Below are 94,981 nucleotides of genomic sequence, written 5' to 3' on the forward strand. Positions count from 1 at the left end.
CGACGTCCGCGACGCACGGGTCGTGCGCGTGCTGCGCCGCAGCCACCACCTCTTCGACCAGATCCGCCCCGTACTGGAAGGCCTGCGGCGCGAGGGCGGCAGTGCGGCCCTGCGGGCGGCGGTCGAGGCGCGCGGGCAGGCGCTCACCGCGCGGACACGGGCGATGCTCGCGGGGGCGGGCGCCCTCCACGCCTACCTGGAGGGAACGGCGAACCCGTCCTTGGAGGGAACGGCGAACCCGTCCCTGGAGGGCACCATGGCCCCGTCCCTGGAAGGGACGACGGCCCCCTAGCGGAGGCCGTACCGCCGTTCGAGGAGCCATCCGTTCCGTTGAACCGTGCCGACACACCAGGTGCGCGGTCGCGGACACGGCATTCCCTTGGTCGGGTCTGCCTACATCTGCGAACGGAGACCCCCCTCGTGCGAATGACCGACATCCAGCGCTGCGAGATCCGGCCCGGGCGCCTCGTCGAATGGACGCTCAGTCCCAGGACCCTCGACATCGCGGCGTCGCTGCCCGAGGACACGAGGCCGCCGGCGTACATCCAGGAGTCGCACATCCGTACCGCCCGGTCGATGCGCGAGGACGGCCTTTCCGTGCCGACCTGGCTCGGCACGGCCTTCGACATCCCGGGCCCGGTCGACCTCGACGTGCTCCAGGAGGCGCTGCGCGCCTGGACGCTGCGGCACGAGACGCTGCGCAGCGGCTTCCGCTGGAGTGGTGAGGCCGGCGACACGATGCGCCGGTTCACCCTGGACGCGGACGCCGTGTCCCTGCGCCGTACGGACGTCGGCGACTTCCCGGACGCCACCGACCTGGCCCGCCACCTCCGGGACCGCTTCGACCACGTCGCGGACGCGCTGCGCTGGCCCAACCTCATCTACACGGCGGTCGTCCGCGACGACGGCGTCAGCGTCTACATGGCCTTCGACCACAGCAACGTCGACGCCTACTCCATCTACCGCATCCCCGCCGAGATCCACGAGCTGTACGCGGCCGGCGTCGAGGGCCGGACCGTGCCGCAGCCGCGGGTCGGCAGCTACGTCGACTTCTGCGAGGCCGAGCGGGCGGACGCGGACCGGATCGACGGCGCCCACGACATCGTCGCCCGCTGGCGGGAGTTCATCCAGCGGTGCGACGGACGGCTGCCGTCCTTCCCGGTCGATCTCGGCGTGCGGCCCGGCGACGCGCTGCCCGAGCAGCGGCTGCTGCGCGAGCCGCTGGTGGACGCGGCGGACGCCGCCGCCTTCGAGGCGTACTGCCGCCCCTACGGCGGCAGCCTGGTCGGCGTCCTGGCCGCCACCGCGCTCGTCGTCCACGAGATCGGCGGGGAGCCCGTCTACCGCACGGTCGTGCCGTTCCACACCAGGTCGCGGTCCCAGTGGTCGGATTCCGTGGGCTGGTACGTCGGTGGTGCGCCGATCGAGATCCCCGTGGCGCGGGCCCGCGACTTCCCGAGCGCCCTGCGTGCCGTCCGCGCCGAACTGCGGGCCAACCGGCGGCTGGCCCGCATGCCGATCGACCGGGTGTTGCGCCTGCTCGGCACGGAGTTCCACCCGACCTCGCCCGACCTGTACTCGATCGTGTCGTACGTCGACGCCCGCGACGTCCCCGGCGCCGGTCAGTGGGCGGACCAGACGGCGTACGCGCTGCTCAGGGTGTCGTACGGCGACCAGGTCTGCGCGTGGGTCACCCGGCTCCCGGAGGGACTGTGGTTCGCGAGCCGTTACCCGGACACCGACATCGCGCACAAGAACCTGCGGCTGTACGTCGAACGGCTGCGGGACATCGTCACGAGCGTCGCCCGTCCACGTGCCCAGTAATTGCCGTCCACCCCTCCCCTATTGCCTCCCTCACCCGTCAGGCGTCGGTCAGAGTTTGCGAATCGCATCAGCTGTGTAATGTTCCAACGTGTCGGAACCCGCAAGCTTTTCACTTGAGCCACTGACGGAGCAATGTGCTTCGATTTGCGCTCGCAAGGAGCATGTCGTTCTCGGGGTAAGCCCGGGAAACAGCTATTTCCGGGTCGCCCTGCTCACCGATCTGCTTCGGTGGCTCAGCGGCAATTTCGCGCGGGTGGACGTAGTCGTCCCGGACGCCGCGCTGATTCACACCTTCACCGCTCTCGGTTACGCACCCGATCGTGCGGCCGGCAAGGTACGGGCCGAGATCAACGTGCTGCGCAACCGCGTCGCCCGCGCCTGGACCGCCGCGGGCGGCCCACGCGGCGGCGACGGCGCCCATCTGATGTCCGAGCTCACCGACCGGGCCGCGTACCGGAAGGCGCTCGCGGAGTGCGAGGCGGCCCTGCTCACGGACGCGGAGTTGAGGGCGGCCTGCCGGGCCGCCAGCCGGGAGGTGCTGCTGTCCCGGCGCCCGGCGACGGAGCCCACCGACGACGAGGTCGAGACAGGACTGCGCTACCTGCTCGCGGAACTCCCCTTCTTCGTCGCCTCCGCGGACATCTTCGACGCGCCGTCCTCCCTGACCTTCTACCACCGCCCGTTTCCGCTCGCCGACCTGATCTTCTCCAGGCGCACCGGACTCGCGGTATCGGCACGACAGGCCTATGCCCTCATCCGGCCCGTCGATCTCGCCGTCGAAACCACGACACGATAAGGGAAGTCCCCATGAGCACCGAAGCACTCGCCCACACCGATCCCTACGCCAACCTCGCGGCATCGTACGACCGGCTGGCCGAATGGGCCGTCACGGAGCAACAGGAATCCGCACGCGGCCACATGGCCGATTTCCTCCAGGCATTCTGGGAGCCCGGGCCCCATTCGGTGCGCCGGGTGCTGGAAATCTGCTGCGGTACCGGCCTGATGCTCTCCGAACTCACCCGGCGCGGCTACACCGTGACCGGACTGGACCGGTCACCGGCGATGCTGGAGCAGGCCCGGCGGCGGCTGGGCGCGGACACCACCCTGCTCCTGTCCGAGCTGCCGGAGATCCCGGCCGAAGCCGGCGAGTTCGACGCCGTCATCAGCGCCGCCGGAGGGTTCAACTACCTCTCGGAGCAGCGGATCGACGCCACCCTCGCCGCCGTGGCCCGCCTGCTCCCGCCCGGCGGGACGTTCGTCTTCGACGTCTACGGCGCCGGGTTCTTCGCCAAGCTCTTCGACCCGGCCGAACCGCGCGTCATGGCACTGGAGATGGAGGACACCTCCTACATCTGGACCTTCACCACGGCGGCCGACAGTGCCCACTTCGACATGGCCTACAGCCAGTTCCACCGTGCCGGGGACGGCATCGAGGGCCGTGCCGGGGGCGGTGCCGGGGAGTCCTGGGTCCGTACCCGGGACCTGCACCGCTTCTACCGGCTGCCCCACGACACCGTCCGCCGCCTGGCCGCCGAACACGGCTTCACCGGAGTCGAGGTCCACGACAACTACACGTCCGCGCCCTCCGGCCCGCACACGCTGTACGACACCTGGACCCTGACGCGGGGGACCGCGTGACCGCCAAGGACATCCGGGCGGCGAACCTGCGAGACCCGGAACTCTGCCGCGCCTACGCAGCGTGCGGATCCTTCCTCCGCCGCAACTTCGTGGCGCACTACTTCCCGCTCCGCCAGCTGCTGCCCCCCGGCAGACGCCCCTACTGGGACGCGATCCTCGCGCTCTCGATACACGTCGACGACCTCATCGACGACGCCCGTGTGCCGGTCCCGGAGCGCATGGTCCGCTACGACGCCTACACCCGCGACTTCTTCGCGCTCCTGGACGGCCAGGACCCCTGGACCGGGCCGCCGTCCTCGCGCCAGGACCGCCTCGGCCGGGCCTTCGGCCGCGCCTTCGCGCACTTCACCCGCGTCTGGGACATCCCCCGCGAATCCGTCGAGCTGGCCCTGACGAACATCGGCGCGGACCTGCGCGTCACCGAGTACGCCTCCTTCGCGGACCTGGAGCGGCACATCCGCAGCACCGGCGGCGAGCACAACATGTGGCTCAACGCCCTGCTGGGCTCTCGCGCCCACCACAGCGAGGAAGCCAGGGAGCACGCCGTCTCCGCCCTCCTCGGTCTCCAGCTCACGGACAATCTCCGCGATCTCCGTGAGGACCTCGCGGACGGCCGGCTCTTCCTCCCCCTCGACGACCTCAAGGCGTTCGGGCTCGACCGTGCCGAGCTGGAGGCCGCCGCCCGGGACCGCCGTATGACGGACAGACTGCGCGACCTTGCGCGCTTCGAGGCCGAGCGCGCGCGTGGCCACCTGGACCGGGCCGCCGACTGGTGGCGCTGGGCGGACGCCGACGCACGGGAGCTGCCCCGGCAGTACGTGAGTATGGCCCGGTGCGTCCTGCGTCAGGTCCCGCACTCCCGCCACGACGTCTTCCACGCCCCCGCCCTGAGAGGGCGGCTGGCCTGCGTGACGGCCGCGGGCGCCGGCCTCGCCCTCGGCTACGCCCGCAGGGCGGCCAACCGCCGCTTCACGTCGCCCGGGAACAAGGCCGACCCCGCCCACGCCCTGAAGGGAAGCCGCCCGTCATGACGCCGGACCAGCTGCTGGACACCATCGGTGACTACTACGACTCCCACGCCGAACTGGCCCACGCGGTGCTGGGCACCCGGGCCATGCACAAGGGCTACTTCACCGGCAGCGCGGACCCCGCCACGTACGCGGAAGCCGCCGACCGGCTCACCCGGACGGCCGGGCGACGACTCCGGCTCGGCCCGGACCACGCCCTGCTCGACATCGGGTCCGGCGCGGGCCAGCCCGCGGTGCTCCTGGCCGAGGAGACGGGGTGCTCCGTGACCGGCGTCGACGCCACCCCTGGTCAGGTGGCCGCCGCGCGGCGACTGGCGGCGGGCGCGGCGGCCCCGGGCCGAATCTCCTTCGAAACCGGTGACGCCAGACGGCTGCCGCTGCCCGCGGACGCCTTCCACCGCGCCCTGATGATGGAGGTCGTCTCCCACCTGCCCGACACGGCCGCCGAAGGCAAGGCGGCGGCGTTCGCCGAAGCGGCCCGCTGCCTGCGCCCCGGCGGGCTGCTGGCGGTGGTGGACATGGTCCTGCCGCCGGACGAGGCGTCGGGAACGAAGGCGGGGCCGACCGGAACGGAGGCCGAGCCGACCGGGCGGGAGGCCGAGCCGTGGATGGACGACGTCCCCTCCGTGCACCTGAGCACCCGCTCACGGCTCCTCGAGCTTCTCCGCGCGGCCGGGTTCGAGATCCTGGAGGTCGAGGACCTGGACCGGTACACGTGCCACAGCGGCCCCCGGACCCGGCGTGAGTTCGACAGCCGCCGCCCCGGCCTGACCGACGCGTACGGACACGACGCCGTCGAACGGGTCGCCCCGGTGCTGGAGCAGGTGGCCAGGGCCGACGAGCATCTCGGCTACGTCCTCGTCACCGCCCGGGCACGCCCGAGGCCGTCCGGCGGAAGACGGCGGAGGCCGGTCCCCCGCGACCTGGGTCGCGGCGAACCGGCCTCGTGAGGCTCCTGGTTCAGAAACCGACGGACTGGAGGGCGCCCAGGCCCACGTCCGCGTAGGAGTGCTTGCCGGAGACGAAGATGTTGACGCCGTAGTAGTTGAACAGCCAGCAGGCGAAGGCGGCGAGCGCCAGGTAGGCGGCCTTGCGGCCCTTCCAGCCGGCGGTGGCGCGGGCGTGCAGGTAGCCGGCGTAGGCGACCCAGGTGATGAAGGACCAGGTCTCCTTGGGGTCCCAGCCCCAGTAGCGGCCCCAGGCGTCGCCCGCCCAGATCGCGCCCGCGATGATCGTGAACGTCCACAGCGGGAAGACGGCGGCGTTGACGCGGTAGGCGAACTTGTCGAGGTTGGCGGCCGCGGGCAGCCGGTCCAGGACGGAGTTGGCGAAGCGGCCGGGCTTGCCGCCGGAGGCGAGCTTGTTCTCGAAGCTGTCCTTGAAGAGGTACAGGACCGTGGCCATCGCGCCGACGTAGAACACCGCGCCGCAGAAGATCGCGGTCGAGACGTGGATGTACATCCAGTACGAGTCGAGCGCGGGGACCAGCTGGTCGCTGGCGGTGTACAGGACCTTGACGGCGATACCGAGGTCCAGGATGACCATGGTGATCAGCGGAAGGCCGAGCCAGCGGATGTTCTTCTTCAGTGCGAGCAGCAGGAGGTACACGCCGACGGCGACCGTCGTGAACGTGATGTTGAACTCGTACATGTTGCCCCACGGCGCCCGCTTCACCGACAGGGCGCGGGCGAGCACGCCGCCGGCCTCGAGGGCGAAGCCGAGCACCGTGAGCGAGATGGCGATCCGTCCGTAGAGGTCGCCCTTCTCGGTGCCGCCGTGCGCGCCCGGCCCGTCGGGTACGTCGCGGGTGCCGGTCGCGGCACGCACGACGACCTTGGGCCGCTCCAGTACGGCGGTGCCGCCGGCCTTGTTCACGGTGACGGCCGGGGCGGTCTTCGCCTTGGCGTCGGTGTCGGCGGTCAGCGCGGCGGCCGTACGGCCCACCTTGCTGCGGCTGCCGAAGGTCCACTCGGCGATGTACGCCAGGAAGGCCAACGTGTAGACCGCGATCGCGGAGTAGATCAGCGTGTTGCTGAGGTTCGCGAGGTCCTCGTTGGCCGCGGCGGCCAGATGGGTTGCGGCGGCGAGAGTCATTTCTCAGCCCCTTCGGCAGGTACGACGTGGGTGTCGGGGGAATCGGGGGTGGCGTCGTCGTTCTTCGGTGCGTCGTCGTCGCGGGGCGCGTCGGACGCCTCGGGCGCGTCGGGGGCCTGTTCGTACAGGACACCGGCGAGGTCGCCGAGCTCTTCGGGGAGCTTCGCGGACTCGCTGCGTCCGAGGCCGGCCATCTCCACGACCGTGACCCCGTCGGGGCCCTCGACGGCCCGCACCCAGACGCGGCGGCGCTGGATGAACAGGGAACCGGCGAGGCCCAGGATGGCGGCGACGGCACCGGCGAGCGCCCAGCCGCTGGCGGGCTGCTCCGTGACCTGGAAGCCGGCCCACTCCCGCACGCCGTCGAAGGTGACCGTGCCGGCGCCGTTCGGGAGGGTCATGGTCTCGCCGGGCTTCAGCAGCTTCTTGAACAGCTCGCCGTCGGAGTCCTTGAACTCCTCCAGGTTGGTCTTGTCGAGCTGGTAGATGCTCTTCGGGAAGCCCGCGTCGACGCCGAGGTCGCCGTGGTAGGCGGAGAGCGCGAGCGTCGGGTTGAGCAGCGCCGGGAAGGTCGAGTACATCGCGCTGCCCTCGCCGCCGTAGGTCGGCACGAAGAACGCGTTGAAGCCGAGCTGCTCCTTCTCGCCCTCGGCGTTGCGGTAGCCGTCGCGGACCATGACGGCGCCGGAGGAGGTGACGTTGGAGTCCAGCGGCAGCAGGGCGGTCGCCTCCTTGTCCATGACGACGTTGCCCTTGGCGTCCCGGACGGTGAGGACGGGCGCGTAGCCGTGGCTGACGAGGTAGACCTTCGAGCCGTCGATCTCCAGCGGTTCGTTGACCTCGATGGTGGTCGACTTCTCCCCGCCGTAGGCGCCCTCGCTGTAGTCGACCTTGGCCTCGTAGATGCGCGGGGTGCCGCGGTTGGGTCCGCTCGGCTCGTACGTGCCGTGGAAGTCCTTCAGGCTGAAGCTGAAGGGGGCGAGGTCGTGGTCCGGGTCGAAGAGGTTGCCGGACTTGAAGTCGTCGTACTGGGTGAGCGTGTTGGAGAAGCCGCCGCCCTCCACGATCAGCTTGTTGCCCTCGTACTTGAACAGCTGGCCCCAGGCGAAGGCGATCAGCATCACGATCAGCGCGATGTGGAAGACCAGGTTGCCGGCCTCGCGTACATAGCCCTTCTCGGCGGCGACGGCGTCACCGACGGTGTGGGCGCGGAAGCGGCGCTTCTTCAGCAGGGCGAGCGCGGCCTCACGGACCTGCTCGGGCTCGGCCGCCGTGCGCCAGGTGGTGTACGCGGGCAGCCGGGTCAGGCGCCGGGGCGCGCCGGGCGGACGGCCGCGCAGCTGGCCGACGAACTGCCAGGTGCGCGGGACGATGCAGCCGATGAGGGAGACGAACAGCAGGATGTAGATCGCGGAGAACCACACCGAGCTGTAGACGTGGAAGAGGCCGAGGTTGTCGTAGAGGGGCCCGAGGACGTCGTGGTTCTCGCGGAACTCCTCGACCTTCAGCTCGTCGACACCGCTCTGCGGGATCAGCGAGCCGGGGATCGCGCCCAGCGACAGCAGCAGGAGCAGCAGCAGCGCCACCCGCATCGAGGTGAGCTGCCGCCAGAACCAGCGGAACCAGCCGATGACGCCGAGGGAGGGAAGGTTGGGGGCCTCCTCCTTGGGCGCGGTGGAGAGCTGCGAGCCGGCGGCGCCGAGGTCCTGGTCCTCGCCGGCCGGCGGGGTGTCCCGCGCGGTGCTTTCCGGGGTGCCCGTCGGGGTCTTTCCCGTGGTGGTCTTGCTCATCGGTCAGATCCCTACAGTGAAGCCGTTGGACCAGGTCTGCATGTCCTGCACGATGCTGTCCCATACTCCGGTCAGCAGCAGCAGTCCGGTCGCGATCATCATGACGCCGCCGATCCGCATCACCCACACATAGTGGCGCTTGATCCAGCCGAAGGCGCCGAGCGCCTTGCGGAAGGCGACCGCGGCGAGCACGAAGGGCACGCCGAGGCCGACACAGTAGGCGACGGTCAGTATCGCGCCGCGGCCGGCCGTGCCCTGGTCGGCGGAGAGCGCCAGTACGGACGCGAGGGTCGGGCCGATGCAGGGCGTCCAGCCGATGCCGAACAGCGCGCCCAGCACGGGAGCGCCGATCAGGCCGTTCACGGGCTTCTTGTGGAAGCGGAACTCGCGCTGGGTGAGCCATGGCATCAGGCCCATGAAGAAGACGCCCATGAGGATCATGAGCACGCCCAGCACCTTGGTCAGGACACCCTGACTCTCCTGGAGCGTCTGGCCGAAGTAGCCGAACAGCGCGCCGCTGGAGACGAACACGGCGGTGAAGCCGAGGACGAAGAGCGAGGCGCCCGCGACCATCCGCCCGCGCCGGGCCTCGGCCAGGTCGGTGCCGGTGACCCCGGTCACGTACGACAGGTAGCCGGGGACGAGCGGCAGGACGCAGGGCGAGAAGAAGGAGACGAGGCCGCCGAGCAACGCGATGGGCAGGGCCACCAGCAGGGCGCCGTTGAGCACGGTGCCGTTGGTTCCCGCCGTGGCGAGCGTGGACAGTGCGCTCACGTCACTGCTCCGACTTGGCCGGCTCGCCCGACTCGTCCGTGAGGTACGGGTCGAGCATCTTGCGGAGCTTCTCCTCGCTGAGCGCCTGGAGGGTGCGCGCGGCGACCTTCCCCTCCCGGTCGATGACGAGCGTGGAGGGGATGGCCTGCGGGTTGAGCGTGCCCTTCTCGAAGCGGAGCATCAGCTTGCCGGTCGGGTCGTACAGGCTCGGGTAGCTGACCCCGAACTCCTCCTCGAAGGCGCGGGCCGGACCGGTGGACGTGTCCCGGGTGTTGATGCCGACGAACTGGACGCCCTGGTCCTTGACGTCCTGGTAGACCTTCTCGAAGTTCTTGGCCTCGGCCCGGCAGGGCGGGCACCAGGAACCCCACACGTTGAGGACGACGACCTTGCCCTTGTAGTCGTCGACGTCGAGCTGCCCCCCGTCGACCGTCTTGCCGGACAGGTCGGGGGCGTCGGCCCGCTCCCCCTCCTTGACGGTGGAGATGCCGTCCGCGCCGGTGACGAACCCGGTCTGACCGCCGCCGCCCGAGGTGCCCCCGGAGCCGCAGGCGGTGGCGAGCAGCGCGACCGCGACGGCGCCGGTGGTCAGGGCGACGCGGCGACGAACGCGGCCGGTGGTGCTGGCGGTGGTGCTGGCGCGGTTCGAGCGGTTCGAGAGGTTCGAGCGCAGGGGGGCGCGGCTGGCGGCACTCATGTGAAAAGTTTCGCATGTCCGTTCCGGGGATCTTGCGCACCCCCCTCACGGGCGGAAACCCGCATTTCAGGCGGCGTTCCCCGAGGGCGACGAGGTGCCCGCGCCGGCCTCCCCGAGACCGGTCTCCCCGAGGAGGGCGCTCCATCCGCCGGCCGGCCGCTGCCCCACCTCGACGGTACGGAGCTTGGCGAGCACCTCGGGCTTCTGCACGTCCAGCCAGTCGGTGAACTGACGGAAGGAGACGAGCCGGATGTCCTGGCCGTTCCCCTTCTCCCTCTCCCGCGCGATGTGCTTGAGGGCGTTCTCGACGGCGTCCATGTAGATGCCGCCGTTCCACTCCTCGAAGTGGTTGCCGATGAAGAAGGGTGCCCGGTTCGACGCGTATGCCCGCTTGAAGCCGGATATGTACGACTGAGTGGCCTGCTCGCGCCAGCCCGGGTAGTTGTGGGCGGGCGCCTTGGTCGAGTTGACCGACTGGTTGGCGAGGATGTTGTAGTCCATGGACAGCACCTCGAAGGAGTGGCCGGGGAAAGGTATCTGCTGCAACGGCAGGTCCCAGATCCCGTCCTTCTTCGCCGGCCACACCTGGCGGCCGCCGGGCGAGGAGGCGTCGTAGCGCCAGCCGAGCTCGCGCGCGGTGGGTAGCAGGTCGTCCTGGCCCAGCAGGCAGGGCGTGCGCCCGCCGACGAGTTCCTTGTCGTAGTCGAAGGGCAGCGACGGCAGGTCGGTCCAGCCGGTGTTGGTCCGCCACTCCTTGACGAAGGACTTCGCCTGGTCGATCTCGCTGCGCCACTGCGCCGGCGTCCAGTTGTCGACCGTGCCGCCGCCGCCGCAGAAGTGGCCGTTGAAGTGGGTGCCGATCTCGTGGCCGTCCAGCCAGGCCCGGCGGACGCCCGCGAGCGTGTCCTTGATGTGGGCGTCGGTGAGGTAGCCGATGTCGGAGGCGCCGCGCGGGTTGTTCGGCGGGTCGTAGAGGCGCTTCTTCGACTCGGGCAGCAGATACAGGCCCGAGAGGAAGAAGGTCATGTGCGCACCGTGCTCCCTGGCCAGGTCGAGGAAGCGCGGGAAGAGTCCGTTGCCGACCTCTCCCGCGCCGTCCCAGGAGAAGACGACGAACTGCGGCGGGGTCTGACCCGGCTCCAGCGGCACGGGCGCGTCCGGCTGGTGCGGCTGCTTGCCGGTGTACGACGTGGAGCCGTCCCCGATGGGCCGGGCGGGGGCCTTGCCGCTGCCGGAGGGCGAGGGCTCTCCGGAACCGCCGGCCTGGTGGGATCCGTCCGCCGATGAGCCGGATCCGGAGCCTGAGCCGGATCCCGTACCGCAGCCCGCGAGCCCGGCCGCCGCGGCGCCCGCGCCGAGTCCGAGCATCCCCCTGCGGGTGAGAGTGCGGGTGGAAGTGCGCATCGCAACCTCGTTCGTCGCGTCCTTGGGTGGTCACCCGGTCAGAGGACGCGACGAACGTGCGGGTTCCGGAAATTTGTGCGGATTCAGTGACGAGCGCCGCATACGGCCGGTTGCGTGGCCGTATGCGGCGCTCGTCAGGGCAAAGTGGCGTGGCCGTCAGACCGAAGCGGCCGTCAGACCGAAGCGGCCGTCAGGCCCCGTAGGCCTTGCCCTGTCCCTTGGCCGGCCTCGCTCCCGCGAGAAGGTGGGCCGGGACGAGGTCCCGGGCGGGTTCCGTGTAGCCGACGGAGACGATCCGGTCGCCCCGGTACGTGAACGTCGTCAGCGAGGCCAGCGTGCACTGCCGCTTGCGCGGGTCGTGCCACAGCCGGCGCCGCTCGACGTACGACCGCAGGGTCCAGATCGGCAGCTGATGGCTGACGACGACGGCCTCGTGCCCGCGGGCCCGGTCCTTCGCGGCGTCCAGCGCGCCCATCATGCGCACGACCTGGTCGACGTACGGCTCACCCCAGGACGGCTTGAACGGGTTGACCACGTGCCTCCAGTTGGCGGGCCGGCGCAGAGCCCCGTCGCCGATGCCGAAGGTCTTGCCCTGGAAGACGTTGCCGGCCTCGATGAGCCGCGCGTCGGTGCCGAGGTCGAGTCCGTGCGCCTTGGCGATCGGCGTCGCCGTCTCCTGCGCCCGCTCCAGCGGGGAGGCCACGACGTACGTCACGTCACGCGGGGCGAGGTGCTCGGCGACCCGGTCGGCCATGCGGCGGCCCAGCTCCGAGAGGTGGTAGCCGGGCAGGCGGCCGTAGAGGACACCGGTGGGGTTCTCCACCTCGCCGTGCCGCATGACGTGGACGACGGTCAGCTCCTGATCGGTGTCGTGGCTCATGCGGTCGCCTCCGCGGCCGCGCGGGCCGCCGCCGGGAGCGCGTCGGCGATCCGCTGGACAGCCCGCTCGTCGTGGGCGGTGGACACGAACCAGGACTCGAAGGAGGACGGCGGCAGGTAGACGCCGTTCTCCAGCAGCGAGTGGAAGAAGGCGGTGAAGCGGAAGGACTCCTGCGCCTTGGCCTCCTCGTAGTTGGTGACCGGCCGGTCGGTGAAGAACACGGAGAACATGTTGGAGGCGGTCTGCAGCGTGTGCGCGACACCCTCCTTGTTCAGCGCCTCGGTGACGAGCCCCTGAATCCGCTCCGACACGGCGTCGACCTTGGCGTACGCGGCGTCGTCGAGCAGCCGCAGCTGGGCGAGCCCGGCGGCGGTGGCGACGGGGTTGCCGGAGAGGGTGCCGGCCTGGTAGACGGGCCCGGCGGGGGCGAGGTGCGCCATGACGTCCGCACGCCCGCCGAAGGCCGCGGCCGGGAACCCACCGCCCATGACCTTCCCGAAGGTCATCAGGTCGGGAGCGACGCCCTCGACGCCGTACCACCCGGCACGGCTGGTCCTGAACCCGGTCATGACCTCGTCCGAGACGAACAGCGCACCGTGGGCGGCGCACGCGTCCTTCAGCCCCTGGTTGAACCCGGGCAGCGGCGGCACGACGCCCATGTTGCCGGGCGAGGCCTCCGTGATCACGCAGGCGATCTCACCGGGGTGGGCGGCGAACGCGGCGTGCACGGCGTCGATGTCGTTGTACGGCAGCACGATCGTGTCGCTCGCCTGGGCACCGGTGACGCCGGGGGTGTCGGGCAGCGCGAAGGTGGCGACGCCGGAGCCCGCCGCGGCGAGCAGCGAGTCGACGTGCCCGTGGTAGCACCCGGCGAACTTGATCACCTTGGTCCGCCGGGTGAACCCGCGGGCGAGCCGGATGGCCGACATGGTGGCCTCGGTCCCGCTGGACACCAGCCGCACCTGCTCCAGCGGGGCGACCCGCTCGACCATGGCCTCCGCGAGGGCGACCTCGCCCTCGGCGGGCGTGCCGAACGACGTCCCGCGCGCGACCGCTTCCTGCACGGCGGCGATCACCTCGGGGCGGGCGTGCCCGAGGATCATCGGCCCCCAGGAACAGACCAGGTCGACGTACTCCCGCCCGTCGGCGTCGGTCAGGTACGGCCCGGTGCCGGACACCATGAACCGGGGCGTGCCGCCCACGGCGCGGAAGGCCCGCACCGGGGAGTTCACGCCGCCCGGCGTGACGACCGACGCACGGTCGAACAGAGCCTGCGAGGCCGGTGCTTCGTATGGATATGTCAGTTCGCTCATGACCTGCGACTTCTCCGACCTTCTCGACCTTCTCCGACGTATCGGACTCTGCTCGGCCCCTGCGCGGCCCCTGCGCGGCCCCCGCGCGGCCTCTGGTTGCCCAGGGTGACCTCATCAGGGTAGACAACCCGCCCGATCGCTGTGCCGTCTGCCAGACTGGGGACCCATCCACGCAGCTCACACGGGAGGCGCGGAAAGGGGCTGCCGGCGGCCTGCGGACATATGACGGACATATGTTTCACCGCACGTTTCGGCGAGCGGCCGTGGGGGAGGTCACTGACACGATGATCGGGTTGCGCGGCGGGGGCCACGCGTCCTAGAAAAGCAGTCGGGTGGAGATATGCATCGCGGTGGCGGACTGGGCGAGGGGACCGACGACCTGGGTCCTCGACGTGCCCGGCGGGGAAGGCACCGACGCGAGGCGGCGGAATCGACCGAAGCACGTCAGGCACACGGCACACCCGGCGAACCCGACCGGTTCGCGGAGCGGGCCGACCGGCTGGGGGCGGGGAGCGGGAAGGGTGGTCGGGTGGGGGTGACCTACAAGTACTTCGGCGCGCCCGACGGCGCGACCGCGGCCCGCGTCCCGATCTCGATGCGCCCCGAGGAGCTCGGCGGCGACGAGCTCGGGATGAACGGCATGTTCACCAAGATCAAGCCGGAGACCATGGCCGCCATGGTCCTCACCGGCATCGAGGGCGTGCCCCTGCACAAGGTCCCGCCACTGGAGCTGGTCGTCCTGCACCCCGACTACGCGGTCGTGAAACTCCCGATGACCGTGGTCGACCCCCTGCGCGGCATCGGCGAGGAGGCGGTCGGCGCGGCGGCCTTCATATGGTCCACGGTCCCGGACCGGGGCGGCCCGCGGGACGCGTTCAACGTGTACCAGTTGCTGCACGAGTGGCAGGACTTCAGCCACCGGCTGCATGAGGCGGGGCATCAGCCGTACTGCCTGGTGTGGCCCTGAGCTGGGGTTTCTCAGGGGTCGGGCGGGGTCTTCGGGCCTCGCCCTTTTGCCTGGGGAGGGGCCGTCGGGCGGCCAGGGCACATTGAGGGCACATTGGTTTCGCCGGGGGGGCGGTGGTGATGTGCCCCGGGTGGCCGACGGCGCCATCGCCTGTCGCCGGACGCTCGCCGATGAGCACGGCATCACCCGCTCGGTTGGCCCACCAGAGGGGACCCTGCCGCCTGCGGGCGCGTGCGGTGGCTGGAAGTCGCCCGTCGTGAACAGACTGAGGACCACGTCTGTGCTCGTCGCCTGAAACGGGGTACTCCGGCGGCGCGCGGATCCCCCTCGTCATCAGGAGGCACGGCCCATGACGTTCAATCCGTTGGAGCAGCGGGGTATCCCGCTGGACCGCCAGGTGCGCAACTGGCGTGAGCTGAACGTGGATCCGATCGACCCGGACCACTGCGACCCGTACACCCGTTGCCGGATCATCACGATGAACGGCATCGAGGTCGAGGCGATCCTGTTCAGCCACCAGCTCGCCCGGCACACGGTCGATCCCGAGGTCAAGCGGCAGCTGGCGCGGGTCCGCTACATCGAGGCGCAGCAGCAGAAGGTCGTGAACTGGCTGCTGCCGGGTGTCTCTTCGGTGCTGGAGACGACGATCGCGTACGAGCAGGTCGCGGTGGACCTGACGGCGTGGGTGGCGCGGATGGAGCCGGACCCGTACCTGAAGCAGGCGTACCAGTTCGGTGTGCTGGAGGACTTCGACCACCTGTACCGGTACGCGAACCTGTACGAGATGATCGAGCACCGCAAGGCGGAGTCGATCGTCGACGGCCTGACCGAGGTCATGCCGGGAAGGCCCACCCGGTTCCACCACCGCAATCCGGTGGACAACGTCCGCGACCCGTACGCCAAGGACGAGACGAACCCGCTCTCCAAGCTGCACGCGCTGACGATCATGTCGGCGGAGCAGCAGACCATGAACTTCTACATGAACACCGGCCCCACCTACATGGAGCCGATCGCCCGTCAGCTCTACCAGGAGATCGGGCTGATCGAGGAGGAGCACGTCACCCACTACGAGTCGCTCGTCGACCCCGGCGAGACGTGGTGGGAGCAGCTGGTCAACCACGAGTACAACGAGTGCTACCTCTACCACTCCTTCATGGAGCAGGAGAGCGACCCCAAGGTCAAGGCGATCTGGGAGCTGCACCTGAACATGGAGCTGGAGCACCTGCACGCCGCCTGCGACCTGATGCGCCGCCACGACGGCCGCGACCCCGCCTCCGTGCTCGCGCCCGAGCTGCCCAACGTGCTCACCTTCGAGCCGAACAAGGGCTACCTGCGCGAGCTGCTGGACACCCAGATGGACCTCACGACGCTCGGCGCGGGCTACGTCCGCGAGGCGCACGAGCGGTTCGAGCAGATGCAGGAGCAGATCCACGGCGGGGAGGCACCGCCGAGCGACCGGGTCATGACCGAGCACGATGAGATGTTCGGCCGTGAGTACCGCGTCCAGACCGAGGGCGAGCACCCCGACCCCTCCCAGCGCGAGAAGTAGGGAGACCGGGATGTCCGAGCTGCACACCCCGCACGCCGGGGACGACATGGCCAAGGACGACGACGTCGTCTCCCTGCTGATGCGCCAGCACGGCGACATCCGCAACCTCTTCGACGAGGTCGAGGCCAGCACGGGCGAGGAACGCCGGGATGCCTTCCGGCGGCTGGTGCGCCTGTTGGCGGTGCACGAGACGGCCGAGGAGGAGGTCGTCCACCCCTTCGCACGCAAGGGCTTCCCCGGCGGCGAGCAGGTCGTGAAGGAACGTCTCGCCGAGGAGAAGGCGGCCAAGGAGACCCTGGCCGCCCTCGACGAGCTGGACACCGACGACCCCAAGTTCATGCCCCAGCTGCTCAAGCTGCGCAAGGACGTCCAGGAGCACGCGCGGGCCGAGGAACGCTACGAGTTCACCCACATCCGCCGCAGCACCGACGCCGCCAACCTCGCCGCGATGGCCAAGGCCATCAAGGCCGCCGAGGCCATGGCACCCACCCGGCCCCACCCGGGCGTCGAGTCCGGGGCGAAGAACATGGCCCTCGGACCCGTCGCCGCCCTCATGGACCGCACCAAGGACACCGTCCGCAAAGCCATGGGCAAGTAGGTCCGAAACAGTCACGTCCCGGGCCGGGCTCACGGGCCCGGGACGCGCGGTCCGAGGCCGGCACCATCAAGGGGAGAGCGTATGAAGATCGACGAGGCCCTGATCAGGGAGCTCCTGGACGCTCCGTCGGACGACACCGTCCTGGCGCTCCTGGAGGGCCGTGCTCAGGTAGTCGAGCAGGCTGCCCTCAACAGTGAGCAGTACCACGGAGCAGCCGTACTCATTTCCCGCGCAGAGCTCGTGGAGCGGCTTGGCACACCGTCACCCGCCGAGGAGGAGGTCACGCGCGTGTCGGCGTCCTTGCAGGACGCCGTCGACAAACTCGGCGCCTGACTCCACCCCGCGCCACCGCGGCATACGTGCACCGCCCCTGGGCTGAACGCGATACTCCCGCGTCCGACGACGTCAGTCGCGGAGCGCCTGGCGGAGCGTTTCGCGGCAGTCGATCACGGCGTCGACACCCACGAGGCTCAGCGTGCGCATCACCGCCTCGCCGGGCGCGGCCAGACGCAGCCAACCGCCGGCCTCACTGACCGTACGGTGAGCGGCAATGAAGACGTTGATGCCACTGGAGTCCATGAAGGTGACCTGACGCAGGTCGACCACGATCCGGGGGCGGGGGGTATCGCAGGCGTCCAGGGCCTGGCGGAGCATGTCGCCGGAGTCGTGATCGATCTCTCCGGCCAGTGACACCACGTGGATGCCGTCGGTGGCCGTAGCCACGACCGACAACCGGCCAGACTTCTCGGCACGTTCAGTACCCGTCTTCTTCCCCTCGACCATGCCAGTGATCCTGGCACACCCAAACCCTGCACAGGCGTCGCCCGGCGCGACAGAGGCCGCTTCGAGGCGTGGCGTAGGCGACAGGACTCGGGTGGTATGGCTGGCGGCAACCCGGGTATAGGGCGAGAAGTGTGAACGGGGGCGCAAATGAGGGCAGGCGTGGCGGGACCACATTCGCTGCCGGAAGACGAGACAGCGCTGGACGGCCGATCGGCCCATTTCACCGTGTCGCTGAACGGCGACGGACCGTGCATCGCCCAAGCCCGTCACAAGGCCGCGGCCTTCCTTGTCCAGGCACGGGCCGAGCACGATCTGCCGGTGTCGCAGCGGGTCACGGACCTCACGCAGTTGGTGGTCAGCGAACTGGTCACCAACGCCCGCAAGTACGCACCGGGCCCGATACTGATGACCCTGCGCATCACGGGGGAGACGGTGGAGGTCTCGGTGTGGGACTCCGACCCGGTACTGCCGGTGGCCCGCGCCGCAGACGCCGGCCGGGTGGGACAGCACGGTCTGGAGATCGTCATGGCCGTCGCCCAGAGTTTCGAGGCGCGGCGCGAGCCGGACGGCAAACGCATCAGCGTCGGCGTAGCCCTCCTGGACGCACCCGGCCTCGGAAGCGCTGCCGCCTGACACTGCCCCTCGTACGGGTCGCGGCCGGCCACCTGCATCAGGGACCGGGGCGTGGGCCGGTGTGGCGGGCCAGGGCCGCGTGCAGCTCTCCGAGCAGAACGGCAGGCAGAGCCGCACCCTGTGCGTGCTTGAGGAGGTACTCAGCCACGACGGAGAGTCTGACGTTGGTGTGCTGGGAGATTTCCCGTAGGACCGTGAACCCGTCACTGGGGCTGATCTGGCCCAGGACGGTCAGGACGCCGATGGCCCGGTCGACCAGGGCGTGGGAGGCGAGGGCCTGCTTGAGCTGTCTGTTCTCCGCCCGCACCCGCTGCAGTTCCTGCACCAGCTCATCGGTCGTTGTCGGCAGCGACTGTGGACTGGGATGCGTGGAAGAGGTCATGGCGCTCACCGGTGTGTGCAGCGGGCAGAGGCTTTCTTACGCCTGCCCCGGTTTCGTACCAGCATCCAGCCGACCGGAGCATGTCACAACCTGTGATCACGCATCCCTGTGCCGGGAGGCGGATGACCGCTCACGCCGGGTCGGCGTGCCGCTTCAGCGGCGGTGAAGTCAGCGCCGAGGCAAGCGTCCGCCTGCCGGTGATCGACGGTCACGACCTGGTCGGCATGGTCGCCCAGGCCGACGTCGCCCCGCTCCCTGCCCGACCCCAAGGTGGGCGACCTGCTCCAGGCCCTGTCCACCGACTGAGCCGGACACTGGCCCCTACTGACCTCTGGCCGCCAGTGCGGGAACGCACCGGAATGGCGGCCGGGGACCGGGGCACACGGGTCGGTGTATGACCCACGTGAGCGATGGTGACAAGGGAGGCTCCCGATGCTCTTGGCACACCCCGTCGTGCTGAAGAACCTCATCGAGCAGTACGAGACGCTGCGTGCCCTGCACGCCGAAGACGGCACCGAGGAGGCGCGCCGGCGTATGGAAGACGTCGCTTACACGCTGTGCGTGTCGACCGGGACCCGCGATGTCGACACCGCCCTCGTTGCCGCCCGCCACCAGCTGCCCGGAGCACGTGCCGAAGACGACTCCCTTCTGGCTACGTGACTGCCCCCGGCATCGCCCCGCCAGAATGATGACCAAGACCGTCGACCTGCCGACGTTCAGCAGCCTCGATGAGCTCACCCGGCTCATCACCCACCGTCGCGGCCTCTACGTACGCTGGTCCCACGGGCCGGAGCGCGACCTGCCGAAGACGAGCAGTACGGACGATCTGACGGGCATCGAGCTGCCGGGCCTGTCGGCCAGCCCGCTGGACCTTGAGGACTGGTGGGGCGAGCGCCCCGTACGCATCTGGGTCGCCCGCCGACTGTACGACTACTGCCACCTGCCCCGCGTGAAAGACGCCCGCACCCGCCCCTGGGTCCTGCACGGCACGGAGGCGGCACGCGGTCCGGACAACGAGCCACTGGTCACGGAGATCCAACCCCTCGGCTGGATCGCCGACCAGGTGATCGTGGAAGCCTCCCGCATCATCACCGAACAGCCCGGGCGCTGGGGCCCACTCGACCGAGACGAACCCCTGTGAAGGTGCCCGCATCCGTGGAGCCGTCACCGAGACGGCACGACCGACAGTGATTCTCGGGCGGCGCTACCGCCCCTGGGCTTGGTCGCGTGGCACGGGACCCATGGCCGCCTGTCGGCCGGCGCCAACCGACGCATGGCGCTGTCCCGGACCTAGGCCCGATCTTGAAGCCAGGGCGTCGGCGACGGCGCCGGTCGCGAAGGCGTACACCGCCTTGTGCAGCAGGTCGACGACCAGTTCGCCGCGCGGCCAGGTCTGAGGCGGGGCGCCGACACCGGTGACGTTCTCGAGGATCTGGTCGCTGGTGACCCGGACCACGGCGAACTTCCCCGACGACCAGGGCCCGCGCAGCCCGGCGTGCGCCATCACCGACCGCAACACGCCGAGGAGGGCGCCCTGCCCCACGTGCATGGTCAGGTTCAGCGGCACAGGCTGACGGCCGGGATACTCCCGCATGCCGGTGAGGCGTTCCAGGGTGCGGGCGGGCACATGGGAGTCACGGCGGCCGGTCAGCCGTTGCTCCGCCTTCTCGCCGAGCGTCATCACCAGTACCCCGGTCGTGCCGGCCACCAGTCCCTGCCACAGCGCGCGCTTCATCATGCCGAGGCGAGTACCCAGGCTCTGCGAACCATCTGCCAATGCCCCTCGCCGTGTGCTGGGGTTCCCGTCAGGCAACCAAGGCCCATCGAGGACACCTCTGCCTGCCAGGGGTTGTGATGCTCTGGGTGGCGGGTGGGTCGCCGTTGCCCTCCACCCCGGACGCTGTGAAGGCTTCGTCGATCACCTTGCGAGTGCGGGTCTCGCTGGACGGCAGAAGGTGCGTGCACGTCCGGAGCGTGAAGCCGGGGTCCGAGTGGCCAAGGTATTCGGAGAGCGCCTTGATGCTCTCCCCCGCGTCCAGGAGCACGGAGGCGTACGCGTGCCGAAGGGCGTGCATACGTCCTCCGGGGCCGCCTGGAGGTACCTCGCCCCGCGCTCGCGGGGAGGGATCACGCCGGCGGCGGCCAGGGCTCGCTTCCAGGCGCCCATGTTGAAGACGCTGCGGTTGTACGCCCGGCCCTTCTCGTCGACGAAGAGCAATCGGAAGGGTTTGGGCTCGCCGTCGGGCTTTGTCCAGGGCAGCGTGACCGCTGCGGGCGGGAATCGCCTCATGTGGGCCTTGAGGGCAGCGGCCAGCTGGGCCGACAGCGGCACTGACCGGATCCGGTTGCCCTTGGGCAGAGCGAAAACCGGCTTCGTGCCGACGAGCCGCACCTGGCGTTTGATGTGGATGGATCCTTGTCTGCATCGCTGCCCACATCAAGGCTCCGCAGGCACTAAAGCGAGGGGCAAATGGCTCCCCACAGCAGTCACCGCTTGCGGGCGGTGGCGATGATGGCGGGCAGCAGAGCGAAGGCGAGGGCCGCGCCGGTGATGGCGAGGACGGGGTAGCCGGCGGCGGCGACGACGGGGCCGGAGGCCATGCCGCCGGCGGCGCCGGCGATGGCTACGGCGACGTCGACGAGTCCCTGGGTCTTGGCGCGGGTGGTCAGGGGGACGGCGTCGGTGACGATGGCGGTGCCGCTGACCAGGCCGAAGTTCCAGCCCAGGCCGAGCAGGACGAGGGCCAGGGCGAGCAGGGCGACGGAGCCGTCCGGGGCGGTGGCGGCGAGGATGCCGGAGGCCAGGAGTGTGAGGGCGGCCCAGACGGCGATGGGTGCGGGTCCGAAGCGGTCGACGAGCCGGCCGGTCAGCGGGGAGGGCAGGTACATGGCGCCGACGTGCAGGGCGATGACGATGCCGGAGGCGGCGGTGCCGTGGCCGTGGGCGCGCATGTGGACGGGGGTCATCGTCATGACCGCCACCATGACGATCTGGGTGAGGACCAGGACCAGGACGCCCAGAGAAAGGCTGGGCCTGCGGGGTGCGGTCACGAATGCCCGGGATGCGCTGGTCTGCTGCGTCGCGTCGGCGCCGGCGCCGGCGTGAAGGGTACGGGCGATCAGGAGGGGATCGGGGCGCAGCCAGATCATCAGGACGAGGGCGGACAGGGTGAAGGCCGCGGTGGCGATGACGAAGAGGCCGGTGAGGCTGGGCAGGCCGAGGGCCACTGCCAGGGTGCCGGTGGGGCCGGCGAGGGCGGGGCCGGCCACGCCGCCCAGGGTGGTGGCGACCAGGACGGTGGATATGGCGCGGGCGCGGTGGGCCGGTGCGGCGAGGTCGGCTCCGGCGTAGCGGGCCTGGAGGTTGACGGCGGTGCCGGCGCCGTAGAGGAACAGGGCGACGAAGAGCAGGGCGGGGCTGTCGGTGGCGGCGGCGGTGATGACGCCGGTGGCGCCGAGTGCGCCGACGAGGTAGCCGGTGGCCAGTCCGGGGCGGCGGCCGCGGGCCTGGGAGAGGCGGCCGACGGCGATGGCGGCCAGCGCGGAGCCCGCGGTGAGCAGGCCGCTGCTCAGGCCGGCCAGGGCGGTGGAGTGGAGCATGTCCTGCACGAGCAGGGCGGCGACGGTGGTGCCCGCGGCGAGTCCGAGACCGCTGAGGATCTGGGAGGCGAACAGCACGGTCAGAACGCGCTTTTGCGTACGGGTGTTCACCGGGCCGGTGTCGGAGGCGGTCAGCGGCGGGGAGGGGGTGGTCGTGTGGCGGGGCATTGCTGATCCAGGAGAAGAAGGCCCATAGATGAGCGTGGCGGGAGGGAAACCGACTGCTTCGGGACGTGGGCGGGGAAGCAGGGCTGTCCCGTTCACGCGCGCCTGCATGAGAGGGCGGGTAGGGCGTTCGTGGCCTGTGGGGGTGCCCGGCGAACCGGGCACCCCCACAGGAAGTGAACAAGGCCGGTCGAGCTCAGCTCAGCTGCAGGCGGTCGGCCAGACCTGCGGCGGCGAAGGCCGCCTCCAGTTCGTCACGGCCCTCGGTGAAGTGCGACCAGCTGTCGAAGTGGACGGGCACCACGCGGCGGGCGTCGAGGATCTGGGTGGCCTCGGCGGCCTGGGCGCTGTCGAGGACGATCAGCCCGCCGTCGAAGATCTCGGCGAAGCGGGGTGCGCCGGCGAAGAGGATCGCGGTGTCGATGGGGGCGAAGCGTTCGGCGATCTCCCTGACGGCGTCGAGGGAGGCGTTGTCGCCGCTGACGTAGACCGTGGGCAGGTCCTCGCCGGTCAGGACGAAGCCGATGACCTGCCCGGCGATCGGCTCGACTTCTTCGCGGGTGCCGGGGCCGTGGATGGCGGGGACGGCGGTCACCGTGAGCGTGCCGCCGCCAGGGCGGTCCAGCTCGATGGACTCCCAGTCGGCAAGACCAGTGGCCTTGTGGCCGAGGCGTTCACCGCCGCCGGTGGTGGTGAGGGTGAGCGGGATGTCGGCGAGCAGGGCGCGGCCGGCGTTGTCGAGGTTGTCGTCGTGCTCGTCGTGGGAGAGCAGGACGACGTCGACGGGGCCGAGGCCGGCGGGGGTGCCGGTGGAGGTGGCGGTCTTGGTCAGGGCCGGGGCGCCGGGAGGGGCGGGGTAGGTGCAGGGGGCGTCGAAGGTGGGGTCGGTCAGAAAGCGCAGGCCGCCGTACTCGAACAGGGCCGTGGGGCCGCCGAAGACACGGACGGGGAACTGCGTGGACGCAGGGGAGACAGACACGAAATCCTCACGGATAGAATTACTTGAACCGTGACACGACCATAAGTGGATGTCACGGATGATGGCAAGTTCAACCGTGAGTCACGGTTGTGTGCAGGTCGTACCATGAGGAGTATGGAAGAGAGCGTCATCACCGAGTCCGGGCTGCCGCCGGCGCCGGGGGCGGAGCAGCATCCCTCGCTCGCCCTGGTCAACAGCGCCGTCGCGCTGCCGGGCGGGCACTTCGTCGACCAGCTCGGTACGCCTGCCGGGGCCGACCAGTGGCTGACGCAGCAGGGCCTCACCCCGGTCGACGCGGGCATGCTCGACATGTGCGCCGCGCAGCTGCGTTCCCTGCGCGAGCAGGTCCGGGCACTGTTCGCATCCCGTGTCGCGGGACTCCCCGCCCTGCCCGCCGTCGTCAACGCGATCAACGACACCCTGACCCGCGTACCCACCGCCCCGCTGCTGGCCTGGGACGACAAGCGCGGCCCCTACCGCGCCATGCCCAATCCCACCTCGGAACTCGTCGACCACGCCCTGGCGGCCCTGGCCGCCGACGCCGCCGACCTCCTCACCGGCCCCGAAGCCGAGCGGCTCACCGCCTGCGCCTCCGCCCCCTGCAACCGCTACCTGCTCCGCCACGGCCGCCGCCACTGGTGCTCCACCCGCTGCGGCGACCGCGCCCGCGCAGCACGCGCCTACGCCCGCCGTACCGGACGCAGTTGACGCCCCAGCCAGGGACCGGTGGTCAGGTGCGGAAGGTGCGCTCTTCACCGGTGACGGTCGTCCCGTCTCCCCAGGTCAGTCGGCTGCCGCCGCCAATCGCTGCACGAGTGGCAGGACTTCGGCCACCGGCTGCATGAGGCGGGGCATCAGCCGTACTGCCTGGTGTGGCCCTGAGCTGGGGTTTCGGTGGTCGTGGGCGGGGTCTTCGGGCCTCGCCCTTATTCGTGCCGGGGAGGGGCCGTCAGGCGGCCAGGGCACATTGCAGCCGCGTTCAGCCTCGGTATCCCCGTCGAGGAGTCCAAGAGGCACCACGACGGCACCGTCACCTCCGACCACGGCGCCCAGGCCGCCGCCTTCCTGCCCGCCGACGACATGGCCCACGTCGCCCACACCGCCGGCACCACCAGCGACGACTACGCCCACGACCTGCCGCTGCTCGTCAAGAGCACCCGCTGACAACGAGAAGGGGCTCCGCCACCCCCATCACGCGGGGGCCGGAGCCCCTTCTCGTTCGGCCGGTTTGCCGGTCAGCGGCAGCCGCAGCCCGGGCCGCAGCTGCCGCACGCGTCCGCCTCGGCCTTGCCCGCGCCGGCGCTCACGGCAGCGGCGTTCGGCGCGCAACAGCCCTTGCCCTGCCACGCTTCAATGCCCTCCCTGACCGCGATGGCGGCGATGACGAGGGCGGCGATCGGGTCGGCCCATGACCAGCCGAGGGTGGCGTTGAGGACCAGCCCCACCAGCAGCACCGCGGACAGGTAGGTGCACAGCAGGGTCTGCTTCGAGTCCGCCACCGCCGAGGCCGAGCCGAGTTCGCGTCCGGCCTTGCGCTGGGCGTGGGACAGGAACGGCATGATCGCCAGGGACAGGGCGGCGATGACGATGCCGGGAATGGAGCGCTCGGCCTCGCCAGTGCCGGCCAGCGCGCGGACGGCGTCGAAGGAGACGTAAGCGGCGAGCGCGAAGAAGGAGACGGCGATGATCCGCAGGGTGACCTTCTCGCGGGCTTCGCGCAGGTCGTGGTCGCGGGCGGAGAACTGCCAGGCGACCGCCGCGGCCGAGGAGACCTCGATGACCGAGTCCAGGCCGAAGCCGACCAGCGCGGTGGAGGAAGCCATGGTGCCGGCGGTGATGGCGACGACCGCCTCGATCACGTTGTAGATGATCGTCGCGGTCACCAGCAGCCGTATCCGCTTGGCCAGGACGTCACGGCGGGCCGGGGACGGGCCGAGGGACATGGAGACGTCCGCTGTCATCAGCAGCAGCCCTTTTCGTCGGCGTCCACGCAGGTCTTGTCGGCCTCGACGGCGACCACGGCCGTGCGCAGGTCGTCCAGCGCGTGTCCCAGCCGCTCGTCCGCCAGCTCATAGCGCACCCGGCGCCCCTCCGGCACGGCGACGACCAATCCGCAGTCCCGCAGGCAGGCCAGATGGTTCGACAGCCGGGTGCGGGAGATCTCCAGCAGGTCGGCCAGCGTGGCCGGATGGGCCGGCTCCTCACGCAGAGCGAGCAGGATGCGACAGCGGATCGGGTCGGCCAGCGCCCGACCGAACCGGGTCAGCGCATCAAGGTCGGTGGCGAGACTCAGCATGGACGCCACGATACACACATTCCTGAATTCAGGAATCCCTGGATCATCCGGAAGTTCCTGCCGTGCCAGACCGGGCCGATGCCCCACACCCGCACCCACGCCGTGGTGCTCCGCCTCGCCCGGAACCTGAGGTCTCCTGCGGTTCCTCGTCCCGCGCGCGGGCGTCGCGCCCCGTACGCACGCCGTGATTCCGGTTCACTCCATCAGGGCCGACCAGGCCGTTTCCCGGCCCATTGGCTCCTCCCTCTCTCAGGATCGGTCTGCGGCAGGCGCGAGGAGCGGCTTCTCGGTTTCCCTCGGTCGTCCCTGCCGCGCGGCTGAAGCGACGAACAGGAGAGGGGGGCCGGCGTGCATCTGACTCCGCATGAGCAGGAACGTCTGTTGATCCATGTGGCGGCCGACGTCGCCCAGCGGCGCCGTGAGCGCGGTCTGCTGCTGAACTATCCCGAGGTCATGGCGCTGTTGACGGCGCATGTCTTCGAGGAGGCGCGGGCCGGGGCGACGGTCGACGCGGTGATGGAGTCCGGGCGCCATGTGCTGCGGCGCGAGGAGGTCATGGACGGCGTGCCGGAGATGGTCGACAACGTCCAGGTCGAGGCGACGTTCCCGGACGGCACGAAGCTGGTGACCATCAGCAGGCCGTTCGACGAGGCGTCCACCAAGGTGGACGTCCATCCCGGCAAGCCGGAACTGCTGCCGGACGACGACGCACACCGGGTGGCCTTCAACGACGGCGCGACGCCCGTGCCGCTGGTCGTGCGCAACCCCAAGGACCGCCCGGTCCAGGTGGGGTCCCACTTCCACTTCGCCGAGGCCAACGAGGGGCTCAAGTTCCGCCGTGAGGCGGCCCACGGGATGCGGCTGCACATCCCGTCCGGCACCTCCGAACGGTTCGAGCCCGGCGACAAGCGCACCGTGATGCTGGTGCCGATCGCCGGCGAGCGGATCGTCCACGGGCTCCAGGCCGACAAGAGTGAAGAGGAGAAGCACCTCGATGCCGAACAGGACTGAGAAGGACAAGCCCTGGGACCCGCTGTCGCGTTCCCGGTACGCCGACCTGTACGGGCCGACCGCCGGCGACCGGGTCCGGCTCGCCGACACCAACCTCGTCCTGCGCATCGACGCGGACTGGTGCGGTGGCCCGGGCCGCAGCGGCGACGAGATGGTCTTCGGCGGCGGCAAGGTGATCCGTGAGTCGATGGGCCAGTCGCACATCCCCCGCGACGACCCCCGCGAACCGGTGGACACCGTGATCACCGGCGCCCTGATTCTGGATCACTGGGGTGTGGTCAAGGCCGATGTCGGGCTGCGCGACGGCCGCATCCAGGCCATCGGCAAGGCGTACAACCCGGAGACCATGACGCCCCGCCCCAACGAGGACCCGCGCGCCTCGGACTTCGTCGTGGGTCCCGAGACGGAGGTGATCTCCGGCAAGGGCCGCATCCTGACCGCGGGCGGCGTCGACACCCACGTGCACTTCCTCTGCCCGGAGCAGATCCACGAGGCGGTGGCGTCGGGCGTGACGACGCTGATCGGCGGCGGCACCGGCCCGGCCGAGGGCAGCACCGCCACCACCGTGACGCCCGGCAAGTGGCACATCCAGCGGACCTTCGAGGCACTGGACGCCTTCCCGGTGAACATCGGCCTGCTGGCCAAGGGCAGCACCGTCTCGAAGAAGGCGCTGCACGACCAGGTCGCGGCCGGCGCGCTCGGCCTGAAGATCCACGAGGACTGGGGTGCCACCCCGGCGGTGATCGACGCCGCGCTGACGGTGTGCGACGAGACCGGTGTCCAGGTCGCGCTGCACGCCGACTCGCTGAACGAGGCCGGCTTCGTACAGAGCACCTTCGCCGCGACCAAGAAGGACCGCAAGGCCAAGAAGGCCAAGTACCGCAGCCTGCACATCTTCCACATCGAGGGCGCCGGCGGCGGCCACGCCCCCGACATGATCAGCCTCGCCGGCAAACCCAACGTGCTGCCCGCGTCGACGAACCCGACCCGGCCCTTCACGGTCAACACCGTCAAGGAGCACGTCGACATGATGATCGTGTGCCATCACCTCAATCCGGAGGTCGACGCGGACATGGCGTTCGCCGACTCCCGGATCCGGCCCTCCACCATGGCCGCCGAGGACCTGCTGCACGACATGGGCGCCATCTCGATGATGTCCTCCGACGCCATGGCCATGGGCCGCATCGGCGAGATGATCATGCGGACCTGGCAGACCGCGCACGTCATGAAGTCCCGTTACGGCCACCTGCGCGAGGACGACGCGCACGCGGACAACTTCCGTGCCCGCCGCTACGTCGCGAAGTACACGATCAACCCGGCCATCACTCACGGCATCGACCACGAGGTCGGCTCCGTCGAGAACGGAAAGCTCGCCGACCTGGTGCTGTGGGAGCCGAAGTTCTTCGGCGTCAAGCCGCACATGGTCATCAAGGGCGGCCAGATCTCCTACGCCCAGGTCGGCGACGCCAACGCCTCCATCCCCACCCCGCAGCCCTACCTCCCGCGTCCCGTCTGGGGCTTCCAGGGCCGCGCCCCGGCGGCGAACTCCCTCAACTTCGTGGCCGAGGCCGCCCTCGACGGCGAACTCTCCCGGACCGGGCTGCTCAAGCCCCTGCGCGCGATCCGTTCCACCCGGGACGTCACCAAGGCCGACATGATCCACAACAACGGCGTCCCGAAGATCGACATCGACCCCGACACCTTCGACGTCACCATCGGCGGCGCCACCACCTCCGACGTCCGCACCACGGTCGACGGGCAGGAAGTCGGACGGAACTACGCCACCGAGCTGCCCCTGGCACAGCGGTACTTCCTCTTCTGATGCCGGCCATCTCGGCCGGGGCCCGGTCACGCTCGCGCGGCCGGCCCCGGCACCTCCTCGCGAAAGGCGGTCCCGCCACCCCATGAGCCGCACTGCCCTGCTCGTCCTGGCCGACGGCCGCTTCCCCGCCGGCGGGCACGCCCATTCCGGTGGCATGGAGGCCGCCGTCGCCTCCGGCCGGGTCCACGACACCGCGAGCCTGGAGGCGTTCTGCCGGGGGCGGCTGCACACCGCCGGACTGGTCGCGGCCGGCCTCGCCGCGGCGGCCGCCGACGGCCACGACGCCCTCGCCCTGGACGAGGCCGCCGACACCCGTACCCCCGTACCGGCGTTGCGCCGGATCGCACGCCGCCTGGGCCGGCAACTGATGCGCGCGGCCCGGGCCACCTGGCCCAGCGCCGACCTCGACCACCTCGCCCGGCATCGGCCCCAGGGCGCCCACCAGCCGGTCGTGCTCGGCGTCACCGCCCGCGCCGCCGGGCTCACTCCGCTCGACGCGGCCCAGGCCGCCGCCTACGAGAGCGTGGGCGGTCCGGCGACCGCCGCGGTACGCCTGCTGAGCCTGGACCCGTTCGACGCGACCGCCGTCCTGGCGCGGCTCGCCGACGAACTCGACACCGTCGCCGACACCGCGGCCGACGCGGCGGGGCGGGTGGCGGCGGAGGGGGTCGCCGCCCTGCCCGCCGCGTCCGCTCCCCTGCTGGACATCACCGCTGAGCAGCACGCCGCCTGGCCCGTCCGGCTCTTCGCCTCCTGACCAGCCGCACCAGCCGCCTCACCAGCCTGACCAGCTGCCTCACCAGTCGCCTCACCAGCCCTGACCGGACCTGACCGGCCCTGACCGTTGCCTGGAGCATCCCTGTGCATCTCGACCACTCCGTGACCATGCCGCACCGCCACACCCACAGCGCCGAGCCGCTGCTCGCCGACGGCAGCCGCCGCGCCCTGCGCATCGGCTTCGGCGGGCCCGTCGGCTCGGGCAAGACCGCGACCGTGGCCGCCCTGTGCCGCACCCTGCGCGACCGGTTCTCCATCGCCGTGGTCACCAACGACATCTACACCCAGGAGGACGCCGCCTTCCTGCGCCGCGAGGCCGTCCTGCCGCCCGAGCGGATCACCGCCGTGGAGACCGGAGCCTGCCCGCACACCGCCATCCGCGACGACATCTCCGCCAACCTCGAAGCGGTCGAGGAGCTCGAGCAGACCCTGCGCCCGCTCGACCTGATCCTCATCGAGTCCGGCGGAGACAACCTCACCGCGACCTTCTCCCGCGGGCTCGTCGACACCCAGGTCTTCGTCATCGACGTGGCCAGCGGCGACGACATCCCCCGCAAGGGCGGCCCCGGCATCACCACGGCCGACCTCCTCCTCGTCAACAAGACCGACCTGGCCCCCTACGTCGGCGTCGACCTGGACACCATGAGGGCCGACACCCGCAAGCAGCGGGGGGACCTGCCGTACGCCTTCACCAGCCTCACCAGCACCGACGGCGTCCAACCGGTCGCCGACTGGGTCACCGGCTGCCTCGCCGCCTGGCACACCACCGGATCCACCCGGTGAACGTCACCACCGCGCGGACGCCGACGGCGATCCCGGCGCCGTCCGGCGAGCCCCTCCGAGCCGCCGGTGGCCCACACGGCCGGCGCTCCGCCGGACCCGCCGCGGCGCACCCGTCCGGAGTCGCCGCCACCGCCCGGATCCGGGCCACCCACAACGGCCGCACCACGACGGTCCCGCTCCTGCACAGCGACGGCCCCTTCCACCTGCGTCGGCTACGGGCCCGCGGAGAGCAGGCGCGTGTCCGCGTACTCGGCGCGATGAGCGCGCCGCTCGGCGGAGACCGGCTCGCCCTCGACATCACCGCCGAGGCACGCACCCTGCTGGAGGTGACGAGCGCGGCCGCCACCATCGCCCTGCGCGGCCCCACCACCGCCCCAGCCACGTACGACGTACGGATCAGGGTGGACGACGACGCGTCCCTGCACTGGCTGCCCGAGCCCCTGATCAGTACCCGGGGCAGCACCCTGCACCAGACGTTCGCCGTAGACCTCGCCCCCACCGCCCGCCTGCTCCTGCGGGAGGAACAGCTCCTGGGCCGCTCGGAGGAACCGCCGGGCCTGCTCACCACCCGCCTGACCGTGCGCCGCGGCGGACGACCGCTCCTCGACCAGCACACCGCCTACGGCCACCCGGCGCCGGCGTGGGACGGCCCCGCCGTCCTCGGGGCCCACCGGGCGACCGGGCAGCTCCTCCTGGTCGACCCAGGACTGGACACGCCCCAGGAGCCGCACGTCATCGGTGACGACCCGGCAGAGGGACACGCCGTACTGACCCCACTCGCCGACCCCCAGGCCCTCATCGCCACCGCCGTCGCCCCGACACCGGCCCAGCTGCGCCACCTCCTGGAGACCGCCCTCACATACGTCTACGAGACGCCGCGGCCGGCCGCCGAAGGCGAGCGGTAGATCCGTGAACGCCGAACCGAAGGCGGACAGAGGCGGCGAGCGACGGGAGGCGGTGGGGCGGCGCGACTCCGTTGCCCGACGGGTGGCGTGGCTACGACGCAGCCCCGGCTACAACCCGTAGCCCTACGAGCGGCCGGCGAGCTGGTACCGGAAGGCCGGCCACGACGACGCCCGCCGTGTCCTCCTGGCCGGACAGCGGCCGGCGCACGGCCTGGTACTGGTCGGAGGACAGCCGCCAGTGGCCGGCCTACCTGCTGATCGCCTTCGGCTGGCCGGGTGCTGGCCACCGCCGTCATCGCGGGTGTCACCCGCACCTCGCGGAAGAACCAGCGGTCGGCAGCTGAACTGTCGGCGCCGATGCCCGTACCGGGCCATCGGCACGTCACCCGCCCGGCCGAATCCGGCGAGTCGTCTCCCGCGGCCGTACCGAGAATGGTGCGGACGAAGCGACGGCGACCGTCCGCCGTGCCCCGCACGCGTCCAGGAGGCCAGTGTGAGCGTGTCCGACCGGTCCCCCGCCCCCGAACTGCCCGACTTCGAGGACCGTACCGACTTCGAGGACGCCGACCGGGGACTGGTCGCACCACCCGCCGGGCCGGTAGTCACCGCCGACGACGGGCGGGTGGTATGGGACTTCGGGGCCACCGCGTTCCTGGACGGCGACTGCCCCGGGACCGCGAATCCGAGCCTGTGGCGGCAGTCGCGGTTGTGCGCCCGCGCCGGACTGTACGAGGTGACCGACGGGGTCTACCAGGTGCGCGGTTTCGACCTGTCCAACATGACGCTGATCGAGGGCGAGCGCGGTGTCGTCGTGGTCGACCCGCTGGTCTCGGCCGAGTGCGCCCGCGAGGCACTGACCCTGTACCGAGCGCACCGCGGCGACCGCCCGGTCACCGCGGTGCTCTTCACTCACTCGCACATCGACCACTTCGGCGGCACCCTCGGCGTCGTCGACGAGGGCGCGGACGTGCCGATCGTCGCGCCCCAGGGGCTGATGGAGCACGCGGTCGCGGAGAACGTGTACGCCGGTACGGCCATGCTGCGGCGCAGTGTCTACCACACCGGCAGCGACCTGCCCCCGGGCCCGGAGGGCCTCATCGGCGTGGGACTCGGCTTCACCGCCTCGCAGGGCATGCCGAGCCTGCTGCCGCCGACGCTGGAGATCACCCGGACCGGGCAGGAGGAGCGGCTGGACGGGGTGCTGTTCCGGTTCCAGCTGACACCGGACACCGAGGCGCCCTCCGAGATGAACTTCCACCTCCCCGAGCGGCGTGCCCTGTGCATGGCGGAGAACGCCACCCACAACCTGCACAACATCCTGACCCTGCGCGGCGCCGTGGTCCGCGACGCACGGGTCTGGTCGCGCTACCTCACCGAGGCGATCCAGCTCTTCGGCGACGACTCCGACGTCCTGTTCGCCTCCCACCACTGGCCGACCTGGGGCACCGACCGCCTCCAACGGTTCCTGTCCGAGCAGCGCGACCTCTACGCCTACCTGCACGACCAGACCCTGCGGCTGACCAACCAGGGCCACACCGGCACCGAGATCGCCGAGATCATCCAGCTGCCGCCCGTTCTCGAGAAGTCCTGGCACGCGCGCGGCTACTACGGCTCGGTCAGCCACAACGTCAAGGCGATCTACCAGCGCTACATGGGCTGGTACGACGGCCATCCGGCCTCGCTGTGGGAGCACCCGCCGACCGCGAGCGCCGAACGGTACGTCGAGTGCATGGGCGGCCTTGACGCCGTACTGGACAAGGCGCGCTCCTACGCCGACGACGGCGACCTGCGCTTCGCCGCCCAGCTCCTCAAGCACGCCACCTTCGCCGCCCCGGAGAGCACCGAGGCGAAGGAGCTGCTGGCGCGGGTCTTCGAGCGGCTCGGGCACGGCGCCGAGTGCGGGACGTGGCGCAACAACTACCTCACGGCCGCGCGGGAGCTGCGCGAGGGCGTGAAGCAGGTCCCGATCGCCGCCGGCAGCATGGCGTCCGCGCTCAGCGTGGACCAGGTCTTCGACTCCCTCGCCATCCGGGTCAACGGCCCCGAGGCGTGGGAGCACTCGGTGTCCACGCACTGGCACCTCACCGACCTCGGCGAACGCCACCAGGTGACCCTGCGCAACGGAGTCCTCGTCCACTACCGCACCGAGCGCGCCGACGGTAGCGCCGACCTGACGCTCTCGCTGACCAAACCGCGGCTGATGGGACTGCTGGCAGGCGGGACCGGCCTGGACGGCATCGAGCACCGCGGGGACCCGACCGCGCTCCGGACGCTGCTGTCGGTCCTGGACGAACCCGACCCCAACTTCCCCATCGTGACCCCGTGACCCCGTGATCCCACGGTCCCGTGACCAGACCACCGAGTCGGGAGGCAGCCCATGGGTGACGCCGTCACGGCCTCCGGTCCGGCGACGTAGCGCTCCTCCGTCACCCGCCATCGATTCCGATCACACCCGGGAATATACCCCCTAGGGGTATATTGTTTCCGCTGTGGGGCCACGAGGGGCCTTGCGGGTCGTCGAATGGGGATGAGAGTCATGGACCACAGCACGCACCACTCCGGTACCGCACACCACCACGCCTCCCCTGCGGGCGGCCACGGCCACGGCACGACCTGGGCGACGGCGATGAAGGCGACCCTGCACTGCCTCACGGGGTGTGCCATCGGTGAGATCCTCGGCATGGTCATCGGCACCGCGCTGATGTGGGGCAACGTGCCGACGATGGCGCTGGCCATCACCCTGGCCTTCGTCTTCGGCTACTCCTTCACCCTCTTCGCGGTGGTGCGCGCCGGAGTGTCCCTGAAGGCGGCGATCAAGGTCGCGCTGGCCGCCGACACCGTCTCCATCGCGGTGATGGAACTGGTCGACAACGGCATCATCGCGCTGACACCGGGCGCGATGGACGCGCACCTGTCGGACGGACTGTTCTGGTACGCGCTGCTCGGCGGGTTCGCCGTGGCCTTCGTGATCACCACGCCGGTCAACAAGTGGATGATCGGCCGCGGCAAGGGCCACGCCGTCGTCCACGCCTATCACTGAGCGCCACGCGGCTGAGCGACACCGTCCGGCACGGGTTGTTGCCGTGTCTGCCCGGACGCGCGCCTCAACCGGTGCCCCGCACCGCCGCGGGACACCGGTCGTAGAGGTCTGCCAGGTCGAGCCGTCCGTCGTGTCCGACGTACAGCTCGGTCGCCGTGTCGGCGCAGGCGAGGACCGTCGCGATGGTCGCCTTGGCACGCGGGTCGGGGGCCGGGCCGGGGGCGGCTTCCAGCCGCGCCTGGACGACCGGGACGAGTGCGGCCTGCCGCCGCCGGAAGCGAGCCCTGGGCGGCCGGTCCCCTCATTTGCCTCTGACATCAGTGTCAGGTTTTAGCGTACGCATGCGCTTCGGCAGCCGGAGCGCACGCGTACGCGAGGAGAACCGACATGCCGTCCCTGTTCAGCAGCTACCGTCTCGGCGAGCTCACGTTGCCCAACCGGACCGTCATGGCCCCCATGAGCCGCGTCCGGGCCGCCGCCGGCGGTCTGGCCACCCCCTCCATGGCCACCTACTACGCGCAGCGCGCCACGGCCGGACTGATCGTCACGGAAGGCGTCCAGCCCAGCCGCGTCGGACAGTCCAACCCGGGCACACCCGGCCTGCACACCGACGAGCAGACGGACTCCTGGCGGCAGGTGACCGACGCGGTCCACACCAACGGCGGACGCGTGTTCGCCCAGATCATGCACGGCGGCCGGGTCTCGCACCACGAGACCACCGGCCTCCAGCCGGTCGGCCCCTCGGCCGTGACCGGCGAGGGCAACGTGTTCACCCCGAGCGGCCCGCAGCCGATGCCCGTGCCGCGGGCCCTGGGGACCGACGAGATCCCCGAGCACATCCGGTCCTACGCCGACGCCGCCCGCCGTGCCGTCGACGCGGGCTTCGACGGGGTCGAACTGCACGGCGCCAACGGCTACCTGATCTCCCAGTTCCTGTCGTCCAACGCCAACCTGCGCGACGACCGCTACGGCGGCTCGATCACCAACCGGATCCGTTTCGCCGTCGAGGCGGTCGCCGCGACCGTCGAGTCCGTGGGCGCGGCCCGTACCGGCATCCGTCTGTCGCCCGGCGGCGGCATCTGGGGGGTGACCGAGGACGACGCGGCCGAGCTGAACACCGCTCTGCTGACCGAACTGGCCCGCCTCGACCTCGCATACGTACACCTGGAGGCCACCACCGACGAGGACGTACTCCTGCGACTGCGCGAGGCCTGGCCCGGCACCCTGATCGTCAACCCCACCGTGCCCGGCGGCCCGAAGCAGACCGGGCGGACGGAAGCCGACCACTGGCTGAACCTGGGCGCCGACCTGATCGCCTTCGGCCGCGGCTTCCTCGCCAACCCCGACCTGGTCGAACGCCTGCGCTCCAGCCTTCCCCTCGCCCCCGCCGACGAGAACACCTTCTACCAGGGCGGCGACGCCGGATACCTCACCTACCCGGCCTACCAGCACACCGCCGCCTGACCGTCTCACAGCGGGAACCACGACTCCCGGCCGGTGTTCCAACCCGCCTCGTGCGGACGCAAGATGGGGCGCATGACTCTGGCCACTCCCGTACTGCGGACCGATCGCCTGCGACTGCGACCCTTCACCGACGCCGACGCGGACCCGCTCTTCGCGCTCCACAGCAGTACCCACGTGATGCGCTACTGGGATTCCCCACCGTGGAAGGAGCGGGCCCGCGCCGAGCGCTTCCTCGCGACATGCCGGAAGATGTCGGAGGAAGGCACCGGGGCGCGGGTGGCCGTCGACCGTGCTTCCGACGGTGCCTTCGTCGGCTGGTGCGGTCTGACCGAATGGAACCCGGTCTACCGCAGCGCGTCGTTGGGCTACTGCCTCGACGAGGCGATGTGGGGCCACGGCTACGCGACGGAGGCCGCGCACGCCCTGCTGCGGTGGGCGTTCGACACACTGGACCTGAACCGGGTTCAGGCCGAGGCCGATACGCGCAACGCGGCGTCCGGCCGGGTTCTGGAGAAGATCGGGTTCATGCGTGAAGGGACGTTGCGGGAGGACTGCGTCGTGAACGGCGAGACGTCCGACTCCTGGGTGTTCGGATTGATCCGGCGAGAGTGGCGGCCGTCGACCACGACCCGGGCGACGGCCGGTTGAACGTCGTTCGGCTCCTGCCGGGCGGCCCCTGCCGTGGCCTTCGTGGTGAGGTCGCGGCAGGGGCCGGTCGTCAGACTTCGTACAGGTTGACCGTGACGGAACCGTCGTCGCCCCGGACGGTGTAGCTGCCCGGGCCGTCGACCGACACGCAGCCGGCGGCGAGGACGTCGTCGTCGTTGATGCCGGTGTCGTCCTCGCCCACGAAGGCACACACCTCGGTGACGAGGTGGTCGGCGTACCTCAGCTCATAGGGGCCGGAGTCCGGGTAGCGCGGGAGCGTGGGCGTGTTGTCGTCGACGTCCGGGTGCTCCCAGAGTGCGGTCTGCTGGCCCCAGGGCGCCTGGAGGAAGACCCGTCCGTAGGGCTCGGGCAGGTCGTTGTCGTCGCGCTCCTGGGGGTTGGAGAAGTCGATCGAGTACAGGACGGGCCCGGGCGCCGCCGCCTGCGCCGAGGTGACGGCCCCGCCGAGCAGCAGAACAGCGCTCGCGGCAACGGCCGCCGGCCGCCCCATGGACGTGAAACGCATACCTCTCCCCTTTCACACCGGGTAGCCGTACGACTACCCAGGGAGAAGATAGGGGGGCGGTGGCCTCCGATCGCCGGGGCCGACGGCCAAACCACTCGGGGAACTGACGCCGATGCTCGCCCCGCACGCCGCATGCTCCCGCGTGCGACCGAACATCCGGTGGACCGCACAGGGATGTCGCTCCTCCGTGTGGGTCAGGGCGCGACCGCGCGGCTGAGCGTCCTCGGACCCTACGACGTCCCGGTCGTGCCCGCGGCGTCGGCGCAGCGCGCGGCGAGTTCCGCGAAGGCGCTGGTCAGCTCTGGCGGGCCGACGACCTCGATGCGGGTGTCGAAGCGGCAGACGGCGGCGGCGAGACCGGTCCACGACCAGGAGCCGAGCGTCAGGCGGCAGCGGTCCGGGCCGAGTTCTTCGACGACTCCGTCCCGCGCGAAGGGCGCCACGCTCCGCGCGGGGAGGCCGAGGACGACCTCTCCACGGCAGGGCCAGTCGGCGGTGGAGCCGTCGGTGCCCCGGAAGCGGCCCGTGACGAACGCGGCCACGTCGTCGCCGGGGAGGTCGCGCGGGGTGAAGCGCGGGCCGGTGGGGATGCGGGGACGTACGCGGTCGACGCGGAAGGTGCGCCAGTCGTCACGGTCCAGGTCCCAGGCGATCAGGTACCAGTGGCCGCGCCAGGTGACGAGGCGGTGCGGCTGCGTGCGGCGGGGCCGCTCGTCCGGGCCGGCACAGTCGCTCCCGTAGTCGAAGCGCAGTTCCTCACGGGCGTGGACGACGCGGCTCAGCTCCATGAGGAGCCGCGTGCCGGCCGGGGACACGTCGCCGGTCCCGGGTGACGGGACGGCGGTGACCCGCAGCATGTCGATCCGCCGGCGCAGGCGGGGCGGCATGACCTGGCGGACGGTGGCCAGGGCCCGTGCGGCGTCCTCGCCGATCGCGGTGCCGGTGACCGCGGACTGCAGGGCCAGGGCCAGGGCGACGGCCTGACCGTCGTCGAACAGCAGCGGGGGCAACTGCGAGCCGGCGTCCAGGCGGTAGCCCCCGGCGGGGCCCTTGAAGGCACGGATCGGGTAGCCGAGTTCCCGCAGGCGGTCGATGTCGCGGCGCACGGTGCGCGGGGTGATGCCGAGCCGCTCGGCGAGGTCGTCACCGGACCAGTCGCGGTGCGTCTGAAGCAGTGAGAGCAGTGACAGCAACCGCGAGGACGTCTTCCGCATGCCCCCCAGTGTGCCCGCGGTACAGGACACAACCTGTCCGCTACCCCTGGGACGGTGGGTTCCACGAGCCGCCGGAGATCAGGCGAGCCGCCGGAGAAACAAGGAGACGACCATGTCCGTCACGACCACCACCCACCTGAACTTCCGGGGCGACGCACGGGCGGCGCTGGACCACTACCAGTCCGTCTTCGGCGGGCGCGTCACCGCCGTCACCTACAAGGACGCGGGCGGCACGCGGAACGAGAACGAGGCGGACTGGGTGGTGTGGGGCGAGGTCGCGGGCGCCGACGGCTTCCACGTCATGGCGTACGACGTGCCCTCCCACCTGCCCTGGGAGCAGGGCGACAGCTCGTTCTTCGTCTCCGTGCGCGGTGACGACCCCGAGGAGATCGGTGCCCTCTGGCAGAAGCTGGCGGAGGGATCGACGGTGGTGCAGCCTCTGGCACCGTCGCAGTGGGCCCCGCTGTACGGCATGCTCACCGACCGCTTCGGCGTGACCTGGGTCCTGGACGTGACGGCCCCGTACAACGGCTGATCCCCTCCCCGACCCGCCGGAACCGACCGACCGACCGAGCGGCCCGAGCGGCCGGCCGAGCAGCCCCAGCGGCCCGCCCGGCCGCCCGGCCCGACCCACCCGACCCGTCCGACCCACCCGGCAGGGGGCCATGACCGTCCTCAGCGCGCGCGCTCTCAACCGCGCCACCCTCGCCCGCCAGTACCTGCTCGAACGCACCGGCACCCCGGTTCGGGAGGCGGTGGCACACCTGGGCGGCCTGCAGGCCCAGGAACCGCAGGAACCCTTCACCGGACTGTGGTCGAGACTGCACGCCTTCACACCCGACCGGCTCGACCGGGCACTGACGGACCGGCACGTCGTGCGCACCCACCTGATGCGCCGCACCGTCCACCTGGTCACCGGCGACGACGCACTGGCCTGGCGGTCCCGTCACGACACCATGCTGCGCCAACGCGTGCTGGCCACCTACCGACGCGAACTCGCCGGCATCGACCCCGGCGAACTCGCCGCGGCCGGCCGGGCGGTCATGGCCGACCACCGGCCCCGCACGATGACCGAGCTGGTCCGTGAGGTCCAGGACCGCTGGCCCGGCCCACCGCGCCGCGCCCTGGGCGAACTCCTCGTCGCCGCCCTCGTCCCGATGGTCCAGCTTCCCCCGCGCGGGCTGTGGCAGACGACGGCAGGCGTACGGAACCTCCCCCTGGCCACCTGGCTCGCACGCGATCCCGACCCGCTGCCCGACGACGCCGACGACCCGGTCGGACAGCGACTCGTGCGCCGTTATCTCGCCGCCTACGGGCCCGCCGCCACAGCGGACATCCGCGCCTGGAGCGGTCTGGCCGGTCTGCCCGCCGCGGTCAAGGCCCTCCGGGACGAGCTGGTCGTCTTCCGCGACGAACGCGGGCGGACACTGCTCGACCTGCCCGACGCGCCACGCCCGTCCCCGGACACGCCCGCCCCCGTCCGGTTCCTCCCGGCCTTCGACAACGCGATCCTCGGCTACCACGACCGCGGCCGTGTCATCGACGACGCCCACCTCGGCCTGTCCGTCGCGGGCCTGCGCGCCGTACTCGTCGACGGACGCGTCGCCGCCACCTGGACCACGTACGAACGACGACTCAGCGTCACGCCCTTGCGCCCGCTGTCCTCCCGGGAGCGGGAGGACGTCGTGGAAGAGGCCCGTAACCTGGCCACCTTCCTGGACCAGGGCATCGACGAGGTGGAGACAACGGCAGGGCAGGAGATCGAGGGAAGGTAGGAGGGCGAGGTCAGGGCCGCTCCCCGTCTCCGGTCCCGTGCCGGGCGTGCGCACCGGCCGGCCGGTGCGGCGGGCCGGCGGCGCGGTCGATCGCCGACTGGACGGCGGCGATCCGGTCGGCGAGCAGGCCGAGGGCGGCGACGGCACGGGTCAGCTGGTCGTCCTCCGGGCCGCCGAGCGCCTGGGCGCGCTGGTGGGCGGCCTTCAGCCCGGTCCAGCGTGCGGCCTGTGAGGCGGTGAGCGTGCCGCGCAGTTCCGCCAGCTTCAGCAGGTTCGCCTCCGCTCCCGTGGTGAGGGTCTGGGCCTCGGCCCGGTAGTGGTCCTGGATCAGTGCCGACAGCTCGGCGTCGTTCATGACCGGCTGGATCCGCTGGGCGATCCTGTTCATGTTGCGGTACGAGCCCTGAAGCCGGAACGGCGGTTCGGTGCGGGTGTCGTCCGACTGGGCGGCGGAGGCGATGTACGCGGCGTTCACCGCGAGGACCGTGGCGCGGGCGGTGAGCAGGTGGCGCAGGACGGCGAGGACGCGTTCCAGTTCGGCCGGGGCGTAGGGGTGGGCGAGCCGGTCCGTGCGGGCGGTCGGGTCGTCCTCGGCGAGGCGGAGCAGCAGGTCGAGGTCGGCGCGGTCGCGGCCGGCGAGCGGGGCCAGGACCGGGTTGGCGGTGAGGGCGTTCTCGACGAAGCTCAGTTCGAAGGCGGGCCGCTTGCCGGTCAGGACGTCGCCGAGGTTCCAGACGTCGGCGCGGTTGGCGAGCATGTCGGGCACCTGGAAACGGCTGCCGGACTCGGTGTAGGGGTTGCCGGCCATACAGACGGCGAAGCGTTTGCCGCGCAGGTCGTAGGTGTGCGGCTCGCCGTCCCGTACGCCGTCGACGCGGCGGGTGGCGTCGCACAGCGGGATGAACTTCTGGAGGAGCTCGGGCGAGGTGTGCTGGATGTCGTCCAGGTACAGGAGGGTGTTGCTGCCCGCCGCCAGCGCGAAGTTGACCTTCTCGATCTCGCGCCGGGCGGTGGCGTTCGGGGCCTCGGCCGGGTCGAGCGAGGTCACGCCGTGCCCCAGCGCCGGGCCGCTGATCTTCACCAGCATGAGGCCGAGGCGGTCGGCGACGTACTCCATGAGCGTCGTCTTGCCGTAGCCGGGCGGGGAGATGAGCAGGAGCAGCCCGCCCGTGCCGGTGCGGTGCGCGGCGTCCGTGGTGCCGAGCTGCTTGGCGAGGCTGTCACCGACCAGCGGGAGGTACACCTCGTCGAGAAGCCGGTTGCGGACGAAGGCCGTCATCACGCGCGGGCGGAACTCGTCCAGGCGGAGCCGGGACCGCTCCGCGGCCACCAGGGTGCCGCGGCGCCGCTGGTAGGCGCGGTGGCCGGGCACGTCGTGGGCGCGGAAGGCGCGGGTGCGGGCGAGGAGTTCGTCGACGCGGACCGTGAGGGCGCGGCCGCTGACGCGCGGATGGGTGCCGAGCAGGCCCCGTACGGTCCGGGTCAGCGGGGCGTCGCACGGGTAGCGGGGCAGGTCCGGGCAGAGTTCGGCGGCCACCGCCTCGGCCAGGTCGCCGGGTGTGGTGTCCGTGCCCGTGGACGCGGTGTACGCGGTGAGCCACGCCTCGACGAGCTGGCGGCGGGCGGCGGGGTCGGCGAGGGCGGCGAGGTCCTCGTCGTAGGCCGGACCGCCCACCGTGCGGCGGAACTTGTCCAGGAGGGTGCGGGTGCCGGCGCCGAGCACGAAGCCTTCGGGGCCGCTGGTGAGCTCCTCGACGAGGTACGCGGCGGCGGCTTCCGCGATCTCTCCGGTGACCGCCCCGGTGACCTCGCCGACGGCTTCCGCGGTGATGGCCCCGGCCAGTTCCCGCCGCAGGTCGTCGAGGGCGGGCGCGAGCCCGAACGTGTCCCGGGCGCGGGTCAGGGAGACCGCGCGCCGCCGCCAGTCCTGCCGGGCCCCGGACGTCGTGCCGTGCGCCCAGAACAGCTGGGCGGCGGCGCGGGCGGCGGGCTCGTGGCAGAGCGGTCCGGCGGCGTCGTACAAGCCCAGCAGAGCGGTCAGGATCAGGGTGGCGTCGTGGTCGTGGACGCCCCGTTCGTAGCCCTCGTCGTACGCCTCCTCGGCCGCGCCGCGTACGAGGGCGGGCAGGTCGTCGGTCTGCGCGAGGGCGGCCGGGCCGTGGGCGTCGAGCAGGCGGGCGGCGAGATGTTCGGCGCGGTAGACCTCGGGCGACTCGGACGGCAGCAGGCGGTCCCAGTAGGGGCGGGTGGCGGCGAAGTCCGGGTCGGTGACCGGTGAGCGGTGGTCGGTCCCGGTCACGGCGAAGGCCAGGCCGTCGCCGTGCGGGACGAGGGTGAGGTCGAGGGGCTGGGTGTTGACGGCGAAGCGGTGGCCGCCCAGGCGCAGGGTGCGGCCGTCGTCGGCGTACAGGTCGGCGCGGTCGCGCAGGGCGCGGGACGCCTCCTGGCGGGCGGCGTCGAGGCGTCCGTCGAGTTCCTCCGCGCGGACCGGGTCGCCCAGCTCGCGGAGTTCCCCGGCGGTGCGGCGGACCTTGGCGGGCATCGGGTCGGAGGCGAAGAAGGTGGTGACGGCGTCCGGGTCGGCGAGCGTCGCGGCGCGGCGGACGACCGTGCGCAGGACGCGGGCCGCCGAGTCCGCCAGGCGCTCGGCGCGGCGGGCGCGGGCGTCGGCGAGGGACTGCTTGCGGGCGGAGAACGTCTCGTGGATCTCGTCGCGCTTGTCCGCGAGTTCGCCGAGGAAGTCGTCGAAGTCGGCGAACCTGGATTCGAGGTTCTCCACCTGGACCAGCAGGCGGGCGAGTCGCTCGTCGCACGCGTCGGGGCTGTCCGCCACCGCGAGGGCGCCGGTGACCGCCTGACCGAGCAGCGCGAACTCGGCGGCGAACCCGGCGCGGCCCTCTTGGTCGCGCAGGGCGCGGTGGCGGGTGCCGAGAACCGCCCGGGCGCGGTTGACCCCGCCGAGGGCCTCGGCGACGCGCTCCAGGATGGCGGTGCGGACCGTGGCGTCGCCGATGTCGAGCCCGGCGACGACCTCGGTCACCGCGCCGAGCCCCTCCGCCAGTTCGTCCAGGCGGGCCCCGAGGGGCCCGGCCTCGGCGGCGGTTCCGATCGCCTCGGCGTCCGCGACGAGCCGCTCGACGTCCGCGTGGTGACCGGCGAAGGCGTCCTCGCGCGCCAGGTGGGTGACGGCCCGCTGCCCGAAGGCGGCCAGGTCGGCCTCGGCGCCGGCGGCGAGTTCGTCGACGCGGTCCGTGTCCGTGTACCGGGTCTCCCTGAGGGTCAGCAGGTGCCCCTGCGCCCGGCGCAGCTCGGTCAGCCCGGCCACCCAGGCCGCGGCCCCGCGCGGCGCCTCGCCGCGCAGCCGGCGTACCACCGCGGCGAGCCGCGCGTCGGCCTCGTCGAGCGCGTCGGCGGCCTGCCGGGTCAGGGCCTGCACGTTCTCGAACTCGGCGAGCACCTGCTCGGCGGTCTCCCGCACCCGCTCCAACGGGTCCGCGAGGTCACCGGCCTCGGGGTCGCCCAGCCAGTGGTGGGCGTCGGCGGCCCGGGCGCAGGCGGCGGCCAGTTCCTCGTACACCCCGCTCGTCGGGGTGGTCTCCGCGACGGCACGGGTCACGGAGAGGCAGTCGGAGATGCCCCGGACGAGGTCGGCGTTGCCGATGCGGGCCAGCGGGCCGCTGCCGGCGGGCCGGTCGGCGGCGTACGTGTCGGAGACGTACGGGGAGGACCACCGCTGGACCGGATGCACCCGGGCCGGCTCGCCGTCCTCGGTGCGCAGCAGTGTGAGCGTGCCGTCGTCGAACAGCGCCCAGCCCCGGCAGGACAGCGGGGTCGCGGCCTCCTTGCGGATCAGGTTGTACGGCAGCAGCAGGGCGCGGCCCCCCGCGCCCGCGTGGGACGCCCGGAACGCGTAGAGGACGTCCTCGCCGTTCGGTGAGCGCGTCTCTCGCTCGAACTCCAGTCCGTTCACGTCGAGTTCGTACGTGCGGTGGGCGCCGGTGGCCAGGCAGTGGCCGCCGGGGAAGACGATGCCCTGGTCGTCGGGGAGGCGGCGGCACGCCTGCCCGATGCCGTCGCGGCGGACCACCTCCCGGGTGAGGGTGTTGAAGACCAGGTACCGGTGGGTCTCCTCCTTGTAGGGGCGGATCCGCAGCAGGATCAGCGCGCCGACCCGGGCGTGGGCGATGTCCGCGTCGGCGAGGGACTGCAGCGGCTCGACGACCGGTTCGCTGTGGATCCCCTCCCCCGTCCCGGTGTCGTTCTCCGCCTTGACGGTGAGCGTGCCGCCGACGGTCGCGACGAAGACCTCGCCCCGGACGGAGACGTGCGGGTGACGGCCGAGGACGTGGTCCTCGCGGGTCGCCCCGGTCCACGTGAAGTCGTGGGAGGGCGGCAGGACGTGGTCCCGGTCGCCGCGCGCGTCCAGGAAGGACGCCCGTTTCCCGTCGTCGAGCGCCCAGCGCAGTACGCGGATGTCGTCGGCCTTCTCACCGGTCCGGAAGACCGCGAGCAGCCTGCCCTCGACCCGGCGCAGCCGCAGGAGCGTGGCCTGACGGTAGTAGCGGTACAGGGCCTCGAACTCGCGGACGAAGGCGGGATCGTCGAGGAGGCCCGGCACGGCGTCCTCGGGGAGCCGGCCGAGGTCTCGGCCGCGCAGCGCGAAGACGTCGCCGACGGCGGGCTCGGAGCCGGCCGCGGTGGCCGCCGGGGCCGTGCCGGCCGCGTGCGCCGTGTTGTAGCCGACGAGCAGCGTCTCCCCGACGGCCACGACGTCCGCGGGCACACCGGCGCGCGCGGTGTGCAGCCGCTCGGTGCCGGTGAGTTCGAGCCGGGCCGAGCCGAACTCCTCGACCCTGCGGGTGTTGAGTGCCTCGGCCCGCCGGGCGAGCTCGGCGGCCTGCGCGACGAGCCGGTCCCGCAGCACCTCGTAGGTGCCCGCGTCCAGCGTCTCGTGCGGGCCACTGCCCGGCGTCGCGTGCGTGCCCCTGTCCGGCGTCGCGTGCGTGCCCCTGTCCGGCGTCGCGTGCGTGCCCCTGTCCGGCGTCTCGTGCGGGCCACTGCCCGGCGTTACGTGCGGGCCGCTGCCCGGCGTCGCGTGCGTGCCCGTGTCCGGCGCATCGCGCGCGCCACTGCCCGGCGTTACGTGCGGGCCACTGCCCGGCGTTACGTGCGGGCCACTGCCCGGCGTCGCGTGCGTGCCCGTGTCCGGCGCATCGTGCGCGCCGCTGTCCGCCCCGGTTGCCATGGGTTCCCTTCCGCGACGGTACTCAGACGGCCTTGGCGCTGCCGTTGAGGGACGCCAACGGGGCGTCGGCGATGCCCAGTTCGCCCGCCTTCTCGAGCAGCTTCTGCACCTGGCCGGCGGGCGCGCCGCCCGACTTCATCAGCTTCATCAGCAGCGCGGACACCGTCAGGTTCCGCACGTCGGCCGTGGAGACCGAACCGAGGACGCTGCCGAGGTCGTCGGCGAGGCTGGACGTGCCGTCGAGGTACGGCTTCGCGAGGGCCTGGGCGGTCTCGGAGTGCTGGACGAAGCCGTCGACGCCCTTGCCGAGCGCGATGGAGGACATCAGCCGGTCGAAGAAGACGGACTCGCCGCCGACGATGCTGATGTCGGCGTTCTCCAGGCCGGTGGCCAGCACCGTGGCCTGCGCCTCGGCGACCTGACGCTGCACGTCCAGGCCGGCGAGCCGGATGTCCTTCTCGGCCTCCAGCCGCAGCCGGTACTCCTCGTGCGCGCGGGACGCCTCGTCGAGCGCCGCCATCGCCGCCGCCTTCTCCGTCAGACCGGCCGCCTCGGCCTTCAGCTTCTCGCCGACGCCCTCGGCCTCGGCGAGCGCCTTGGCCCTGGCCCCCTCCGCCTCCGCACGCATCCGCGCCTGGGTCGCCTCGGCCTCCGCGCGGCCGGCCTTCTCGATGACCTCGGCCTCCTTGTCGCGGACCTGGACCTCGGCCAGCCCCTGGGCCGCGCTCTCCGCCTGGATGGCCCCGGCGAGCCGCAGCTTGGCCTGCGCGTCGAGATCGGCGCTCTTCAACCGGGCCTCGGCCAGAGTCAGTTCCTCGGCCGCCCGGTGGGTGGCGGCCTGCTCGGCGGCCTCCGCCGCCTTGATGTCCTTGACCAGCCTCTCCTGCGCCTGGGCCTCGGCGGCGATGATCACGGTCTGCCGGTCGCGCTCCGCCTCCTCCACCGCGCGCAGCTTCTTGATGGACTCCTCCTGCTCGGCGACCGTACGGTCCACGGCGACCCGCTCCCGGATGACCTCGGCGATGTCCCGCTTCTCCGCCTCGACCTCCTTGGAGGCCGCGATCCGGGTCAGTTCGGTCTCCCGCTCCCGGGCGATGACCTCCAGGAGCCGGTCCTTCTCGATGCGCTCGCTCTCGATGGCGATGACCCGTTCGCGGTTCTTCGCGGCGACGGCGACCTCTCGGGCCTGGTTCTCGCGCTGGACGCCGAGCTGCTCCTCGGTACGCAGGAAGGCACCCTGCGCGCGCAGCCGCTCCTCCTCCACCACCCGCGCCGTCTCGGCCTCCTCGCGGGCCCGTACGGTCTCGATCTCCCGCTTCTGCTTGGTCTCGGCGTCCACCTGCCGGCGCTCCAGCTCCAGGATCGCCTCCCGGGCGTCGACGTTCTGGCGGGTGATCTCCTTCTCCTCGGTGCGCTGGGCCTCGTTGGTGCGCACGTGCTCCACGGCCGTCAGCTCGGTGATCTTCCGGATGCCCTGCGCGTCCAGGACGTTGGCCGGGTCGAGCTGGGTCAGCGGCGTCTGCTCCAGGTAGTCGATCGCCGCGTCCTCCAGGTGGTACCCGCTGAGGTCGACACCGATGACCTCGATGATCCGGTACCGAAGCTCCTCACGCTTGGTGTAGAGGTCGGTGAAGTCCATCTGCTTGCCGACGGTCTTCAGCGCCTCGGAGAACTTCGCGTGGAAGAGCTCCTGGAGGGTGTTCCGGTCGCTCGCCCGCGCCGTGCCGACCGCCTGGGCGACCTTGACGACGTCCTCGACGGTCTTGTTGACCTTGACGAAGAACGAGATGCGGATGTCCGCGCGGATGTTGTCCCGGCAGATCAGGCCTTCCTTGCCGGCCCGGGTGATCTCGATGACCTTGACGGAGATGTCCATCACCTCGGCCCGGTGCAGCACCGGCAGTACGACCTGCCCGGTGAAGGTCACGTCGACCTTGCGCATCTTGGAGACGATGAGCGCCTTGCCCTGCTCCACCTTGCGGAACAGCCGGGAGACGACGAGCAGTGCGAGCAGGCAGAGGACGGCGAGCACGGCCACGCCCACGATCATGGGATTCATCAGCAACGTCCTTGGCGGTCGGGAGGACGAGCCCCCTCGGGCTCGCAGAAGCAGAGATCGACCCGCGCCGGAACCGGCACCTCCGGGTCCCGATGCCGCCAACTGCCGGTGTCCGGCATCGGGACCAGGATCCGTGCTCCCCCTCGCCCTCATCCTGCCGACGCTGAGCGCTCACCGCATTGCCGCTTTCCGGCAGTCTTCGCCGTACCCTCCATGCCGGTCACCGTCAAGAAGGCGTCAAGACCGTCCCGGCCGACACGCGTGTACACGGCACGCATCCCGCGTCCGAATAACGGTCCGATCTCACCGGTCGGAAGTTCCGCTGGTCACGAACCGTCACGTGAGATACGTCACTAAAGATCCGGCAAAGACGTGGTAGAACAGCGCAACTCCGCAGGTGGCTCGGCCGACTGCCGTATTGCGGAGGGTCGACCCGCACTCGCACCACAGCCCAGGACGATCACGGTCCGAAACCGCACCGTGCGCACAGGTTCACCCATCGGACAACGACGTTCGCGCAGAGACAGACCGCTCACTCCGGCGAGATGCCCCACCCGCCAACCCCGCGTCATCGAGGTAGTCACCGTGTCACTCGACTCCGTCACCCAGTCCGTCGACGAAGCAGTCAGCGAGTTCTTCGAGCCCATAGCCAAGTGGCTGGGGGAGGTGGTCTTCTACACCGTTCCCGTCGGCGGGGCCGACCTGCCTCTCATCGTCGCCTGGCTCGTCGTCGCCGGCCTGGTCTTCACCAGCTGGTTCGGACTCGTCCAGGTCCGCAAGTTCAGACTCGCCATCGACGTGGTGCGAGGGAAGTACGACGAGAAGGGGTCGGCCGGCGAGGTCAACCACTTCCAGGCGCTGACCGCCGCCGTCTCCGGCACGGTCGGCCTCGGCAACATCGCCGGTGTGGCCGTCGCCGTCTCCATCGGCGGCCCCGGCGCCACGTTCTGGATGATCCTGTGCGGCCTGCTCGGCATGGCCACCAAGTTCGTCGAGGTCACCCTCGGCGTGAAGTACCGCGAGGTGCACGCCGACGGCACCGTGTCCGGTGGCCCGATGCACTACCTCCCCAAGGGCCTGGCCGAGCGCTTCGGCAAGAACGGCAAGACCCTCGGCAAGGTCCTCGCGGTCCTCGCGTCCTTCCTGATCCTGTTCTTCGGCCTCTTCGGCGGCAACCTCTTCCAGGTCAACCAGTCCTACGCGCAGCTGGTCTCGGTCACGGGCGGCGAGGACGGCGCGCTGGGCTCCTCGGCCGGCGCCCTGTTCTTCGGCATCCTGGTCGCCGCGATCGTCGGCATCGTGCTCCTCGGCGGCATCCGCTCCATCGCCAACGTCACCAGCAGGCTCGTACCGGCCATGGCCGGCCTCTACATCCTCGCGTGCCTGATCGTGATCCTGGTCAACATCACCGCCGTGCCGGACGCCGTCGTCTCCATCGTCGAGGGCGCGTTCAACCCCGAAGGGGTCGCCGGCGGTGTGCTCGGCGCGCTGATCATCGGCTTCAAGCGGGCCGCGTTCTCCAACGAGGCAGGCCTCGGCTCCGCCCCGATCGCCCACTCTGCGGTCAAGACCAAGCACCCCGCCAGTGAGGGCCTGGTCGCGCTGCTGGAACCGTTCATCGACACCGTCATCGTCTGCACCATGACCGCGCTGACCATCGTCATCGCCAACCCGGCCAGCTGGGGCCAGGCCCGTACCGACGAAAGCATCGGCGGCGTCACGATCACCTCCGACGCCTTCGAGACGGTCCTGCCCTGGTTCCCGTACATCCTCACCGTCGCGGTGCTGCTGTTCGCCATCTCCACGGTGCTGACCTGGGGCTACTACGGCCTCAAGTCGTGGACGTACCTCTTCGGCCGCAGCCGGGCCAGCGAGGTGACGTACAAGATCGTCTACACGCTCTTCGCCGTCGCGGGTTCGCTGCTGACCCTGCAGACCCTGATCGACCTGGCCGACGCCTTCCTCTTCTCGCTGGCCGTCATCAACATCATCGGCCTCTACCTCCTCGCCCCCGTCGTCAAGCGCGAGCTCAACACCTTCCTGGAGTACGTCCGCGCCCGTAAGGCCGGCGAGGACCCCGGGGACGACGACCAGGAGTCGGCGAAGACCACCGTCTGACCGCCCGCACGGCCCGGCAGGACAACCGCGACGGCCCGTACTCACCTCGCACCCCGGTGAGTACGGGCCGTTCGGCCGTCCGCCGACGGCCATCCGCCGACCGCCCTTAGCATTGCCATGCTCGCGACGAACGGTCCCGGAAGTTCCGGCCCGGCCGCACCACTCAGCGTCCCGAAAGGCGGTCCATGCCCCCGATCTCCCACCCGGTGCCCGGCGCCCCGCGTTTTCCCATGGAGGCCTGACCTGTGCGCGGACGACGACCCGACGACCGTTGCCCGCCGCCCGGACCCGTCCCCGGGCCCGCGACGTCGGAGGTCGCCAAGGACGGGCCGCCACGTCCCCGTGGGTCTCCGAGCCCCCGCCGAACCCGACCCGGCGCCGGCCCCGCCGGGCCCTCGTGCTCGCCGCCGTCACCGCGCTGCTCGCCGTCGGCATTCCCACGGGCATCAGCCTGAGCACGTCCTCCACGGACGGCGGCGACGGCCGGACCCGGGCACCGGCCACCGGAGAGACCTCCGCGGCCCCCGACTCGTACACACTCGGTGTCGCGTACGCGTGGGGGGACGACGAGGAAGGCCGGGTACCGCGGATACGGGCCCAGGTCGTCGAGGCCGCGCTGGAGGAGGCCGAGCGGCGGGCTCGGCGTGCGCTGCCCGTGAACGTCGTCCCGGTCCAGGACTACGGGCAGACGCCCGCGGTGAAGCTGATGGAGCAGCACCCGGACATGATCGCCCTCATCGGCGACGTCGACGCGGGCTTCGCGGGCGCCGAAGCCGACTGGTCGCAGGAGATGGCCGTGGTGAACACCTGCGATGCCGGCGGCGACCCCGGCTACGACTTCGCCCTCCCCGCGACCGAGTTCGAGGTGGGGCGCCAAGCGGGCCGGTACCTCGCGGGGGCGTACGACGTCGACGAGGTCGTCGACGCGTCGGAGTCCTACTGGGACACGGACACCGACGAGGACAGTTTCGGTCACGGCCTGCGCGCGGCCGGGCTCACCGCGCTGCCGCTGCCCGCGCAGAAGAGCACCGGCGACATGGGCAGCATCGGGATCGCGAGGGACCTGGACGCGGCCCGGCCGGACGCGGTGTCCGTGGCCGATCTGCGCGCCGGAGGCGAGGAGGAGATCGTACCGGTCGTGCGGAAGCGCGGCACGCTGATCGCCGTCCACGCGAACTACGCGTCGGCCTGCGACGTCACCGATCAACACAGGATGTTCGCCAGGCAGGAGAAGCAGCTGCCGGACGGCAGCCTCCGCTTCCGTGCCTTCCACGACGAGCGGCAGAAGCCCGACTGCGCGACGTTCCCCCGGCTGTGCACCGTGTCGCCCCGCCTCGCGGGACTGCTGAAGTACCGGGGAACGGCCGAGCTGTACGACGCCACCCTGGCCGTCGCCGCAGGCATCGACCAGGTGCTCGGTGACGGCGGGCGGCCCTCCTCGGACACGGCGCGCGAGCGACTGCGAGCCACCCTCGAAACGGTCGAGAGCGACGGGCTCCTCGGGCACTACGCCTTCGAGAAGCACCAGGCGCAGGGCCGTCCCGTGTGGGTCGACCGGCTGGAGCATGGTGAGTGGCGGCAGCTGGGGACGGTAGGACGGATCACGGGCGCGGAGCCGAAGTCCCCGCCCGCGTGACCTCGGAGAGGGGCCGGACGCCGGTCGGCGGACGCCGGTCGGCGGACGCCGGTCCGCCGGGCGCCCGGTCGGCGGACGCCGGTCGGCGGTCGCCCGGTCGGCGGACGCCCGGTCGGCGGACGCCGGTCCGCCGGGCGCCCGGTCGGCGGACGCCGGTCGGCGGTCGCCCGGTCGGCGGACGCCGGTCGGCGGTCGCCCGGTCGCCGGAAGCCCGGTCGGCGGACGCCGACCCGCCGGACGCCGGACGCCCGGTCGCCGGAAGCCCGGTCGGCGGACGCCGGCCCGCCGGACGCCCGGTCGGCGGACGCCGACCCGCCGGACGCCCGGTCGGCGGACGCCCCGCCGCTCAGTCCCCCGGTGCGTCGCCGAGCGGCTCGTCCTCCGCGGCCGCCCCCACCACCGTGAACCCGATCACCGACCCGCCCCCGTCCCGCCGGTACGCGAACGGCGCTCCCCCGTGTGCCAGCGCCACCTCGCGCACGATGGACAGGCCCAGGCCCGAGCCGGGCCGGGAACGGGCGTCGGCGGCGCGGTAGAAGCGGTCGAAGACACGGGCCAGGTCGGCGTCACGGATGCCGGGGCCCCGGTCGAGGACCTCGACGCGGACCGTCCCCGGCAGGGCGCGCCCGACGACGACGACCTCGATGGGACCGGTGCCGTCGGGGTCGAACTTCGCGGCGTTCTCGACCAGGTTGGAGATCGCGCGGGTCAGCATGGCGGGCCGGCCCTCCGCCGTCGTCGTCCCGCCGCCGGCGCGTACGTGGATCTCCCGCCCGGTACGGCGCCGGGCCACGGCCGCCACGTCGTCCGCGATCCGCGCCACGTCGACCGGCTGCGGGGGCTCCCCGGCCCACTGGCCGGCCGCGAGCTCGACCAGTTCGTTGACCAGGTCGGTCAGCTCGCGGGCCTCCTGCCCGAGGTCCGCGACCAGTTCCTCGCGGGCGGCGGGCGGGAGTTCGTCGATACGGCGCAGCAGCGAGATGTTCGTCCGCAGCGAGGTGAGCGGCGTCCGCAGCTCGTGGCCCGCGTCCTGGACCAGGCGCCGCTGGTCCTCCTCCGACTGGGCGAGACGGCCCAGCATCAGGTCGAAGGCACGGCCGAGGCGGCCCACCTCGTCGGGGCCGGTGACCGGGACCTGGATGCCGAGCCGCCGGGTGCGGGCGACGTTCTCGGCGGCGGAGGTGAGGACCACCAGGCGCCGGGTGATGCGCCGGGCCAGCCACCAGCCGAACAGCCCGGCGCCCGTCACCACCGCGCCCATCAGGACCAGCGTCCGCCGCTGCAGCGCCCGCAGCAGGTCCTCCGTGTCGCTGAACTCCTGCGCCACCTGCACCGCGCCCCGGCCGCCGCCGAGGGCGACGGTCGCGACCCGGAAGACGTCGTGGCCGACGTCGACGTCCTCGTGCTCGACCATCCGCCCGGCGGTGTCGGCACCCGCGGCCCGCCGGTCGGCGTCGGTGACCGGCAGCCGCGGACCGGCCGGGTCGAAGATCCCGCCGTCCGGGCCGAGGACCTGTACGTCGGTGCGGGCCGGGCGCACGATGTCGTGGCCGCGCGCGGACGAGGAGAAGTCGACCGGCGACAACCGCTGCAGCCGCACCTCGGCCCGCAGGTCCTGCACGACCTGGTCGAAGACGGACTCCTGGTCCACCCGGACCAGCCGGGCCGCGGCACTGTACGACAGCACCCCGACGACGAGCGTGACCGCGGCGGTGACCGTCGCGAACGACACCGCGAACGTCGTCCGCAGCGACAGCAGCCGGGGCCGGCGCCCGAGCGGGGAGGGGCCCACTCAGTCCTCCCGCAGCACGTAACCCACCCCGCGCACGGTCTGGATCAGCTGCGGCGCCCCCGGCCGGTCGAGTTTGCGGCGCAGGTAGCCGACGTAGACGGCGAGGTTCTTGGAGCCGGGTCCGAAGTCGTAGCCCCAGATGCGGTCGTAGATGGTGGAGTGGTCGAGCACGATGCCCGCGTTGCGGACCAGCAGCTCCAGCAGTCCGAACTCGGTGCGGGTCAGCTCCAGCTCATGCCCGTCCCGCCAGGCGCGGCGGGCCCGGGGGTCCATGCGCAGCCCGGCCGCCACCAGGTACCGGCCGTCCTGCGGCTCCCCCGGCTTTCCCGGCTTCCCCGGCTCTTCCGGCTCGGGGGCGGGCGGCACGTCCGCCGACGGGGAGGCGGTGTCCGGAGCCGCCTCCGCACTGCCGCTCGCATGGCCACCCGTACGACGCAGCAGGGCGCGCAGCCGGGCGAAGACCTCCTCGACGTCGAAGGGCTTCACCACGTAGTCGTCGGCGCCCGCGTCCAGGCCCGCGATGCGCTCGGCGGTCTCCACCAGCGCCGTCAGTATCAGGATCGGCGTGGAATCGCCCTCCGCGCGCAGCGCCCGGCAGACCTGGAGACCGTCCATGCCCGGCATCATCACGTCCAGCACGAGGACGTCCGGCCGGCCGCGGTGGGCCTCGGCCAGCGCATCGACGCCGTCCGCGACCGCGGTGACCCGGTACCCCTCCAGGGTGAGGGCGCGCTCCAGGGCGTGCCGGATGGCGCGGTCGTCTTCGGCGAGCAGAACAGTCCGGGGCACGCGTCCAGTCTGCCAAGGCCAGGGGCCCCGCGACCGGACGACCGGGCTTCTTACCGAACTCTCACCCGGCGGGCCGCAGCGCGGCGAGCCGCTCCTCGAACGGCACGATCTCGTCGGCGTCCGCGCCCGGCCTGCCGCCCCGCTCCACGCCGGGCTTCCCACCCCGCTCCACGCCCGGCTCGGCGGCCGTCGACAGCCTGGCCGTCAGCGCCGCCAGCTCCCCGGCCGCCCGCTCGATCCGTCCGTCCAGTCCCCCGGCGCCCCAGTCCTCCGAGGCGGCGTAGACGCCGGTCGGTACGACGACGGCCTTCAGGTACGCGAAGAGCGGACGCATGGCGTGCTCCAGGACGAGCGAGTGCCGGGCCGTACCGCCGGTCGCGCCCATCAGCACCGGCTTTCCGGCGAGGGCGTCCGCGTCGGTCACGCTCAGCGCGTCGAAGAACGACTTGAACAGCCCGCTGTACGACGCCGAGAAGACGGGCGTGACGACGATCAGGCCGTCGGCCGCCGCCACCGACTCGAAGGCGGCGGACAGGTTCCGCCCCGGGAAGCCGTTGGTGAAGGTGTGCGCGATCTCCACGGCGAGGTCGCGTACCTCGACCACCTGGACCTCGGCCGGGGTCCGCTCGGCGGTGGCGGCGGCCAGGCGGTCGGCGAGCAGCCGGGTGGAGGACGGGACGCCCAGTCCCGCCGAGACGACGACGAGCTTCATACCCGTACTCCTTCCTCGGCCGCGTCCCCACGGGTGGCCAGCAGGGACGCGTGGGTCGGCGCGTCCGGCACGCTCGCCGGACGGTTCTTGGCGAACTCCTCGCGCAGCACCGGCACGACCTCCTCGCCGAGCAGGTCGAGCTGCTCCAGCACGGTCTTCAGGGGCAGCCCGGCGTGGTCCATCAGGAACAGCTGGCGCTGGTAGTCACCGGCGTACTCGCGGAAGGCCAGCGTCTTCTCGATCACCTGCTGCGGCGAGCCGACCGTCAGCGGCGTCTGCTCGGTGAAGTCCTCCAGCGACGGCCCGTGCCCGTAGACCGGGGCGACGTCGAAGTACGGGCGGAACTCGCGCACCGCGTCCTGCGAGTTCCTCCGCATGAACACCTGGCCGCCGAGACCGACGATCGCCTGCTCGGGGGTGCCGTGGCCGTAGTGGGCGTAGCGGGCCCGGTAGAGCTCGACCATGCGCTTGGTGTGGTCGGCGGGCCAGAAGATGTTGTTGTGGAAGAAGCCGTCGCCGTAGTACGCGGCCTGCTCGGCGATCTCCGGCGAGCGGATCGACCCGTGCCAGACGAACGGCGCGACGCCGTCCAGCGGCCGGGGCGTGGACGTGAAGCCCTGGAGCGGCGTACGGAACCGGCCCTCCCAGTTCACGACGTCCTCGCGCCACAGGCGGTGCAGCAGGGCGTAGTTCTCGACGGCGAGGTTGATGCCCTCGCGGATGTCCTTGCCGAACCACGGGTAGACCGGCCCGGTGTTGCCGCGCCCCATCATCAGGTCCATCCGGCCGTCGGCCAGGTGCTGGAGCATCGCGAAGTCCTCCGCGATCTTCACCGGGTCGTTGGTGGTGATGAGGGTGGTGGAGGTGGAGAGGATCAGCCGCTCGGTGCGCGCCGCGATGTAGCCGAGCATCGTGGTCGGCGAGGACGGCACGAAGGGCGGGTTGTGGTGCTCGCCGGTGGCGAAGACGTCGAGCCCGACCTCCTCGGCCTTCAGCGCGATGGCGACCATGGCCTTGATGCGCTCACGCTCGGTCGGCGTACGCCCCGTGGTCGGGTCCGGCGTGACGTCGCCGACGGTGAAGATGCCGAACTGCATGGTCGCTCAACCTCCGATTTGTTGACGGTTCAACTATACCCGCCAACGGCTGACCCCCGGAGGTTATTCCGGCCACGCCTTCGGCCCCCGCGCCCCGCTCCGGCGCCCGCGTTCCGCCCGCCCCCACGACCCGCCCCGGCCCCCGCGTTCCGCCCCTCCCCCGCCGTGCGAGGCTGCCCGCATGCTCGTACTCCGCTCCGCCGCCCTCTTCGTCGTCGCCGCCCTCTTCGAGATCGGCGGGGCCTGGCTGGTCTGGCAGGGCGTACGCGAACAACGCGGCTGGCTGTGGGCCACCGGCGGCGTCCTCGCCCTCGGCGCCTACGGCTTCGTCGCCACCTTCCAGCCCGACGCCCACTTCGGCCGGATCCTCGCCGCGTACGGCGGGATCTTCGTGGCCGGCTCGATCCTGTGGGGCATGGTCGCCGACGGCTACCGCCCGGACCGCTGGGACATCACCGGGGCACTGGTCTGCCTCGCCGGGATGGCCGTGATCATGTGGGCACCCCGCAACGGCGGCTGACTACCCTGGGCGGCGACCGTTCGAAACCGTCCCTGACGCCCAGGAGCAGCCCATGGCCACCGCAGCCGCCCCGTCCGCCGCCTCCCGCATCGCCGTCGTCACCGGTGCGAGCAGCGGCATCGGCGCCGCCACGGCCCGGCAGCTCGCCGCGGCCGGCTACCGCGTCGTCCTCACCGCCCGCCGCAAGGACCGCATCGAGGCGCTCGCGGAGGAGATCCAGGCGGCCGGCCACAAGGCGACGGCGTACCCCCTGGACGTCACCGACCGCGCGGCGGTCGACGAGTTCGCGACCGCCTTCAAGACCATCGGCGTCCTCGTCAACAACGCGGGCGGCGCACTCGGCGCCGACCCCGTGGCCACCGGCGACCCGGACGACTGGCGCCGCATGTACGAGACGAACGTCATCGGCACCCTCAACCTCACCCAGGCGCTCCTCCCCAGGCTGGAGGCGAGCGGCGACGGCACGATCGTCGTCGTCTCCTCGACCGCCGGCCTCTCCACCTACGAGGGCGGCGCGGGCTACGTCGCCGCCAAGCACGGCGAACACGTCCTCGCCGAGACGCTCCGCCTGGAGATCGTCGGCCGCCCGGTCCGCGTCGTCGAGATCGCGCCCGGCATGGTGAAGACCGACGAATTCGCCCTGACCCGCTTCGGCGGCGACCAGGACAGGGCGGCCAAGGTCTACCAGGGCGTGACCGACCCCCTGACCGCCGACGACGTCGCCGACACCATCACCTGGGCGGTCACCCGCCCCGCCCACGTCAACATCGACCTCCTGGTCGTCCGCCCCCGCGCCCAGGCGTCGAACACGAAGGTCCACCGGGAGGGCTGACGCCGGACGGCGCCCCGGGCGTCAGCCCTTCACGCAGACGACCTGCTTCAGCTTCGCCACGACCTCCACCAGATCCCGCTGCTGGTCGATGACCTGCTCGATCGGCTTGTAGGCGCCCGGGATCTCGTCCACGACGCCCGAGTCCTTGCGGCACTCCACGCCACGCGTCTGCTCCTCCAGGTCCTTGGTGGAGAAGCGGCGCTTGGCGGCGTTGCGGCTCATGCGCCGGCCGGCGCCGTGGGAGGCGGAGTTGAAGGACTTGTCGTTGCCGAGGCCCTTGACGATGTACGAACCCGTGCCCATGGAACCGGGGATGATCCCGTAGTCCCCGGAACCCGCACGGATGGCGCCCTTCCGGGTCACCAGCAGGTCCATGCCCTCGTACCGCTCCTCCGCCACGTAGTTGTGGTGGCAGGAGATCTCCTGCTCGAAGACGGGCTTGGCCTTCTTGAACTCCTTGCGGACCACGTCCTTCAGGAGCGCCATCATGATCGTGCGGTTGTACTTCGCGTACTCCTGCGCCCAGAACAGGTCGTTGCGGTACGCCGCCATCTGCGGGGCGTCCGCGACGAACACGGCGAGGTCGCGGTCGATCAGCCCCTGGTTGTGCGGGAGCTTCTGGGCGACGCCGATGTGGTGCTCGGCCAGTTCCTTGCCGATGTTGCGGGAACCGGAGTGAAGCATCAACCACACAGAACCGGGCGTATCTGTGCACACTTCGACAAAATGATTTCCGGATCCAAGCGTTCCCATCTGCTTTTCGGCCCGCTCGTGACGGAACTTGACCGCTTCGGCCACTCCGTCGAACCGCCCCCAGAAGTCGTCCCACCCGGCCGTCGCCAGCCCGTGGAAGCGCCCCGGCTCCACGGGACTGTCGTGCATCCCGCGCCCCACCGGGATCGCCTCCTCGACCTTCGAGCGCAGCCGCGACAGGTCGCCCGGCAGGTCGTTCGCCGTCAGGGACGTCTTCACCGCCGACATCCCGCAGCCGATGTCCACGCCCACCGCCGCGGGGCACACGGCGCCTTGCATCGCGATGACCGACCCGACCGTCGCCCCCTTGCCGTAGTGCACGTCCGGCATGACCGCCAGGCCCTTGATCCACGGCAGGGTCGCGACGTTGCGCAGCTGCTGGAGCGCCACGTCCTCGACCGTCGCCGGGTCGGTCCACATCCGGATCGGCACCTTCGCGCCCGGTATCTCCACGTACGGCATATCGCCCTCATTCCCCCGGAAAACACACAGAAGTCTCGAAGCGCAAAACCGGCGCCAAGGTCAGCCAAAGGGACAACGGACCGGCGTTCACGGCAGCGCGTGCGATACACATTGTCTCCAGGGAGCGCCCCCGTACGGCAAGCGAATAACCAGCGGGGACACTGGAGTACCGACCACACGCCACACCGGCGAGAGGAGCCGCACCGTGCAGCGGAAGGCCTATGTACCCGGCGTCGCCGCCCTCCTGGCGGCGGTGCTGGCCGGCTGCACCGGCGGCTCGGGCGACGGCGCCACGGCGGACGACTCCAACCCGGGACAGCCCGGTGTCGCGACCGAGGCGGCCGAGCCCGGCAAGTACCGCACCCTCCCGGAGCCGTGCGGCGCGGTCGGCGACAAGTCGCTCGGCGCGCTCCTGCCCGGCCTCGAGGAGATCGCGGACGAGGAGCAGCGCGCGAAGGCGTACGCGGGCGAGCCGACGCTCGCGTACGACACCGACCGCAAGGTCGGCTGTCGCTGGAAGGTGGAGTCGGCTGACGCCACCAACCACCTCTTCGTCGACTTCGAGCGGGTGGTGTCGTACGACACCGCGGTGAGCGACGACAGCGAGGCCGAGGAGCTCTTCGCCAAGCAGGTGGAGGCGGCCGACCTGCCCGAGCCGGTCGTCACGGACTCCGCGTCGGGGTCCACGTCGGAGTCGGGGTCCGGCTCCCCGTCCCCGTCCTCGTCCGGCGCCCCCGCGTCCGGGGCGGCGTCCGACGGTCCGAGCGGCACGTCCTCCTCGTCGGCCTCGGGCTCCGCGTCCTCCTCCGCCGACCCGTCGTCGAGCCCGTCCGCCGATGCCACGCCCGCCGATCTCCAGCCCCGGCTCCTCGACGACCTGGGCGACGAGGCGTTCGTGGACGACACACTGAGCAGCTCCGGTTCGACGGCGAAGCGGCGCACGGTGACTGTGGCGTTCCGCACGTCGAACGTCATGGTGACCATCGAGTACGCGGAGCAGTCGGCGATGCTCGGAGTCGTGCCGGACAGCGAGGAAATGCAGGACATGGCGCGGAAGCTGGCTTCCCAGCTGGCGGATTCGCTCAGCGGCTGAGCCCGGTCCGGACTCCCTGGCCTCCCCGCGCGAAGCTCCGGAAGCGGGCCGCGCGATTTCCCCAACGCGTACCGTGGCCCCTCGGACCCGTTCCGACCGCAGGAACCACGAGTGTGCCATGAGTGAAGGAACCATGCAGCGACGAGCCCAGCGTGACCAGCGAAACCAGCAGGCGAAGCGACTCACCCGCCTTCTTGTCGGCGCGGCCGCAGTCCCCGTGATGCTGGTGGCAGCCGGCTGCTCCTCGGACTCCGGCTCCGACGACGGCAAGGACAAGGCCGCGGAGAAGTCCGCCGCGTCCAAGTCGGCGAGCCCGTCCCCGACGGTGCGTGCGGCGGCGTACGGGAAGCTTCCGGAGCCGTGTTCGGTGCTGTCGAAGAAGACGCTGGACGACCTGGTGCCGGAGGCCGACTCGGGCAAGGAGGGCGCGTCCAACGACACGGCGATGCGCGCCAGTTGCTCCTGGGACAGCCTGGACGACAACGGTGTGAAGGGCTCTCAGTTCCGCTGGCTGAGCGTGTCGATGCTGCGCTTCGAGTCGGACGTGACGCGCGGCGAGGGCGACAAGCTGGCCCGGAAGTACTACCAGAAGCAGGTCGAGGACGTCCGCGCGGTGGACGGGGCGCAGAGCCTCAAGTCCGAGCCGGTCGCCGGGACGGGCGACGAGGCGACGGCGGTGCGTTACGACCTGAAGAAGAAGGAAGGCACCTTCAAGCAGCAGACGGTGGTGACGCGCGTCGAGAACGTCGTCGTGACCGTCGACTTCAACGGCGCGGGTCTGGCCGGCGACAAGTCGCCGGACGCCGACGACCTGGCCAAGGACGCGCAGAAGGCGGCCAAGGAGGCGGTGGCCTCGGTGACGAAGGCCAACGGCGGCGGCACCGGTGGCGGCGCGTCGAGCGGCTCGTCGGCGACGTCCGGGTCGGGGTCCGGCTCGGAGGCCGGTTCGGGGGCCGGCTCGAAGCTTGACTCGGGGTCCGGTTCGGGGTCCGGTTCGGACTCGGGCTCGTCCTCCAAGTCGTCGTCGAAGTCGGGCTGACGGGCCGTATCGACCCACCGGCCACCCGGCCCCCGCACACATGTGCCACTCTGTTCCGCGCAACAACAGGCACTGGGAGGGGAGTACGGGTGGCCGCGCCACTGGAGCTGACACGGACGCATCGCGTTCTCATCGGCATGGTCGTCTTCGGCGCCGTCATCATCGCCGGGATCGGCTTCGCGGGTTCCTACGCGGCGGTGCGGGAACTGGCCCTGCAGAAGGGCTTCGGGAACTTCAGCTACGTCTTCCCGATCGGCATCGACGCGGGCATCTGCGTGCTGCTGTCCCTGGACCTGCTGCTGACGTGGATCCGCATCCCCTTCCCGCTGCTGCGGCAGACGGCCTGGCTGCTGACGGCGGCGACGATCGCGTTCAACGGCGCGGCGGCGTGGCCCGACCCGCTGGGTGTGGGCATGCACGGGGTGATCCCGATCCTGTTCGTGGTGTCCGTCGAGGCCGCCCGGCACGCGATCGGCCGGATCGCCGACATCACCGCCGACAAGCACATGGAGGGCGTCCGCCTCACCCGCTGGCTGCTCTCGCCGGGGCCGACCTTCCTGCTGTGGCGCCGGATGAAACTGTGGGAGCTGCGCTCCTACGAGCAGGTCATCAAGCTGGAGCAGGAGCGTCTGGTGTACCAGGCCCGGCTGCGTTCCCGCTTCGGCCGCGGCTGGCGCCGCAAGGCCCCCGTCGAGTCCCTGATGCCGCTGCGCCTGGCCCGCTACGGCGTCCCCCTGGCGCAGACCGCCCCGGCCGGCCTCGCCGCGGCGGGCATCGAACCGGCCCTGCTGCCGCCGGCGCCGGAGCCGTCCGGCCCGCAGGAGGCCGGACCGCACGGTTCTGGACCGCGAGGCGCTGCTCCGCAGGCGGCGGCGCCCGCGGCGAGGCAGCGTCCGGAACTGGTCAAGGCGCCCGACACGGGCCGGCGGCCGCCGGAGGCGGACGGGGAGGCGGACGGAGCGTCGGACGGGGAGGCGGGCGGAGAGGCCGGGCCCGAGCAGAGCCCCTGGTTCAACACCCGCCAGATCGACTACCAGGGCGGCTACGACCCCGCCTACGACCCGGCCGAGCAGTACGCCGACTGGTACGAGGAGCAGCGGCGGGCCGACCAGTACCGGGACCAGTACGAGGAGGAGCCCCCGCTCCAGGAACCGTCGCCGGAGGAGACCGGCAACTTCCCGATACCGGTCGTCCCGGGCCGCACCCGCGAGCTGGGGGAGGGCGGCGGCCACCCGGAACCCCATCCGGACGCCCGTCCGGACGCCCATCCGCAAAACCATCCGCAAGCCCGTCCCGAACCCCCGTCCCAGGACCCGGACGAGGACGCCTACTACCAGGTCTTCAAGCAGTCGATCAACGGCAGTTACCCCACGCCCCGCCAGTTCGGCGACAACGTGGAGGCGACGTTCGGCACGCCGCTCGCCGACCCCGAGGCCAAGCGGCTGGTGAGCCGTTTCACCAACCGGCACAGCGCGGAGCTGGAAGAGGAGCACATCGCATAGCGCCCGTACCTACGACGAAGGGGGCGGCCGGTGTTCACCACCGGGCGCCCCCTTCGCCGTACGGGCCGGTCCTACTCCCCGAGCAGGGTCCGCACCCGCTCCTGCCCGACCGCGAGCAGCAGCGTGGGCAGGCGCGGGCCGGTGTCGCGGCCGACGAGCAGGTGGTAGAGCAGCGCGAAGAACGACCGCTGGGCGGTCTTGATCTCCGGCGGCAGTTCCTTGGCCGTGGCGTCGGCGGGGAAGCCGGCCTGGACCTTGGGCACGCCGTAGACGTGGTGGGTGAGACCGTCGAGCGACCAGTGGTCGGCGAGCCCGTCGAGCAGCAGCCGCAGGGACTGCCGGCCCTGCTCGTCGAGGGACTTCAGCAGCTCGGCGTCCGGCTCGTCGCGCACGATGGTGCGCTGGTCGGCGGGGACGTGGGTGTTGATCCACGCCTCGGCCTTGTCGTAGCGCGGCCGGGCCTCCTCCAGGGTCCGCAGCGGGTTGGCAGGGTCGAGCTCGCTGAGGATGCGCAGGGTCTGGTCCTCGTGCCCGGCGGTGATGTCGGCCACGGACGCGAGCGTGCGGTACGGCAGCGGCCTGGGCGTCCTCGGCAGCTCGCCGGCGGCCGTGCGGACGGCGCGCGCGTGGGCGGCGATGTCGGCGGGCAGCGCGCTGCCGTCGGCGACCTTGGCGTCGAGGCGGTCCCACTCGTCGTAGAGCCGCTGGATCTCCTGGTCGAAGGCGATCTTGAAGGCCTGGTTGGGCCGGCGGCGGGCGTACAGCCAGCGCAGCAGCTGCGGCTCCATGATCTCCAGCGCGTCGGCCGGGGTGGGCACCCCACCCTTGGACGAGGACATCTTGGCCATGCCGCTGATGCCGACGAAGGCGTACATCGGGCCGATCGGCTGCTCGCCGCCGAAGATCCCGACGATCTGCCCGCCGACCTGGAACGACGACCCGGGAGAGGAGTGGTCGACGCCGCTGGGCTCGAAGACGACCCCCTCGTACGCCCAGCGCATCGGCCAGTCGACCTTCCAGACCAGCTTGCCGCGGTTGAACTCGCTGAGCCGGACCGTCTCGGAGAAGCCGCACGCGGTGCAGGCGTAGGTGAGCTCGGTCGAGTCGTCGTCGTAGGCGGTGACTGTGGTCAGGTCCTTCTCGCAGTTGCCGCAGTAGGGCTTGTACGGGAAGTACCCGGCGGAGCCGGAGCTGCCGTCGTCCTCGGCGGCGGCGCCGGAGCCCTCGGCGGCCTCCAGCTCGGCCTCGTCGACCGGCTTCTGCGACTTCTTCGCGGGAGCCTTCTTCGTGCGGTACTGGGCGAGGATCGCGTCGATGTCCCGGCGGTGCCTCATGGCGTGCAGGATCTGCTCGCGGTAGACACCGGAGGTGTACTGCGCGGTCTGGCTGATCCCGTCGAACTCCACGCCCATCTCGGCGAGCGAGGCGACCATCGCGGCCTTGAAGTGCTCCGCCCAGTTCGGGTACGGGGAGCCGTCCGGGGCCGGGACGGAGGTCAGCGGCTTGCCGATGTGCTCGGCCCACGTCTCGTCCACCCCTGCGATGCCGGCCGGCACCTTGCGGTAGCGGTCGTAGTCGTCCCAGGAGATCAGGTGCCGGACCTGGTGACCGCGGCGGCGGACCTCGTCGGCGACCAGGTGCGGGGTCATGACCTCGCGCAGGTTGCCCAGGTGGATGGGGCCGGAGGGGGAGAGTCCGGACGCGACGACGACCGGTTTGCCCGGGGCACGACGCTCCGACTCGGCGATGACCTCGTCCGCGAAACGGGAGACCCAGTCGGTGGTCTCTGTGCTCTGAGCCACGATCGGCACGTCCTTCTTTCTGACTCGGGCAGCCGGTACGGTCGCACGGCTGACCGCTCCATTCTCCCAGCCCGGCCCGCATCCGCGAAAACCGCTTTTCACCGCGTGGGATACTCGGTTTCCGTAGCTACTGAAAGCGTCACCCCCGAGCTACTGACAGCCTCACTCCGGAACCCCGAGCAGAACGGCGAACCACTCCATGGCCTCGGTCACGTCCCTCAGCCACTCCGTCCAGCAGCACCTCGCGTCCGCCCTGACGGCCACCCGGCCCGAGGCGGCCGGCGCGGACCCGCTGCTGCGACGAAGCGACCGGGCGGACTACCAGGCCAACGGCATCCTCGCCCTGGCCAAGAAGGCGAAGGCGAACCCGCGCGAGCTGGCGACCGAGGTCGTCTCGCACATCGTCACCGGCGATCTGATCAAGGACGTCGAGGTCTCCGGGCCCGGCTTCCTGAACATCACGATCGGCGACCGGGCGATCACCGAGAACCTCGCCGCGCGGCACGCGGACGGCGAGCGCCTCGGCGTGCCGCTGAAGGAGGATGCGGGCGTCACGGTCATCGACTACGCCCAGCCGAACGTGGCGAAGGAGATGCACGTCGGCCACCTGCGTTCCGCGGTGATCGGCGACGCCCTGCGCGGCATGATCGACTTCACCGGCGAGAAGACGATCGGCCGGCACCACATCGGTGACTGGGGCACCCAGTTCGGCATGCTCATCCAGTACCTGCTGGAGCACCCCGGCGAGCTGGCCCCCGCGGCCGACGTCGACGGCGAGCAGGCCATGAGCAACCTGAACCGCGTGTACAAGGCGTCGCGCGCCGTCTTCGACTCGGACGAGGAGTTCAAGGAGCGGGCCCGCAAGCGGGTCGTCGCCCTCCAGTCCGGTGACAAGGAGACGCTCGAACTGTGGCAGCGGTTCGTGGACGAGTCGAAGGTCTACTTCTACTCCGTCTTCGAGAAGCTCGACATGGAGATCCGCGACGAGGAGATCGTCGGCGAGTCCGCGTACAACGACGGCATGCCCGAGACCGCCCGCCTCCTGGAGGAGATGGGCGTCGCGGTGCGCTCCGAGGGCGCGCTCGTGGTGTTCTTCGACGAGATCCGCGGCAAGGACGACCAGCCGGTCCCGCTGATCGTGCAGAAGGCCGACGGCGGCTTCGGCTACGCGGCGTCCGACCTGACCGCCATCCGGGGCCGCGTCCTCGACCTGCACGCGAACACACTGCTGTACGTCGTCGACGTACGCCAGTCGCTCCACTTCAAGATGGTCTTCGAGACGGCCCGCCGGGCCGGCTGGCTGGGTGACGACGTCACCGCGCACAACATGGGCTACGGCACGGTGCTCGGCGCGGACGGCAAGCCCTTCAAGACGCGTGCGGGCGAGACCGTGCGGCTGGAGGACCTGCTGGACGAGGCGGTGCAGCGGGCCGCGGAGGTCGTACGGGAGAAGGCGCAGGACCTCACCGAGGACGAGATCCGGGAGCGGGCCGCGCAGGTCGGCATCGGCGCCGTGAAGTACGCGGACCTGTCGACGTCGCCGAGCCGCGACTACAAGTTCGACCTGGACCAGATGGTCTCGCTCAACGGCGACACCAGCGTGTACCTCCAGTACGCCTACGCCCGTATCCAGTCCATCCTCCGCAAGGCCGGCGAGGTCCGCCCCGCGGCTCACCCGGAGCTGGACCTGCACGAGGCGGAGCGCGCGCTGGGCCTGCACCTGGACGCGTTCGGAGACACGGTCTTCGAGGCGGCCGCGGAGTACGCCCCGCACAAGCTGGCCGCGTACCTGTACCAGTTGGCGTCCCTCTACACGTCCTTCTACGACAAGTGCCCGGTGATCAAGCCGGCGCCCCCGCGCGAGGTGGCGGAGAACCGCCTGTTCCTGTGCGACCTCACGGCCCGCACGCTGCACCGGGGCATGGCCCTGCTGGGCATCCGTACGCCTGAGCGGCTCTGACGCCTTCACGGCACACGGCACGCGGCCCGTCCTCTCCCCGAAGGAAGGACGGGCCGCGGCGTGTACGCCGGGGTGGCCGGAAGGTGGTCAGCCGTTGGCGAACCGCGCGAACGCGGCCTGGGTCCCCGATCCGGCGATGCCGTCGATGGCGCCGTTGTAGTCCCAGTGCGCCCTGAGCAGACGCTGCAGCGCCTTCACCGTGTTGGGCCCGACGACTCCGTCGATGGCGTCGTTGTAGCCCCAGTACTTGGCCAGGCAGCGCTGGAACGCCTTCCAGCTGTTGGTGCCGAGGTACCCGTCGATCGAGCCGTTGTAGTTCCAGTGCTCCGCCAGCCAGCGCTGGACGTTCCTGGCCTCGGCCCGGCTCAGTCCCAGGTTGACCACCGCGAGCGGCGCGACCGCCTCCGCGCTCGCCGCCTGCTGCTGGGTCTGGGCGGGAGCCGCCATGGCCGTGCTCGCGGTGGCCAGCCCGCCGGCGGCGATGCCGACGGCGGTGGTGACACTGACGAGTGCCTTCGTGAGTGCTCGCATGCTGTTCCCCTCCATTGACGTGCGATGAGCGGAGCCAACCGCGCGGGCCGACTCCGCAACGAGACTGCGGGGTCGACTCGGTGCACGGCCACAGTTGGCGCAGAAGTGGCATCCTCCCGGGACGTCCCACTCGCTGACCTGCTGGGACGCCACTCGCCGAGGCGCCCTGGCGGGACGACCACGAGCGGGGGTGGCCTGTTCTGTGCAGGGGTGCGGTCGCCGTTCCGAGGGGGCGGTGACGGCTGATGCAAAATGGAGCCGAGTCACACGGGACCGGACCAGCGGTCCCTGACGCGAGTGGGGGAATCATGTCGCGTTGGAAACAGCTGCCCTCCGAACTCCATCCTCACGTCCACCAGTTGATCGTGCGCTTACGCGGACTGAAGGACCGCAGTGGACTGAGCGTCCGCCAACTGGCCGCGAAGACCGGCTACAGCGCGAGGTCGTGGCAACGTTATCTGAACGGCAGGTCACTGCCGCCCCGGGAGGCCGTGGAGGCGGCGGCCCGCATGGGCGGTGACGATCCGTCCCGCCTCCTGGTGCTGCACGAGATCGCCGCCGACCGCTGGGCGGAGGGACGCGTGGTCACCGCCGACGTCCCGGAGAACGCCCCGTCGGCATCACCACCCGCGCCCACGGAGCGGCAGCCGTACGGGCGTTACCCGCGCGTCCTGGTCCCGGCCGGAGCGGTGGCCCTGGTGCTGTCCGTCTCCACGGCGGTCCTGCTGGCCGTACGGCTCGCCGAAGCCCGCGCCGAGCTCGCGGACGTCGGCGCCGGTACGGTCGGGGCGGCCCCGGCCACCGTGTCGGAGTCCCTGGTACCGGTCGTCTACACCTGCCGGCTGGAGCGGCGTGACGGCCGCTGGTACGCGGGCCTCAGCCGCACCACGGACACCATCCTGGCGTACACCCATATGGGGCCCGAAGTGGCCGAGGCGCAGTGCCTGTTGCGCCGGGCGGGCATCCCGCCCGGGGACATCGACGGCATCTTCGGCCCGAAGACGCAGCGCGCCGTGGAGCGCGTCCAGACGCGGAACGGGCTGGTCGTGGACGGTGTCATCGGCCCGCACACCTGGAAGGTCCTACGGCAGGCGGCACCCGAGTGACCACAGAACCCGCCCGGCTGGCCGCGGCGCTGCGGGAACTGAGGGCCCGTACGGGCCTGAGCCTGGCGGCGCTGGCGGAGCGCACGGCGTACAGCAAGTCCTCCTGGGAGCGCTATCTCAACGGCAAGGTCCTGCCCCCTCGTCAGGCCGTACGGGAACTGTGCCGGGTCGCGGACGAACCGGACGGCCGGCTGCTGGCTCTGTGGGAGATCGCCGAGTCGGAGTGGAGCGGACGCGCGACGGTCCTCGCCCCTGCCACCGAGAAGACGCGGGAACCGCCGTCGACCCCCGGGGCCGAGCGGCCGCACCGCCGCGGGGCCGGTCTCGTGGTGGTGCTGGCGTCGGTGTGCGCCCTGCTCGTCGGCGGTGTGATGCTGGTGCTCAACCTTCTGCTGCCCGGCAGGGACACCGCGGGGGACGAACCGCTGCCGGCCGCCGCCGCCCCCTACTCCCTCGCCCCGCAATGCCACGGAGCCGCCTGCGAGGGCCGGGACCCGATGCGCATGATCTGCGGTATCGGCCCCGGCACCCTCACCACGTACCGCACCGCCACCGGCGCCCATGTGGAACTGCGCCACAGCGAGAAGTGCGGCGCGAGCTGGGCCAGGGTCTGGGGGGCCCGGATCGGCGACCGGGTGGAGGTCACGGTGGACGGCCCGACCCGCGACGTACGCATCACGGACCGGACCGGCGCGGAGTCCTACGTCTACACCGGGATGACCGTGGCCCACCCCGGCAGCACGGTCCGCGCCTGCTTCCTGCCCGCGTCGGCGGACGGCGAACGGGAGTGCTTCGAGGCCCGCGTGGGACAGTCCGCCGGCACGGTCCCGCCGCCCTCACCCCAGTAGCGACAGGCCCTCGGGGACGTCGATGCCAAAGTCCCCCGCGAGCAGGCGCCGGACCTCGTCCCCGTCCGTCAGCTTCCGCTCGGTGACCGTGCCGTCGGCGCGGGTCTCGGTGAAGCGGTCGCCGTCGAGCAGCACATGCCCGTCCGGCGTGAGGAACTGGACGTACGGGCGCCGGGAGAAGGGGGAGCGCGGGTTCGTGGCGACGTGCCAGTTGATCACCTCGTAGTCGGACTGTTCGAACGGCTCCAGGGTGAAGGCGTACTGCGCCGCCCAGGAGCCCTCCGAAGGATCCTCGCGGCCCTCGTACGCCTCCAGCACCCACATCTCCAGCGGCCCGGGGTGCGGCGCGTGCACCAGCCGGTGCCGGCGTCCGGCGCCCCGGAACTCGGTGTCCGCGAGCAGCGGTACCGGCTCCAGCAGGCAGCCGATGGCACCGAAGCCGACGTCGGCCAGGTACGGCCGCGGGTCGCCGGGCGCCTCGACCAGGAGGGCCATGTGGGTGCGGGGCCGGTCCTCGAACCGCTCGGCGCCGATGACGACCCGCGCGGCCAGCCGGGTCACCCGGAAACCGAGCGCCTCCAGGGCCGCCGCGAACAGGGTGTTGTGCTCGTAGCAGTAGCCGCCGCGGCGGCGGCCGTGGACCAGTTTGGCCATCAGGTCGGCGAGTTCGAGGGAGGGGGCGCCGCCGCCGAGGGCGTCGAGGTTCTCGAACGGGACGGCCCTCTGATGGGCGAGGTGTACGCCCCGCAGTGCGGCCGCGTCGGGCCGCCGCTCCCCCGCCCAGCCGATCCGGTCGAGGTACGCGTCGAGGTCGAAGGAATCCGTCGTCGTCCGTGCGCTGTCAGACATGACCTCACGGTACGTGCGGGTACGGCGGCCCCGCCTCGGCTCATGGACCTAGGACCAGGAGGAGGAGGGCCTACGCCTCCCGCAGCGCCTCCCCCGGCCCCTCGCTCAGTCCCTCGCTCAGTCCCGCCCCCAGCCTGCGCAGCCCTTCCGCGATCTCGTCCGGCGTCTGCGTGACGAAGCACAGCCGCAGGGTGGCGCGGTCGGGCTCACCGGCGTGGAAGGGGGCGCCGGGGACGTACGCCACGTCGTGCCGGACCACCCCGGGGAGCAGGGCGGTGCTGTCGTACCCCTGGGGCAGGCGCGCCCACAGGAACATGCCGCCCTCGGGGCGCGTCCACACCGACCCCGCCGGCAGCGCGTCCGGCAGGCCCGCGAGCATGGCGTCCCGGCGTGTGCCGTAGACCGCGGCGACGCGCGCGACGTGGGCGTCCAGGTCCCGGTCGGCCAGATAGCGGGCGGCGGCGAGCTGGTTGACGGTCGGGGTGTGCAGGTCGGCGGCCTGCTTGGCGACCGCGCAGGCCCGGCGCAGAGCCGCGGGCGCCCGCAGCCAGCCCAGGCGCAGGCCGGGCGCCATGACCTTGGAGAAGGAGCCCAGCAGCACGGTCCGGTCCCGGGCGCCGTCGTACGACGCGATCCACGGCACCCGCTCGCCCTCGAAGCGCAGCTCGCCGTACGGGTCGTCCTCGACGATCCACAGCCCGCACCGCCCGGCGACCTCGGCGACGGCGGCCCGGCGGGCGGCGGGCAGGGTGCGCCCGGTGGGGTTCTGGAAGGTGGGGACGGTGTAGAGCAGCTTGGGGCGCTCGCGCAGCACCAGCTCCTCCAGCGCCTCGGGGTCGATCCCGTCCTCGTCACCGGGCACGGCGACGACGCGGGCGCCCGCGAAGCCGAAGGCCTGGAGCGCGGCCAGGTAGCAGGGGCTCTCGACGAGGACCGTGTCGCCGGGTTCGAGCAGGGCGGTGGCGAGGAGCGACAGGGCCTGCTGCGAGCCGGTGGTGACGAGGAGGTCGTCCGGGCCGGTCTCCAGTCCGCGCGCCGAGGTGCGGGCGGCGAGCGCGGCCCGCAGGGTGGGCTCGCCCTCGGTGGTGGAGTACTGGAGCGCCCGCGCGGGCATCTCGGCGAGGACGTCCCGGTACGCGGCGGCGATGCCCTCCGCGTCGAACAGCTCGGGGGCCGGCAGCCCGCCCGCGAAGTTGATCACCTCGGGGCGGGCGGTGACGGCGAGGATGTCCCGTACCGGCGAACCGCCGATCGACCGGGCCCGCGCGGCCAGCGATGGCGGGGAGACGACGGGGGCGGGCGCTTGCTCAGTCACGGTCATGCCCGCACCTTAGAGAAATACGTGCCGCCTACAAGGGACTTTCCGTAATCCGGACACCTGCGCGGCCGTCAGCCAACAGCCGTCAGGCCTTGACGCCCCGTCTCCCCGCCTCGGCTCACTCGCCCGGGAAGTACTCCCAGACGCCTTCGGCGCCCAGCATCTGCCCGTAGTAGGAGCTGCCCTTGGAGGCGCTGGTGCGGAACGGCTTGCCGTGGTCGTCGACCCGCATGATGCCCTTCCGGCCGCCACTGGACCACTCCAGTTCCAGGTACCAGGTGACGTCGTGGTCGCTGGTGTGCGCGTTGACGTAGAAGAGCTCGGGGTCGGACTCGGTGACCGTGTACGGGAAGGGCTTCTGTCCGGCGATCGGCATCGCGAGGGGGTTGCCCATGTCCAGCGAGACGTCGAAGGACTTGGTGCTCGCGTCGCCGCCGCAGCCGATGCCCATGGCGTACTCGTTCCAGTCCAGCGGTTCCTTGCTGTCCACCACACGGACGTGCAGGTTCTCCAGGACCACGGTCTCCGGACCGGTGCCCTGCACGGTGAACACGGTCATCTGCCGGTCGGCGGCGACCGCGCCGAAGGCGGTGACCCAGCCGACCACGTCCGACTGGGTGGGCGGGTTCAGCACGTTCTGCGGACTGCGGTCCACCAGGAAGGACTGCTCGCAGGGGACGTCCCAGAAGTACGGGGTGGTCGTCACGGTGAGCGCGGGGCCACTGTTCCCCGGTGCTCGACCACTCGGCGTGGCCGTGCTCCGGCGCGTCGCGGACGGGGAGGGGACGGAGGACGCGGACGTGGACGGGGACGGGGAGGCGGATGACGGGGACGGAGAGGCACTCGCGCTGGGAGACGCCGACCGGGTGCCGCTCCCGGTCACCGACACGGAGGTTCCGGTGGCGGCTCCGGCCGGACCGTGCTTCTCCCCTCCGTCGCCGATGCCGGGCAGGAGACTGACGGCGAGAGCGACGGCGACGACGCCGGTGGCGGCGTAGAGGGCGGCGCGCGGTACCCGGCGACGTCGTTCGACGGGGGCTGAGGGCGCGTCAGGCGCGAGCGCTGCGTCGGGTGCGGACGTCACGTCAGGTGGGGGCGGTGCGTCTTCCTCCGCGACGGGCACCTCGGGCACCTCGGCGGCCTCGGGCACGACGGCTTCCGCCGTCTCCCCCTTGTCCGTCCCGCTCTTTTCCGTCTCCGCCGCCTCCGCCGTCTCCGCCGCCTCCCGCGTCTCCTCCGGCCTCTTCACCCCGCGCAGAGCGTCGGCACGGATCCAGCGGCGGTGGAGTTCGAGCAGCTCCTCGGGGGTCGCCCGGCACGCCCGGGCGAGGCGTTCGACGGGCGCGAACTCGACGGGTACGACCTCCCCGCTGACGTACCGGTGGAGTGTGGACGCACTCATGTGCAATCGCTTGCCCAGTGTCCCGTAGCTGAGTCCGGATCGCTCCTTCAGCTCCCGCAGCAGTCCCGCGAAGTCGTCCCCCGCCACCGTTTCTCCCTCTTCCCGTATCCCCGTACAGCGTCCCAGCAGGACACCGTTCCCGCAGGTCAGAGCCGATCCCAGCGTCCCAGTATCCCGCATGTCCAGGCACCCCTGGCGACTGGGACGGCTCTGGACCCAAGCTGTGGTCATCCAAGCAGCCGCCCCCGGCGAACCGCCGAGCGGCTTACCTCAACTCCACCCGAAGGGGCTTACCTCATGTCCGTACGCACCACTCGCACCCGCCTGTTCGCCGCCACCACGGTCGCGCTGGCCGCGCTCGCTCTGACGGCCTGCGAGGGCGACGAAGGAACGGACACGGGCGCCGCCGCCTCCTCCGCCCCGGCCTCCTCCGCCCCGGCCGGTGAACAGGCCAAGCCGTCCACCGGCGGAAGCGACTCGGACGGCGACAAGGGAACCGACGGCGCGAACGGCTCCACCGGCTCCAACGGCTCGGACAAGTCGGGTGGCGGCTCGTCGGGCTCCGCGTCGTCGGGCTCCGGCTCGAACGCCGGCTCGAGCACCGGTGACCAGGACGACGCGGAGAAGCCGGGCAACTGCTCCGCGTCCGACGTGAAGATCACCGCGACGAAGGTGTCCCGCCCGATCAACCACCTGCTGCTGACCGCCACCGGCACCGGCTCGAAGACGTGCATGCTGCCGCCGTACCCGGTGGCGCGCTTCGGTGAGGCCCAGTCCGTGCCGCCGGTCATCGAGGAGTCCCAGCCGCATGCGGTGGCCGGAGTCGGACCCGGTGAGACCGCCTACGCCGGGGTGCGGCTGACGATGGCCGACGGCAGCGGCGGTGAGCCCATCAGCGTGGGCACCCTCACCATCCCCTTCGACGACGACTCCGTCGCCAAGGTCGCCCTGCCCTCCGGGGTGCACGTCGACAGCAAGCTGGCGGTGACCTACTGGCAGACCGGCATCGACCACGCCCTCGAGTACTGAAGGCATCCACGCCCCCACTGCACGAAGGGCCGGCCGAGGATGCTCAGCGCAGCGTGCGAGCGACCTCGGTGGCCCAGTAGGTCAGGATGTTGCGCGCGCCGGCCCGCTTGATGCCGGTGAGCGCCTCCAGGATGGCCCGGTCCCGGTCGATCCAGCCCTTCTCGGCGGCTGCCTCGATCATCGAGTACTCGCCGGAGATCTGGTAGGCGGCGACGGGCACGTCCACGGCCTCGGCGACCTTGGCCAGGATGTCGAGGTAGGGACCGGCCGGCTTGACCATGACCATGTCGGCGCCCTCCGCCAGATCCAGGGCCAGCTCCCGCATGGACTCCCGTACGTTGGCGGCGTCCTGCTGGTAGGTCTTCCGGTCCCCCTTGAGCGAGGACCCGACGGCCTCGCGGAAGGGCCCGTAGAAGGCGGACGCGTACTTGGCGGTGTAGGCGAGGACGGCGACGTCCTCCCGCCCGATCTGGTCGAGCGCGTCACGGACGACGCCGATCTGCCCGTCCATCATCCCGCTGGGACCGACCACATGGGCGCCCGCGTCGGCCTGGACCTGCGCCATCTCGGCGTACCGCTCCAGGGTGGCGTCGTTGTCGACGCGCCCCTCGTCGTCCAGCACACCGCAGTGCCCGTGGTCCGTGAACTCGTCGAGGCACAGGTCGGACATGACGAGCAGGTCGTCCCCGACCTCGGCCCGCACGTCGCGCAGGGCGACCTGGAGGATCCCGTCGGGGTCGGTACCGACCGTCCCGAGCGCGTCCTTCTTCTCCTCCTCCGGCACGCCGAACAGCATGATCCCGGAGATCCCGGCCTCGACCGCCTCCGCGGCGGCCTTCTTCAGCGAGTCCCGGGTGTGCTGCACGACCCCGGGCATCGCCGCGATCGGCACCGGCTCGCGCACGCCCTCGCGCACGAAGGCGGGGAGGATGAAGTCCGCGGGGTGGAGCCGGGTCTCGGCGACCATCCGACGCATCACGGGGGTGGTCCGCAGCCGCCGGGGCCGGGTGCCGGGGAAGGATCCGTACGTCGTCATACCACCTACGCTACGCCCGCCCCGCCGGTGCCTTTGCCGACGCGGAGTCGGCCCGGGCCGCGCTTGACCTCAAGTCCGGTCGAGCTCCTCCGGTCGCTTTCGCAGACACCGGACGAGGGAGTGACCACGCAGTACTCACACACCGACGCCGAGCTGATCCAGCAGCCCATCGGCTACCGGAGCTGGGCCGCCTACGACGCCGTCGTCAGCCGTATCCGCGCAGCCCTCGCCGACATCGGCACGACCCAGCCGCAGTGGCGGGTCCTGGCCCAGGTCGCCCGCGCGGACAGCCCCATCCACAACACGGGCGGCACGGTCTGGCATCACTAGGCCATGACCGTGCGACCAGGAAAGCCCGCCGCCGGGCCGAGCCCGGACTAGCCTGGCCCGCATGGACGAGTTCAACGGGGTGGAAGTCGTCGCGTTCCCGGACGCGGCGGCCTTCGAGGACTGGCTGGCCGAGCACCACACCCGCCGCGAGGGCGTGTGGGTCAAGGTGGCGAAGAAGGCGTCGGGGATCACGTCGGTCACGGATGACGAACTGGTCGACGTGGGGCTGTGCTGGGGCTGGATCTCCGGGCAGCGCCGGGGCTTGGACGACCGGTACTACCTGCAGAAGTACGGGCCGCGGCGACCGAGGAGCCTGTGGTCGCGGGTGAATGTCGAGAAGGTCGCGGCGCTGGCGGCGGCGGGCCGGATGCGGGAGTCCGGCCTCGCCGAGGTCCGACGGGCTCAGGAGGACGGCCGCTGGGACCGCGCGTACGCGTCGCAGGCGACGGCCGTCGTCCCGGACGACCTCGCCGCGGCGCTTGCCGCGAACCCGGCGGCGCGTGCGGCGTTCGACGCGCTCGACCGGACCGCCCGCTACCTCGTGATGCTCCCGCTGTTCCAGGCCGCGACGCCGCAGACCCGGCGGACGCGGCTGGAACGGGCGGTACGGGACCTGGCTGAGGGGCGGCAGGCGGGCGGAACGGAACAGCCTCAGCCCTTCGGCACGTCCGGCGGCCACGGCACGTCGGCGAGCAGCGGAAGCAACGCCTCCTCCTCGTAGTCCAGATGTGCGTTCAACCGCGAGGACATCTCCTCCAGCTCGGCGTGGAAGCGCTGCGGGTCGGCGATGACGATGCCGGCCAGCAGCGCCGCCAACTCGCCCTGGATACGGGCGATCGTGCGGTGCTCGTCGTCGAGGCGGGCGAAGACGCCGGTCAGGTGGGGGTGGTGACGGGCGATCCCGGGGAACAAGTGCCCGTCCTCACTGCTGTGATGGAACTCCAGCGCCTGGCAGAACGCGAGGCAGCGCTGCCGTATCCGCAGCCCGAGCCCTGGAAGCACCGGCGGCGCACTGGGCCCCTGACGCGCGGCCCGCGCCGCGAAGTGGGCCTCGACCTCCGCCCGCACCTGACGCAACTGCCCCCGCAGCCAGGTGTGCACCTCCATGAGCTTGTCGGCGAGGGTACGGACCTCGCCGGGCCCCTTCCACCCCTCGGGCTCGGCCCGCTCCAGCACCACGACCGGCAGAACCCTGCTGGTCCCGGCCTGGTAGTCGCCGTAACCGGGTTCGGCCCGCACCACGTGTGCGAACAACTCCGCACGCCGGTCCCCCTCCGCGGGCACGGCGAGCGCCTCGAAGGACCGGGTACCGACCTCCACCTGGACCACGGGACGGGCGAGCAGGTTGTGGTACCAGCCGGGGTGCCGCGGACCACCGAGGTTGGACCCGACGACCAGAAGTGAGTCGCCGTGGCGGACGTAACCGAGCGGGGTGGTCCGCGAGACCCCCGACCGGGCGCCGGTGGTCGTCAGCAGAAGCAGGTCACCGCCCTCGAAGGGGCCACCGACCTTCCCCTCGTTGGCGCGGAACTCGTCGATGACGGACTGGTTGAAAGACGTGGGCATACGTGTCTGTGTCTCCATGACGGCAGGCCGCGACGTGCATGCGTGCGTGCGTGCGTGCGTGCGTACGTGCGTACGTGCGTACGTGCGTACGTGCGGCACGGTGCCGGAAAAGGTGAGGCGAGCGAAGGACGACGTGCGGATCCGGACGCGCTACGTCGTGTCAGGGCGCGGAGTGAGAACTCATCACGTACCCCTTGAATGAAGGGCGCTCGCCCGATCGCCGGCCGGCCCACTGCTCTTTGACCGGCGCCACGCGGCACCACGCTCATTACACGCACCCGTCCGCCGCCTGTCAACGCGGGCCCCGGTGCCGCCGGTTGCCGCCCTACCCGATCCGGACGACGTGCTTGCCCCGGACGCCGCCGGCCTCCAGGGCACGGTGGGCGTCGGCAACACGGTCGAGCGGGTGCACGGTGTCCACGACGGGGATGACCTCACCGCGTTCCGCGAGCCGGGTGACCTCGTTCAGCAGCGCACTGCCGGGGTTGCCGCTGAAGGCGCGGACGCGGCTCTTCCCGTGCACGGCGGAGGCGAGGACCGCGGCGATCCCCGCGACCGGCCGGTCGGCGTCGATGGTGATGGCGACCATGCGCCCGCCCGGCGCGAGCAGGCGACGGACCTCGAACGGCCGGGTACCGACGGTGTCGAGGACGACGTCGAAGCGCCCGAGCCCGGACAGGGCGGTCGTACGGTGGTCAAACGCGTCGTCGGCTCCCAGGCCGCGCACGAAGTCGAGGTTCTTCCCGCCCGCGAGGGCGACGACGTGCGCCCCGAGGAGCTTGCCGACCTGCACGGCGACGCTGCCCACACCCCCGCTGCCACCCCGCACCAGGAGCCGCTCACCGGGCCGCAGAGCGGCCTTGTCACGCAGCGCGATCACCGCCGTGACCCCGCCCGCGAGCAGCGAGACGGCCTCCTCCGGGGTGAGGTTCTCGGGGGCGGGCGCGATCTGCCGGGGGCTCACGGCGACGTACTCGGCCATGCTGCCCGTTCTGCGCCCCAGCAGCCCCCACACCCGGTCGCCCACCCGCACCCCCGTGACGCGATCCCCGACTCCGGCCACCTCCCCCACGAAGTCGATACCGCTCGCCCGGGGAAAGGCCCGGCCGGTCACCAGACGCAGCTTCCCGGCCCGGAGCAGCAGCTCACCGCCGTTGACACCCACGGCGCGCACCCGTACCAGCACCTTCTCGGGAGTGACGGCCGGCACCGGCCGCCGACCGACGTAGAGCACCTCCGGAGGCCCGTAACGGTCGAAGAGAACCGCGTTCATCTCGCTCATGTCCAGTCCCACATCGCGTTCGGGAAGCGCGGAGGCGAGGTCCGCGTCCGCTGTTACGCTCACGCTAGACCCGTAAGTGGACGACATCGTCCGCTTGGCCGGAAGTGAGAAACATGCCTGATCGGACCTCTCACAACCCCCGGGAGCCCGCCGCCGGAGGCCCTCGGCCCGACGACCTGCGCGCCGACGCCCGCCGCAACCGCGAACGCGTCCTGGAGGCCGCGCGCGAGGTGTTCGCGGACCGGGGCGTCGACGCCCCGATGAGCGCGGTCGCCCGCCGGGCCGGCGTCGGCGTGGCCACCCTCTACCGCCGCTTCCCCACCCGCTCCGCGCTCGTCACCGCCGCCTTCGACGACCAGCTCGCCGTGTGCGCGACCGCCTTCGAGGAGGCGATGGCCGACCCCAGCCCGGGGCACGGCCTGTACGTCCTGCTGGAGAAGGTCTGCACCACGCTGGTCACCGACCGCGGCTTCGAGACCGTGTTCCTGGCCGACTTCCCCGAGGCGCTGGACTACGACCGGGAACGCGCCTGGGCCGAGGAGGGCCTGTCCCGCCTGGTCCAGCGCGCCCGCGAGGCCGGACACCTCCGCGAGGACTTCGACCCGGCCGACATCCCCCTGCTCCTCCTCGCGGTCAGCGGTCTGGCCGGCCAACCCCGCGACACCGCCCTGCCCGCGGCCCGCCGCCTCCTCGCCTACCTCTTCCAGTCCTTCCAGGCCCACCCACCGCCCCGCCCCGCCCCACTCCCCCCGGCGCCGCCGGTGGACCTGCGCGGTCTGCACCGGCCGACGGGGCGCCCCTAGGGGGTGTCGTTTGGATCTTGCCGGAGTCGCGGGGTCTGGCACGCACTCCCCCACTGCCTGAAGGGCGTGGGAGGTGCCCCCAGCGGCGTTGTCGTCGGTTGCCAGGGCTCCGCCCTGTCGCCCCCCTCCGCCTTGCAGCCGCACGCACCAGACCCCGCTCGGCTCCGCTGCAAGGCGCCGTCTCCTGGAGCCGACCTGATCCAAACGCCACCCCCTGGACCGCCAGGACCGGGCAGCGCAGGCTCAGTGGACGGTCAGGTGCGAGAAGCTGATCGTGAGGGTCTCCGCCGATGTGCCGTCAGAGCCCGCCGCGACCGAAGCCTGGTCGATCTTGGTGACCCTGGGGTCCTCCATCTCGTACCGCTTCACGGGCCGGTTCTGGAAGTCGTACATGACGATGGAGGCGGTCTCGGGCGCGATCTCTCCGGCCGCGAACCTGGTGAGCTCCTCGGACCTGGTCATGCCGCGAACGACCACGACCTCCCCGCCCGAGCCGGCGCCGGGAATCAGTCTGCGACCGGCCCTGCCGTCCTGCGACTGATGCGTGGTCTGCTGCTCTTCTTCCGTGCTCAGGCCGCTGACCTCTGCGAGGTACTCGACGCCCCGGCCTTCCATGGTGAAGCCGAAGTTGTGCGCGGTGAGGGCGTCTCCCGGCTGAAGACCCTTCGCCTCCACCTCCTCGGTCGCGCTGGAACGGGGCTTCGCCCCGGCGTCGGACGAACCCTCGCCCGACGAGCCGCTGCCGCATGCGGTCAGCAGCCCCAACGAGAGCAGCCCCGCGGTAGCCGCGCCTGCGATGCGCTGGCGGCGGCGGGTGGAAGTGGAGCGGGCCATGGAGAATCCCCTGTGCTGTCGGACGTTCCGTACCGGACGTCACTGACACTCTCAACCCGCTGTGCGGCTTGCATCGTGGTCATGTCACGGGCTTGCTACCGCGGCCTCGGACGGTGACGGACAAGGGGATGACGACGGCGGGGCACCCCGTAAGGAGTGCCCCGCCGCACGATCACCTCAGGTCGAAGTCGACCGACGTCTCCGCGCCCCCGGCCGCCGCTCGCTCGGCCGTGTCACCGGGTCCCCGGCCTCCACCGCCGCCGCGCGACGCCGCAGGCCGAAGTCGGCCAGGGCCTCCGCCAGCTTGGTCACGGACGGCTCGGGGGACATGACGTCGACCCGCAGCCCGTGCTCCTCCGCCGTCTTGGCCGTCGCCGGGCCGATGCACGCGATCACCGTCACGTTGTGCGGCTTGCCCGCGATGCCGACCAGGTTCCGCACCGTGGACGACGACGTGAAGAGCACCGCGTCGAAGCCGCCGCCCTTGATCGCCTCCCGGGTCGTGGCCGGCGGCGGCGACGCGCGCACCGTCCGGTAGGCGGTGACGTCGTCGACCTCCCAGCCCAGCTCGATCAACCCGGCGACCAGCGTCTCCGTGGCGATGTCCGCACGCGGCAGGAAGACACGGTCGATCGGGTCGAAGACCGGGTCGTACGGCGGCCAGTCCTCCAGCAGACCCGCGGCCGACTGCTCACCGCTCGGCACCAGGTCCGGCTTCACGCCGAACGCGATGAGCGCCTTCGCCGTCTGCTCCCCGACCGCGGCGACCTTGATGCCCGCGAAGGCACGGGCGTCCAGGCCGTACTCCTCGAACTTCTCCCGGACCGCCTTCACCGCGTTGACCGACGTGAACGCGATCCACTCGTAGCGGCCCGTCACCAGGCCCTTGACCGCCCGCTCCATCTGCTGGGGCGTGCGCGGCGGCTCCACCGCGATGGTCGGGACCTCGCTCGGCACGGCGCCGTACGAGCGCAACTGGTCGGAGAGCGACGCCGCCTGCTCCTTCGTACGCGGCACGAGCACCTTCCAGCCGAACAGCGGCTTGGACTCGAACCACGACAACTGGTCGCGCCGGGCGGAGGCGGAACGCTCGCCGACCACGGCTATCACCGGGCGGCCCCCGTCCGGGGACGGCAGCACCTTCGCCTGCTTCAGCGTCTGCGCGACCGTGCCCAGCGTGGCGGACCAGGTGCGCTGCCTGGTCGTCGTACCGGCGATCGTCACCGTCAGCGGGGTGTCCGGCTTGCGGCCCGCCGACACCAGCTCACCGGCGGCCGCGGCCACCGAGTCGAGCGTCGTCGACACGACGACCGTCCCGTCGGAGGCACCGACCTCGGTCCAGCAGCGGTCCGACGCCGTGCGGGCGTCCACGAACCGCACGTCCGCGCCCTCGGCGTCCCGCAGCGGCACACCGGCGTACGCGGGCACACCGACGGCGTTCGCGATACCGGGGACGACCTCGAAGGGCACCCCCGCCGCGACGCACGCCAGCATCTCCTCGGCGGCGTACGTGTCGAGCCCGGGGTCCCCGGTCACCGCACGCACGACCCGCCTGCCGCCCCGCGCGGCCTCCATGACAAGATGTGCGGCATCCCGCACGGCGGGGACGCCCGAGGTCGTTGACGCACCGTCAACTACCTTCAGCTGGGGCGCGCCTGTGCCCGGATCCGACGGATCGGCATCCGTGTGCACTTCCGACACGCCCTGCCTCGCGTGCGTGCGTACGACGTCGAGCACCTCGTGCTCGGCGACGAGGACGTCCGCGTGCGCCAGTGCCTCCACGGCGCGCAGAGTCAGCAGTCCCGGATCTCCGGGTCCGGCACCCAGGAAGGTGACGTGCCCGTGTTCCGGACCGGTGGGAAAGGTGGTGGGGCTCAATGTGCTCGCTCCCCCATCAGACCGGCCGCGCCCTGGGCGAGCATCTCGGTGGCGAGTTCGCGACCGAGTGCCATCGCCGCATCGTGCGTCTGGGGCACGGGACCGGTGGTGGACAGCTGCACCAGCGTCGAGCCGTCGGTGGTACCGACGACGCCGCGCAGGCGCATTTCCTTGACAGTCTGCCCGTCGGCCAAAAGGTCGGCCAGCGCGCCCACCGGGGCGCTGCAGCCGGCCTCCAGGGCGGCGAGCAGTGACCGCTCGGCCGTCACGGCGACCCGCGTGAACGGGTCGTCGAGCTCGGCGAGCGCGGCGATCAGCTCCGCGTTGTCCGCGGTGCATTCGATCGCCAGTGCCCCCTGGCCGGGGGCGGGCAGAACCGTGTCGACCGACAGGAAGTCGGTCACCTCGTCGATGCGGCCCACCCGGTTCAGTCCGGCGGCGGCCAGCACGACGGCGTCGAGCTCACCGCTGCGGACGTATCCGATGCGGGTGTCGACGTTGCCCCGGATCGGGACCGTCTCGATCTCCATCCCGTGGGTACGGGCGTACGCGTTCAGCTGCGCCATGCGCCGCGGCGCGCCCGTCCCTATCCGCGCCCCGCGGGGCAGGTCGGTGAGCTTGCGCGCGTCCCGGGCGACGACCACGTCCCGCGGGTCCTCGCGCTCCGGCACGGCCGCCACCACCAGCCCCTCGTGCTCCGCGGTGGGGAGGTCCTTGAGCGAGTGAACCGCGAAGTCCACCTCACCCCGCAGCAGTGCCTCGCGCAGCGCGGCCACGAACACGCCCGTGCCGCCGATCTGCGCCAGCTGCTCACGCGAGACGTCGCCGTACGTGGTGATCTCGACCAGCTCAACGGGCCGACCGGTCACCTGGCTCACGGCGTCCGCCACCTGCCCGGACTGGGCCATGGCGAGCTTGCTCCGCCTGGTCCCCAGCCTCAGTGCCTTCTCAGTCATGCCGGCCCTCGGTTCTTCTCAGTGCTGTTCTCGGCGCGGGAGACGGAGGCCACCGTCTCGGGGTCGAGGTCGAACAGGGTGCGCAGCGCGTCCGCGTACCCGGCACCGCCGGGCTCGGCGGCGAGCTGCTTGACCCGTACCGTCGGCGCGTGCAGCAGCTTGTCGACCACACGCTTGACGGTCTGGGTGATCTCGGCGCGATGCTTGTCGTCGAGGGACGGCAGCCGCCCCTCCAACCGGGCGATCTCGCCCGCCACGACGTCGGCGGCCATGCTGCGCAGCGCGACGACGGTGGGCGTGATGTGCGCGGCCCGCTGGGCCGCCCCGAACGCGGCGACCTCGTCGCCGACGATCCGGCGGACCATGTCGACGTCGGCGGCCATCGGAGCGTCGGCCGAGGCGTCGGCGAGCGACTCGATGTCCACCAGGCGGGCCCCGGCCAGCCGGTGCACGGCTGCGTCGATGTCGCGCGGCATCGCGAGGTCGAGGAGGAAGAGCACGGGCTGCGGGCGCGGCACCTCGGCGACCGGCTCGGGCCGGCGGCGCTCGGGGATGCGGCCGACACGTGTCGCCGTCGCGGCGAGCGCGGTGATCAGCTCGGCGTCCGCCTCGGCACCCGGCCGCCCCGCCTCGCGCGACCGGTCCACCGTCGCACCGCCGGCGGCCCAGGCTCCGTGCTGCTCCAGCGTCGCCGCGTCCATGCCGGCCACCGCGGCCTCCCCCATGACGGAGAAACCGGACGGCACGGAGGACAGGTCCAGCGGGCAGTTCTCGTCGGTACCGGCGCCCGGCAGTGGCGTTTCGCCACCCTCCCGTACGGCGGTGGGGCCGGCGGCGTCCACGGTGGGTCCCCCGCCGTCCAGCCCCGCGTCCAGCCCGGCGGCGGGAGCACCGGGGCGCCCCTCCACCGCGGCCGCCACGGCGTCGGCGGTGAGGACCAGCCCGGTCGCACCGGTGCAGGAGACGGCCACGTCGGCACGTGTCAGCTCGAGCGGCACCGAGTCCATCGGTACCGCGCGGGCCAGCACGTCCGTGTCGTCGCCCTCGGAAAGGATCTGCGCGAGCCGCTCGGCGCGCTCGAAGGTGCGGTTGGCCACCACGATCTCGGCGACCCCGGCACGCGCCAGCGTGGCGGCGGCCAGCGAGGACATCGAGCCGGCACCGATGACGAGGGCCTTCTTGTCCCGCGCCCACTGCTGGACGTCGGCCCCGGCGGACAGCTGCTCCAGGCCGAAGGTGACCAGGGACTGTCCGGCGCGGTCGATGCCGGTCTCGGAGTGGGCCCGCTTGCCGACGCGGAGCGCCTGCTGGAAGAGGTCGTTCAGGAGCCGCCCGGCGGTGTGCAGGTCCTGCGCCCGGGCCAGGGAGTCCTTTATCTGGCCGAGGATCTGACCCTCGCCCACCACCATCGAGTCGAGCCCGCAGGCCACCGAGAAGAGGTGGTGGACGGCCCGGTCCTCGTAGTGCACATAAAGATAAGGAGTGAGCTCCTCCAGGCCGACCCCGCTGTGCTGGGCGAGCAGCGTGGACAGCTCGGCGACACCGGCGTGGAACTTGTCCACGTCGGCGTACAGCTCGATGCGGTTGCAGGTGGCCAGCACCGCGGCCTCGGTGGCCGGTTCGGCGGCGACCGTGTCCTGCAGCAGCTTGTGCTGCGCCTCGGCGCTCAGCGAGGCCCGCTCCAGGACGCTGACGGGGGCGCTGCGATGGCTCAGTCCTACGACGAGGAGGCTCATGCCGGCATCACGGCGGGTACGTCCCCGTCGGGTCCCTTGTCGGCGGAGCCGGCGGAGTCGGCGGAGGAGCCGGCGTGCGGCTGCTTACGGGCGACGGCGGGCGGCGCGACGGTGTCGGCCGCGGCCTCCTCGCCCGCTTTGCGCTGCTCGTGGAAGGCGAGGATCTGCAGCTCGATGGAGAGGTCGACCTTGCGCACGTCGACGCCCTCGGGGACGTTCAGCACGGTCGGCGCGAAGTTCAGGATGGAGGTGACGCCGGCGGCCACGAGCCGGTCGCAGACCTGCTGGGCGGCACCGGCGGGGGTCGCGATCACACCGATCGAGACACCGTCGTCCTGGATGATCTTCTCCAGCTCGTCGGTGTGCTGCACCGGGATACCGGCGACGGGCTTTCCGGCCATTCCCGCATCGGCGTCGATCAGCGCCGCGACCCGGAAACCGCGGGACGCGAACCCGCCGTAGTTGGCGAGCGCGGCACCGAGGTTACCGATACCGACGATCACAACCGGCCAGTCCTGGGTGAGCCCCAGCTCGCGGGAGATCTGGTAGACGAGATACTCGACGTCGTAGCCGACGCCCCGGGTCCCGTAGGAGCCGAGGTAGGAGAAGTCCTTGCGCAGCTTCGCGGAGTTGACCCCCGCCGCGGCCGCCAGCTCCTCGGACGAGACCGTGGGCACCGAGCGCTCGGAGAGCGCGGTGAGGGCGCGGAGGTACAGCGGAAGCCTGGCGACGGTGGCCTCGGGAATCCCTCGGCTGCGGGTCGCCGGTCGGTGTGTTCGGCCAGTTGCCACGGTGCTCCTGCGGGTAGAGCGGGGCTGTAGGCGGTCATACGTCCCTACATGACCGCCCCGTCGAATGCAGGCTATGTCTTTGTGAACGCGTGCACAAAGATGGTGTCCGATTTGCCCGGCCAACGTGACCGGGCTCACGCACTCCCGGCGCGTGAACCGGGAACCGGCGCACGCGCGCCCGCGATCCTCTCCCATCGGGGGCAAAGCCGCACACACTCCTCACGATCAACGCCCCCGAGACCAAGTCACCATCGATCCTAAGCGACCATCCGGACTACTTGGACTCGTCGGTCAGTGCCTTGCGCAGGCGTTCCTCGTTCACACGCCAGAAGGTGTGCTGCCTGCCGTCGACGAGGACGACCGGGATCTGCTCCCAGTACTCGTCGTGGAGTCGGCGGTCCTCGGTGATGTCCTTTGCCTCCCACGGGACACCGAGATCGGCACACACCTTCTCGACGACGAGCTGTGCGTCATCACACAGGTGACAACCGGGTTTGCGGATGAGGGTGACGAGATGGTTCTCGGAGTACTCAGAGGGTTCAGCGGGCTCGGGGGACTGCGCGGGCTGCGGGGCCCCCGCGGTCGGCGAGGGCTTCCGGCGGAAGAGGGGACTCATGCCGGCCATTCTCGCGCGCACGACGGCGCGGGCCGACCCCTCGGCGGCGCGTCGACGGCACCGTCGCGGCGGACGGCCTGCCGGAGCGGCACGCCGACGCGCCCGCGGGACCGGCCCCTCGGCGGGCTTTTCGACGAGCCCTTGGGTGTGCCCCTTAACACCACGGTCGCCCGGAGTTCACAGCCTCCGAACCTCTCGGCTCCGAAGCCTCCGAACAAACTGGCTATGCTCACGGGCATGGCCGCTCTTCGATGGCTCACTCCCCGTAGGCGCTCCGCCACGGCGCGGAGCGTGTTGGCAGGCGAGGCGTCGGCGGAGGCAGCCCGCAAATCCGCCCAGTCCGCCGAGCTCGCGGAGCTCGCGGAGGGAACAGCCCCCGACGCGGGCTCGGAAGCGGAGTTCCCGGTCCACGGCGACGACAGGGCAGCCGCCTTCTTCGACCTCGACAACACCGTGATGCAGGGCGCCGCGATCTTCCACTTCGGCCGTGGCCTGTACAAGCGGAAGTTCTTCGAGACCCGGGACCTCGCCCGGTTCGCCTGGCAGCAGGCGTACTTCCGGCTCGCCGGGCTCGAGGACCCGGAGCACATGCAGGACGCCCGCGACTCCGCGCTGTCGATCGTCAAGGGCCACCGCGTCTCCGAGCTGCGGTCGATCGGCGAGGAGATCTACGACGAGTACATGGCCGAGCGGATCTGGCCCGGCACCCGCGCCCTCGCCCAGGCCCACCTGGACGCCGGGCAGAAGGTGTGGCTGGTCACGGCGGCCCCGGTGGAGATCGCCCAGGTGATCGCCCGCCGCCTGGGCCTGACCGGCGCACTGGGCACGGTGGCCGAGTCGATCGGCGGCGTCTACACGGGCAAGCTGGTCGGCGAACCGCTGCACGGCCCCGCGAAGGCCGAGGCGGTCCGGGCACTGGCGACGGCGGAGAGCCTGGACCTGTCCCGCTGCGCCGCCTACAGCGACTCCCACAACGACATCCCGATGCTGTCGCTGGTCGGACACCCGTACGCGATCAACCCTGACTCCAAGCTGCGCAAGCACGCCCGGGAGCTGGAGTGGCGCCTGCGCGACTACCGCACGGGCCGCAAGGCGGCCAAGGTCGGCATCCCGGCGGCCGCGGGCGTCGGCGCCGTGGCCGGAGGCACCGCGGCGGCCATCGCGCTGCACCGCCGCCGCCGCTGACCCCCGCCTCCGCGGATCCCGCCGCCGGCGCCCGTCGACCGATGGGCCGACGAGTCGATGGGGCCGATAAGGCCGGTGGGGCCATCCATGCGTCGTACCCCCGGGGCGTTCCCTCCAGTCTCCTTTTCCCACATTGACCACAACACGCTCTGTAGTCACAAGGAAACCGAACCATTCCGGTCATCAAGCGATCACTCTGTCGCATCTGATCGGGCGTCAACCGGGCACAGAAGCGACGTAATCGATGATTTGAGCAACTGGGCGTAGCAGCACCTGTACGAAGCGTTATTCTCCTCAGACGCATTCCGGCACCCCACCTTCGCTACGACGGGTGAATGGTTCCGTACTGCACGTGATGGAAGCTCTGCCTCTGGGAGTCCCGTGTACCCACACGTCGGGGTTGACGCCTCGGGCCTGGCTACGCTGCGCGCAACGGTCAAATCAGCCCAAGACCTGCTGCGCGGCTTCGTCCCCACCGCGTACGCCCTGCCCGCCCTCGCCGCGGCCACCGCCCCCGTCGGCCCGTGCTACGCACTGGCCGACGGCAGCGCCGCCGTCGGCAGACGCGCCCGGTCGTCCTCGTCCGGGACCGCCGCCGCAACCACCCACCGCCGCCCCGCCGCGGACAGTGACAGCGCCCGCATGATGGACCTGGTCGAGCGCGCCCAGGCCGGCGAGTCCGACGCCTTCGGACGGCTCTACGACCAGTACAGCGACACCGTGTACCGCTACATCTACTACCGCGTCGGCGGCAAGGCGACCGCCGAGGACCTCACCAGCGAGACCTTCCTGCGGGCCCTGCGGCGCATCGGCACCTTCACCTGGCAGGGCCGCGACTTCGGCGCCTGGCTGGTGACCATCGCCCGCAACCTCGTCGCCGACCACTTCAAGTCCAGCCGCTTCCGGCTGGAGGTCACCACCGGCGAGATGCTCGACGCCAACGAGGTCGAGCGGTCCCCGGAGGACTCCGTCCTCGAATCACTCTCCAACGCCGCCCTGCTGGACGCCGTACGACGACTCAACCCACAGCAGCAGGAGTGCGTGACCCTGCGCTTCCTCCAGGGCCTCTCGGTCGCCGAGACCGCACGCGTCATGGGCAAGAACGAGGGCGCCATCAAGACGCTCCAGTACCGGGCCGTGCGCACCCTCGCCCGGCTGCTCCCGGACGACGCGCGCTGAGCTCCCGGCGCCCCGGAGGCGCCGCAACCCGCCAACACTCCCCGTGCCCCCCAAAACACCACCGGTGAAAGTCCGTTGTGCCCACGGTCCGATCATCCGCCGTCCGTAACCCAAGTGCCGCGCCGCTCGTTGTGCGGGATGCAGGCTCCCTGTGGTCACTCCCTGGCCGACTCCGATCACTCGATCGGGGGGTTGCGGTCAGGGTGTGCAACCCTCAGGACCCCCTGGGGAGTCGACCGTCATGACGAGAGGAGGTGCCGCCAGTGATCGCGAACGTATCGGCGCACCGGCGGGCGAACGCCTTCGCCCAGGCTCTGGAGGAGCAGTCCGACCCCGCGGCGGCGGCCGAGCAGTCCGGAGGACCGGCAGCCGCCGGGGCCACCGCGGAACCGACCGGGCAGGGTCGTATGTTGACCCTCGCCACCGGCCTGGAGACGCTGCCCCGGCCCCAGCTGGATCCCGAGGTCAAGGTCGTCCAGCGGGCCCAGCTGGTGGCCGCGTTCGAGGCCATGCTGCAGGAGGGCACCGCGGGCGACGGGGCGACGGACACTTCGGTACCTGAACAGCGCCGGGCGCGCGGCACCCACCGGGCGGCCCCGCTGAGCCGGTTCCGGCCACGTTCACGGCTGGCCAAGGGCCTCACCGCGGGCGGACTGAGCGTGAGCGTGGCCGCCGGAGCCTTCGGCGGAGTAGCCGCCGCCAGTTCGGACGCCCTGCCGGGCGACTCGCTCTACGGCCTCAAGCGCGGCATAGAGGACTTCCGCCTCGGCCTCGCCGACGGGGACGACGAACGCGGCCGGGCCCATCTGGACCTGGCATCCACCCGGCTGAGCGAGGCACGCCGGCTGATGGAACGCGGTCGCAGCGGCCCCCTCGACCACGAGTCCCTCGGCGAGGTCCGCCGCGCGCTGTCGGGCATGGAGCACGACGCGTCCGAAGGCCACCGCCTGCTCAGCGCGGCCTACGCCCGGGACCCCGACTCGCTCGCCCCCATGCGCGCCCTCTCCGCCTTCTCCCGCTCCCACAAGGAGACCTGGGGAGCACTGCGCGAGCGACTGCCCGTCCAGCTCGGCGACGTCAGCGAACAGGTGTCGTCGGTCTTCGACGCCATAGAGGACGACGTGGCCCCGCTGCAGTCCATGCTGCCGCAGCCACCGGCCCAGGACGACGACGACAGCGGAGACGGCGGCCCGCAGGACAGCTCCGAGTCGGCGACCACCGGCACGCCCGGCTCCGGCCACTCCTCGGTCCCCAGCACCAGCGACGGCGGTACGTCCGAGCGCGGGCGCACGGACAGCGGCAGGCCCAGCGAGTCGACCGACTCCGGCCAGGAGAACGACGGCCTCCTCGGCGGCGGCACCGGCGGCCTGCTCGACCCGCCGAAGGACACCGGCACCGCCTCCCCGCCGACGGGCGACAACACCCCGCCCGTCGAACCGGACGTCACCCTCCCGCCCCTCCTCCCGGGCCTCCTCCCCGGCCTGGGCATCGAGGCGGACGACGCGGACTGAGCCGATGTGCGGCGGTGGGATGCCCCACCGCCGCACCGCCGTACGTCAGAAGAACACCGACCGCCGCTGCACGAGCAGCTTGTAGAGCGTGTGCTGGATCTGCTCCCGCACCTGGTCGGTCAGGTTGAACATCAGCATCGGATCCTCCGCCGCCTCCGGCGAGTAGCCGTCCGTAGGGATCGGCTCACCGAACTGGATCGTCCACTTCGTCGGCAACGGCACCGCGCCCAGCGGCCCCAGCCACGGAAAGGTCGGCGTCAGCGGGAAGTACGGGAAACCCAGCAGCCGCGCCACCGTCTTGGCGTTGCCGATCATCGGGTAGATCTCCTCCGCACCGACGATCGAGCACGGAATGATCGGCGCCCCCTGCCGCAGCGCCGTCGACACGAAGCCGCCGCGCCCGAAGCGCTGAAGCTTGTAACGCTCACTGAACGGCTTGCCGACGCCCTTGAAGCCCTCCGGCATCACCCCGACCAGCTCGCCCTGACCGAGCAGCCGTTCGGCGTCCTCCGCGCAGGCCAGCGTGTGGCCGAGCTTGCGGGCCAGCTCGTTGACCACCGGCAGCACGAACACCAGATCCGCCGCCAGCAGCCGCAGATGGCGATCGGCCGGATGATGGTCGTGCACCGCGACCTGCATCATCAGCCCGTCCAGCGGAAGCGTCCCGGAGTGGTTGGCGACGATCAGCGCCCCGCCCTCGGCCGGGATGTTCTCCACGCCCTTCACCTCGACCCGGAAGTACTTCTCGTACACCGGGCGCAGCATGGACATCAGCACCTGGTCGGTGAGCTCGGCGTCGTAGCCGAAGTCGTCGACCTCGTAGTCGCCGGTGAGGCGGCGGCGCAGGAAGGCCAGCCCGCCCGCGATACGCCGCTCCAGGCCGCCGTCCTCCTCCCGCGACCGCGGCTCCGGCACCGCCCCCGGCCCCGGCGACGACTCGGACGCCACGGGACCGTCGTCGTCCGGCGCGGCTCCGCGCACGGGCAGGGGCCGCACCTCACGGACCGGCACGGACTCCGCCGCGCCTCCCCGCCGGCTCCCCGCGCCACGGCGCCGCGCCGAGCGCTGCGCCGCCTTCCCCCCACTCGCGCCGCTCCCCGCACTCCCGCCGCTCCCCCGCGACCGGTCGTCGTCGAACGGAATGACCTTGGCGTCCGCCATCGTTGATGCGCTCCTCAGTTGGCGCTCTGCGTCGGGAGGTGGCCACTGCCCCGCAGGGACAGCTCCGCGATCCGGTCGACGGCCCCCGCGAGGACCTCGGGCGGCAGCAGTCCGGCACCACGGCCGCGCGCGAAGTCCGCGAACGCCTGGGCTGTCGTGTACTTCGGCCGGAAACCCAGGGTCTCGCGCATCTGCGTGGTGTCCACCACCCGCCCGTGGGTGAGCAGCCGGATCTGCTCGGGGGAGAAGTCCGTCATCCCCAGCGTACGCACGAGCGAGCCCGCCCAGGTGACCGCGGGCAGCAGCAGCGGCACCGTGGGGCGGCCCAGCCGGCGCGAGCACTGGGAGAGCAGCAGGACGCCGTCGCCGGCGATGTTGAAGGTGCCGCTGTTCAGCGTGCCCCGCCGCGGCTCGTGCGAGGAGAGACGCAGCACCTCGATCACGTCGTCCTCGTGCACGAACTGCAGCCGCGGGTCGTAGCCGAACACCGTCGGCAGCACCGGCAGCCCCAAGTACGAGGCGAGCGGCGTCTCCGCCCCCGGGCCCAGGATGTTGGCGAACCGCAGCACGGTCACCGCGACGTCGGGCCGACGGCGCGCGAATCCCCGCACGTACCCCTCGACCTCGACCGCGTCCTTGGCGAAGCCACCGCTCGGCAGCGACTTGGGCGCGGTCGTCTCGGTGCAGACAGCCGGGTCGCGCGGCGCGGACCCGTAGACGTTCGTACTGGACTTCACCACGAGCCGCCGCACGGTCGGCGACTTCTGACAGGCACCGAGCAACTGCATCGTGCCGATGACGTTGGTCTCCTTGACCGACGTCCGGCTGCCACTGCCCAGCGGCGTGCCCGTGACGTCCATGTGGACGACCGTGTCGGCGCCCGTCTCGGCGAGCACCCGCCCGATGGCCGACTGCCGGATGTCCGCCTGGACGAAATCGGCACCGCCCAGATGGTGCTCCGGCGCGACGGCGTCCACACCGACGACCCGGTCCACGTCGGGGTCACGCTGGATACGCCGTACGAACCGGCCCCCCAGCTGACGGGCCACTCCGGTCACGAGCACGACCTTGCCCAAGATCAGCGCCTTCCTTCCGCCCTACCGCCTACCCTGCCGCGTTCCCCGCCTGCGGGCCAACTTAGCCGGTCGGTGTTGCGCTGTGATGACCGCCGGATGCAGCAAGTGACGGGAATTCGCGGTCGCGCCGCGCACCCGCGTCGCCGGTACGACTGTGGCCCCCCACCGAATACGGTGGGGGGCCACAGGACACGCTGACGGCGCGGCGTCGCCTACTTCTTGTTGCGACGCTGAACGCGCGTGCGCTTCAGCAGCTTGCGGTGCTTCTTCTTGGCCATCCGCTTGCGCCGCTTCTTGATAACAGAGCCCACGACTACCCTCGCTCACTTCTCATCACTCGGTTGCTGGGCGCCATGGGCCCACACGACCTACGAGGGGCCAGCCTAACCCGCCCGAGCGCTGAGCTCGTAATCGAGGCCGTCAGGCCGTTTCCACCCCCACGTAGCTCTCGCGGAGGTACTCGTGAACCGCTTGCTCCGGGACGCGGAACGACCGTCCCACCCGGATCGCGGGCAGATGACCGCTGTGCACCAACCGGTACACGGTCATCTTGGACACGCGCATCACCGAGGCGACCTCCGCCACGGTTAGGAACTGAACCTCGTTCAGAGGCCTTTCGCCAGCTGCAGCCATGACACACCTGAACCTTCCGCACTCGACGGGCACCGGCTTCCCCTTCCGGTGACTCTTCGTCGCTGCGTGCTCACTCCCCAATGTAGGGGCGGGTGATGCGAATGGGGAAGAGGTGCACCCATCGCTTCCCTACCGTGACAGACACGCCCGATTGAGTACGTAGCGGGTAAGCGGCCGGTAGTACTCAGACCGCACAGCGTCATCAAGTGGAACGACGACGGACACGCACCCCTCTGCCTCCCCGACGAAGAGCGCGGGATCGTCCGTATCGGCCGGCCCGATGGCCTCGAACCCCAGCTGACCTGCTCCGCAGACCCATCCGTGGTCGCCGATCACCAGCTCGGGAAGCGGCCCGCCGGCCTCGGCCGCGGCGGCCAGCGCGGTACGAACCGGGAGCGGCGAATGCGTGTGCGCGCCGGGCTCACCACCGGCGCACCCGGCGCCGGGTTCCCGCACCAACGCGACTCCCCGGACGTAGTCGAGGTTGTACGTGCGTAGACCGAACCGGGTCGTTATGTCGACACGGTGACCCTGCGCCGGGGTGATGACAGCACATCCCGCCGCCGACAGCGCCTCGGCCAAGGCGGCGTAGAAACCGAGCAGTCGGTGCGGATGTCCGGTGCCGAGAAGCACCGGCCCGCGACGCTGAGCTACCGCGGCGAGCCGCCCGGCGAAGGCGTCCAGGGCCGCCAGCGTCCTCTCCGGATCGATGACGTCCTGGCCCGAGGTGTCGTCCGGATCGGCCGAGACCCCGCACCTCTCCGCCATCAACCCGAGCAGTTCCCGCTGCCCCCACTCCCCCTCCGGATCGATCCCGATCAGCACCCGCGGGTCCCGGGCGGCGAACAGCCGGTAGCTCCGCAGACTCACCTCCCGGGAAGTCGCCACGACCCCGGCGAGACGAACGTCCAGAAGATGAGCCCGAAGAGCCCCAGAGGTCAGCACACCCCCGATGCTCCCGCCTCCCCCTCCCCCCAAGGCAAGGAACGCACAAACAAACCCACGACCGGCGTAACACCCCGCCTGCGAGCACAGCCGCGAGCAGTCGTGCGCGCGCACCAGCACGCCCAGCTGCGGGCAATCGTGCCTCCCCCAGTGCCTGAACGGCCTGGGAGGTACCCCCAGGGCGGCACGGGTGGGCGGTGGGGGCACCTCCCGCTCGAGCGAAGCCGAGAGTGGGGGAGGCACCCCGTAAGCGCCGGGCCGCGCACCCCACCCCCGGCCCGCACAGACGCCGGGCCACCTACAGACGCCGGGCCACCGCCACCCCCCAGACCACCCAGCGCCCCGCCCCGCCCCGCCCCGTCAAGCCAAAAGCCCCCGCAACGGAAACACCGCCCGCCGAGCCGCCACCACCGCCTGGTCCAACCGATCCGCGGGGTCGTACCCCGCCTCCCACGACGCCCACCCCACCGGCCACCGCCCATCGGTCATCCGCATCGGCCCCAGCTGCCGCGTCCGCGCGAACACCTCCTGCCGCCACCCCTCCGGAATCACCGTCTCCGGCTCCACCGGCCGTCCCGCCGCGATCCCCACCAGATGGGTCCACGACCGCGGCACCACATCCACCACGGCGTATCCGCCACCCCCCAGCGCCACCCACCGCCCCCCGGCGTACTCGTGCGCCAGCTCATGGCACGCCACCTGCACCGCCCGCTGCGCGTCCAGCGACACCGCCAGATGGGCGAGCGGGTCCTCGAAGTGCGTGTCCGCCCCGTGCTGCGTCACCAGTACCTGCGGCCGGAAGTCCGCGATCACCTCCGGCACCACCGCGTGGAACGCCCGCAGCCACCCCGCGTCCCCGGTCCCCGCCGGCAGCGCGACGTTCACCGCCGACCCCTCCGCACAGTCCGCCCCGGTCTCCTGCGGCCACCCGGTCTGCGGGAACAGCGTCGCCGGATGCTCGTGCAGCGAGACCGTCAGAACCCGCGGGTCCTCCCAGAACGCCGCCTGCACCCCGTCCCCGTGATGCACGTCCACATCCACGTACGCGACCCGCTCGGCCCCCAGCTCCAACAGCCGGGCGATCGCCAGCGCCGCGTCGTTGTACACGCAGAATCCCGAAGCCGCGCCCGGCATCGCGTGATGCAGCCCGCCGGAGAAGTTCACCGCGTGCGGCGCGTCCCCCCGCCACACCGCCTCCGCCGCCCCGACCGACTGCCCGGCGATCAGCGCGGACACCTCGTGCATCCCCGCGAACGCCGGATCGTCGATCGTCCCCAGCCCGTACGACCCGTCCGCCGCCCCCGGATCCACCGACGCCGCCTTCACCGCGTCGATGTAGTCCTCCCGGTGGACGAGCCGCAGCGTCGACTCCCCGGCCGGCCGCGCCGCGACGACCTCCAGCTCCCGGTCGAGCCCCAGGGCACCGACCAGTCGTCGCGTCAGGGCGAGCCGGACCGGATCCATCGGATGCTCCGGACCGAAGTCATAGCCCGTTACTGCCTCGTCCCACATCAGCTGTGCGCGGCCGCTCATGCCCGCCACCGTATCGGTCCGCTTCGGCCTCGAACGACCTGGCGTACACGACCGTCACCAGCACCAACACCATCGGTACGAGCATGGCCCCGCGATAGCTCCAGGCATCCCCGAGCGCCCCCACCAAGGGCGAACCGATCAGGAACCCCACGTAGTTGAAGACATTGAGCCGCGCCACCGCGGCATCGGACGCCCCGGGACGGCCGTCCCGCTCGGCGGCGAGCCGCCCGGCCGCCGCGAACGTCTGCGGCACCAGCACACACAACCCCAGCCCGAGCAGGGTGAACCCGAGCATCCCCACCCACGCCCCCGGCGCCCCCGCCACCACGGCGAACCCACCCGCCGCGACAACAGCTCCGCCCCGCACCACCGCCACGGCCCCGAACCGCCGCACCCCGAGGTCCCCGACGGCCCGCCCCACCAGCGTGGTCACCATGTACACGTTGTACGGCACGGTGGCCAGCTGCTCCGAACCCCCCAGCACGTCCTGCAGATACTTCGCGCTCCAGTTGGAGACGGTCGAGTCCCCGATGTACGCGAACGTCATCACCAGGCACAGCGGCAACAACACCTTCAACCCGACGCCCGCGCCCAACGCCTCCCGCGGCCCCTCAGCCCCGGCCGCCCCACCAGCCCTGCCCCCGCCATCCCCGTCGACGTACCACCGGCTTCCCACCAGCGCGGCTGGCAACAGCACCACCACGACCGGCAGATACAGCACCCACAACGCCAGGTCCCAGTGCGCCCCCACCCACGCCAGCGAGGCCCCCAGAATCCCGCCCAGGCTGTACGTCGCGTGAAACCCCAGCATGATGCTGCGCCCGTACGACCGCTGCAGGCTCACCCCGAGCATGTTCATCGACGCGTCCAGCGCGCCCACGGCCAGCCCGAAGGCGGCCAGCGCGACGGCCAGCACCGCCACCCGGTCCCCCGCTCCGACTCCGAGCAGCGCCAGGAGCACCACGGGCTGGGACCAACGCAGCAGCCGACTCGGCCGCACCCTCCGCACCAGACGCCCGGTCGCCACACTCCCGACGCCGGCCAGGACCGGTACGGCGGCCAGGAAGACGGGCAGCAACGCGTCGGAGACGCCGTACCGGTCCTGGATGGCCGGGATGCGCGTCACCAGCAGAGCGAAGGCGACGCCCTGGGCGAAGAACCCGAACGCCAACGAGACCCTGCCGCGCCGCAGCACATCAGTCATGGCGGCGAGCGTAGGACCCCGGCCTACCCCTGGATAGATCCGGCCGAAGATGAATTCCGCTCAGCTTCGGGGCGTGCCCTGCACGAGCAGGTCGGCCAACTCCCCCATGTCGCCGAAGAGACGGGTGGCCCCAGCGAGCCTCGCGGCCGGTGTCATCGCGGTGAACCCGTACACGTCCATCCCGGCCGCGACGGCTGCCCGCACTCCGAGCGGGCTGTCCTCGATCACGACGCACCGCTCGGGCGCGACGCCCATCCGCTCGGCCGCGTGCAGGAACAGATCGGGGGCCGGCTTCCCCCGCCCCACGTCCTGGGAACTGAAGATCCGCTCGTCGTCGAACAACCGGTCCAGCCCGGTCTTCCGGTGCCCCACCCGAATCCGCTCGTGACTCCCGGAGGAGGCGACGCAGTACGCCACCCCGTCCGCCGCGAGCTTCTCCAGCACGCCGATCACCCCGGACACCGGCTCCAGCTCCCGTTCGAAGGCGGCGAACACCCGCCTGTGGAAGACGTCGTCGAAGTCCTCGGGCAGCCGCCGCCCCGTCCGCTCCAGGACGAGGTCGTGCACCCGGTGCATCGCCCCACCCATGTAGTCCCGAAGAGAGTCGTCGTACGACGTCGGGTGCCCCAGCTCGGTCAGGTAGCCGGCCAGGTGCCGGTTGGAGATCGGCTCGCTGTCGACGAGGACGCCGTCGTTGTCGAAGATAACCAGGTCGTAGCGCATACAAAGACAGTAAACGCGCCAGTAAACGCAGAAAACCCCGCACCGTTCCCGGTGCGGGGTTTTCTCGCAATGATTGTTCGGCGGCGTCCTACTCTCCCACAGGGTCCCCCCTGCAGTACCATCGGCGCTGTAAGGCTTAGCTTCCGGGTT

Annotated in this window: 87 protein-coding genes, 1 rRNA gene and 2 pseudogenes (1 of these 90 cut by a window edge); 43 read left to right on the forward strand and 47 right to left on the reverse strand. The window is 71.6% G+C overall.

Annotated features, from left to right (window positions below; genetic code table 11):
- From QC283_RS30430 to QC283_RS30455, 6 genes are all read left to right on the forward strand, one after another.
- Positions 1–292: the 3' end of a MerR family transcriptional regulator gene (locus QC283_RS30430; RefSeq protein WP_279564947.1), read on the forward strand. Its footprint begins 509 nt before the window's first position; only the last 292 of its 801 coding nucleotides appear in the window; the start codon falls outside the window, past its left edge; it ends in the stop codon at positions 290–292.
- Positions 293–420: 128 nt separating this feature from the next.
- On the forward strand, positions 421–1,824 hold the full coding sequence (locus QC283_RS30435) for a condensation domain-containing protein (protein WP_279564948.1): 1,404 nt from the start codon (positions 421–423) through the stop codon (positions 1,822–1,824).
- 88 nt (positions 1,825–1,912) lie between these two features.
- Positions 1,913–2,620: a tRNA-dependent cyclodipeptide synthase gene (locus tag QC283_RS30440; protein ID WP_279564949.1), complete on the forward strand. Its 708-nt coding sequence runs from the start codon at positions 1,913–1,915 to the stop codon at positions 2,618–2,620.
- 11 nt (positions 2,621–2,631) lie between these two features.
- Entirely contained in the window at positions 2,632–3,462 is an 831-nt protein-coding gene (locus QC283_RS30445; RefSeq protein WP_279564950.1) for a class I SAM-dependent DNA methyltransferase, read from the forward strand.
- Positions 3,459–4,493, forward strand: coding sequence for a squalene/phytoene synthase family protein (locus QC283_RS30450; protein ID WP_279564951.1), 1,035 nt, complete (start codon positions 3,459–3,461; stop codon positions 4,491–4,493). Before QC283_RS30445 ends, QC283_RS30450 begins: the two co-directional genes overlap by 4 nt.
- Positions 4,490–5,440 (forward strand): SAM-dependent methyltransferase, encoded by a 951-nt coding sequence (locus QC283_RS30455; RefSeq protein WP_279564952.1) that lies wholly within the window; start codon positions 4,490–4,492, stop codon positions 5,438–5,440. The genes QC283_RS30450 and QC283_RS30455 overlap by 4 nt, the downstream gene beginning before the upstream one ends.
- Positions 5,441–5,450: 10 nt before the next feature.
- Here the strand turns inward: QC283_RS30455 and ccsB are convergent, their stop codons facing one another.
- The 7 genes from ccsB to hemL all read right to left on the reverse strand — a co-directional run bounded on the left by ccsB (position 5,451) and on the right by hemL (position 13,442).
- Positions 5,451–6,584, reverse strand: coding sequence for a c-type cytochrome biogenesis protein CcsB (ccsB, locus tag QC283_RS30460; protein WP_279564953.1), 1,134 nt, complete (start codon positions 6,582–6,584; stop codon positions 5,451–5,453).
- Positions 6,581–8,374, reverse strand: coding sequence for a cytochrome c biogenesis protein ResB (gene resB, locus QC283_RS30465; RefSeq protein ID WP_279564954.1), 1,794 nt, complete (start codon positions 8,372–8,374; stop codon positions 6,581–6,583). Before resB ends, ccsB begins: the two co-directional genes overlap by 4 nt.
- A 3-nt stretch (positions 8,375–8,377) precedes the next feature.
- The gene (locus tag QC283_RS30470) at positions 8,378–9,148 is read right to left on the reverse strand and encodes a cytochrome c biogenesis CcdA family protein (protein WP_279564955.1); all 771 of its coding nucleotides are present in this window, start codon (positions 9,146–9,148) and stop codon (positions 8,378–8,380) included.
- 1 nt (position 9,149) lies between these two features.
- On the reverse strand, positions 9,150–9,845 hold the full coding sequence (locus QC283_RS30475) for a TlpA family protein disulfide reductase (protein WP_279564956.1): 696 nt from the start codon (positions 9,843–9,845) through the stop codon (positions 9,150–9,152).
- 66 nt (positions 9,846–9,911) lie between these two features.
- Positions 9,912–11,249 carry a hypothetical protein gene (locus QC283_RS30480; RefSeq protein WP_279564957.1) on the reverse strand — a complete coding sequence of 446 codons (1,338 nt, stop codon included), beginning with the start codon at positions 11,247–11,249 and terminating at the stop codon, positions 9,912–9,914.
- A 190-nt stretch (positions 11,250–11,439) separates the two neighbouring features.
- Positions 11,440–12,129, reverse strand: a complete 690-nt coding sequence (locus QC283_RS30485) for a histidine phosphatase family protein (RefSeq protein WP_279564958.1) — start codon at positions 12,127–12,129, stop codon at positions 11,440–11,442.
- Positions 12,126–13,442, reverse strand: a complete 1,317-nt coding sequence (hemL, locus tag QC283_RS30490; protein WP_279564959.1) for a glutamate-1-semialdehyde 2,1-aminomutase — start codon at positions 13,440–13,442, stop codon at positions 12,126–12,128. Before hemL ends, QC283_RS30485 begins: the two co-directional genes overlap by 4 nt.
- 340 nt (positions 13,443–13,782) lie before the next feature.
- Here hemL and QC283_RS30495 point away from each other — a divergent pair, with 340 nt between their 5' ends.
- The 4 genes from QC283_RS30495 (at position 13,783) to QC283_RS30510 (ending at position 16,889) form a co-directional block, all read left to right on the forward strand.
- Positions 13,783–14,409 carry a hypothetical protein gene (locus QC283_RS30495; RefSeq protein ID WP_279564960.1) on the forward strand — a complete coding sequence of 209 codons (627 nt, stop codon included), beginning with the start codon at positions 13,783–13,785 and terminating at the stop codon, positions 14,407–14,409.
- Between the two features lie 349 nt (positions 14,410–14,758).
- A complete protein-coding gene (locus QC283_RS30500) occupies positions 14,759–15,958 on the forward strand; it encodes a hypothetical protein (protein WP_279564961.1) in 1,200 nt (399 codons plus the stop codon).
- A 10-nt stretch (positions 15,959–15,968) separates the two neighbouring features.
- Positions 15,969–16,556 carry a hemerythrin domain-containing protein gene (locus tag QC283_RS30505; RefSeq protein ID WP_279564962.1) on the forward strand — a complete coding sequence of 196 codons (588 nt, stop codon included), beginning with the start codon at positions 15,969–15,971 and terminating at the stop codon, positions 16,554–16,556.
- 81 nt (positions 16,557–16,637) lie between these two features.
- Positions 16,638–16,889: a hypothetical protein gene (locus tag QC283_RS30510; RefSeq protein ID WP_279564963.1), complete on the forward strand. Its 252-nt coding sequence runs from the start codon at positions 16,638–16,640 to the stop codon at positions 16,887–16,889.
- A gap of 72 nt (positions 16,890–16,961) precedes the next feature.
- On the opposite strand, the gene QC283_RS30515 is transcribed toward QC283_RS30510, so the two are convergent.
- On the reverse strand, positions 16,962–17,339 hold the full coding sequence (locus tag QC283_RS30515) for an STAS domain-containing protein (protein WP_279564964.1): 378 nt from the start codon (positions 17,337–17,339) through the stop codon (positions 16,962–16,964).
- Between the two features lie 177 nt (positions 17,340–17,516).
- On the opposite strand from QC283_RS30515, the gene QC283_RS30520 reads away from it, so the two are divergent.
- Positions 17,517–17,972, forward strand: a complete 456-nt coding sequence (locus tag QC283_RS30520; protein WP_279565029.1) for an ATP-binding protein — start codon at positions 17,517–17,519, stop codon at positions 17,970–17,972.
- 37 nt (positions 17,973–18,009) lie between these two features.
- On the opposite strand, the gene QC283_RS30525 is transcribed toward QC283_RS30520, so the two are convergent.
- Positions 18,010–18,354 (reverse strand): ANTAR domain-containing protein, encoded by a 345-nt coding sequence (locus tag QC283_RS30525; RefSeq protein WP_279564965.1) that lies wholly within the window; start codon positions 18,352–18,354, stop codon positions 18,010–18,012.
- Positions 18,355–18,786: 432 nt separating this feature from the next.
- Between QC283_RS30525 and QC283_RS30530 the strand changes: the two genes are divergently transcribed.
- Complete coding sequence (locus tag QC283_RS30530; protein WP_279564966.1) at positions 18,787–19,014, forward strand: DUF5133 domain-containing protein; 228 nt, start codon at positions 18,787–18,789, stop codon at positions 19,012–19,014.
- 28 nt (positions 19,015–19,042) lie between these two features.
- Positions 19,043–19,495, forward strand: coding sequence for a DUF6098 family protein (locus QC283_RS30535; RefSeq protein ID WP_279565030.1), 453 nt, complete (start codon positions 19,043–19,045; stop codon positions 19,493–19,495).
- Between the two features lie 63 nt (positions 19,496–19,558).
- Here the strand turns inward: QC283_RS30535 and QC283_RS30540 are convergent, their stop codons facing one another.
- The 4 genes and pseudogenes from QC283_RS30540 to QC283_RS30555 form a co-directional block, all read right to left on the reverse strand.
- On the reverse strand, positions 19,559–20,092 hold the full coding sequence (locus tag QC283_RS30540) for a hypothetical protein (protein ID WP_279564967.1): 534 nt from the start codon (positions 20,090–20,092) through the stop codon (positions 19,559–19,561).
- Positions 20,093–20,159: 67 nt separating this feature from the next.
- Positions 20,160–20,770 (reverse strand): annotated as a pseudogene (locus QC283_RS30545) (tyrosine-type recombinase/integrase); the annotation flags it as partial.
- Positions 20,771–20,841: 71 nt separating this feature from the next.
- The gene (locus QC283_RS30550; RefSeq protein ID WP_279564968.1) at positions 20,842–22,122 is read right to left on the reverse strand and encodes an MFS transporter; all 1,281 of its coding nucleotides are present in this window, start codon (positions 22,120–22,122) and stop codon (positions 20,842–20,844) included.
- A gap of 193 nt (positions 22,123–22,315) precedes the next feature.
- Positions 22,316–23,098, reverse strand: a complete 783-nt coding sequence (locus tag QC283_RS30555) for an MBL fold metallo-hydrolase (protein ID WP_279564969.1) — start codon at positions 23,096–23,098, stop codon at positions 22,316–22,318.
- A 114-nt stretch (positions 23,099–23,212) separates the two neighbouring features.
- Here QC283_RS30555 and QC283_RS30560 point away from each other — a divergent pair, with 114 nt between their 5' ends.
- Together QC283_RS30560 and QC283_RS30565 are read left to right on the forward strand one after the other, a co-directional pair.
- A complete protein-coding gene (locus QC283_RS30560) occupies positions 23,213–23,806 on the forward strand; it encodes a CGNR zinc finger domain-containing protein (RefSeq protein WP_279564970.1) in 594 nt (197 codons plus the stop codon).
- Between the two features lie 192 nt (positions 23,807–23,998).
- Entirely contained in the window at positions 23,999–24,262 is a 264-nt protein-coding gene (locus QC283_RS30565; RefSeq protein ID WP_279564971.1) for a hypothetical protein, read from the forward strand.
- A gap of 71 nt (positions 24,263–24,333) precedes the next feature.
- On the opposite strand, the gene QC283_RS30570 is transcribed toward QC283_RS30565, so the two are convergent.
- Both QC283_RS30570 and QC283_RS30575 read right to left on the reverse strand, forming a co-directional pair.
- On the reverse strand, positions 24,334–25,059 hold the full coding sequence (locus QC283_RS30570) for a cation transporter (protein ID WP_279564972.1): 726 nt from the start codon (positions 25,057–25,059) through the stop codon (positions 24,334–24,336).
- Positions 25,059–25,394: an ArsR/SmtB family transcription factor gene (locus QC283_RS30575; protein WP_279564973.1), complete on the reverse strand. Its 336-nt coding sequence runs from the start codon at positions 25,392–25,394 to the stop codon at positions 25,059–25,061. Before QC283_RS30575 ends, QC283_RS30570 begins: the two co-directional genes overlap by 1 nt.
- A 348-nt stretch (positions 25,395–25,742) precedes the next feature.
- Between QC283_RS30575 and QC283_RS30580 the strand changes: the two genes are divergently transcribed.
- The 9 genes from QC283_RS30580 to QC283_RS30620 all read left to right on the forward strand — a co-directional run bounded on the left by QC283_RS30580 (position 25,743) and on the right by QC283_RS30620 (position 35,844).
- Positions 25,743–26,405 (forward strand): urease subunit gamma, encoded by a 663-nt coding sequence (locus tag QC283_RS30580; RefSeq protein WP_279564974.1) that lies wholly within the window; start codon positions 25,743–25,745, stop codon positions 26,403–26,405.
- On the forward strand, positions 26,389–28,227 hold the full coding sequence (locus QC283_RS30585; RefSeq protein ID WP_279564975.1) for an urease subunit alpha: 1,839 nt from the start codon (positions 26,389–26,391) through the stop codon (positions 28,225–28,227). The genes QC283_RS30580 and QC283_RS30585 overlap by 17 nt, the downstream gene beginning before the upstream one ends.
- A gap of 82 nt (positions 28,228–28,309) precedes the next feature.
- Complete coding sequence (locus tag QC283_RS30590; protein WP_279564976.1) at positions 28,310–28,984, forward strand: urease accessory protein UreF; 675 nt, start codon at positions 28,310–28,312, stop codon at positions 28,982–28,984.
- 104 nt (positions 28,985–29,088) lie between these two features.
- Entirely contained in the window at positions 29,089–29,787 is a 699-nt protein-coding gene (gene ureG / locus QC283_RS30595) for an urease accessory protein UreG (protein WP_279564977.1), read from the forward strand.
- Positions 29,784–30,692 carry an urease accessory protein UreD gene (locus QC283_RS30600; protein WP_279564978.1) on the forward strand — a complete coding sequence of 303 codons (909 nt, stop codon included), beginning with the start codon at positions 29,784–29,786 and terminating at the stop codon, positions 30,690–30,692. The genes ureG and QC283_RS30600 overlap by 4 nt, the downstream gene beginning before the upstream one ends.
- 493 nt (positions 30,693–31,185) lie before the next feature.
- Positions 31,186–33,018: an alkyl/aryl-sulfatase gene (locus QC283_RS30605; protein WP_279564979.1), complete on the forward strand. Its 1,833-nt coding sequence runs from the start codon at positions 31,186–31,188 to the stop codon at positions 33,016–33,018.
- Between the two features lie 210 nt (positions 33,019–33,228).
- A complete protein-coding gene (locus QC283_RS30610) occupies positions 33,229–33,732 on the forward strand; it encodes a DUF4396 domain-containing protein (RefSeq protein WP_279564980.1) in 504 nt (167 codons plus the stop codon).
- A 387-nt stretch (positions 33,733–34,119) separates the two neighbouring features.
- On the forward strand, positions 34,120–35,196 hold the full coding sequence (locus tag QC283_RS30615; RefSeq protein WP_279564981.1) for an alkene reductase: 1,077 nt from the start codon (positions 34,120–34,122) through the stop codon (positions 35,194–35,196).
- 72 nt (positions 35,197–35,268) lie between these two features.
- The gene (locus QC283_RS30620) at positions 35,269–35,844 is read left to right on the forward strand and encodes a GNAT family N-acetyltransferase (protein WP_279564982.1); all 576 of its coding nucleotides are present in this window, start codon (positions 35,269–35,271) and stop codon (positions 35,842–35,844) included.
- A gap of 70 nt (positions 35,845–35,914) precedes the next feature.
- Here QC283_RS30620 and QC283_RS30625 read toward each other — a convergent pair whose 3' ends face one another.
- Positions 35,915–36,370, reverse strand: a complete 456-nt coding sequence (locus QC283_RS30625) for a hypothetical protein (RefSeq protein ID WP_279564983.1) — start codon at positions 36,368–36,370, stop codon at positions 35,915–35,917.
- Between the two features lie 230 nt (positions 36,371–36,600).
- Positions 36,601–37,584 (reverse strand): helix-turn-helix transcriptional regulator, encoded by a 984-nt coding sequence (locus QC283_RS30630; protein WP_279564984.1) that lies wholly within the window; start codon positions 37,582–37,584, stop codon positions 36,601–36,603.
- Positions 37,585–37,696: 112 nt separating this feature from the next.
- On the opposite strand from QC283_RS30630, the gene QC283_RS30635 reads away from it, so the two are divergent.
- Positions 37,697–38,119, forward strand: a complete 423-nt coding sequence (locus QC283_RS30635) for a VOC family protein (protein WP_279564985.1) — start codon at positions 37,697–37,699, stop codon at positions 38,117–38,119.
- 130 nt (positions 38,120–38,249) lie between these two features.
- Positions 38,250–39,359 carry a winged helix DNA-binding domain-containing protein gene (locus tag QC283_RS30640; RefSeq protein ID WP_279564986.1) on the forward strand — a complete coding sequence of 370 codons (1,110 nt, stop codon included), beginning with the start codon at positions 38,250–38,252 and terminating at the stop codon, positions 39,357–39,359.
- 10 nt (positions 39,360–39,369) lie between these two features.
- Here the strand turns inward: QC283_RS30640 and QC283_RS30645 are convergent, their stop codons facing one another.
- Both QC283_RS30645 and QC283_RS30650 read right to left on the reverse strand, forming a co-directional pair.
- The gene (locus QC283_RS30645; RefSeq protein ID WP_279564987.1) at positions 39,370–44,604 is read right to left on the reverse strand and encodes a DNA repair ATPase; all 5,235 of its coding nucleotides are present in this window, start codon (positions 44,602–44,604) and stop codon (positions 39,370–39,372) included.
- A 22-nt stretch (positions 44,605–44,626) separates the two neighbouring features.
- The gene (locus QC283_RS30650; RefSeq protein WP_279564988.1) at positions 44,627–46,663 is read right to left on the reverse strand and encodes a flotillin family protein; all 2,037 of its coding nucleotides are present in this window, start codon (positions 46,661–46,663) and stop codon (positions 44,627–44,629) included.
- 585 nt (positions 46,664–47,248) lie between these two features.
- Here QC283_RS30650 and QC283_RS30655 point away from each other — a divergent pair.
- Entirely contained in the window at positions 47,249–48,781 is a 1,533-nt protein-coding gene (locus QC283_RS30655) for an alanine/glycine:cation symporter family protein (protein ID WP_279564989.1), read from the forward strand.
- Between the two features lie 271 nt (positions 48,782–49,052).
- Complete coding sequence (locus QC283_RS30660) at positions 49,053–50,417, forward strand: hypothetical protein (RefSeq protein WP_279564990.1); 1,365 nt, start codon at positions 49,053–49,055, stop codon at positions 50,415–50,417.
- A 346-nt stretch (positions 50,418–50,763) separates the two neighbouring features.
- Here QC283_RS30660 and QC283_RS30665 read toward each other — a convergent pair whose 3' ends face one another.
- The 4 genes from QC283_RS30665 to QC283_RS30680 all read right to left on the reverse strand — a co-directional run bounded on the left by QC283_RS30665 (position 50,764) and on the right by QC283_RS30680 (position 54,807).
- Positions 50,764–52,209 carry a sensor histidine kinase gene (locus tag QC283_RS30665; RefSeq protein WP_279564991.1) on the reverse strand — a complete coding sequence of 482 codons (1,446 nt, stop codon included), beginning with the start codon at positions 52,207–52,209 and terminating at the stop codon, positions 50,764–50,766.
- Positions 52,210–52,998 carry a response regulator transcription factor gene (locus QC283_RS30670; RefSeq protein ID WP_279564992.1) on the reverse strand — a complete coding sequence of 263 codons (789 nt, stop codon included), beginning with the start codon at positions 52,996–52,998 and terminating at the stop codon, positions 52,210–52,212.
- A gap of 61 nt (positions 52,999–53,059) precedes the next feature.
- The gene (locus QC283_RS30675; protein WP_279564993.1) at positions 53,060–53,710 is read right to left on the reverse strand and encodes a CE1759 family FMN reductase; all 651 of its coding nucleotides are present in this window, start codon (positions 53,708–53,710) and stop codon (positions 53,060–53,062) included.
- Entirely contained in the window at positions 53,707–54,807 is a 1,101-nt protein-coding gene (locus QC283_RS30680) for an LLM class flavin-dependent oxidoreductase (RefSeq protein WP_279564994.1), read from the reverse strand. The genes QC283_RS30675 and QC283_RS30680 overlap by 4 nt, the downstream gene beginning before the upstream one ends.
- A 181-nt stretch (positions 54,808–54,988) precedes the next feature.
- Between QC283_RS30680 and QC283_RS30685 the strand changes: the two genes are divergently transcribed.
- Both QC283_RS30685 and QC283_RS30690 read left to right on the forward strand, forming a co-directional pair.
- Positions 54,989–55,327 (forward strand): YnfA family protein, encoded by a 339-nt coding sequence (locus tag QC283_RS30685; protein ID WP_279564995.1) that lies wholly within the window; start codon positions 54,989–54,991, stop codon positions 55,325–55,327.
- Positions 55,328–55,379: 52 nt separating this feature from the next.
- Complete coding sequence (locus QC283_RS30690; RefSeq protein WP_279564996.1) at positions 55,380–56,159, forward strand: SDR family NAD(P)-dependent oxidoreductase; 780 nt, start codon at positions 55,380–55,382, stop codon at positions 56,157–56,159.
- A 21-nt stretch (positions 56,160–56,180) separates the two neighbouring features.
- On the opposite strand, the gene QC283_RS30695 is transcribed toward QC283_RS30690, so the two are convergent.
- Positions 56,181–57,374: an RtcB family protein gene (locus QC283_RS30695; RefSeq protein ID WP_279564997.1), complete on the reverse strand. Its 1,194-nt coding sequence runs from the start codon at positions 57,372–57,374 to the stop codon at positions 56,181–56,183.
- A gap of 205 nt (positions 57,375–57,579) precedes the next feature.
- Between QC283_RS30695 and QC283_RS30700 the strand changes: the two genes are divergently transcribed.
- From QC283_RS30700 to QC283_RS30710, 3 genes are all read left to right on the forward strand, one after another.
- Positions 57,580–58,467: a DUF3558 domain-containing protein gene (locus QC283_RS30700; protein WP_279564998.1), complete on the forward strand. Its 888-nt coding sequence runs from the start codon at positions 57,580–57,582 to the stop codon at positions 58,465–58,467.
- 133 nt (positions 58,468–58,600) lie between these two features.
- Positions 58,601–59,506, forward strand: a complete 906-nt coding sequence (locus QC283_RS30705) for a DUF3558 family protein (RefSeq protein ID WP_279564999.1) — start codon at positions 58,601–58,603, stop codon at positions 59,504–59,506.
- Positions 59,507–59,595: 89 nt separating this feature from the next.
- The gene (locus QC283_RS30710; RefSeq protein WP_279565000.1) at positions 59,596–61,008 is read left to right on the forward strand and encodes a DUF2637 domain-containing protein; all 1,413 of its coding nucleotides are present in this window, start codon (positions 59,596–59,598) and stop codon (positions 61,006–61,008) included.
- A 71-nt stretch (positions 61,009–61,079) separates the two neighbouring features.
- Here the strand turns inward: QC283_RS30710 and lysS are convergent, their stop codons facing one another.
- The gene (gene lysS, locus QC283_RS30715) at positions 61,080–62,819 is read right to left on the reverse strand and encodes a lysine--tRNA ligase (protein WP_279565001.1); all 1,740 of its coding nucleotides are present in this window, start codon (positions 62,817–62,819) and stop codon (positions 61,080–61,082) included.
- Positions 62,820–63,009: 190 nt separating this feature from the next.
- Between lysS and argS the strand changes: the two genes are divergently transcribed.
- On the forward strand, positions 63,010–64,770 hold the full coding sequence (argS, locus tag QC283_RS30720) for an arginine--tRNA ligase (protein ID WP_279565002.1): 1,761 nt from the start codon (positions 63,010–63,012) through the stop codon (positions 64,768–64,770).
- An 87-nt stretch (positions 64,771–64,857) separates the two neighbouring features.
- Here the strand turns inward: argS and QC283_RS30725 are convergent, their stop codons facing one another.
- Positions 64,858–65,301: a peptidoglycan-binding domain-containing protein gene (locus tag QC283_RS30725; RefSeq protein WP_279565003.1), complete on the reverse strand. Its 444-nt coding sequence runs from the start codon at positions 65,299–65,301 to the stop codon at positions 64,858–64,860.
- Between the two features lie 308 nt (positions 65,302–65,609).
- On the opposite strand from QC283_RS30725, the gene QC283_RS30730 reads away from it, so the two are divergent.
- Positions 65,610–66,407 (forward strand): peptidoglycan-binding protein, encoded by a 798-nt coding sequence (locus tag QC283_RS30730; protein WP_279565004.1) that lies wholly within the window; start codon positions 65,610–65,612, stop codon positions 66,405–66,407.
- Positions 66,404–67,255, forward strand: coding sequence for a helix-turn-helix domain-containing protein (locus QC283_RS30735; RefSeq protein WP_279565005.1), 852 nt, complete (start codon positions 66,404–66,406; stop codon positions 67,253–67,255). Before QC283_RS30730 ends, QC283_RS30735 begins: the two co-directional genes overlap by 4 nt.
- Here the strand turns inward: QC283_RS30735 and QC283_RS30740 are convergent.
- The 3 genes from QC283_RS30740 to QC283_RS30750 form a co-directional block, all read right to left on the reverse strand.
- Positions 67,244–68,104: an arylamine N-acetyltransferase family protein gene (locus QC283_RS30740; protein ID WP_279565006.1), complete on the reverse strand. Its 861-nt coding sequence runs from the start codon at positions 68,102–68,104 to the stop codon at positions 67,244–67,246. The two genes, QC283_RS30735 and QC283_RS30740, sit on opposite strands and share 12 nt — an antisense overlap.
- A 70-nt stretch (positions 68,105–68,174) precedes the next feature.
- Positions 68,175–69,425, reverse strand: a complete 1,251-nt coding sequence (locus QC283_RS30745; RefSeq protein WP_279565007.1) for an aminotransferase-like domain-containing protein — start codon at positions 69,423–69,425, stop codon at positions 68,175–68,177.
- Positions 69,426–69,540: 115 nt separating this feature from the next.
- Positions 69,541–70,911, reverse strand: coding sequence for a helix-turn-helix domain-containing protein (locus QC283_RS30750; RefSeq protein ID WP_279565008.1), 1,371 nt, complete (start codon positions 70,909–70,911; stop codon positions 69,541–69,543).
- Positions 70,912–71,121: 210 nt separating this feature from the next.
- On the opposite strand from QC283_RS30750, the gene QC283_RS30755 reads away from it, so the two are divergent.
- Positions 71,122–71,853, forward strand: coding sequence for a DUF4232 domain-containing protein (locus QC283_RS30755; protein ID WP_279565009.1), 732 nt, complete (start codon positions 71,122–71,124; stop codon positions 71,851–71,853).
- Positions 71,854–71,896: 43 nt separating this feature from the next.
- On the opposite strand, the gene hemB is transcribed toward QC283_RS30755, so the two are convergent.
- Complete coding sequence (gene hemB, locus QC283_RS30760; protein WP_279565010.1) at positions 71,897–72,889, reverse strand: porphobilinogen synthase; 993 nt, start codon at positions 72,887–72,889, stop codon at positions 71,897–71,899.
- Between the two features lie 120 nt (positions 72,890–73,009).
- On the opposite strand from hemB, the pseudogene QC283_RS30765 reads away from it, so the two are divergent.
- Both QC283_RS30765 and QC283_RS30770 read left to right on the forward strand, forming a co-directional pair.
- Positions 73,010–73,180, forward strand: a pseudogene (locus QC283_RS30765) (MarR family transcriptional regulator); the annotation flags it as partial.
- A 100-nt stretch (positions 73,181–73,280) separates the two neighbouring features.
- Positions 73,281–73,940: a YdeI/OmpD-associated family protein gene (locus QC283_RS30770; RefSeq protein ID WP_279565011.1), complete on the forward strand. Its 660-nt coding sequence runs from the start codon at positions 73,281–73,283 to the stop codon at positions 73,938–73,940.
- Here the strand turns inward: QC283_RS30770 and QC283_RS30775 are convergent.
- Both QC283_RS30775 and QC283_RS30780 read right to left on the reverse strand, forming a co-directional pair.
- On the reverse strand, positions 73,871–74,785 hold the full coding sequence (locus QC283_RS30775) for a nitroreductase/quinone reductase family protein (protein WP_279565012.1): 915 nt from the start codon (positions 74,783–74,785) through the stop codon (positions 73,871–73,873). The two genes, QC283_RS30770 and QC283_RS30775, sit on opposite strands and share 70 nt — an antisense overlap.
- A gap of 325 nt (positions 74,786–75,110) precedes the next feature.
- Positions 75,111–76,067: an NAD(P)-dependent alcohol dehydrogenase gene (locus QC283_RS30780; RefSeq protein ID WP_279565031.1), complete on the reverse strand. Its 957-nt coding sequence runs from the start codon at positions 76,065–76,067 to the stop codon at positions 75,111–75,113.
- A gap of 113 nt (positions 76,068–76,180) precedes the next feature.
- Here QC283_RS30780 and QC283_RS30785 point away from each other — a divergent pair, with 113 nt between their 5' ends.
- Positions 76,181–76,870: a TetR/AcrR family transcriptional regulator gene (locus tag QC283_RS30785; protein ID WP_279565013.1), complete on the forward strand. Its 690-nt coding sequence runs from the start codon at positions 76,181–76,183 to the stop codon at positions 76,868–76,870.
- A gap of 243 nt (positions 76,871–77,113) precedes the next feature.
- On the opposite strand, the gene QC283_RS30790 is transcribed toward QC283_RS30785, so the two are convergent.
- The 6 genes from QC283_RS30790 to QC283_RS30815 all read right to left on the reverse strand — a co-directional run bounded on the left by QC283_RS30790 (position 77,114) and on the right by QC283_RS30815 (position 83,681).
- Positions 77,114–77,704 (reverse strand): phage tail protein, encoded by a 591-nt coding sequence (locus tag QC283_RS30790; protein WP_279565014.1) that lies wholly within the window; start codon positions 77,702–77,704, stop codon positions 77,114–77,116.
- Positions 77,705–77,881: 177 nt separating this feature from the next.
- The gene (locus QC283_RS30795) at positions 77,882–79,582 is read right to left on the reverse strand and encodes a bifunctional uroporphyrinogen-III C-methyltransferase/uroporphyrinogen-III synthase (protein WP_279565015.1); all 1,701 of its coding nucleotides are present in this window, start codon (positions 79,580–79,582) and stop codon (positions 77,882–77,884) included.
- Positions 79,579–80,538, reverse strand: coding sequence for a hydroxymethylbilane synthase (hemC, locus tag QC283_RS30800; RefSeq protein ID WP_279565016.1), 960 nt, complete (start codon positions 80,536–80,538; stop codon positions 79,579–79,581). Before hemC ends, QC283_RS30795 begins: the two co-directional genes overlap by 4 nt.
- Positions 80,535–82,274: a glutamyl-tRNA reductase gene (locus QC283_RS30805; protein ID WP_279565017.1), complete on the reverse strand. Its 1,740-nt coding sequence runs from the start codon at positions 82,272–82,274 to the stop codon at positions 80,535–80,537. The genes hemC and QC283_RS30805 overlap by 4 nt, the downstream gene beginning before the upstream one ends.
- Entirely contained in the window at positions 82,271–83,065 is a 795-nt protein-coding gene (locus tag QC283_RS30810; RefSeq protein WP_279565018.1) for a redox-sensing transcriptional repressor Rex, read from the reverse strand. The genes QC283_RS30805 and QC283_RS30810 overlap by 4 nt, the downstream gene beginning before the upstream one ends.
- A 274-nt stretch (positions 83,066–83,339) precedes the next feature.
- Entirely contained in the window at positions 83,340–83,681 is a 342-nt protein-coding gene (locus tag QC283_RS30815; protein WP_398013413.1) for a glutaredoxin family protein, read from the reverse strand.
- A gap of 237 nt (positions 83,682–83,918) precedes the next feature.
- Here QC283_RS30815 and QC283_RS30820 point away from each other — a divergent pair, with 237 nt between their 5' ends.
- The 3 genes from QC283_RS30820 to QC283_RS30830 all read left to right on the forward strand — a co-directional run bounded on the left by QC283_RS30820 (position 83,919) and on the right by QC283_RS30830 (position 87,556).
- Complete coding sequence (locus tag QC283_RS30820; RefSeq protein ID WP_279565020.1) at positions 83,919–84,866, forward strand: HAD family hydrolase; 948 nt, start codon at positions 83,919–83,921, stop codon at positions 84,864–84,866.
- Between the two features lie 381 nt (positions 84,867–85,247).
- Entirely contained in the window at positions 85,248–86,045 is a 798-nt protein-coding gene (locus tag QC283_RS30825) for an ECF subfamily RNA polymerase sigma factor, BldN family (protein ID WP_279565021.1), read from the forward strand.
- A gap of 263 nt (positions 86,046–86,308) precedes the next feature.
- Positions 86,309–87,556, forward strand: a complete 1,248-nt coding sequence (locus QC283_RS30830) for a DUF5667 domain-containing protein (RefSeq protein WP_279565022.1) — start codon at positions 86,309–86,311, stop codon at positions 87,554–87,556.
- Between the two features lie 45 nt (positions 87,557–87,601).
- On the opposite strand, the gene QC283_RS30835 is transcribed toward QC283_RS30830, so the two are convergent.
- The 9 genes from QC283_RS30835 to rrf form a co-directional block, all read right to left on the reverse strand.
- A complete protein-coding gene (locus tag QC283_RS30835; RefSeq protein ID WP_279565023.1) occupies positions 87,602–88,717 on the reverse strand; it encodes a lysophospholipid acyltransferase family protein in 1,116 nt (371 codons plus the stop codon).
- A gap of 14 nt (positions 88,718–88,731) precedes the next feature.
- On the reverse strand, positions 88,732–89,793 hold the full coding sequence (locus QC283_RS30840; protein WP_279565024.1) for an NAD-dependent epimerase/dehydratase family protein: 1,062 nt from the start codon (positions 89,791–89,793) through the stop codon (positions 88,732–88,734).
- A gap of 212 nt (positions 89,794–90,005) precedes the next feature.
- Positions 90,006–90,104, reverse strand: coding sequence for a 30S ribosomal protein bS22 (locus QC283_RS30845; RefSeq protein ID WP_003948845.1), 99 nt, complete (start codon positions 90,102–90,104; stop codon positions 90,006–90,008).
- Between the two features lie 109 nt (positions 90,105–90,213).
- Complete coding sequence (locus tag QC283_RS30850) at positions 90,214–90,426, reverse strand: helix-turn-helix domain-containing protein (protein WP_004984898.1); 213 nt, start codon at positions 90,424–90,426, stop codon at positions 90,214–90,216.
- A gap of 129 nt (positions 90,427–90,555) precedes the next feature.
- Positions 90,556–91,371, reverse strand: coding sequence for a phosphatase (locus tag QC283_RS30855; RefSeq protein WP_279565032.1), 816 nt, complete (start codon positions 91,369–91,371; stop codon positions 90,556–90,558).
- 360 nt (positions 91,372–91,731) lie between these two features.
- Entirely contained in the window at positions 91,732–92,904 is a 1,173-nt protein-coding gene (locus QC283_RS30860) for an acetoin utilization protein AcuC (RefSeq protein WP_279565025.1), read from the reverse strand.
- Positions 92,855–94,108: an MFS transporter gene (locus QC283_RS30865; protein ID WP_279565026.1), complete on the reverse strand. Its 1,254-nt coding sequence runs from the start codon at positions 94,106–94,108 to the stop codon at positions 92,855–92,857. The genes QC283_RS30860 and QC283_RS30865 overlap by 50 nt, the downstream gene beginning before the upstream one ends.
- Before the next feature lie 60 nt (positions 94,109–94,168).
- Positions 94,169–94,831, reverse strand: a complete 663-nt coding sequence (locus QC283_RS30870) for an HAD family hydrolase (protein ID WP_279565027.1) — start codon at positions 94,829–94,831, stop codon at positions 94,169–94,171.
- A 75-nt stretch (positions 94,832–94,906) separates the two neighbouring features.
- Positions 94,907–94,981, reverse strand: a 5S ribosomal RNA gene (gene rrf / locus QC283_RS30875); the annotation flags it as partial.

It is taken from the genome of Streptomyces sp. DH41 (assembly GCF_029813785.1).
GTDB lineage: Bacteria > Actinomycetota > Actinomycetes > Streptomycetales > Streptomycetaceae > Streptomyces.

Excerpts from the sequence above, each read along its gene's own strand:
- QC283_RS30645 (WP_279564987.1), bottom strand. The coding sequence starts at position 44,604 with ATGGCAACCGGGGCGGACAGCGGCGCGCACGATGCGCCGGACACGGGC.
- QC283_RS30805 (WP_279565017.1), bottom strand. The coding sequence starts at position 82,274 with ATGAGCCTCCTCGTCGTAGGACTGAGCCATCGCAGCGCCCCCGTCAGC.
- QC283_RS30775 (WP_279565012.1), bottom strand. The coding sequence starts at position 74,785 with ATGCCCACGTCTTTCAACCAGTCCGTCATCGACGAGTTCCGCGCCAAC.
- QC283_RS30575 (WP_279564973.1), bottom strand. The coding sequence starts at position 25,394 with ATGCTGAGTCTCGCCACCGACCTTGATGCGCTGACCCGGTTCGGTCGG.
- QC283_RS30650 (WP_279564988.1), bottom strand. The coding sequence starts at position 46,663 with ATGAATCCCATGATCGTGGGCGTGGCCGTGCTCGCCGTCCTCTGCCTG.
- QC283_RS30815 (WP_398013413.1), bottom strand. The coding sequence starts at position 83,681 with ATGAGTCCCCTCTTCCGCCGGAAGCCCTCGCCGACCGCGGGGGCCCCG.
- QC283_RS30525 (WP_279564965.1), bottom strand. The coding sequence starts at position 18,354 with ATGACCTCTTCCACGCATCCCAGTCCACAGTCGCTGCCGACAACGACC.
- QC283_RS30590 (WP_279564976.1), top strand. The coding sequence starts at position 28,310 with ATGAGCCGCACTGCCCTGCTCGTCCTGGCCGACGGCCGCTTCCCCGCC.
- QC283_RS30505 (WP_279564962.1), top strand. The coding sequence starts at position 15,969 with ATGTCCGAGCTGCACACCCCGCACGCCGGGGACGACATGGCCAAGGAC.
- resB (WP_279564954.1), bottom strand. The coding sequence starts at position 8,374 with ATGAGCAAGACCACCACGGGAAAGACCCCGACGGGCACCCCGGAAAGC.
- QC283_RS30540 (WP_279564967.1), bottom strand. The coding sequence starts at position 20,092 with ATGATGAAGCGCGCGCTGTGGCAGGGACTGGTGGCCGGCACGACCGGG.
- QC283_RS30615 (WP_279564981.1), top strand. The coding sequence starts at position 34,120 with ATGCCGTCCCTGTTCAGCAGCTACCGTCTCGGCGAGCTCACGTTGCCC.
- QC283_RS30480 (WP_279564957.1), bottom strand. The coding sequence starts at position 11,249 with ATGCGCACTTCCACCCGCACTCTCACCCGCAGGGGGATGCTCGGACTC.
- QC283_RS30820 (WP_279565020.1), top strand. The coding sequence starts at position 83,919 with ATGGCCGCTCTTCGATGGCTCACTCCCCGTAGGCGCTCCGCCACGGCG.
- hemL (WP_279564959.1), bottom strand. The coding sequence starts at position 13,442 with ATGAGCGAACTGACATATCCATACGAAGCACCGGCCTCGCAGGCTCTG.
- QC283_RS30640 (WP_279564986.1), top strand. The coding sequence starts at position 38,250 with ATGACCGTCCTCAGCGCGCGCGCTCTCAACCGCGCCACCCTCGCCCGC.
- QC283_RS30510 (WP_279564963.1), top strand. The coding sequence starts at position 16,638 with ATGAAGATCGACGAGGCCCTGATCAGGGAGCTCCTGGACGCTCCGTCG.
- QC283_RS30835 (WP_279565023.1), bottom strand. The coding sequence starts at position 88,717 with ATGGCGGACGCCAAGGTCATTCCGTTCGACGACGACCGGTCGCGGGGG.
- QC283_RS30560 (WP_279564970.1), top strand. The coding sequence starts at position 23,213 with ATGGAAGAGAGCGTCATCACCGAGTCCGGGCTGCCGCCGGCGCCGGGG.
- QC283_RS30770 (WP_279565011.1), top strand. The coding sequence starts at position 73,281 with ATGGACGAGTTCAACGGGGTGGAAGTCGTCGCGTTCCCGGACGCGGCG.
- QC283_RS30445 (WP_279564950.1), top strand. The coding sequence starts at position 2,632 with ATGAGCACCGAAGCACTCGCCCACACCGATCCCTACGCCAACCTCGCG.
- QC283_RS30870 (WP_279565027.1), bottom strand. The coding sequence starts at position 94,831 with ATGCGCTACGACCTGGTTATCTTCGACAACGACGGCGTCCTCGTCGAC.
- QC283_RS30635 (WP_279564985.1), top strand. The coding sequence starts at position 37,697 with ATGTCCGTCACGACCACCACCCACCTGAACTTCCGGGGCGACGCACGG.
- ccsB (WP_279564953.1), bottom strand. The coding sequence starts at position 6,584 with ATGACTCTCGCCGCCGCAACCCATCTGGCCGCCGCGGCCAACGAGGAC.
- QC283_RS30675 (WP_279564993.1), bottom strand. The coding sequence starts at position 53,710 with ATGAAGCTCGTCGTCGTCTCGGCGGGACTGGGCGTCCCGTCCTCCACC.
- QC283_RS30685 (WP_279564995.1), top strand. The coding sequence starts at position 54,989 with ATGCTCGTACTCCGCTCCGCCGCCCTCTTCGTCGTCGCCGCCCTCTTC.
- QC283_RS30785 (WP_279565013.1), top strand. The coding sequence starts at position 76,181 with ATGCCTGATCGGACCTCTCACAACCCCCGGGAGCCCGCCGCCGGAGGC.
- QC283_RS30585 (WP_279564975.1), top strand. The coding sequence starts at position 26,389 with ATGCCGAACAGGACTGAGAAGGACAAGCCCTGGGACCCGCTGTCGCGT.
- QC283_RS30730 (WP_279565004.1), top strand. The coding sequence starts at position 65,610 with ATGTCGCGTTGGAAACAGCTGCCCTCCGAACTCCATCCTCACGTCCAC.
- QC283_RS30690 (WP_279564996.1), top strand. The coding sequence starts at position 55,380 with ATGGCCACCGCAGCCGCCCCGTCCGCCGCCTCCCGCATCGCCGTCGTC.
- QC283_RS30455 (WP_279564952.1), top strand. The coding sequence starts at position 4,490 with ATGACGCCGGACCAGCTGCTGGACACCATCGGTGACTACTACGACTCC.
- QC283_RS30865 (WP_279565026.1), bottom strand. The coding sequence starts at position 94,108 with ATGACTGATGTGCTGCGGCGCGGCAGGGTCTCGTTGGCGTTCGGGTTC.
- QC283_RS30515 (WP_279564964.1), bottom strand. The coding sequence starts at position 17,339 with ATGGTCGAGGGGAAGAAGACGGGTACTGAACGTGCCGAGAAGTCTGGC.
- argS (WP_279565002.1), top strand. The coding sequence starts at position 63,010 with ATGGCCTCGGTCACGTCCCTCAGCCACTCCGTCCAGCAGCACCTCGCG.
- QC283_RS30630 (WP_279564984.1), bottom strand. The coding sequence starts at position 37,584 with ATGCGGAAGACGTCCTCGCGGTTGCTGTCACTGCTCTCACTGCTTCAG.
- QC283_RS30740 (WP_279565006.1), bottom strand. The coding sequence starts at position 68,104 with ATGTCTGACAGCGCACGGACGACGACGGATTCCTTCGACCTCGACGCG.
- QC283_RS30705 (WP_279564999.1), top strand. The coding sequence starts at position 58,601 with ATGCAGCGACGAGCCCAGCGTGACCAGCGAAACCAGCAGGCGAAGCGA.
- QC283_RS30850 (WP_004984898.1), bottom strand. The coding sequence starts at position 90,426 with ATGGCTGCAGCTGGCGAAAGGCCTCTGAACGAGGTTCAGTTCCTAACC.
- hemB (WP_279565010.1), bottom strand. The coding sequence starts at position 72,889 with ATGACGACGTACGGATCCTTCCCCGGCACCCGGCCCCGGCGGCTGCGG.
- QC283_RS30530 (WP_279564966.1), top strand. The coding sequence starts at position 18,787 with ATGCTCTTGGCACACCCCGTCGTGCTGAAGAACCTCATCGAGCAGTAC.
- QC283_RS30860 (WP_279565025.1), bottom strand. The coding sequence starts at position 92,904 with ATGAGCGGCCGCGCACAGCTGATGTGGGACGAGGCAGTAACGGGCTAT.
- QC283_RS30550 (WP_279564968.1), bottom strand. The coding sequence starts at position 22,122 with ATGCCCCGCCACACGACCACCCCCTCCCCGCCGCTGACCGCCTCCGAC.
- QC283_RS30725 (WP_279565003.1), bottom strand. The coding sequence starts at position 65,301 with ATGCGAGCACTCACGAAGGCACTCGTCAGTGTCACCACCGCCGTCGGC.
- QC283_RS30625 (WP_279564983.1), bottom strand. The coding sequence starts at position 36,370 with ATGCGTTTCACGTCCATGGGGCGGCCGGCGGCCGTTGCCGCGAGCGCT.
- QC283_RS30535 (WP_279565030.1), top strand. The coding sequence starts at position 19,043 with ATGACCAAGACCGTCGACCTGCCGACGTTCAGCAGCCTCGATGAGCTC.
- QC283_RS30755 (WP_279565009.1), top strand. The coding sequence starts at position 71,122 with ATGTCCGTACGCACCACTCGCACCCGCCTGTTCGCCGCCACCACGGTC.
- QC283_RS30695 (WP_279564997.1), bottom strand. The coding sequence starts at position 57,374 with ATGCCGTACGTGGAGATACCGGGCGCGAAGGTGCCGATCCGGATGTGG.
- QC283_RS30495 (WP_279564960.1), top strand. The coding sequence starts at position 13,783 with ATGCATCGCGGTGGCGGACTGGGCGAGGGGACCGACGACCTGGGTCCT.
- QC283_RS30610 (WP_279564980.1), top strand. The coding sequence starts at position 33,229 with ATGGACCACAGCACGCACCACTCCGGTACCGCACACCACCACGCCTCC.
- QC283_RS30485 (WP_279564958.1), bottom strand. The coding sequence starts at position 12,129 with ATGAGCCACGACACCGATCAGGAGCTGACCGTCGTCCACGTCATGCGG.
- QC283_RS30745 (WP_279565007.1), bottom strand. The coding sequence starts at position 69,425 with ATGACCGTGACTGAGCAAGCGCCCGCCCCCGTCGTCTCCCCGCCATCG.
- QC283_RS30780 (WP_279565031.1), bottom strand. The coding sequence starts at position 76,067 with ATGAGCGAGATGAACGCGGTTCTCTTCGACCGTTACGGGCCTCCGGAG.
- QC283_RS30680 (WP_279564994.1), bottom strand. The coding sequence starts at position 54,807 with ATGCAGTTCGGCATCTTCACCGTCGGCGACGTCACGCCGGACCCGACC.
- QC283_RS30475 (WP_279564956.1), bottom strand. The coding sequence starts at position 9,845 with ATGAGTGCCGCCAGCCGCGCCCCCCTGCGCTCGAACCTCTCGAACCGC.
- QC283_RS30500 (WP_279564961.1), top strand. The coding sequence starts at position 14,759 with ATGACGTTCAATCCGTTGGAGCAGCGGGGTATCCCGCTGGACCGCCAG.
- QC283_RS30620 (WP_279564982.1), top strand. The coding sequence starts at position 35,269 with ATGACTCTGGCCACTCCCGTACTGCGGACCGATCGCCTGCGACTGCGA.
- QC283_RS30570 (WP_279564972.1), bottom strand. The coding sequence starts at position 25,059 with ATGACAGCGGACGTCTCCATGTCCCTCGGCCCGTCCCCGGCCCGCCGT.
- hemC (WP_279565016.1), bottom strand. The coding sequence starts at position 80,538 with ATGACTGAGAAGGCACTGAGGCTGGGGACCAGGCGGAGCAAGCTCGCC.
- QC283_RS30790 (WP_279565014.1), bottom strand. The coding sequence starts at position 77,704 with ATGGCCCGCTCCACTTCCACCCGCCGCCGCCAGCGCATCGCAGGCGCG.